At 38.1% G+C, this 115,343-nt stretch carries 102 protein-coding genes, 5 tRNA genes and 1 other RNA gene (2 of these 108 cut by a window edge); 64 read left to right on the forward strand and 44 right to left on the reverse strand.

Annotated elements, in window-relative coordinates:
* From AC27E9_RS04930 to AC27E9_RS04960, 7 genes are all read left to right on the forward strand, one after another.
* Positions 1-610, forward strand: partial view of a hypothetical protein gene (locus AC27E9_RS04930; protein WP_487127808.1) — the end only. It extends 1,133 nt beyond the left edge of the window; 610 of the gene's 1,743 nt are visible here — the last part of the coding sequence; the start codon falls outside the window, past its left edge; the stop codon is at positions 608-610.
* Complete coding sequence (locus tag AC27E9_RS04935; RefSeq protein ID WP_487127810.1) at positions 610-1,032, forward strand: DUF2523 family protein; 423 nt, start codon at positions 610-612, stop codon at positions 1,030-1,032. Before AC27E9_RS04930 ends, AC27E9_RS04935 begins: the two co-directional genes overlap by 1 nt.
* Positions 1,032-2,369 carry a zonular occludens toxin domain-containing protein gene (locus tag AC27E9_RS04940; protein WP_487127812.1) on the forward strand — a complete coding sequence of 446 codons (1,338 nt, stop codon included), beginning with the start codon at positions 1,032-1,034 and terminating at the stop codon, positions 2,367-2,369. The genes AC27E9_RS04935 and AC27E9_RS04940 overlap by 1 nt, the downstream gene beginning before the upstream one ends.
* Positions 2,370-2,494: 125 nt before the next feature.
* A complete protein-coding gene (locus AC27E9_RS04945; RefSeq protein ID WP_487127814.1) occupies positions 2,495-2,677 on the forward strand; it encodes a hypothetical protein in 183 nt (60 codons plus the stop codon).
* 33 nt (positions 2,678-2,710) lie between these two features.
* Positions 2,711-2,899: a hypothetical protein gene (locus AC27E9_RS04950; protein WP_487127816.1), complete on the forward strand. Its 189-nt coding sequence runs from the start codon at positions 2,711-2,713 to the stop codon at positions 2,897-2,899.
* 108 nt (positions 2,900-3,007) lie between these two features.
* The gene (locus AC27E9_RS04955; protein WP_487127818.1) at positions 3,008-3,634 is read left to right on the forward strand and encodes an HNH endonuclease family protein; all 627 of its coding nucleotides are present in this window, start codon (positions 3,008-3,010) and stop codon (positions 3,632-3,634) included.
* 246 nt (positions 3,635-3,880) lie between these two features.
* Positions 3,881-4,450, forward strand: a complete 570-nt coding sequence (locus AC27E9_RS04960) for a hypothetical protein (RefSeq protein ID WP_487127820.1) — start codon at positions 3,881-3,883, stop codon at positions 4,448-4,450.
* Positions 4,451-4,594: 144 nt separating this feature from the next.
* Here the strand turns inward: AC27E9_RS04960 and ssrA are convergent.
* Both ssrA and smpB read right to left on the reverse strand, forming a co-directional pair.
* Positions 4,595-4,945, reverse strand: a transfer-messenger RNA (tmRNA) gene (gene ssrA / locus AC27E9_RS04965).
* Positions 4,946-5,052: 107 nt separating this feature from the next.
* The gene (gene smpB / locus AC27E9_RS04970) at positions 5,053-5,541 is read right to left on the reverse strand and encodes an SsrA-binding protein SmpB (protein ID WP_487127822.1); all 489 of its coding nucleotides are present in this window, start codon (positions 5,539-5,541) and stop codon (positions 5,053-5,055) included.
* A 153-nt stretch (positions 5,542-5,694) separates the two neighbouring features.
* Here smpB and AC27E9_RS04975 point away from each other — a divergent pair, with 153 nt between their 5' ends.
* Both AC27E9_RS04975 and AC27E9_RS04980 read left to right on the forward strand, forming a co-directional pair.
* The gene (locus tag AC27E9_RS04975) at positions 5,695-6,126 is read left to right on the forward strand and encodes an SRPBCC family protein (protein WP_487127824.1); all 432 of its coding nucleotides are present in this window, start codon (positions 5,695-5,697) and stop codon (positions 6,124-6,126) included.
* Between the two features lie 59 nt (positions 6,127-6,185).
* The gene (locus tag AC27E9_RS04980) at positions 6,186-6,560 is read left to right on the forward strand and encodes an RnfH family protein (protein ID WP_487127826.1); all 375 of its coding nucleotides are present in this window, start codon (positions 6,186-6,188) and stop codon (positions 6,558-6,560) included.
* Between the two features lie 165 nt (positions 6,561-6,725).
* Here AC27E9_RS04980 and AC27E9_RS04985 read toward each other — a convergent pair whose 3' ends face one another.
* From AC27E9_RS04985 to nadK, 3 genes are all read right to left on the reverse strand, one after another.
* On the reverse strand, positions 6,726-7,073 hold the full coding sequence (locus tag AC27E9_RS04985) for an outer membrane protein assembly factor BamE (protein WP_487127828.1): 348 nt from the start codon (positions 7,071-7,073) through the stop codon (positions 6,726-6,728).
* A 105-nt stretch (positions 7,074-7,178) separates the two neighbouring features.
* Positions 7,179-8,843: a DNA repair protein RecN gene (recN, locus tag AC27E9_RS04990; protein ID WP_487127830.1), complete on the reverse strand. Its 1,665-nt coding sequence runs from the start codon at positions 8,841-8,843 to the stop codon at positions 7,179-7,181.
* A gap of 182 nt (positions 8,844-9,025) precedes the next feature.
* Positions 9,026-9,907: an NAD(+) kinase gene (nadK, locus tag AC27E9_RS04995; RefSeq protein ID WP_487127832.1), complete on the reverse strand. Its 882-nt coding sequence runs from the start codon at positions 9,905-9,907 to the stop codon at positions 9,026-9,028.
* A gap of 183 nt (positions 9,908-10,090) precedes the next feature.
* Between nadK and grpE the strand changes: the two genes are divergently transcribed.
* From grpE to AC27E9_RS05015, 4 genes are all read left to right on the forward strand, one after another.
* Positions 10,091-10,726 carry a nucleotide exchange factor GrpE gene (gene grpE / locus AC27E9_RS05000; protein ID WP_487127834.1) on the forward strand — a complete coding sequence of 212 codons (636 nt, stop codon included), beginning with the start codon at positions 10,091-10,093 and terminating at the stop codon, positions 10,724-10,726.
* Positions 10,727-10,956: 230 nt separating this feature from the next.
* Positions 10,957-12,888, forward strand: a complete 1,932-nt coding sequence (gene dnaK / locus AC27E9_RS05005) for a molecular chaperone DnaK (protein ID WP_487127836.1) — start codon at positions 10,957-10,959, stop codon at positions 12,886-12,888.
* A 328-nt stretch (positions 12,889-13,216) separates the two neighbouring features.
* Positions 13,217-14,356, forward strand: coding sequence for a molecular chaperone DnaJ (gene dnaJ, locus AC27E9_RS05010; protein ID WP_487127838.1), 1,140 nt, complete (start codon positions 13,217-13,219; stop codon positions 14,354-14,356).
* 173 nt (positions 14,357-14,529) lie between these two features.
* The gene (locus AC27E9_RS05015) at positions 14,530-15,201 is read left to right on the forward strand and encodes a hypothetical protein (RefSeq protein ID WP_487127840.1); all 672 of its coding nucleotides are present in this window, start codon (positions 14,530-14,532) and stop codon (positions 15,199-15,201) included.
* A gap of 126 nt (positions 15,202-15,327) precedes the next feature.
* Here the strand turns inward: AC27E9_RS05015 and AC27E9_RS05020 are convergent, their stop codons facing one another.
* Positions 15,328-16,599 (reverse strand): multifunctional CCA addition/repair protein, encoded by a 1,272-nt coding sequence (locus AC27E9_RS05020; RefSeq protein ID WP_487127842.1) that lies wholly within the window; start codon positions 16,597-16,599, stop codon positions 15,328-15,330.
* 140 nt (positions 16,600-16,739) lie between these two features.
* On the opposite strand from AC27E9_RS05020, the gene AC27E9_RS05025 reads away from it, so the two are divergent.
* Positions 16,740-18,407, forward strand: coding sequence for an AAA family ATPase (locus AC27E9_RS05025; RefSeq protein WP_487127844.1), 1,668 nt, complete (start codon positions 16,740-16,742; stop codon positions 18,405-18,407).
* 25 nt (positions 18,408-18,432) lie between these two features.
* Here AC27E9_RS05025 and AC27E9_RS05030 read toward each other — a convergent pair whose 3' ends face one another.
* From AC27E9_RS05030 to leuA, 5 genes are all read right to left on the reverse strand, one after another.
* The gene (locus AC27E9_RS05030) at positions 18,433-19,638 is read right to left on the reverse strand and encodes a cyclic di-GMP phosphodiesterase (protein ID WP_487127846.1); all 1,206 of its coding nucleotides are present in this window, start codon (positions 19,636-19,638) and stop codon (positions 18,433-18,435) included.
* Between the two features lie 217 nt (positions 19,639-19,855).
* Positions 19,856-20,452 carry a 3-isopropylmalate dehydratase small subunit gene (gene leuD / locus AC27E9_RS05035; protein ID WP_487127848.1) on the reverse strand — a complete coding sequence of 199 codons (597 nt, stop codon included), beginning with the start codon at positions 20,450-20,452 and terminating at the stop codon, positions 19,856-19,858.
* Between the two features lies 1 nt (position 20,453).
* Positions 20,454-21,869 (reverse strand): 3-isopropylmalate dehydratase large subunit, encoded by a 1,416-nt coding sequence (leuC, locus tag AC27E9_RS05040; RefSeq protein ID WP_487127849.1) that lies wholly within the window; start codon positions 21,867-21,869, stop codon positions 20,454-20,456.
* 1 nt (position 21,870) lies between these two features.
* On the reverse strand, positions 21,871-22,983 hold the full coding sequence (gene leuB / locus AC27E9_RS05045; protein WP_487127851.1) for a 3-isopropylmalate dehydrogenase: 1,113 nt from the start codon (positions 22,981-22,983) through the stop codon (positions 21,871-21,873).
* Positions 22,984-23,038: 55 nt separating this feature from the next.
* On the reverse strand, positions 23,039-24,610 hold the full coding sequence (leuA, locus tag AC27E9_RS05050) for a 2-isopropylmalate synthase (RefSeq protein ID WP_487127853.1): 1,572 nt from the start codon (positions 24,608-24,610) through the stop codon (positions 23,039-23,041).
* Between the two features lie 521 nt (positions 24,611-25,131).
* Here leuA and AC27E9_RS05055 point away from each other — a divergent pair.
* A complete protein-coding gene (locus AC27E9_RS05055; protein WP_487127855.1) occupies positions 25,132-26,184 on the forward strand; it encodes a CDP-glycerol glycerophosphotransferase family protein in 1,053 nt (350 codons plus the stop codon).
* A 56-nt stretch (positions 26,185-26,240) separates the two neighbouring features.
* Here AC27E9_RS05055 and AC27E9_RS05060 read toward each other — a convergent pair whose 3' ends face one another.
* The 4 genes from AC27E9_RS05060 to AC27E9_RS05075 all read right to left on the reverse strand — a co-directional run bounded on the left by AC27E9_RS05060 (position 26,241) and on the right by AC27E9_RS05075 (position 30,013).
* Complete coding sequence (locus tag AC27E9_RS05060; protein WP_487127857.1) at positions 26,241-27,767, reverse strand: capsule assembly Wzi family protein; 1,527 nt, start codon at positions 27,765-27,767, stop codon at positions 26,241-26,243.
* 46 nt (positions 27,768-27,813) lie between these two features.
* A complete protein-coding gene (locus AC27E9_RS05065; RefSeq protein ID WP_487127859.1) occupies positions 27,814-28,227 on the reverse strand; it encodes an FAD synthase family protein in 414 nt (137 codons plus the stop codon).
* A gap of 81 nt (positions 28,228-28,308) precedes the next feature.
* A complete protein-coding gene (locus AC27E9_RS05070; RefSeq protein WP_487127861.1) occupies positions 28,309-29,376 on the reverse strand; it encodes a CDP-glycerol glycerophosphotransferase family protein in 1,068 nt (355 codons plus the stop codon).
* 37 nt (positions 29,377-29,413) lie between these two features.
* Positions 29,414-30,013: a TIGR04211 family SH3 domain-containing protein gene (locus tag AC27E9_RS05075; RefSeq protein WP_487127863.1), complete on the reverse strand. Its 600-nt coding sequence runs from the start codon at positions 30,011-30,013 to the stop codon at positions 29,414-29,416.
* Positions 30,014-30,221: 208 nt separating this feature from the next.
* Here AC27E9_RS05075 and AC27E9_RS05080 point away from each other — a divergent pair, with 208 nt between their 5' ends.
* Both AC27E9_RS05080 and AC27E9_RS05085 read left to right on the forward strand, forming a co-directional pair.
* Positions 30,222-31,739 carry a CYTH and CHAD domain-containing protein gene (locus AC27E9_RS05080; RefSeq protein ID WP_487127865.1) on the forward strand — a complete coding sequence of 506 codons (1,518 nt, stop codon included), beginning with the start codon at positions 30,222-30,224 and terminating at the stop codon, positions 31,737-31,739.
* A 30-nt stretch (positions 31,740-31,769) separates the two neighbouring features.
* Entirely contained in the window at positions 31,770-32,693 is a 924-nt protein-coding gene (locus AC27E9_RS05085) for a L,D-transpeptidase family protein (protein WP_487127867.1), read from the forward strand.
* 73 nt (positions 32,694-32,766) lie between these two features.
* On the opposite strand, the gene AC27E9_RS05090 is transcribed toward AC27E9_RS05085, so the two are convergent.
* The 9 genes from AC27E9_RS05090 to AC27E9_RS05130 all read right to left on the reverse strand — a co-directional run bounded on the left by AC27E9_RS05090 (position 32,767) and on the right by AC27E9_RS05130 (position 39,887).
* Positions 32,767-33,048, reverse strand: a complete 282-nt coding sequence (locus AC27E9_RS05090) for an LPP leucine zipper domain-containing protein (protein WP_487127869.1) — start codon at positions 33,046-33,048, stop codon at positions 32,767-32,769.
* A 215-nt stretch (positions 33,049-33,263) separates the two neighbouring features.
* Positions 33,264-33,764, reverse strand: a complete 501-nt coding sequence (locus AC27E9_RS05095; RefSeq protein ID WP_487127871.1) for a potassium channel family protein — start codon at positions 33,762-33,764, stop codon at positions 33,264-33,266.
* Between the two features lie 47 nt (positions 33,765-33,811).
* Positions 33,812-34,138, reverse strand: coding sequence for a hypothetical protein (locus tag AC27E9_RS05100; RefSeq protein WP_487127873.1), 327 nt, complete (start codon positions 34,136-34,138; stop codon positions 33,812-33,814).
* 2 nt (positions 34,139-34,140) lie between these two features.
* Positions 34,141-34,779 carry a hypothetical protein gene (locus tag AC27E9_RS05105; protein WP_487127875.1) on the reverse strand — a complete coding sequence of 213 codons (639 nt, stop codon included), beginning with the start codon at positions 34,777-34,779 and terminating at the stop codon, positions 34,141-34,143.
* A gap of 109 nt (positions 34,780-34,888) precedes the next feature.
* Complete coding sequence (locus AC27E9_RS05110; protein WP_487127877.1) at positions 34,889-35,578, reverse strand: PspA/IM30 family protein; 690 nt, start codon at positions 35,576-35,578, stop codon at positions 34,889-34,891.
* A 23-nt stretch (positions 35,579-35,601) separates the two neighbouring features.
* Positions 35,602-36,015, reverse strand: a complete 414-nt coding sequence (locus AC27E9_RS05115) for a YjfI family protein (RefSeq protein WP_487127879.1) — start codon at positions 36,013-36,015, stop codon at positions 35,602-35,604.
* Positions 36,016-36,165: 150 nt separating this feature from the next.
* Positions 36,166-37,869 carry a polyamine aminopropyltransferase gene (locus AC27E9_RS05120; RefSeq protein ID WP_487127881.1) on the reverse strand — a complete coding sequence of 568 codons (1,704 nt, stop codon included), beginning with the start codon at positions 37,867-37,869 and terminating at the stop codon, positions 36,166-36,168.
* A 129-nt stretch (positions 37,870-37,998) separates the two neighbouring features.
* Complete coding sequence (locus tag AC27E9_RS05125; RefSeq protein WP_487127883.1) at positions 37,999-38,901, reverse strand: DUF350 domain-containing protein; 903 nt, start codon at positions 38,899-38,901, stop codon at positions 37,999-38,001.
* Between the two features lie 8 nt (positions 38,902-38,909).
* Complete coding sequence (locus tag AC27E9_RS05130) at positions 38,910-39,887, reverse strand: hypothetical protein (protein WP_487127885.1); 978 nt, start codon at positions 39,885-39,887, stop codon at positions 38,910-38,912.
* Positions 39,888-40,026: 139 nt separating this feature from the next.
* Between AC27E9_RS05130 and glnE the strand changes: the two genes are divergently transcribed.
* Positions 40,027-42,954, forward strand: coding sequence for a bifunctional [glutamate--ammonia ligase]-adenylyl-L-tyrosine phosphorylase/[glutamate--ammonia-ligase] adenylyltransferase (gene glnE / locus AC27E9_RS05135; RefSeq protein WP_487127887.1), 2,928 nt, complete (start codon positions 40,027-40,029; stop codon positions 42,952-42,954).
* A gap of 14 nt (positions 42,955-42,968) precedes the next feature.
* Here the strand turns inward: glnE and AC27E9_RS05140 are convergent, their stop codons facing one another.
* Positions 42,969-43,643 (reverse strand): TcpQ domain-containing protein, encoded by a 675-nt coding sequence (locus tag AC27E9_RS05140; RefSeq protein ID WP_487127889.1) that lies wholly within the window; start codon positions 43,641-43,643, stop codon positions 42,969-42,971.
* Between the two features lie 51 nt (positions 43,644-43,694).
* Positions 43,695-44,633, reverse strand: coding sequence for an LpxL/LpxP family Kdo(2)-lipid IV(A) lauroyl/palmitoleoyl acyltransferase (lpxL, locus tag AC27E9_RS05145; RefSeq protein WP_487127891.1), 939 nt, complete (start codon positions 44,631-44,633; stop codon positions 43,695-43,697).
* A 69-nt stretch (positions 44,634-44,702) separates the two neighbouring features.
* Between lpxL and hldE the strand changes: the two genes are divergently transcribed.
* On the forward strand, positions 44,703-46,130 hold the full coding sequence (hldE, locus tag AC27E9_RS05150) for a bifunctional D-glycero-beta-D-manno-heptose-7-phosphate kinase/D-glycero-beta-D-manno-heptose 1-phosphate adenylyltransferase HldE (RefSeq protein ID WP_487127893.1): 1,428 nt from the start codon (positions 44,703-44,705) through the stop codon (positions 46,128-46,130).
* An 89-nt stretch (positions 46,131-46,219) separates the two neighbouring features.
* Here the strand turns inward: hldE and tolC are convergent, their stop codons facing one another.
* Positions 46,220-47,551 carry an outer membrane channel protein TolC gene (gene tolC / locus AC27E9_RS05155; RefSeq protein ID WP_487127895.1) on the reverse strand — a complete coding sequence of 444 codons (1,332 nt, stop codon included), beginning with the start codon at positions 47,549-47,551 and terminating at the stop codon, positions 46,220-46,222.
* Between the two features lie 186 nt (positions 47,552-47,737).
* Here tolC and AC27E9_RS05160 point away from each other — a divergent pair, with 186 nt between their 5' ends.
* The 10 genes from AC27E9_RS05160 to AC27E9_RS05205 all read left to right on the forward strand — a co-directional run bounded on the left by AC27E9_RS05160 (position 47,738) and on the right by AC27E9_RS05205 (position 59,291).
* Positions 47,738-48,367 carry an NUDIX domain-containing protein gene (locus AC27E9_RS05160; protein WP_487127897.1) on the forward strand — a complete coding sequence of 210 codons (630 nt, stop codon included), beginning with the start codon at positions 47,738-47,740 and terminating at the stop codon, positions 48,365-48,367.
* 6 nt (positions 48,368-48,373) lie between these two features.
* The gene (locus AC27E9_RS05165) at positions 48,374-48,832 is read left to right on the forward strand and encodes a DUF1249 domain-containing protein (protein WP_487127899.1); all 459 of its coding nucleotides are present in this window, start codon (positions 48,374-48,376) and stop codon (positions 48,830-48,832) included.
* Positions 48,833-48,834: 2 nt separating this feature from the next.
* Complete coding sequence (locus AC27E9_RS05170; RefSeq protein ID WP_487127901.1) at positions 48,835-49,590, forward strand: metallophosphoesterase; 756 nt, start codon at positions 48,835-48,837, stop codon at positions 49,588-49,590.
* Between the two features lie 23 nt (positions 49,591-49,613).
* Positions 49,614-50,192 (forward strand): YqiA/YcfP family alpha/beta fold hydrolase, encoded by a 579-nt coding sequence (locus tag AC27E9_RS05175; protein WP_487127903.1) that lies wholly within the window; start codon positions 49,614-49,616, stop codon positions 50,190-50,192.
* 24 nt (positions 50,193-50,216) lie between these two features.
* The gene (gene parE / locus AC27E9_RS05180) at positions 50,217-52,106 is read left to right on the forward strand and encodes a DNA topoisomerase IV subunit B (protein WP_487127905.1); all 1,890 of its coding nucleotides are present in this window, start codon (positions 50,217-50,219) and stop codon (positions 52,104-52,106) included.
* Positions 52,107-52,227: 121 nt separating this feature from the next.
* Positions 52,228-52,635 carry a VOC family protein gene (locus tag AC27E9_RS05185; protein ID WP_487127907.1) on the forward strand — a complete coding sequence of 136 codons (408 nt, stop codon included), beginning with the start codon at positions 52,228-52,230 and terminating at the stop codon, positions 52,633-52,635.
* Between the two features lie 216 nt (positions 52,636-52,851).
* The gene (locus AC27E9_RS05190; RefSeq protein WP_487127908.1) at positions 52,852-54,672 is read left to right on the forward strand and encodes a diguanylate cyclase; all 1,821 of its coding nucleotides are present in this window, start codon (positions 52,852-52,854) and stop codon (positions 54,670-54,672) included.
* A 1-nt stretch (position 54,673) separates the two neighbouring features.
* Complete coding sequence (locus AC27E9_RS05195) at positions 54,674-55,924, forward strand: GGDEF domain-containing protein (RefSeq protein ID WP_487127910.1); 1,251 nt, start codon at positions 54,674-54,676, stop codon at positions 55,922-55,924.
* A 145-nt stretch (positions 55,925-56,069) separates the two neighbouring features.
* On the forward strand, positions 56,070-58,355 hold the full coding sequence (gene parC, locus AC27E9_RS05200) for a DNA topoisomerase IV subunit A (protein WP_487127912.1): 2,286 nt from the start codon (positions 56,070-56,072) through the stop codon (positions 58,353-58,355).
* A gap of 162 nt (positions 58,356-58,517) precedes the next feature.
* Entirely contained in the window at positions 58,518-59,291 is a 774-nt protein-coding gene (locus AC27E9_RS05205; protein WP_487127914.1) for an EAL domain-containing protein, read from the forward strand.
* An 11-nt stretch (positions 59,292-59,302) separates the two neighbouring features.
* Here AC27E9_RS05205 and AC27E9_RS05210 read toward each other — a convergent pair whose 3' ends face one another.
* The 3 genes from AC27E9_RS05210 to tal form a co-directional block, all read right to left on the reverse strand.
* Positions 59,303-59,809 carry a DUF6942 family protein gene (locus AC27E9_RS05210; RefSeq protein ID WP_487127916.1) on the reverse strand — a complete coding sequence of 169 codons (507 nt, stop codon included), beginning with the start codon at positions 59,807-59,809 and terminating at the stop codon, positions 59,303-59,305.
* A 67-nt stretch (positions 59,810-59,876) separates the two neighbouring features.
* Positions 59,877-60,050: a DUF3545 family protein gene (locus AC27E9_RS05215; RefSeq protein ID WP_487127918.1), complete on the reverse strand. Its 174-nt coding sequence runs from the start codon at positions 60,048-60,050 to the stop codon at positions 59,877-59,879.
* Positions 60,051-60,184: 134 nt separating this feature from the next.
* On the reverse strand, positions 60,185-61,138 hold the full coding sequence (gene tal, locus AC27E9_RS05220) for a transaldolase (protein ID WP_487127920.1): 954 nt from the start codon (positions 61,136-61,138) through the stop codon (positions 60,185-60,187).
* Positions 61,139-61,440: 302 nt separating this feature from the next.
* Here tal and yaaA point away from each other — a divergent pair, with 302 nt between their 5' ends.
* Entirely contained in the window at positions 61,441-62,214 is a 774-nt protein-coding gene (gene yaaA, locus AC27E9_RS05225; protein ID WP_487127922.1) for a peroxide stress protein YaaA, read from the forward strand.
* 272 nt (positions 62,215-62,486) lie between these two features.
* Positions 62,487-63,020, forward strand: a complete 534-nt coding sequence (locus AC27E9_RS05230) for a lipid-binding SYLF domain-containing protein (protein WP_487128304.1) — start codon at positions 62,487-62,489, stop codon at positions 63,018-63,020.
* Between the two features lie 38 nt (positions 63,021-63,058).
* On the opposite strand, the gene AC27E9_RS05235 is transcribed toward AC27E9_RS05230, so the two are convergent.
* Together AC27E9_RS05235 and AC27E9_RS05240 are read right to left on the reverse strand one after the other, a co-directional pair.
* Positions 63,059-65,899, reverse strand: a complete 2,841-nt coding sequence (locus AC27E9_RS05235; protein WP_487127924.1) for a TonB-dependent receptor domain-containing protein — start codon at positions 65,897-65,899, stop codon at positions 63,059-63,061.
* A 110-nt stretch (positions 65,900-66,009) separates the two neighbouring features.
* Positions 66,010-67,077: a FecR family protein gene (locus tag AC27E9_RS05240; protein WP_487127926.1), complete on the reverse strand. Its 1,068-nt coding sequence runs from the start codon at positions 67,075-67,077 to the stop codon at positions 66,010-66,012.
* Between the two features lie 380 nt (positions 67,078-67,457).
* Here AC27E9_RS05240 and AC27E9_RS05245 point away from each other — a divergent pair, with 380 nt between their 5' ends.
* On the forward strand, positions 67,458-68,207 hold the full coding sequence (locus AC27E9_RS05245; RefSeq protein ID WP_487127928.1) for a MipA/OmpV family protein: 750 nt from the start codon (positions 67,458-67,460) through the stop codon (positions 68,205-68,207).
* Positions 68,208-68,329: 122 nt separating this feature from the next.
* Here the strand turns inward: AC27E9_RS05245 and srmB are convergent, their stop codons facing one another.
* Positions 68,330-69,565, reverse strand: coding sequence for an ATP-dependent RNA helicase SrmB (gene srmB, locus AC27E9_RS05250; protein ID WP_487127930.1), 1,236 nt, complete (start codon positions 69,563-69,565; stop codon positions 68,330-68,332).
* A 102-nt stretch (positions 69,566-69,667) separates the two neighbouring features.
* On the reverse strand, positions 69,668-70,192 hold the full coding sequence (gene fldB / locus AC27E9_RS05255; protein ID WP_487127932.1) for a flavodoxin FldB: 525 nt from the start codon (positions 70,190-70,192) through the stop codon (positions 69,668-69,670).
* Positions 70,193-70,441: 249 nt separating this feature from the next.
* Here fldB and dsbC point away from each other — a divergent pair, with 249 nt between their 5' ends.
* The 4 genes from dsbC (at position 70,442) to lysS (ending at position 75,938) form a co-directional block, all read left to right on the forward strand.
* Complete coding sequence (gene dsbC / locus AC27E9_RS05260; protein ID WP_487127934.1) at positions 70,442-71,233, forward strand: bifunctional protein-disulfide isomerase/oxidoreductase DsbC; 792 nt, start codon at positions 70,442-70,444, stop codon at positions 71,231-71,233.
* Positions 71,234-71,329: 96 nt separating this feature from the next.
* Positions 71,330-73,078, forward strand: coding sequence for a single-stranded-DNA-specific exonuclease RecJ (gene recJ, locus AC27E9_RS05265; protein WP_487127936.1), 1,749 nt, complete (start codon positions 71,330-71,332; stop codon positions 73,076-73,078).
* Positions 73,079-73,261: 183 nt separating this feature from the next.
* A protein-coding gene (prfB, locus tag AC27E9_RS05270; RefSeq protein ID WP_487127938.1) for a peptide chain release factor 2 occupies positions 73,262-74,360 on the forward strand; the annotation gives its coding sequence in 2 pieces (ribosomal slippage) (positions 73,262-73,336 and positions 73,338-74,360; 1,098 coding nt in all).
* A 30-nt stretch (positions 74,361-74,390) separates the two neighbouring features.
* Entirely contained in the window at positions 74,391-75,938 is a 1,548-nt protein-coding gene (gene lysS / locus AC27E9_RS05275) for a lysine--tRNA ligase (protein WP_487127940.1), read from the forward strand.
* A gap of 199 nt (positions 75,939-76,137) precedes the next feature.
* Here lysS and AC27E9_RS05280 read toward each other — a convergent pair whose 3' ends face one another.
* Positions 76,138-77,379, reverse strand: coding sequence for a DUF3667 domain-containing protein (locus AC27E9_RS05280; RefSeq protein ID WP_487127942.1), 1,242 nt, complete (start codon positions 77,377-77,379; stop codon positions 76,138-76,140).
* 242 nt (positions 77,380-77,621) lie between these two features.
* On the opposite strand from AC27E9_RS05280, the gene AC27E9_RS05285 reads away from it, so the two are divergent.
* Positions 77,622-78,170 (forward strand): YkvA family protein, encoded by a 549-nt coding sequence (locus AC27E9_RS05285; RefSeq protein WP_487127943.1) that lies wholly within the window; start codon positions 77,622-77,624, stop codon positions 78,168-78,170.
* A gap of 97 nt (positions 78,171-78,267) precedes the next feature.
* Here the strand turns inward: AC27E9_RS05285 and AC27E9_RS05290 are convergent, their stop codons facing one another.
* From AC27E9_RS05290 to AC27E9_RS05315, 6 genes are all read right to left on the reverse strand, one after another.
* Positions 78,268-80,064 carry a 2OG-Fe(II) oxygenase family protein gene (locus tag AC27E9_RS05290; RefSeq protein ID WP_487127945.1) on the reverse strand — a complete coding sequence of 599 codons (1,797 nt, stop codon included), beginning with the start codon at positions 80,062-80,064 and terminating at the stop codon, positions 78,268-78,270.
* Positions 80,065-80,316: 252 nt separating this feature from the next.
* The gene (locus tag AC27E9_RS05295) at positions 80,317-81,576 is read right to left on the reverse strand and encodes an AmpG family muropeptide MFS transporter (RefSeq protein WP_487127947.1); all 1,260 of its coding nucleotides are present in this window, start codon (positions 81,574-81,576) and stop codon (positions 80,317-80,319) included.
* 139 nt (positions 81,577-81,715) lie between these two features.
* Complete coding sequence (locus tag AC27E9_RS05300; RefSeq protein WP_487127949.1) at positions 81,716-82,045, reverse strand: hypothetical protein; 330 nt, start codon at positions 82,043-82,045, stop codon at positions 81,716-81,718.
* Positions 82,046-82,473: 428 nt separating this feature from the next.
* Positions 82,474-83,055, reverse strand: coding sequence for a peptidylprolyl isomerase (locus AC27E9_RS05305; RefSeq protein ID WP_487127951.1), 582 nt, complete (start codon positions 83,053-83,055; stop codon positions 82,474-82,476).
* Positions 83,056-83,088: 33 nt separating this feature from the next.
* Positions 83,089-83,658: a YajG family lipoprotein gene (locus AC27E9_RS05310; protein ID WP_487127953.1), complete on the reverse strand. Its 570-nt coding sequence runs from the start codon at positions 83,656-83,658 to the stop codon at positions 83,089-83,091.
* A 28-nt stretch (positions 83,659-83,686) separates the two neighbouring features.
* The gene (locus tag AC27E9_RS05315) at positions 83,687-84,826 is read right to left on the reverse strand and encodes a methyltransferase (protein WP_487127955.1); all 1,140 of its coding nucleotides are present in this window, start codon (positions 84,824-84,826) and stop codon (positions 83,687-83,689) included.
* Positions 84,827-84,937: 111 nt separating this feature from the next.
* On the opposite strand from AC27E9_RS05315, the gene AC27E9_RS05320 reads away from it, so the two are divergent.
* The 14 genes from AC27E9_RS05320 to nqrM all read left to right on the forward strand — a co-directional run bounded on the left by AC27E9_RS05320 (position 84,938) and on the right by nqrM (position 98,545).
* Positions 84,938-85,513, forward strand: a complete 576-nt coding sequence (locus AC27E9_RS05320; RefSeq protein ID WP_487127957.1) for an alpha-ketoglutarate-dependent dioxygenase AlkB family protein — start codon at positions 84,938-84,940, stop codon at positions 85,511-85,513.
* Between the two features lie 135 nt (positions 85,514-85,648).
* Positions 85,649-85,972 carry a transcriptional regulator BolA gene (gene bolA / locus AC27E9_RS05325; RefSeq protein ID WP_487127959.1) on the forward strand — a complete coding sequence of 108 codons (324 nt, stop codon included), beginning with the start codon at positions 85,649-85,651 and terminating at the stop codon, positions 85,970-85,972.
* 208 nt (positions 85,973-86,180) lie between these two features.
* The gene (locus AC27E9_RS05330) at positions 86,181-86,717 is read left to right on the forward strand and encodes a TRAP transporter small permease subunit (protein WP_487127960.1); all 537 of its coding nucleotides are present in this window, start codon (positions 86,181-86,183) and stop codon (positions 86,715-86,717) included.
* Positions 86,718-86,719: 2 nt separating this feature from the next.
* Entirely contained in the window at positions 86,720-88,102 is a 1,383-nt protein-coding gene (locus AC27E9_RS05335) for a TRAP transporter large permease (RefSeq protein WP_487127962.1), read from the forward strand.
* Between the two features lie 4 nt (positions 88,103-88,106).
* Complete coding sequence (locus tag AC27E9_RS05340) at positions 88,107-89,210, forward strand: TRAP transporter substrate-binding protein (protein ID WP_487127964.1); 1,104 nt, start codon at positions 88,107-88,109, stop codon at positions 89,208-89,210.
* Between the two features lie 178 nt (positions 89,211-89,388).
* Complete coding sequence (fabV, locus tag AC27E9_RS05345) at positions 89,389-90,579, forward strand: enoyl-ACP reductase FabV (protein ID WP_487127966.1); 1,191 nt, start codon at positions 89,389-89,391, stop codon at positions 90,577-90,579.
* Positions 90,580-91,079: 500 nt separating this feature from the next.
* The gene (locus AC27E9_RS05350; RefSeq protein WP_487127968.1) at positions 91,080-92,417 is read left to right on the forward strand and encodes a Na(+)-translocating NADH-quinone reductase subunit A; all 1,338 of its coding nucleotides are present in this window, start codon (positions 91,080-91,082) and stop codon (positions 92,415-92,417) included.
* A 2-nt stretch (positions 92,418-92,419) separates the two neighbouring features.
* Positions 92,420-93,622 (forward strand): NADH:ubiquinone reductase (Na(+)-transporting) subunit B, encoded by a 1,203-nt coding sequence (locus AC27E9_RS05355; RefSeq protein ID WP_487127970.1) that lies wholly within the window; start codon positions 92,420-92,422, stop codon positions 93,620-93,622.
* Positions 93,615-94,394, forward strand: coding sequence for a Na(+)-translocating NADH-quinone reductase subunit C (locus AC27E9_RS05360; RefSeq protein ID WP_487127972.1), 780 nt, complete (start codon positions 93,615-93,617; stop codon positions 94,392-94,394). The genes AC27E9_RS05355 and AC27E9_RS05360 overlap by 8 nt, the downstream gene beginning before the upstream one ends.
* Positions 94,394-95,017, forward strand: a complete 624-nt coding sequence (locus AC27E9_RS05365; protein WP_487127974.1) for an NADH:ubiquinone reductase (Na(+)-transporting) subunit D — start codon at positions 94,394-94,396, stop codon at positions 95,015-95,017. The genes AC27E9_RS05360 and AC27E9_RS05365 overlap by 1 nt, the downstream gene beginning before the upstream one ends.
* A 5-nt stretch (positions 95,018-95,022) precedes the next feature.
* Positions 95,023-95,646 carry an NADH:ubiquinone reductase (Na(+)-transporting) subunit E gene (gene nqrE / locus AC27E9_RS05370; protein WP_487080562.1) on the forward strand — a complete coding sequence of 208 codons (624 nt, stop codon included), beginning with the start codon at positions 95,023-95,025 and terminating at the stop codon, positions 95,644-95,646.
* A gap of 63 nt (positions 95,647-95,709) precedes the next feature.
* Positions 95,710-96,933 carry an NADH:ubiquinone reductase (Na(+)-transporting) subunit F gene (gene nqrF, locus AC27E9_RS05375; protein ID WP_487127976.1) on the forward strand — a complete coding sequence of 408 codons (1,224 nt, stop codon included), beginning with the start codon at positions 95,710-95,712 and terminating at the stop codon, positions 96,931-96,933.
* A 293-nt stretch (positions 96,934-97,226) separates the two neighbouring features.
* Positions 97,227-98,243 (forward strand): FAD:protein FMN transferase, encoded by a 1,017-nt coding sequence (locus tag AC27E9_RS05380; RefSeq protein WP_487127978.1) that lies wholly within the window; start codon positions 97,227-97,229, stop codon positions 98,241-98,243.
* Positions 98,244-98,323: 80 nt separating this feature from the next.
* A complete protein-coding gene (gene nqrM / locus AC27E9_RS05385) occupies positions 98,324-98,545 on the forward strand; it encodes a (Na+)-NQR maturation NqrM (RefSeq protein WP_487127980.1) in 222 nt (73 codons plus the stop codon).
* A 122-nt stretch (positions 98,546-98,667) separates the two neighbouring features.
* Here nqrM and AC27E9_RS05390 read toward each other — a convergent pair whose 3' ends face one another.
* A complete protein-coding gene (locus tag AC27E9_RS05390; RefSeq protein WP_487127982.1) occupies positions 98,668-99,861 on the reverse strand; it encodes a HupE/UreJ family protein in 1,194 nt (397 codons plus the stop codon).
* 227 nt (positions 99,862-100,088) lie between these two features.
* On the opposite strand from AC27E9_RS05390, the gene dinB reads away from it, so the two are divergent.
* Entirely contained in the window at positions 100,089-101,141 is a 1,053-nt protein-coding gene (dinB, locus tag AC27E9_RS05395) for a DNA polymerase IV (protein WP_487128306.1), read from the forward strand.
* An 83-nt stretch (positions 101,142-101,224) separates the two neighbouring features.
* Here the strand turns inward: dinB and AC27E9_RS05400 are convergent, their stop codons facing one another.
* A complete protein-coding gene (locus AC27E9_RS05400; protein ID WP_487127984.1) occupies positions 101,225-102,013 on the reverse strand; it encodes a substrate-binding periplasmic protein in 789 nt (262 codons plus the stop codon).
* Positions 102,014-102,208: 195 nt separating this feature from the next.
* On the opposite strand from AC27E9_RS05400, the gene AC27E9_RS05405 reads away from it, so the two are divergent.
* On the forward strand, positions 102,209-103,057 hold the full coding sequence (locus AC27E9_RS05405) for an MBL fold metallo-hydrolase (protein WP_487127986.1): 849 nt from the start codon (positions 102,209-102,211) through the stop codon (positions 103,055-103,057).
* A gap of 345 nt (positions 103,058-103,402) precedes the next feature.
* Here the strand turns inward: AC27E9_RS05405 and AC27E9_RS05410 are convergent, their stop codons facing one another.
* Complete coding sequence (locus AC27E9_RS05410; RefSeq protein WP_487127988.1) at positions 103,403-106,897, reverse strand: hypothetical protein; 3,495 nt, start codon at positions 106,895-106,897, stop codon at positions 103,403-103,405.
* Positions 106,898-107,110: 213 nt separating this feature from the next.
* Here AC27E9_RS05410 and AC27E9_RS05415 point away from each other — a divergent pair, with 213 nt between their 5' ends.
* The 11 genes from AC27E9_RS05415 to AC27E9_RS05465 form a co-directional block, all read left to right on the forward strand.
* Positions 107,111-107,545, forward strand: coding sequence for a regulatory protein RecX (locus tag AC27E9_RS05415; protein ID WP_487127989.1), 435 nt, complete (start codon positions 107,111-107,113; stop codon positions 107,543-107,545).
* A gap of 34 nt (positions 107,546-107,579) precedes the next feature.
* Complete coding sequence (gene alaS / locus AC27E9_RS05420) at positions 107,580-110,204, forward strand: alanine--tRNA ligase (RefSeq protein WP_487127991.1); 2,625 nt, start codon at positions 107,580-107,582, stop codon at positions 110,202-110,204.
* 510 nt (positions 110,205-110,714) lie between these two features.
* Complete coding sequence (gene csrA / locus AC27E9_RS05425) at positions 110,715-110,912, forward strand: carbon storage regulator CsrA (RefSeq protein ID WP_487127992.1); 198 nt, start codon at positions 110,715-110,717, stop codon at positions 110,910-110,912.
* Between the two features lie 206 nt (positions 110,913-111,118).
* Positions 111,119-111,210 (forward strand) — tRNA-Ser (locus AC27E9_RS05430).
* Positions 111,211-111,353: 143 nt separating this feature from the next.
* Positions 111,354-111,430 (forward strand) — tRNA-Arg (locus tag AC27E9_RS05435).
* A gap of 112 nt (positions 111,431-111,542) precedes the next feature.
* Positions 111,543-111,619: transfer RNA gene (locus tag AC27E9_RS05440), tRNA-Arg, on the forward strand.
* Between the two features lie 325 nt (positions 111,620-111,944).
* Positions 111,945-112,021, forward strand: a tRNA-Arg gene (locus AC27E9_RS05445).
* 224 nt (positions 112,022-112,245) lie between these two features.
* Positions 112,246-112,322, forward strand: a tRNA-Arg gene (locus AC27E9_RS05450).
* 530 nt (positions 112,323-112,852) lie between these two features.
* Positions 112,853-113,125, forward strand: a complete 273-nt coding sequence (locus AC27E9_RS05455) for an OadG family transporter subunit (RefSeq protein ID WP_487127994.1) — start codon at positions 112,853-112,855, stop codon at positions 113,123-113,125.
* A gap of 9 nt (positions 113,126-113,134) precedes the next feature.
* Positions 113,135-114,907 carry a sodium-extruding oxaloacetate decarboxylase subunit alpha gene (gene oadA, locus AC27E9_RS05460; protein ID WP_487127995.1) on the forward strand — a complete coding sequence of 591 codons (1,773 nt, stop codon included), beginning with the start codon at positions 113,135-113,137 and terminating at the stop codon, positions 114,905-114,907.
* A gap of 8 nt (positions 114,908-114,915) precedes the next feature.
* On the forward strand, positions 114,916-115,343 hold the beginning of the coding sequence (locus AC27E9_RS05465; RefSeq protein WP_487127997.1) for a sodium ion-translocating decarboxylase subunit beta. Its footprint extends 700 nt past the window's final position; only the first 428 of its 1,128 coding nucleotides appear in the window; the start codon lies at positions 114,916-114,918; its stop codon lies off the right edge, out of view.

Here is a 115,343-nt window from a genome sequence, read left to right on the forward strand (position 1 = left end):
TGCGTCATGTCTTGATTCGGGCGGGGAGTGGACACCAGATCCCAACGCTGATTTATCTAATACCGAAAAAGGGTTACAAGACATTGCGGCCTTAACGCAAGATACGAACAATAACCTTAAAACGTTAGAGCTCACCAATCGTAAAAGTAATGAAGCACTCATTTCCACGATGAAAAGCGGGAACGATAAATTAGTGGCTGCGGTTAAGAATATTCCCGGAGGTGGCGGTGGCTCAAGTGCGGCGGTCGTCGATAAACTCGAAGAGATTGAAGAAGAGAAAAAGTACACCACGACCACGCAAGAGAAAAACAAAACCAAATTCAATTCCATGTTTGATGCTGCCGCTATTTCTAAACTTAAAACAGAAGTAACGGCATTACAAACTGAGCTCTCCACACAAATTAATACCATCAAAGGCGAAGCTTCAACGCTCATGAGCATTACTGTGCCATCTGCTTCAGGTTATACCGCTCGTAATTTAAGTCTCACCCAAGGCACGTTTGATATTTCCTTAAGTCGTTTCAGCTCATTCTTTGCCTTATTGGCTGCGCCTATTTTATTGGGTTGCTCAGTCCTTGCGGCTTTCATTATCTTAGGAGGAAAAGACTAATGTTTCGTTTAACACTGTCTCGCTCAGCACTATTACTTATTCTCCTTTTAACGCCTTATTTGGTTTTCGCACAAGAATACAAAGACGCGGCGGGTACTTCGCAAATGCTTGCCGATGAAATAGGGGATTACTGGACGTACGTTTTTGATGATATTCCAACGATGATAGAGCGTTTTTGGGCTTGGCTTATAGTCTTTGTTGTTAAGGTCAAAATTTACAATCAAATTGAGTTCATGAAATTCTCTTGGGGCATTGCCAAAGTCATCATTGCCGACTTAAACATCATGAGCCAAATCACTGCCAATATGTCACTGCTACCACAAGATGTACGACAAGCCTTTGTTGATATGCGTTTATTCGATGGTATTAACTTAATTCTTAATGCCTATGTCACAAAATTTGTCATGAGGTTATTTAGCTAATGGCTGCTCATATTTTTCATGGCCCTCCAGGCTCTTTCAAATCTGCCAGTGTCGTTTGGTTTCGTGTCCTTGAAGCATTGCGCCAAGGGCGTCTTGTTGTTACTAACATTGAAGGCATGTGTACCAAAGAAACCATTGAAATAGAGCTTAATGAAACCTTCCCACAAGGGGCGGACATTTGGCGTTTATCGTCTCAAAGTAGCAAAGGCCAATACCTATGGCGTCGTTGGTTTTGGTGGATGCCCGTTAAAGCCTTTATTGTCATGGACGAAGTCCAAGACATCTTCCCAGCCGATACCACCGTATTCAAACCGATTGAATTTGATGTGCCGAAAGACCAGCTTGGTATCGAGGTCATTAAAGACAAACTGCCAGAAAAATTCTACGACTACTACATCAAAGAATTAAAAACCTTCTCACCTGACATTGATGACGACTTAATTGATGATTCGGGGGAGGTGGTACTCGATACCAATGGCAACATGATATACCCACGCACCATGCGTGAGGCCAACATGCGTCACCGCAAATATAACTGGGACATTGTGTACTGCACGCCTGAAATAACCGAAATACACAAACTTGTTCGCTCCGTCTGCGAATTCGCTTACGGCCATAAATACTATGAAATGCTCGAATTTATTCCTTACTACAAACGCAGGGTACGCATCCATGAACACAGTCCCAAGTCCACAGGACACCCCAAAAAGAAAGACGACCCCACCAAATGGCGGAAAATCCCACTCGACGTTCACAAGCTTTATCGAAGTACCTCAACTGGAAACGTCAGTAGCAATGGAGGAGGCGTTGCCGCGCTCAAAGATCCTACTTTTATTTTTACAATCGCCATACTGGTTCTTTGTATCGGTTATGCGACATGGTGGGGCTTTTTTCAAACTGACGACAAGGTGGTTAGTCAAGAGCCTCAAAAAAGCGTTCAAGAAAACAATCAAGTTTTTGGCAAGGCCACTGCTGAAGCTCCTCGTTTTTTTGGTGATACTGACGCTAATACGGGTCTTAATGAAAACACTGTTTCTTTAGGCCTGCCGTACAATGCTACCAAGATTTATTTCACCGGTTATCTTGATGTGGTGCTTAACAAAGACAAAAAGTACAAAGAGTACTTCTTCACCTTAACCGAAGCGCAAAACGAAATTGCCATTAACAGCACTGACTTGCAGTTCTTCGGCATCAAAGTTCATTACATCAATGAATGTGCCGTTGAATTATCGCGAGGTAAGAAAAAGCGCATTGTTTATTGCACGCCAAGAACCATTAACAACACACCACCCAACAATCCCACAGCACAAAGCCCGTCATTGCTTTCAGCTAACTAATCAAAAAGTCGCTCTCAAGGACGAGGGCGAAGCCTGAGCAACGAGGACGTGCGAGCGTGTCACTAACCTTGATATTTTCACATTATGTACGATAGTTAAGTAACCCTAAGCAAGGAGTGCTTAACATGCATAATGCCAAACGAGAGCGCTTTTGTTATTTATCAGATAAAGCCGCTAAACAAATCGCTACCCCTCAAGAGATGGCAGAATATCACCTGCTCCTAGATGAGTGGGGTCAGTCCCGTGACCACAATGTCTTTGATGATTTCTTTCTTCGCGCTAAGCAAGATAGTTCAAACGATAAATAAGGGAAATATAATTTAAAACACGGAGTGTTCATCATGAATAGAGAGCAATTTAGGCGCTTTAATCTCCTGTCAGACAAAGTCATGCAGCAAACAGCTAGTACGTTGGAAATAGAAGAACTCAACGAGTTTCTAAAAGGCTGGAATCAGTCAGTAGAAAGCAGTGTCATTAATCGTGTGCATTTGCGCAAGATAGCCAAAGTGCACCAGTATGAAAAACGGTAACGCGAAATTTTACTGAGGTTGTGAACGTGTTCACGTTCTATTTAAAATTTGGGGTTGAGAATTAAGGTGTTAGATTAAAGTAAATTTAAAAAGGAAAGGGAATCGTATATGTATTGGAAGTTATTACTAGGTTGTTTGTTTTTGAACGCATCATTTTTAGTGTCAGCAAATACAGATTACTTGTTTGAAAATATTGTAATCAAAGATGAAATAATTGGTGATGATTATAGCCGTAAGGCGCAGTTTGGTGATTGGACTGATGTAGATGGTGACGGACAAAGTACGCGACAAGAGGTGCTTGAAGAAGAGTCATTAATTCCTGTTAAGTGGTCTGCAAATAACAAGAAAGTAATCTCAGGTTTATGGTACGACCCATTTACAGCAAAGCTATTTACTGAGCCAAATCGAAAAACAGGTTATGCCAAGTTGCAGATTGATCATATCGTGCCATTAAAAGAAGCATGGCAATCAGGTGCAAAGCAATGGACTAAAGAGAAGCGAGTTCGTTATGCAAATGATATGGAAAATGCAGGCCACTTGATTGCAGTTCGTGGTGGTACTAATGGTTCAAAAGGATATAAAGACCCCGCAGAGTGGATGCCACCAAATGAAGACTTCCATTGTGCGTATGTAATTATATGGACGGCCATTAAAGTGAAATGGCAATTAAGTATGGATAAAGACGAGCACGATAAGATTTTGGAAGTGTTGAGCGAGTGCAAGTTTGAGAAGTAATTTAAGACCCCCGTTCTAGTAATACGGGGGTAAAGTATTTATTTGGTTTTTCAAAGTATCTTTTTTTAAGTGGCTGTAAAGCCCTTAAATGCTCATCTATTGACTTTTTTTTATTTTTTGAGTTTTATAAATTTAGAATAAAACTATGAAATTTATAACTATTAAGTTACGTTAATGGGATGTTAATTCAAGTCGGATATTTATGTGATTATGTAATTAGTTAGTGTATTCGAAAAAGGAGTGAATGTGAGCTACGAAAAATCAATGGAAAATAGAAGAAGAGAGACGCTTAAAATTTGGGCTAAAAGAGCAAGGCGAGGAGCTAGGGCTCACTATTTGCGTTCGGAAGATTGCTTACGAAAAGGAAAGAAAATAACAGTACTCAATGCTATTAGTTCAATATCAGTACTTTTTTTTGCAAACGCTCAATGGGTTGAGTCAGTTGTCGATAATAAGCTCTTCTTTACCTCTGCCGTAAGTGTTTCTTCTCTTGTATTAGTTATTTTGGCAATTTTACAGTATCTAAATCGTTATGAAGAAAAAGCTGAGTTTCATAAATGCGCTGGTGTTCAGTTTGCAAATTTGATGAGAAAAATAGAAAGATATTTGTGTAAAGAAGATATTGAAATGGAAGCAATTCACAATATTAGTAAGTCATATAATCAAATAACATCTAGTTTTCCACTAGTTCCAATATCAATTTGGAAAAAGAAACACTCTGATAACTTAGAAACGGAAATTATTGAGGATGAGCATGACTTATTCGGCTCAGATGTTGAAAAATTTGGTGATGATATCAATCCAAGTACAGTATAGTTTTTAGCATTAAGAGCTTCTGTTTTAACAGTTTCTAAATCAAACATTATAGTGAAAACTACTAATTGCTACAGTTTTAATGGACAAAAAGTGGACGGGAAATAAAAAAGCCTTTACAACCAATTGATTGTAAAGGCTATTGTGTGGTGGAGCGGGGGGGAATCGAACCCCCGTCCAAAAAACCTACATCCTCGGTACTACATGCTTAGTCGATTATTTATTTAGCCAATTAGACGCCAATCGACAGGCTTCATCATGGTGAGCTTGATACTATTTCGCGGTTCAGCCTCAAGCGTGCTTCCCTCGCTAGCCTACTTAGGGTGACCATCGATTCTCAAGACAATAGGCGAGTCTTTAAGGCGATGGCTAGCATTAAGCTGCTAGTGCGAACGTTTCGTCGTTTGCAATTATAGTTTTGCGGCTTTTTACCAGGCCAACCGCCCCTGGGCATGCACCTTGGGTTTCGTGAATCTTGTCGAATCCTAGATCCGCCCCAAAGTTTGTTACATTTTCATTATAAGCTAAATTAGCCTATAAAGCGCATTGTACCGCGCTTGGTTTAAATAGACAACGTGGTATTTTTTAACCAGTTAGCTATTCATTTAGCGTTCTAAGTTTTTATTTTTCATTAAACGGCCTTTATCAACCGCCCATTCACGGTCTTTAATGTCAGCACGTTTGTCATGATCTTTCTTACCTTTACCGAGATAAAACTCTAATTTTACCCAACAGGCTTTCCAATACATCGCCGTAGCGATAAGTGAGAAGCCATCGCGATCAACAGCACCAGATAAACGGTCGAGTTCACGACGATTTAAAAGTAACTTGCGAGAGCGGTTAGGGTCACACACAACATGGCTTGATGCCGCATTCAGTGGCATTATTTCTGCGCCAACTAAAAATGCTTCGCCGTCTTTAACAAATACATAACAGTCAGAAATATTAACTTTACCACTACGGATACTTTTAATTTCCCAGCCTTGTAAACTCATGCCTGCTTCAAACTTATCAGTTAAGTTATAGTTATGACGGGCTTTTTTGTTCAGCGCTATGGTATTGCTATTTGATGATTTTGATTTTTTCTTTGCCATTTTAATTCCATTCTTATTTGCCAAAAATAAGCAGCAAACGGCGTCATTATACGGAGTATTGTTGTTATTTAAACGGCTTATTTATCATTTTTGACATTAATGCGTTTTTTAAAGACTTTTGATATGATAGCGCCCTTGATAATTGGAGGGTGAATGCCAAACATTAGTCGTAGTGCATTAGTGATGCACAGTGTTGAAGATATGTATCATTTAATTAATGATGTGCTTTCTTACCCAAAGTTTCTACCAGACTGTAGTGATAGCAAAATTGTTTCACAAAACGAGCATTCAATGACCGCCGCTTTATTGGTTTCAAAAGGTGGTTTGAAGAAGTGGTTTACTACTGAAAATACCTTAGTAAATAACCAAGAAGTTAAAATGAATTTAATTGATGGGCCATTTAAGCAACTTGTTGGTGGTTGGACATTAAAAGCACTATCAGACGAAGCGTGTAAAATTGAATTGAATTTAGATTATGAATTTTCTAATAAAATGTTTGATTTAGCGTTTGGTCGAGTATTTAACAATTTAGCCAATAATATGGTGCAAGCGTTTACGCAACGAGCGAAAGAAGTATACGGTTAAAACGTTTACACGGTTATTGGTTTTGTAATTCAACAAATTTTAGATGTATTGAGTTTAGTATGAGTGAAGATGGAATGAATGAAGTTGCAATGCAGCAACTGAGTATTGAAGTGGTTTATGGTACGCCAACACGTCAGGAATTAATTGCTTGTAATATTGAACCCAATACGACGGTTGAACAGGCAATTGCGGTTTCTGGCATTATTGAAGACTTTCCTGAAATAGATTTAACCATCAACAATGTTGGTATATGGAATCGTGCGGCTAAGTTAAAAGATATTGTAAAAGACTTAGATCGCATTGAAATTTATCGCCCGCTAATTGCTGACCCGAAAGAAGTAAGAAAGCGCAGAGCTGAAAAAGCGAAAGAAGAAGGCCGAGCGGACAAAATTACTGGTGGCCGAGTTGACCCACGAAGAGCAAAGTCGAGCTAACCTAGTTTACGCTAATTAAGGGTTACCAAGTTTAGCCTGATTAATTTTATCTTGGTTAAGTTTAGTTATAAAAAAGCCAGCTTATCGCTGGCTTAAATATTATAAAGTACGTTAGATAGCTACTAATAATTAGTTCACTATTTAGTTTACTTTTAAGTTAAGCACTTAGTTAACCATAGGAACGTAGTAGCTTTCTGGTAATTCAAAGTCACCTTCTGCATTAACAACCTTGTTGTCTTCAAAGGTAATGGTAAATTTCTTTTCTGCGTTATATTCGTCGCTTCTACCAGATTTAAAACTATAAACGTAGTGCCAAATGTTTTTATTAAAGGTGTCTTCTACCACAGGGCTACCTAATACAAACTTAACTTGTTCTTTTGTCATACCAATTTGAAGTTTGTCGATGTCTTTTTGTTCCAAGTAGTTACCTTGTGGGATATCAATACGATAAACCCAGCTCGAACAGGCAGAAACAGATAGGGCGATAACAATAGCTAATACTCGAAACAACATGGTAATTATATTTATCCTTTTTAGTTTGAACGGGGATAATAGCGAAGCAGGCTAAGAGATACAAAATAATTTTTAGTTTATTTCGCCTGCTTAAAAATATTTGCTTTATCCGGCAAGTAATTCTTGCGCGTTAGCCAGACTATTCTCGGTAATTCTATCACCGGCGAGTAAACGGGCAATTTCTTGGACGCGACCATCGCTAGAAAGTTCCGTTACTGTGGTTTCGGTATGTTCGCCATCAGTGAGTTTTGCCACAAATAACTGTTGGTGCCCCTTACTGGCAACTTGTGGCAAATGGGTTACACAAATAACTTGGGTGTTTTTTGCTAGTTGCTGAAGTTTAGCGCCAACCATTGCCGCCGTTGGGCCACTAATGCCTACATCAACTTCATCGAAAATTAGACTTGGAGTTATGACTTTATCGGCCAATATTACTTGCATGGCTAAGCTAATACGCGAAAGCTCGCCACCGGAAGCTACTTTGTTCATTGCCTCAAGTGCTTGCCCAGGGTTTAAACTGGCAAGGTAACTTACTTGGTCGTTACCGTTAATTGATAAGCTTTCGTTGTTATCCTGACAAATATCGATAAAGAATTTGCCATGAGGCATGTTGAGCTCAGCCATGCTTTTGGTGATCATTTTACTTAGTTTAACTGCTGACTTTTGTCTTGATTGCGACAAGCTATGGGCAGCGTCTTGATATTTTTGTTTCGCTGTTTCGATATCGTCACTAATTTGGTTTAAGCGTGTTTCATCACTACTGAACGCTTGTAGCTCTTGTAATAATTGCTGATGAAATTGAGCAAGTGCTTCAGGGGCGACTTGATGCTTCTTAGCCAGTTGTACTGCAGTAGAGAAGCGCTCTTCAATTAAGGTGTATGCCTGTGGATCTAATTCAAGACTTTCATAGTAATGCTTAATTTCTTGGCTAGCATCTTCTACTTGTATTAACGATTCATTAAGCTGCTCTGCAATGGCTTTTAACGCTGGGTCTAAATTACCGAGTGAGGTTAATTGTTCTGCACTTTGTCGTAAGCCATCAACGACATTAAATTGCTCATTTTCAGATAATTGTTGTACTGCAATTAAGGTTTCATTAAGAATATGCTGGCCATTACTTTGGCGTTTATAGTCAGTTTCTAAACTTTCGAATTCGTCAATTTGCAACGAGAATTCATTTAATTCATTGACTTGATATTGCAGTAACTGCTGCTTGGCTTCTCGTTGTAATTTACTTTCTTGTAGTTGTTTGGCTTCTTGGCTTAGCTCGCGCCATTGATGGTAATAATATTTTACATCGTCTAATAAGTGTTGATGGTTCGCATAGGCGTCAAGAATATTGCGTTGTTCACTGGCTTTTACAATAAGTTGATGGTCGTGTTGGCCATGAATATTAATTAATAATTGCCCAATTTCTTTTAACTGAGCCAGTGGTACTTGGCTGCCATTAATATATGCTTTAGAGCGTCCTTCAGCAGAAATAACACGGCGAAGAATACATTCATTATCGAGTAACATGTCATGCTTTTTGAGCCATTTTTGCGCTTGTTTATTATTGCTAGTATCAAATGTTGCAGCTAATTCCGCTTTTTTGCAATTTGGCCTTACAACATTAGTTATGGCTCTGTCACCCAAACATAAACCCAGTGCGTCAATGGCAATTGATTTTCCGGCACCTGTTTCACCAGTAATGGTGGTCATGCCTTGTTGCCAGTCAATATCAAGCGAACGAACAATGGCAAAGTTTTGAATGTTTAGGTGCAGTAACATAGTCGCCTCATTTTACTATTTTTACTTTATGGTTTGCCTGCGTATTGCAGCAAAGCTAAAGTGTCGTATTAATAACCAAAAAACCAGATACTGTTAATTTATACAGTATCTGGTTTTTTTTCAAGCTATGTTTGCAACTTTATTTATAGCGCTTAATTTTAAAGGGCTACAGCTTTATTAAATTAGTAGAGCTTATTACCCCAACTTAATTTACTACGCAAAACGTTGAAGTAGTCATGATCAAGTGGGTGAATTAATCGTAGTGTAAACTCACTTTTCTTAATGATAACTTCATCACCAGGCATTACAGCTAATATCACGTGACCGTCGCAACTTACTTGTAAGTTTTCATAGTTTTCGTTGGCAAGTTTTAATTTTATTTCACTGTTGCCATCAACCACTATTGGCCTACTTGTTAATGTATGCGGAAACATTGGTACTAATGAAAGCGCATTTAAATTTGGTGTTAATATTGGGCCACCAGCTGACATGGAATAAGCCGTTGAGCCTGTTGGTGTTGAAACTATTAGGCCGTCTGAGCGTTGGCTAAACATAAAGCTGCCATCAATATAAACTTCGAATTCTATCATGTTGGCAACTTTACCCGCATGAAGTACGGCTTCGTTTATCGCGCTGTTTGAGCTTTTTAATTTACCGTGTCGATATACTTCTGCTTCGATAATAAAGCGCTGCTCACTGCGTGATTCGCCTTTTAAAATAGCCTCAAGTGGTGTAATTAAATCGTCAGGTGATAGGTCGGTTAAAAAGCCTAAATTGCCACGGTTAACGCCAAGTACACCAATGTTGTAGCATGATAATACCCGTGCCGCACCTAACATGTAGCCATCACCACCAACTACAATGGCTAAGTCTGCTTGTTCACCAATTTCCGTTAGTGAAGCAATGGCTAGGTTTTCAATATTTATTGAAGGTGCTACTGAGCTTTCAACTACAACATGGTAGTCATTTTCTGATAAATATTGATGTAAAGTTTCGATGGTTGAACTGGCACCGTCATGATGAGGTTTGCCAATTAAGCCCACCGTTTTATATATTTGACTCATTGCTGGGATAAAACCGTAATAAAATAGGCGACTAACGGCAGTTTCGCGCTATTTGGTTCACTTGTAAAGTTGACTTTTTACTAAATGATTTACTTTTGTGCTTGAATCATAAAAACAAGCCCCCATAATTAGCGGTATTGTGTTTTACCAACTTTGAAAATTAAAGATACTTTGGAGTTTTTCATGGCCAACGAGTCAACAGAAAATAAAAGTGCTGAAGAAATTGCAGCAGACGAATTAGCAGCAGAGATTATTGACCAAGCAGAAGAGCAAGTTGAAGTTCAATTTGACGCGGCTGCTGAAAATATCAGTGAAGAGCTAGAAAAGATAAATGAACTAGAGTTGGCGTTAGCAGCTGCAAAATCAACGGTTGCTGACCAAAAAGACTCAGTTATTCGCGCGAAAGCCGAAGTTGACAATGTTCGTCGTCGTGCAGCGCAAGACGTTGAGAAAGCGCGTAAGTTCGCTTTAGAGAAATTTGCCGGTGAAATGTTATCAACTGTTGATAACCTTGAGCGTGCGTTACAAAACATCGATAAAGAAGATGAAAGTAACAAAGGTATTATTGAAGGTATTGAATTAACTTACCAAGGTTTATTGGCTTCACTAGAGAAGTTTTCAATTAAAGCTGTAGACCCACAAGACCAACCTTTTAACCCTGAATTGCACCAAGCAATGTCAATGCAAGAAGTTGAAGGTGTAGCGCCGAATACCGTTATTGCGGTTATGCAAAAAGGTTATGAATTAAATGGTCGTTTAATTCGTCCTGCTATGGTTATGGTGTCAAAAGCTAAGCCGGTAGTTGATACAACAGCTTAATTAGTTTTTGTACTGTACAAAAACCAGGCAAGTGTCTGGTTTTTTTATGTCTTTTTTTTACTATTGATGGAAATAGTTAAAACGTTATAAAGAGTAGAAGAAATAAAATTTAACATTTTTTAATTTTTTTCGAGAAAAATAGTTGAAAAGAGTTTTTCCTGCCCCCACTAACTGTTCATCGATAGATTTAATCTTTATTTTTAACATATAAGTATTCGGAGATCCTCAAGATGGGCAAAATTATTGGTATTGACCTAGGGACAACAAACTCTTGTGTTGCTGTACTAGACGGCGACAACGTTCGTGTAATTGAAAATGCAGAAGGCGATCGTACAACTCCTTCTATTATCGCTTACACAGAAGAAGGCGAAACGTTAGTTGGTCAACCAGCTAAGCGCCAATCAGTAACTAACCCTACTAACACTTTATTTGCTATTAAGCGTTTAATTGGCCGTCGCTTCGAAGACAAAGAAGTACAACGTGATATTAAAATAATGCCATTTGGTATTACTAAAGCTGATAACGGTGATGCTTGGGTTACAGCACGTGATAAAAACGTTGCTCCACCACAAGTTTCAGCTGAAGTTCTTGCGAAAATGAAGAAAACAGCAGAAGACTTTTTAGGTGAAAGTGTTTCTGAAGCAGTAATTACAGTTCCTGCATACTTCAACGATTCACAACGTCAAGCAACTAAAGATGCTGGTCGTATTGCGGGTCTTGATGTTAAGCGTATTATCAACGAGCCAACAGCTGCTGCTCTTGCTTACGGCATGGACAAGCAACAAGGTGATAAAGTTGTTGCAGTATACGATTTAGGTGGTGGTACATTTGATATCTCTATCATCGAAATTGATGAAGTTGAAGGCGAGCACACGTTTGAAGTACTTGCTACAAACGGTGACACACACTTAGGTGGTGAAGATTTTGATAACCGTTTAATCAACTACCTAGTAGACGAATTCAAGAAAGACCAAGGTATGGATTTAACAACTGATCCATTAGCGATGCAACGTTTGAAAGAAGCTGCTGAGAAAGCGAAATGTGAACTTTCTTCTGCACAACAAACTGATGTTAACTTACCTTACATCACTGCTGATGCATCTGGTCCTAAGCACATGAACATCAAAGTTACACGTGCTAAGTTAGAGTCTTTAGTAGAAGACATGGTTAAAGCAACGTTAGAGCCGTTAAAAACTGCTCTTAAAGATGCTGACCTTTCTGTAAGCGACGTAAATGACGTAATCTTGGTTGGTGGTCAAACACGTATGCCAATGGTTCAAAAAGCGGTAACTGATTTCTTCGGCAAAGAGCCACGTAAAGATGTTAACCCTGATGAAGCAGTAGCTTCAGGTGCTGCGGTACAAGCAGGTGTACTTTCTGGTGATGTAACTGACGTTCTTTTATTAGACGTTACGCCATTATCACTAGGTATTGAGACTATGGGCGGCGTGATGACGAAAGTTATCGATAAAAACACCACTATCCCAACTAAGCAATCTCAAACATTCTCAACAGCTGATGATAACCAAGCAGCAGTTACTGTACATGTTGTACAAGGTGAGCGTAAGCAAGCTTCTGCGAACAAGTCTTTAGGTCAATTTAACCTTGAAGGTATTGATCCAGCACCACGTGGTACGCCACAAATCGAAGTAACTTTCGATATCGATGCTGATGGTATCTTGCACGTTACAGCTAAAGATAAGAACACAGGTAAAGAGCAAAAAATTACTATTAAAGCCTCTTCTGGTTTATCAGATGAAGAAGTAGAACAAATGGTAAATGACGCTGAAGCAAATGCTGACGCTGATGCGAAGTTTGAAGAATTAGTTCAAGCTCGTAACCAAGCTGACGGCATGGTTCACGCAACACGTAAGCAAATTGAAGAAGCTGGTGAAGAATTTGCTGGTGAAGATAAAGAAAAACTTGAAGCTGCATTAACTGAGCTTGAAGAAGCTAGCAAAGGCGATGATAAAGAAGCGATTGACGCTAAGTCACAAGCTGTTATCGAAGCTTCAGCTAAGTTAATGGAAATTGCTCAAGCGAAAGCACAAGCTCAAGGTGGCGCGCCAGAAGGTGCTGCACCAGAAGCTGATGATGCATCTGGCCCTGCAGGTGATGATGTTGTAGATGCTGAGTTTGAAGAAGTTAAAGACGACAAATAGTCATTAATTATTGAATTGTTTACTGTAGCGCCCAATAGCTACGTTGGACATGCTCACATACACTTGTATGCTTTGCGTGTCCTCCTTGCTCTAGTACGCTACAGCGACAATTAAAGTAATTAAATATTTGTTGTTTATATGGAAAATTAAAGCGTCGATACTTATCGGCGCTTTGCTTTATCAAGCGATAGCGTAAAGCAGAATTGAAAATTAATTATTAATTGATATTAATTTGCTTAGATTTTTGATGTTTTAATTAATTGTTAAAACAACGAATAAGAAATTAAACAAATTAGTATCCAAACATTGAAGTAAAGAAATCAAACCTATGTCAAAACGCGATTATTATGAAACTCTTGGTGTATCGAAAGATGCAGGCGAGCGAGAAATCAAAAAAGCTTACAAACGTTTAGCAATGAAGTATCACCCAGATAGAACTCAAGGTGACAAAGCTAAAGAAGAAACCTTTAAAGAAATTAAAGAAGCTTATGAAATCTTAAATGATGATCAAAAACGTGCTGCTTATGATCAATACGGTCATGCAGCATTTGAACAAGGCGGCCATGGTGGCGGTGGTTTTGGCGGCGGACAAGACTTCGGCGATGCCTTTGGTGATATTTTTGGTGACATTTTTGGTGGTGGCGGCCGTCGTGGCGGCGGTCAATCTCGTCAACGTCGTGGTAGCGACTTACGTTACAACCTTGACTTAACCTTAGAAGATGCCGTTAAGGGTAAAACCTTAGAAATTAAAGTACCAACGTATGTAAGTTGTGATCCATGTGCTGGCTCGGGCGCGAAGAAAGGCACTAGTGCAAAAACGTGTTCTACATGTCATGGCCATGGCCAAGTACAAATGCGTCAAGGTCTGTTTGCGGTACAACAAACTTGTCCAACATGTTCAGGTAAAGGCAAGGTTATTGCTGAACCATGTACTTCATGTCGTGGTCAAGGCCGTGTTGAGAAAACCAAAACATTATCTGTTAAAATTCCACCAGGTGTTGATACTGGTGATAGAATTCGCTTGTCAGGTGAAGGTGAAGCGGGTGAGCATGGCGCACCAGCAGGTGATTTATACGTTCAAGCGAATGTGAAAGAACATAAGATTTTTGTTCGTGATGAAAACCACTTGTACTGTGAAGTGCCAATTAGCTTTACAACAGCAGCTTTAGGTGGCGAAATTGAAGTACCTACGCTTGAAGGTAAAGTGAAGCTGAAAATACCAAAAGAAACGCAAACAGGGAAAATGTTCCGTTTACGTGGTAAAGGTGTTAAGTCAGTGCGCAGCCACTCAACGGGTGACTTAATGTGTAAAGTAGTGATTGAAACGCCAGTAAGTTTGTCTGGTGACCAAGCTGACTTACTTCGTCAATTAGAAGAGAAAATGGGCAAAAGCAACAGCAAACATAGCCCGAAAGAAACTGGTTTTTTTGATGGCGTGAAAAAGTTTTTTGATGACCTAAAAAGTTAAGACGTATTAACAAAATAGATTGATAAAATCCCGCTTATAGCGGGATTTTTGTTTCAAAAGCTTTGATTTTAACGACTCTCTTTTGTAATTAATTAGCTGTTAGTTTGCAGGCATATCATCGTATTTCTGATACAATTCTTAGTTATCTACATTATCAAAAAGAGTTATATTGAATGAGAGCTTTGCTTGCATCCCTATTAATTGTATTCACGAGTTTTAGCAGTTTGGCAGAATCTGTACCTGAAGAGTTACCACCACTAGACCCTGCCTATGTAGGCGTTCATGGTATGGTGCTAATGAATAAGTCATCCACTATTTTTGCTTATCATTTACCGCTTTATCATAAACCTCACGATGTTCAATTACTCTATAAACTTGACGTGAAAGATGTCGCACTAATGCAATTAGTGCGTGACAATGACATGGTGACTATAAAACCTAAGCCTTTTAACCTACAACGTCTTATGCGAGGTGAAAAAGTTGCACTTGAAGCTGATGTTTATGCTGGGCATTTTGAACGCGACGGAATGTTGGTATACAAGAATGTAACCTTGAATTTTGCTGAAAAACTATATGTTCGAAAGCTCGACAAACTTGAGCCTTCGAGTAAAAAACAAGAGTATGATGTAGTTTCATACCGAAAAAACTACAAAATTTATATTCATCGTCTACAACAGGCACCAAGTTATGATCATTTAATTCATATCGATGTAAATGCCGGCTGTTTAACAAAGTTCAATACCTCATCACCTGTTCCTAAGCGCACTGAGCTGCAATATAAGTTTCTAAACTGCGGCACGATGAAACCATTCTATTTCGAAACTGAAGACTTTAAAAAGCATTAAGGCTGACTTTAGTAGTCAATATCTACATTATTTTAAATAAGCCATATCTTTTGATGTGGCTTTTTTATTACAGGCAGCTATCTATTGAGAGCTAACAGAAATTTTCTGAAAAACTATTGCGTTGTATTAATTGATTGAGTTTTCTGCAACAAAGCATTGTTTAAATGTTTTTAGCTCTACTAATCTTGTTTGCGCTATAGCTTCTTTTATTGCCAAGCCTTTCAAGCCTTTCTCGACAAAGGGCTTTGCTGTTATTTGGGCTAATTTCTCATATGCTTGAAGTAGAAATTGTTTTTGAATGTATTCTCGGTTTTCAAAACCTAATCGGCCAGTGAAGTCTGCTTGGCAGCATAGCAAAAAATCTTTGAATTCTTCGGGCTTTCGCCAAACATCAAGTTGGTTAAATAACTTTAAAATAGTACTAGGTTTTAGCTCAAATGCTTTATGGCTATGCAAGTGAAATTGACAAACTTTGAGTGCCAAATTCTTATGCACCGTCGGTACTTTGAATTTACGACAAATATCCTCAATTAGCGGTAAGCCTGCGGTTTCATGACCTGGGTGCGATGGCAATATTTCATCTTGAGTTAATGACTTGCCTAAGTCGTGGCAGACACTTGCAAATCTAATGGTGGTTTTTTTTGATAACGATACCGCTTGTTTAAGCACCATCATAGTATGGACACCTGAGCATATTTCTGGGTGCCATTTTTTCGGGTTTGGTACGCCCCACAAGTTGTGTAATTCTGGCCAAAGTGACTTAAGTGCTTGGCATTGATATAACACTTGAAAGAAAACCTCTGGGTTGTCATCTGCTAGGCTTCGCTCCATTTCTTGCCAAATTCGTTCGCCTGATAAAGCTAACAGCTCGCCGCTATTACTTAACTTAGTCATTAAGGTTAATGTTTCAGGTGCTATGGTGAAGCCGTAACTGTGATAGCGGGCAGCGAATCGGGCAACACGCAATACTCGAAGTGGGTCTTCGATAAATGCGTCTGATACATGACGAAGTACGCGATTTTCTAGATCTACTTGACCATTATAGGGATCAAATATAATGCCGGTATCATCCATAGCCATAGCCATAGCATTAATGGTTAAGTCTCGACGTAATAAGTCATCTTCTAAACTAACATCAGGGGAGGCGTTACAGTTAAAACCGGTATAACCCGTTCCTGCCTTTTTTTCGGTGCGCGCTAACGCAAACTCTTGCTTATTTTTTGGGTGTAAAAAAACCGGAAAGTCTTTGCCAACTTGGGTAAAGCCAAGTTGTAGCATTTCTTCTACGGTAGCTCCGACAACAACATAGTCGTTATCGACAACATCACGACCTAGTAGTTTGTCACGTACGGCACCACCAACTAAAAAGTAATTAAGAGACTGCTGTATATTTTGCATAATTAGGCGCTAAACCTCTGAAAATCAATAATTATAGGTAACTAATTAGATGTAAGTTTATCATAAATGTTGGCTGACTTTTGACTTATGTTCTGGTTCGGGTTAATTTCACTGGGTTGATTCATCAGTTAAGAAATTCTATGTACACGAGTTACTTTGGTTTAGAGGATAAACCATTTTCGATTGCACCAAACCCTGATTATTTATTTATGAGTGATCGGCACCGGGAAGCGCTGAATCATTTAACCTATGGCTTAGGTGATACCGGCGGTTTTGTATTATTAACTGGTGAAGTTGGTACAGGTAAAACGACTATTAGCCGCCGTTTAATGGAAAACTTACCTGAAAATACACAAGCAGCATTTATTCTTAATCCTACTTTATCTAGTCAAGAGCTGTTAGCGACGATTTGTGATGAATTAAAAATTCGTTATCGAAAAACTGGCGCAACTTTAAAAACTTTAACGGATAAAATTCAACAAAAGCTGCTTAAAAATCATAATGATGATATCAACACATTACTTATCATTGATGAAGCACAACATTTACAACCTGAAGTATTAGAGCAATTGCGGTTATTAACTAACCTTGAAACTAATACTAAAAAACTATTACAGGTGATATTAATTGGTCAGCCTGAGTTACAGCAACTTTTGCAACGTCGAGATCTACGTCAATTAGCGCAGAGAATAACGGCAAGATATCATTTGTTGCCATTAAACCGCCAAGAAGTTGAGCAATATCTCAAGCATCGTTTATCGGTTGCTAAGTGCTTTCGTAACATTTTCGATAAAAGTGCGATAAATGCAATTCACAAAACCTGTAAAGGTATTCCTCGTTTAATGAATTTATTAGCAGAACGAGCTTTAATGAATGCCTACAACAGTAATAATGCGGTGGTAAATCGTAAAATAGTATTGCAGGCCGCTCATGATGCTTTAGGCGACGAATTTCAAGTTACCAATTGGTGGCAAACGCCACTATTTAAATATGCAAGTTTTGCTTCACTGTTAACGATATTTTTAGCGGTGGGAATATGGTGGGGCATACAATTTACTCATAGTCAAAATGCTGCTGATACCGTGTTGATGCCCGCTCAACAAACAATAAATGGTGAAAGTAATGGAAGCAGTAAAAAAGAAGAAATTAACTCGGAAAAAGTTGAGCTGGTAAATCATGAAGGGTTAGGTGAAAAGCTCACGGAGCCAAACTTTGTAGCAAGTGAAATTGCCAATACAGATAAAACTTCAGCGCAACTAACTTTCGAGCGTCAGCAAAGTCGAAATGTAATAAGCGACAATAACGCTCAGGCAAGCAATAAATTAAGTAATGAACCTTTAAACATAGCTGACAATAATGCTAGTAACATTCAAAAACAGCAGTCACCTGAACAGCTAGTAGATAATCAAATCCCTCCTCAATCGCCAAGTCCTGTGGTAAATGAAGACTTTGTCGTGGAGGCTACAGATGGTGTTTCGGATGAGTTATTGGCAAGTTTTCAATCGGCAATTGAAGAAACCAAGCAATTCGATGATGCAAGTGAGCAAGAAAGCCAGCAAGCAAATTCTGGCTTAACACCGTTAACTCAAATGCCAGTTTGGGTGCAAGATGGTGTGCCATCAATACAATTTGAAATGCACATTTACGCCAGCGACGGGCAAGGTTGGGTGCGTGTGAATGGTCGAGATCGCTATGAGGGTGATTACATCGGGCGAGAATTATTACTAAACGAAATTCTTCCACAAAAAGTAGTGTTAAGTTTTCGAGGTGAGAAGTTTACCATGGCAGCACTATCGTCATGGAATTAATCACAATAAGCTAAGGTGTGATTTTTTAATCAACAAATGCCATTTTGAAAAAGCCGAGTAAGTTTAAATTAAACTCTTCTGGGCGCACACAGCAATCAATTTGATCTTGATATTTATTATTACTTAAGTCAATTTCTTCAATTGCAATTGCTTGGTTTAATCGGGTGTTATAAAACACTTTTACAAATGGATTTAACGGCTTATTTTTATTAAGTTGGCTGATTAATCCTAGTTTACCACTTGTTAGTTTTACGAGTGTGCCCACTGGATAAATTCCTAGACAAAGGATAAATTGTTCTACCAACTCAGTATCGTACCCTTTGTTGGCTCCTGAACGGAGAATTTTAAAGGCTTTTATTGGTGCCATACCTGGCTTGTATACACGATCAGCGGTCATTGCGTCATAACTATCGGCAATGGCTATCATACGAGCGTAGGTATCTAGCTCATGTTCAGGTACTTTATTTGGGTAGCCATTACCGTCGATACGCTCATGATGATTTTTTACCACATTACGAGAAATATCTGATATTGCTGTTTCTTGGCTAATGATATCGACGCCATATTCAACATGTTTTTTCATTTGTTCGTATTCATCATCACAAAACTTTCCTGGCTTATGAAGAATGTGATCGGGAACTTTTATTTTTCCTATATCGTGCATAAAGGCGCCAAGTGCAAGTTGCTCGATAATAGTTTTTTCGATTTTCATATGCTTGGCAAAAATACTCATTAGAATTGCAACATTTAATGAATGTTCTATTAAATATTCATCTTTGACTCGTAATCGAGATAAACACGATAAGGCATCTTCGTTACGAAATACAGAATCAACGATGGCATTGGTGGTTTTGTTAACACTTTCCATATCAAGTTGCTTGTCTTTAGATATATCATCGAGCAACTTTTTTTGTAAGCATTTAGCGTTGTCGTAGAGTGCTTTTGCTTTTTTCATTTCTGCACTAAAAGCCACTTTTTTATTTGTTTTTTTAGCTGTTTGCTTTTTTGAGGGAGCAGTTGTTTCCGTATTGTTATTTTCTGATGATTTAGTTTTAGATGGGTCAATGGTGATATGTTTAATTCCAGCCTTTTTTAATTTATCAATAGTTTTGTTATGTGAAATATAACCTTCTGACTTAACATTAATATTTTTCTTAGGATTGACAATGCTCACCACATACATACCTAACGCTAGCTCAGATAAAGCTATTTTTGTGAGTTCTTCTGCCATTTATAACCCTTATACGGATGCACTATCATTTTTAGATTATTATAGCGTTAAAACATAGAGTTTGAAGCATTTGCCTACTATTGGTGTGTATTTGTTGGGCATTGTTAAAAGTAATTAATGATTAGCTTGTCATTAAAAGAGGGGAGGGAATCTAAGCCAGCTTAAAATTCTGTGCCTATTAACCATATTATCGATAGTTAATAGGCAAGTTTTATATCTATTGCCAAGCTGGCATTTTGTCTTCGTAGGCTTTAATTTTATCTAGCTTGTTTAATGTCCAGCCAACACTATCAATGCCATTTTCCAAACAGTATTGTTGAAAACTGTCAAGTTTGAAATGATAGTTACCAATATCAGTGGAGATGACATTTTCTGCAAGGTTCACATGAAAATGTTGCGGCTTTTTTTGCGACTGTTGGAATAATGTTTCTATAACTTCTTCAGGTAGTATTATTGGTAAAATACCAATATTGATACAATTTGCATAAAAAATGTCGGCAAAGCTTGAGGCGATAATTACTTTAAAACCATACTCTTGTAGGGCCCAAGGAGCGTGTTCTCTACTTGAACCACAACCAAAATTTTCTCGAGTTAATAAGATACTGGCACCTTGATATTCCGGTTTGTTTAAAATAAATGCTGAATTATTTTTCGTGCCCGCAGCGTCGCTATAGCGCCAGTCGTGAAACAAGTGCTGGCCAAAACCAACGCGTGTCGTTTTTTGTAAAAATTGTTTTGGTATTATCTGGTCGGTATCAACATTGGCAGCATCTAATGGTACAACTAAGCCTTTATATTCTGTGAATTTATCCATGTTATGCTCCATTCTTTTGCTGTGTTTGAGTTAAATCGACAAAGTGTCCTGCAATGGCTGCTGCGGCTGCTAATTCAGGGCTAACTAAATGTGTTCGACTACCACGGCCTTGGCGGCCTTCGAAGTTTCGATTACTGGTTGATGCACAGCGATCTCCTTCGGTTAATACATCATCATTCATGCCTAAGCACATAGAGCAGCCGGGTAGACGCCATTCAAAACCCGCATCGATAAAGGTTTGCGCTAAACCTTCTTTTTCTGCTTGTTCTTTCACACGGTAAGAGCCAGGAACAACAATCGCATCAACAGCAGCGGCAACTTTCTGGCCTTTAGCAATAGCTGCTGCGGCACGCAAATCTTCGATTCTTGAGTTTGTACAAGAACCAATAAATACCTTATTAATAGTGATGTCGGTGATTCTCGTGCCAGCGGTAAGCCCCATGTATTTTAATGCGGCAGCGCACGAGTCTCGCTCTACCGGATCAGAAAAATCTTCTGGGGCAGGGATGGTGCTATCGACCTGCGTAACTTGGCCCGGGGTGGTGCCCCAAGTCACTTGAGTTTTAATATCCTTTGCCTCAAGTGTTAAATAGCTGTCGAATGTTGCATCATCATCAGACTTTAACTGTTGCCAGTCATTGACTGCTTGTTGCCAAATTTCACCTTTGGGAGCATATTCCTTACCTTTTAGATAATCAAAAGTAGTATTGTCAGGTGCAATTAGCCCCGCTTTTGCGCCGAATTCGATACTCATATTACAAATGGTCATGCGCTCTTCCATGGTTAAGCATTCAATAGCTTCGCCACAATATTCAACAACATAGCCAGTAGCGCCAGCACTACCCGTTTTACCTATAATGGCTAAAATGATGTCTTTAGCACTAATGCCTGGTGCAACTTGGCCTCGTACTTCTATTTTCATAGTTTTAGCTTTGGTTTGTCGTAAAGTTTGGGTAGCAAAAACATGCTCTACTTCTGATGTACCTATGCCGAAAGCTAATGCGCCAAACGCACCGTGCGTTGCGGTATGAGAGTCACCGCAAACGATCACTGTACCTGGTAATGTTAGGCCAAGTTCAGGGCCTATTACGTGGACAATACCTTGATTTTTATGACCCATGCCGAATAATTTAACGCCGAATTCTTTACAGTTCTTCTCTAAAGTTCTCAGCTGGTTCGCTGCACCTTCACCAGCGGCGTTGATCTCAATCGAACGCGTTGAAATGTTATGATCCATGGTTGCTATTGTGCGCTCAGGATGGCGCAGCGAGCGGTTATGAAACTTTAAATTAGCGAATGCTTGTGGTGAGGTAACTTCGTGGATCAAATGTCGATCAACAAAAATTAATGGCGTTTCATCGGCTTTTTCTTCAATAATGTGACGTTGCCATAATTTTTCATATAAGGTGGTTGCCATGTTAGTTTGCTCCCTGTGTGCATTTATTATCTCTAATGTATTGGCAGATAATATCGCCCATTTCGCAGGTCGATTTAGCTGTGTGACGTTGTGCTTCGCTTAATAAGTCGCCAGTAAAATAGCCAGCGTTTAAGGTTGCTGCTACCGCACTTTCAATTGCGTTAGCTGCTTTAGTTTGGTTTAGGCTGTGTCGTAACATTAATGCTGCTGATAAAATTTGTGCTATTGGGTTGGCAATGCCTTTACCAGCAATATCTGGCGCAGTTCCGCCTGCTGGCTCGTACATACCAAAACCTGACTCATTTAAGCTTGCTGAAGGCAACAAACCCATTGAGCCAGTTATCATGGCGCAAATATCCGACAAAATGTCACCAAATAGGTTTGAACATAACATGACGTCAAATTGTGCAGGGTTTCGCACTAATTGCATTGCAGCGTTATCAACATACATATGTTCAATTGCAACTTCAGGATACTCTTTAGCTACATCATTGACGACTTCACGCCATAATTGTGAAGACGCTAATACATTGGCTTTATCAATTGAAATGACTTTGCTGCGACGCTTTTGAGCTGCTTGAAAGGCTAGGTGGGTAATGCGTGTAATTTCTTGACGTGAATAAATCATGGTGTCAAAAGCAGCTTCATCTTCTTGGCCCTGGTTTTTTCGGCCTTTAGGCTCGCCAAAATAAATACCTCCGGTCAACTCTCTGATCACTAAGATGTCAAAGCCAGCTTGAGAAATATCAGCGCGTAGTGGTGATAAGTGTGACATTGCACTCTGTAATTGTGCGGGGCGCATATTACAAAATAAACCGAAGTGCCCGCGTAAACCTAGTAGTGAAGCGCGTTCAGGTTGTTCTGTAGGCGCTAAGTTACTCCATTTAGGTCCGCCAACGGAGCCAAATAGTATGGCATCAGCTTGTTCGCACCCCTTTATCGTACTTTCTGGTAACGCTTGACCGTGGTTATCTATTGCGCAACCACCAACGTCATAGTGACTAGTAGAAATTTCAAAATCGAATTTCTCTGCGACTATTGCTAAAACTTTTTCCGCTTGTGCCATAACTTCTGGCCCAATACCGTCACCGGCTAATATTGCTACTTTTGACATTTTCTAATCTACCTATTAATTAAATTTAAATTTTTCTAATAAAATTTGCCGTATATTAAGGTGCGCTACCGGCTTCATTTTTAAGCTCAGTTTTTAGTTCGGCAACTGTAATGGCGCGGTGAATACCATTCAATGCATTTACCAGTGCGTTGCCTGATGCTTTAATGACGTCGGTATCTAAGCCATATCCGTGAAAATTTCTACCTTGCCACGACACAACAATGTCAGCCTTACCTAAACCATCTTCACCTTCGCCTTTATTTGATATTTTGTAATCACTGACGTCGAATTCAATATCGACCGCTTTTTTGATAGCTCGGTAAAGGGCGTCAACAGGGCCATTACCCGTTGCGGAAACAATTTGATAATCAGAGCCCGTTGCTAGCTTAATGCTTGAAGTTGAAAACTCGCTACCGCCACTTTGGACATTCAGTGTTTGTAAACTGAAATGCTCTTGTTGATCTTGCTGCTGAATATTAAATAGCAATGCTTCTAAGTCATCGTCGAATACTTGACCTTTTTTATCAGCTAACGCCAGGAAGTCACTATAAAGCTTTTCAAGCTCATAGTCGGATTCTTGATAGCCTAAACTTTCCATACGATGTTTTATAACGTGACGGCCACTGCGCGAAGTTAAATTCAGCTTGGTTTTACTGATACCGACGCTTTCTGGTGTCATAATTTCGTAGGTATTACTGGCTTTTAACATTCCGTCTTGATGAATACCAGAAGAGTGACTAAAGGCATTTCCACCGACGATAGCCTTATTTAATTGCACTGGCATATTGCACAACTGACTGACAAGCTTAGAGGTGCGAGCTATCTCTTGGTGGTTTATTTGGCTATGTACGCCTAACAATTCTTGGCGAGTTTTCATTATCATCGCCACTTCTTCAAGTGAGCAGTTACCGGCACGCTCACCAATACCATTAATAGTACATTCAATTTGGCGTGCGCCTGCTTGAACTGCCGACATTGAGTTTGCGACGGCTAAGCCTAAATCGTTATGGCAGTGCACTGAGATTACTGCTTGATCAATATTGGGGACGCGGTTAAATAAATTAGTAATAATGCCGCCAAATTCAGTTGGTAAAGTATAACCAACAGTATCTGGAATATTAACAGTAGTGGCGCCCGCTTTTATTGCTTGCTCGACCATGCGGCATAAGTTGTCGATGGGAGTTCGGCCTGCATCTTCACAAGAAAATTCAACATCATCGGTAAATTTTCGAGCATACTTAACCGCGTGAATGGCCATGGCCTCAACATCAGCGAAGTCCTTTTTTAATTTCTGCTGAACATGAACATCTGAGGTGGAAATAAAGGTATGAATGCGAAATTGTTCGGCAGGTGAAAGGGCGTCAGCACATGCTTTTATATCGGCTTCAACTGCTCGGGCTAATGCACAAACACGAGAGTTCTTAACGGTACGTGCAATTTCTTGCACTGATTGAAAATCACCTGGTGATGATACAGGAAAGCCAACCTCCATGATATCAACTCCCAAACGTTCAATAGCTTGGGCGATTTGTAATTTTTCATGAACCGATAAACTGGCATTTAATGCTTGTTCGCCGTCACGCAATGTTGTGTCAAAAATAATTACTTTATTGTTGTTAATGCCCATGTGTTGTCCTAGTTAATAATCGTTCGAACTAAATTACGGGCATAAAAAAACCCGCGGTTATTAGCGCGGGTTTAGTGTTTTATTTTGTTATCTATCTATTTTTCAAGCAATAAAAACCTAGCCGCGCATGGATAATACGAGGAGGAGGTTAATTCGAATAATGCGTGAAAATGTTGTCATTTTTCTTTTACTTAATTGTATGTTTGAAGCGAATAAATAGTTCATGGGGTATTAATAACTTATTTTTTCACTTGTTGTCAATGAAAAGTGTTATTCAATTATTTTTTGTTTTAAGTCAATAGTAATTTCTTAATAGCTTGAGCTACAAGTTAGCTAACGATGCTTATTATTTTTATGTAGTCGAATAAAGATAGTAAATAGTTAATACTCAGAGGAAATATGTACTCTATTTTTAAAGGTTTATGATTTTAAATTAAGTATAAGAATGTTTTAGATAGTTGCTATATATTCATTAAATTGTGTAATATTTAAGGCTTAGTAGTGCTTATTGGAACTTAAAAGTGCCTGAACAAATCAATGAATTAAATGGCAAACGATATTTATTTTATGTAACTTTATCTTATTCTTTTAGTGTACTTAGACCGATAGAAGCCATGATTAAAGCTGCAGGTGATAAGGTTGCTTGGTTTATACCTAATGGCAGTGAGGCGGAAAATTTTCTTCTCGATAATGACGAACAATTAGTTGAAATACAAGATGTAAAACATTTCAATGCACACGCAACGTTAGCGCCCGGAAATTTTATTCCCGACTTCTTCCCTGGTATAAAAGTTCAAGTTTTTCATGGCTTTGATTCAGGAAAAAAGAATAAATTTAATATCCGTGGCTTTTTTGATTTGTATTGTACTCAAGGACCTAATATTACAGAGGCATTTAAGAATATTGCTGATGGTACTTGTGAAGTTATTGAAACAGGATGGTCTAAATTAGATCCTTTATTTATTCCTCATCCAAATGTTGATCAGTTTAAGGCTGAAGCTCCTCTCATTCTATACGCTCCTACTTTCTCCCCCAAGTTAACAAGTACGTATGAATTGTATAGCCAAATAAAAAAAATACTTTCTGAGCAGGATTGGCAATGGATAGTGAAGCTACACCCAAAAGCGACGACTGAAGAAGTCAATATGTATAAAGGACTTGTATGTAGCAAATTACGTTTTATTGAAACCGATGATATTATTCCAATTTTACAAGCTGCGGATGTTTTACTCTCTGATACTTCTTCAATTTTAACTGAGTTTTCATTACAGGGAAAATTGGTAATTGCATATAAGAACCGGAGACCAGAATCATGGATGCTTAATTTTCAGCAAGCTGAATTACTATCAAATTTGATTAGTCAAGCTATGACAAACGATAGTGAGCAACGACGTAAAGTGATTGAGCATGGGCAGGCGATTCACCCCTATAAAGATGGGAAGTCGAGTGAACGAGTACTTCACGCGATCGAGTTACTTATTGAGTCTGGCACAGAGCATTTAAAGAGAAAACCGCTAAATCTATTACGACGATTTAAAATACGCAAGAAATTGAAATATTATCGTTGGAAGTAAATATTTACTATGTCGATGTCTGCGGCACGTACAACGTGCCGCGAATCTAGCAAAATTTAAAGATTATATTCTATATTAAAGTAGCCATTTATAACATTTTTAGTACTTATATCATTGTCAAATTTTGATTGACTGATATCAGCTCCGAAAGTGAAACGCCAGTTACGATAATTGTGTTGAACTTTACTTGATAGCATAAGTACATTTTCGGCGATTTCAGTTACTGTGTTACCAATCATGTCATTGCCCGGCGCACGATCACTATTATCTTTATTAAGTTGCAACCATCTAAACTTAAATTCATAATTTGTTTCGCCACTACCTTGAGAAATCATTCCTAATACTAGCGTACTGGCATCATTCTCATAGCTACTTCCAATACTTCTACCTTTATAACGCATACCTGTTTTGTATATATGGTGTTCGTAATAACAATTACCTATATTGCTTGTTCCATCACCATTTACACCATCACTGCACTTGGCGTATGTGTCAGTGCCTTCAAGGTATACTCGCCAGTGTTGATTAAAAAGGTCAAGTTGAGTGTCAAAACCAATTTGGTACCTTTCTTCACCAAAAATACTAAGGCCACCTTTCCGGTCGCCATCTTCTGCAAACATGGTAAAGTATACTGAAAAAGGTTGATTAAGAATATCTGAAGACCAGCGGATATCATAGCCTGCTAATTGGTTACCTGGCTCTTCTCCCGCTTGACATTCTTCAATCGAAGGCCCTACACCGCCACAGTTATCCTCACCTTTAAATACTCGCCAAAAAGTACCTAGATCGCTTGGTCTGCCATCGCCAGACCATTGTGCTAGCCGAGTTATACCAACCTCCCAGTTATCAGCTGGTTTGAAGTTTAGCCTAACCCCCCAAAGTAAGGCGTCATTGATAACTCGTTCGTCGTCCATTAACCCCATAAAAGAAGTAACAGTCCACGGAATACTGTAGTCAGTAAATGGTAATTCAAAGCCAATAGCAGACTTTCTCGATATTGCCAATGCTGACATAGGTCGAGCATTATTGGACATACTTAAACTTGTATCCCATGCTGGCCCCCACCAACGCTCTTGCTTACCTGCAGAAAAAACCCAATTTCCTAGATAGGCAGCGATATAACTTCCATCTAATCGAACGTTGTCACCATCATTTGGGGAATTGATATAATTAGTCGAAATGTTAACTGCAATTGAGTCAGTCATAAAGTTTGAGTTGAAGGTTATAGAATTACTGTCCCGGAAATTATCTCCAAACCCGGTAAAACGTTTATCGTCGGAAGCAACATTTGTTTTTAATGTTTTTTGATTCTGCTTTGCTAGTCGTAATTGGTGGTTGACATAGCTGTAGGCATTTTTTTGCCTATTAGTTAAGCTAGTTAGCTCAATGGTCTTTAGATCTATTGCTATATCGTGCCACATAAGTGGAAATGTAGTGACCGGTGTTTTAATTAAACCTGTATCTGCAAGCAATTGGATATTTGAGCGAAGAAATATATTTGATGTATCAACCCATGGTTCAGCACTTAAAACTGAAGAAAACACAATTGAAGATATTGCGACAGGTAATTTCATTTTTTTCATATGCAGTGATAAACCTAAATTATTTTTAACTTATTTATATGCTCAGTTATATTTTACTTAAAACATTTCGTAAAATTGTACTCGAAGTGTGTGAGGTATATGGGAAGTAAATTATTTCAACATTAAAGGCTGCAAAGTCTTTTTCAATTTGGTTCCATTTATCGGTTCCTTTCCAATCATCACCAACAAACATCATATCAAATTTCAGGTTATTCCATGCTTCTTCTTTGTCATAGTTTACTTGTGGGACAACTTCGTCGACAAACTTAATTGCTTCAACGATTTCCATGCGCTCTTGAAAAGGAATCACGGGCTTTTTGTTCTTTGCTGACATTGATAATTCATCACTTGTTACGCCAACTATAAGGTAGTCACACTCTAATTTTGCACGCTTAAGCACATTTAAATGACCGATATGGAAAAGGTCAAATACGCCTGTAGTGTAGCCAATTTTTTTCATAATAAATCCAGCAAATAGGTTTTCAAAGAGATAAAATAATTATTAACTAAAAGGTGGTTAGCTTTGTACTTAGAATATATATTAGGTATTTTCGCTAAGATATTGGATAATTCTATAACTTACTTGTCCATCAACTTTTCCACATAATTTTTCTGTCATAGCAAGTCTAACATCTTCTAGTTCATTCGGGTTGTCTAGCTGTTGAGTTACTAATTTTTTAAGTTCTTTAAACGACTTTGCATGTACAGCTATATCAGCATACTCGCCATAATCTTGGTCCATACGTTTTTTAAATCGGTAGGAAAATATGCCTCTGTAACCCCATCTTAGCTTTAAAAAGTCACACCAAATAACAGGCTTATTTAATGCTGAAAATTCAAATAATGCAGAGGATGCATCGCTGATCAGTATATCTGCAACTGCCATAAAAGGTACCAATGAGTAGTCTTCAACATTGGCCAAATAAACGTTGTCAAAATGTTGCCAATGCTCTAATAGCTTTCTTTGCGCTTTATACGTTTCTTTTGATAGAGAAAAGTAGTGTGGCTTAATTATTATATTGAACTGGCTAAAAAGCTCAGGCCAATTTTTTGCAAAGCACTCTATGCTACTCGGATAAAAAGTTGGAGCATATAGTAATGTTTTCTTTGTTGGGTCAAGTTGGTAATCAGCCAAAGTTGCTAGCTTCATATTATTGTTAACTATTGGGTCTAGCTTACAAAAGCCTACATCGACAAAAAGATCATTCGGATACATTTTCTCTAAACGTTTTGTACGATAGTCGCCTTCAACAAACCGTACCGTTGTGGGCGTATCCGATTTATTATAGTAGCTAGCTTTTGGCCCGATGCCATGCCCCAGTTGCACTGATTTACTTACTGTGTGTATTTGGTCTAATTGAGAAAAAGAGTTGGCGAAAAATATCCAATTCGCTTTTTTCTCTAAATATAAATCTGTAGCTTCTAATACATTATTTACCCAAATATGAGGTAATTTTTCATTGAAAATAATTGATTCAACTATTTTATCATGCACTCCATGATAAAAAACAAATATTGCATCACCCTTATTTTCTTTTTTTAGCTGATGGTACACCGGCAAATATTGAGGAAGATAGTATAAATGTAAGACATCAAAGATAATTTTCATATAGTTAAAATATTGACTTAAACAAATTTAAATGTGATTAACTCCAGCTGTCCATGCTGACTTTACGTTTTGCAAATAAGCGTGGTAAAACTAACCCAAGTAATAAACCAACGCCTAAAACAATGGCACCATTAAAGAACCATTGCTTTTTAATGTCAGTATCTTGACTCTTTAATTGTGATTTAGTTCCAGTTAATTCCATATTTAAAGCAGCAATGTTATTTTGTAATTCACTACGTTCGGTTTTTAGTGCTTCTACTTGTCCGCGAGTATTTTCAAGCTGCATTGCTGTTGCATCTGATTGCGCCTGAAAACTAGCTAATTTTTCATTTAAGTCAGCAATGACATAACGCATGCCTGGCTTTGTTGAAACATGCTTACTTTCAATCCAACCAGTTTTATTTTTGTCTGTAATAACTTGGCTGTATTCATTATTCGTTTCGCCAGTTAACTGTACTTTGTCACCTGAGTTAATGGTGCCAAGAATACGATAGTTTTTACCAGCACCTGAATGCATATAGACAAATAAATTTTCAGAAATATAGCCATCAGTGGTGCTACTTTCGGCTGCTTGAGCTAGCGAAATAAAAGACAAAGAGCAAAGTAATAGCAAGAAAGTTTGTTTTATGTTCATCATTAAGTAACCAATAGCGCCAATTAAACAGTGAATGGCAAAGATAGTAGGGCTTTGCCGTAATGATAGCAAGTGATGATTGCTATCATTACGGAGATTTTTGATATTAAATATTTATCCTGTAATATTACCATAAGCATTTTAATTAATTTGCAACAAATTCGAAAGCTAAGTGTCGACAAGCTTGATTTATAAACAGTATTGGAAAAATATGACCACCGAAATAGAACTTAAATATTTAGTGCTACCAGGAATGAGTGCTGAGATAATTAGCCAAATATTTAAGCAAAATAATATTAAATTTAGCTACCAAGAAAAACAACTTGAAAATACCTATTTTGATACCCCTGAGCTTAATTTTCGTCAATACGATATGGGCTTACGCGTTAGATGCAGCAATGGGCACTATGAACAAACTATAAAAACTGCCGGCCAGGTCGTTGGTGGTTTACATAGTAGGCCTGAGTATAACATTGATATTGAAAGCAGTTCGCCAATTTTATCTCTGTTTCCTGATAAAATATGGCACGAAAAGCAACATGTTGCAGATCTACAACATGATTTAATTGCATTATTTACTACAGACTTTAGCCGAAGTATATGGCTGATCACTGATGAGAAAGAAAATAAAATTGAAATTGCATTTGATCAAGGGAGTATTTCAAGTGGCGACAGCCGTGAAGAGATTTGCGAAATAGAACTTGAGTTAGTCAGTGGCAAGCAAGAAGCTCTATTTTGCATTGCTGAACTGTTATTTGAACAGCTTGCGATGCGCCCGGGGATAGAAAGCAAAGCAGCACGCGGCTATGCCTTGTTCCATGGTAAACCTAAAAATATCCAAAATAACACCGTACTTTTTATCTGTGATTCAACAACAAACTCTATTGAGAATGCCTTTAATTTAGGCTTAAACCTAGCGCTAACGGATTTACAGCATAACATAGCTCAGTATCTATCAAGCGAACTTTTAACAGATTTAGCTAATATTAAGGCTAGTTTAGCGGTACTGCGCCATGGTTTTTGGCTATTTGAGTCTTATTTATCGTCAGAAGAGTTACTGGTTCGAAATGAATTAAGCCATTTTGTTCATTTATTATCCTGGGTAGACAACGCAGTAAACCTGCAAGAACTGACAAATAAGACTGGAAATTACCGCAAAAAATTAAATTATAGTGAGCAACTTATTGAGCAACTAAAGATTGCTAAACGTCGTTTTCCAAGTAAAGAGGATATTAGTGAATTCCTTCATTCCAGTCGCTTTAACCAACTACAACTTACTATTTTAAAAATGTATTTAGTGCGCGTAAAAGCGTCAAATGAAGCCGGTATATCGGCACGTAATCAACTAGTTAAGTTTTCTCGTGAGCGTATCGAGTTTAGTTTAGGTGAAGTTAGCCAGGAAATGAAAAGTGCTGTCAGTTTTACTTGTGAACAATATATTGCGCAAAGTAAGCTGTTGTATCGCAGCTTGTTAACAGGAACCTGGTTGTCAGGAATTTTTAATCATGAATTACGTGATAAATTTCGTCGACCATGGTTAGATTTACAGCATGGGATAAGTGAATTGCAGTCACTTTGGATTATTCAACAGCAGTTGGAAAAACTATCAGAGCCACCTCAAAAACTGGTGCAATGGCAGAGTGGCAAAGTCGATGGGCTTTTAACAGCGTTAGATAATACTAAGGCAATGGCAATCGCTATGCCGCCGTATTGGCTTGAACCTGCGTAAGTGAGTAACGCTCAATATACAGCTAAATTCATGCTTCCGAATAGTATGCGTATTGAAATGCTTTTACTTGTAAAATCGGCGTTCTTGGTCAGTTGGTACTTGCTTATAGGGCAGTTGGGTTACACTAAAGAATATAAACTGCCAAATGACAATTCTCGATTGCTTGGCGCGCTTGAATACCATCCCGTTACTAAAGGTGATTATTTCCAAGAGATTGCTGAGAAATATAATGTTGGTTTTCTTGCTTTAATGGCAGCGAACCCTAATATCGATCCTTTCTTACCAGAAATAGGTAAATCATTGGTTATTCCCAATGAAATGTTGCTGCCTTTTGGCAAACGAGAAGGGATAATCATTAACTTACCCGAGTTACGCTTATATTACTTCCCACCTAATGGTAAAAGTGTTCATGTATTTCCTGTTGGTATTGGTCGCCAAGGGCTAGCAACCCCTAATACCGTAAGTTATATCAGTGAAAAAAGAGCAAACCCGGTATGGCGACCAACAAAAGAAATGAAAGCGCGTTACTTAGCGCAACATGGAAGGCAACTTGCTGATGAGGTTCCCGCGGGACCAAATAACCCATTCGGCAAATTTGCTTTGCGCTTAGGTAGCAGTGTTTTTTTATTACATGGCTCTAACCAACGCTTTGGAATTGGTATGCGTGCAAGCTCTGGTTGTATTCGCTTATATGATGAAGATATTAAATGGCTTTTTGAACACGTAGAAGTTGGCACGCCAGTGCGTATCGTCGAGCAAAACATAAAGTTATCATATGAGTTCAATAAAAAGTTAATTGAAGTTCATAGCCCATTAACCACGGATAGTGGAGGCTCTAAACTTGTAATTTCAGACTCTGTGCGGCGCTTTGTTGGTGATAAAACTGAAAATCTACAGTTATTTGCTGAACAAGTTGCGACTCCGAAAGGACTTGTAACTGAGTTAGTCAGGTAATATGCACACCATAAACGTAAGATAATTACGCTAATGGTGTGTATCTTACGGTGTTTACATGACTTGAATTAAATTATTTTTTATAACTAGCCACTATGTTGTCAATGCGCTCATTGGCTTTGTCTACAGCCATTTTAGTTTCAGATACCGTATCATTGGTCATTTCTTGCACCGCACCAAGCTCAGTTACTTCTGATGACATCGCCTGTGTTTGCGATGATAAGCTATTTACTTGCTCAGTAAGGTTATCTACTTTTTGATTTAAGCGGGCAATGTTTTCTTCTAAAGCTGAATTATTGGCACAACCAGAAATAGATATAATTATTGCTGTTAATGTGATGGTTTTTAATCGCATAGTGCTTTCCCTGTTTAAGTCATTGTTATTCCAATGTCAGTATGACACATAAATAGCTGACTGCTAGCCGTTATTTTTGTGAAAATATGATGGGAGTGTAAAACTACATTGAAACTTGTGTACAAAAACTCACATTAATATATGTAAGAGGTTTGGGGGAGTTCGACTCTGATTTTATTGTTATTTACAGGCACTAGCAGCTGTAAATGAATTGGTTAAGTGCTTGAGTTGTTGTTCTGTGCTTTAGCTAAGCGTTCAATTTGCTGCTCAAGTTTTGACAGCTTCTTTGATATTTCTCCATTTTGTTCAATAATTTGTGCATTTTGTTTTCTCAATTCACGGTTTTTTATATTGGTATCAGCAAAACCAAATACTTTATTGACAAACACTGCACCCATACCACCTAAAATACCAACACCAAGAATAAACATAATAAAAACTGATATTCTGCCGATTAAGGTGATTGGATATACATCACCAAAACCAATTGTTGTTGATGACATTACCATTAACCAAATAGCGTCGCTGTAACTTTGAACAGGCGAAAACTCAAGTCCAACCTCCGCTTGGTAGGTGATATAACCTAGAGTAAGGTTTAAGAATAGAAACAAAGTAAAAGAAACAATACCGATAAAGCCATAGTTGTAATTTTTTACCCCGAATTCATCAATACGGTATAAATTACTTTTTTCCATGGCTTTTTGTACGACGATCATTGTTTATCTCTTAATGTTAAAATAGCTAAATTATGTTCAGTTGAAGGTTAATTTAATGACTCTTCAACATAATGAATTAAATCATCCATTAACTTCTTCTTAATTTCAAGCTGTTGATCAGCAGTTAAGTTATATTTCTCAGCTAACAAGTCATAATCACTTGGTGACAAACTTACCGTTAATCTCGGGCGTTTTGGACGCTTATTGGTTGGTAAGCCTAAAATATCTCTAATTTGTTCAGAAGGGCTAATTCCGGCTTCTAACGCTTGCTTTCTTATGGACAACTGAATTTTTTCATCCATATCAAAGGCAACTTGTACAGCTTTTACTGCTTTTACGGATGACTGCCACTTTTCGGGTAATTTTCTAGACACAGTTAGCTTCCTGGGTACATATCAACAATATCGGTAGTAGCTTTAAATAATGTTAAAAACACTTCGGTATCACCATCTTGCCATACTTCAATGTCGATGCCTTTATCTTGATCTTCATTGTATAAGCTATAAAGTTCAAATTGTTCACCACTGTCTTTGCCTTCATAAGGTGATAAAGTATTTTTTCGATGATCTTTACGATGGAAAAAACCAACTTTAGCAAAAACACTTTGACGATATATTTCGTCACTCCAACCTGAGGTAGTACCGGTGTCATTTTGTCGCTCAATTTGAGCGTTGCCTGGTTCATCAAAAATCGCTGAGAACTGTTCAAGGTCAAATAGACTTTCTACGTCTTGGTGTAATATTTTTAATGAAAATTTTAAGTAAGTTTTATCATCTTCATCTAAGGTTAAATATAGTTCTAGGTCATTATTACCGGTTAAAACCCACTCGGTTTGGGTGTTATGCTCAAATTCATAGCTGTTAACCGCACTTACTTGAAATTCTTTTGTTCTAAGGTTTTCAGGAAGTCCAAAACTATCAGACATAACTAAAATATCACCTTGAGTCAGGTCTTTAACATTAGTTAGCTTGCGCTCTTCAACTGGCTTGTTAAACATTCGTTTAAAAAAACTCAAGGGTCTCTCCTAAAAATTATCTATTTATCGTTGTTGTTCAATTTATGTGATCTATAACGAAAAAACCGCTTAACATCTATGATGAAAAGCGGTGTAAAAGGTTGGTAAATTATTTCTGTTTAGCTTTTAAACGCTCTAAAACAGAGTTCGCGTTGTTATCGTTAGCACCAATGCCCGCTTCTTTCAATTTTGCTTCCAATGAGCTATCTGAATTTTCTGATTCTAAAACTTCAGCAGCTTTCATTTGGTCATCAAATTTTTGTTGCTTAGCTTTAATGCGCTCTAATGAGTCTTTCGCATTAAGTAGTTTAGAGTTACTTGATGAAAAATTATCTGTGATAGCGGAAGTTGCTTTTTGTACGCTTTCAGTGGTTTTCACCATAGACAATTGACGTTTGTATTCAGCAACTTGGCGTTCACTCTTTTTCACTAACTCTTTTAAACGCTCAGCATTACCTTGAAAACTGTCTAGTGCTTGCTGTTGTGTTGTTAGTTCACTTTCTAAAGCTGAAATTTTCTCAGCCACAGCAAGAGCAAGTGTTTCATCACCTTTTTCTAAAGCTTGTACTGCATAGCCTTCATGCTCAGTAACTTCACGCTTGATACGGTCAACTTCACGGCTTGAAGACATTTGTTGAGCCATAACGCCGGTTAGGTCGCGTTTTGCTTTAGTTAAGTGGTTTTCAGCATCACGAATTTCTTGTTCGAATATACGTGTTGCATTTGAATCAACAATGGCTTCACCAACTTCTGTTGCGCCACCACGGATTGCGGTCATAATTTTTTTAAAAATACTCATATTAATACTCCTACAGTGGCTGCTTAAATTAAGTAATCACTCATATCGTCAATAATCTCTAGCGCATTGTTACTTAATACTGCTAGTTCATGTTCTATATCATCAAATGTCGAGCTAATGGCCAGTGCGCCAAAAATGACATACTTATCACCAATTTTAGAAAATGACGACAGTGGCATTGGAATATTCATTTCCAGCATACTGACATGCATTTCATTGATTTTATCTGACTTAACTTCATCCTGACCCCAAAGGTAAGTAATACATAAAATTTGGTCGTCAGTAACCGAAACAAAAATTGGTAGTTCTTCACGGCCAAGTACCGTAATTTGTAACACATCAACTTCACCTGTTATTGGCTGGCAATCAAAAACCATCCCGGTATGTGATTCGTCTGCCAATGTATTTAGGTAATCAGCTATCTTATGAATATTCATGTTTTTCCTCATGTTTAAATAAGTAGCGTAAAAAACACTTTGTGATGTTTTTTACTTGACGACATAATATGTCGTGTAGGGTTAATTTAGCATCAAGACATAATATGTCAAGCGCTTATTTTCATTTTTATCATCATAACTCACTTTATTTTATTGTAAATGAGCATTATTTAAGCCTTGTTGGTCTTGCCATGCTTGTTGATGCAGCTGATAAATAGCATGACTGCCTAAGTAGTTAATAGGGATACTTGCTTGGTTTTGATAAAAGTCGCGTGAAAAATCAAAGGCATTAATTACCATAGGCAGTGTTAACCAATGGTGTTGAACGGGTAATTTCGACAACTTTGTTAAACGAGTCAATGGCGCTGCACCTATTTTACTAGCAATGGTCCAACCCCACTCGCCAAAACTAGGTACATTGTCGTGATATTGTTGAACAGATGAAAAGCCTGCCGCATCGACGGTTTTCCCTATTGCAATAAAGGCATCTTTTGCGTGATAAGGGCTTGCCGACTGAATTCCAATTAAGCCGTCTCCTGCGAGCAATTGCTTTAAACGAGCATAAAAGTTAACGGAATAAAGTTTGTTTAGATCTGGATGGCTTGGATCAGGTAAATCAACAATAATAGCGTCAAAACTCTCGTTGTTTTGCAAAAGTTTATCGATAGCAATAAAGGCATCGGCGGAAATTATTTCAACACGCTTGTCTTGCAAGCTCGCCTTATTCAACGACGTAATGCTATTTGCTAATTGCTTAGGCAGTTTTTCATTAGGTGATTTAAATAAGTTAATTAATTCTGTGTCTAAATCAACTAAGGTAACTCTCTTCGGTTGCCATTGCAGTACATCACGAAGCGCTAGTCCATCACCGCCACCAACAATTAAAATATTTTCTTGTCTTGCTGAACCCGCTAATACAGGGCTAACGAGGTAGCTGTGGTAGATAAATTCGTCAGATGATGAGAATTGTAAGCGACCATTTAAGTAAAAATTAATCACTTTATCTTGCATTGCACCTATATTTCGCTCGGTGAATGTTAGCTGTTGATAACGTGTTTTATCGCTATAAACAACTTTATCTAAGTACAATAAGTTACTCATTTGGCTTAACCAAGAATTACCAAATTGATAAATAGCGATGATGGCGACAAAGAGAACAATATGAGCAGAGATTAGCGTTTTACGCCAGTTTAATTTTTGCCAGTAATAAATTACAAAAACACTACCGGCAAGTAGGTTTAATGCAGCGGTTAATGCACTGGCCTTACTGATGTCGATAGTCAGTAAAAACACTACCCAAATTGCTGCACCTATACCGGCACCAACATAGTCAGCACCATAAATAGTACCTAAATTATGTTTCAAGTGTTTTTGATGTATTTCTTCACGTATTCTGGCGATCAATGGTATTTCCATACCAATAAAAAAGCCCAAAATAAGGCCGAAGAAATAAGGACTGTTAAAGGCAATAAAGCTCAATTGCTTAAATAAGCCACCGCGAGGGTAGGCGTCAGGTGGTAAGTTAAACATTTGTCCTAATATTTCAGGGAATGTTTGCGTAAGGGCGATTAGGCCGCCAATAATTAGTATTGATCCGCTACCTAAAAAAGCGATAGCGAGCTCTAACCAAACAAAACCGTTAAACGCACATTGAATTTTTCTAGCAGCAAAAGCTCCTAAACCCATAGCAACAATCATTAAGCCTATCATTGCATAAATAGTGCTTTCCATTATGCCAAGTACACGACCAGCATAATGTGATAATAAGTATTCGTAAATAAGCCCGCAGCCTGCTAATACGGCCATTGTTAGAATAAGAAGAACATCATCCCAGAGGCGATTTCTAGTGCTCATTGTGGTAATTCCTGGCTTTTAACATGTAGGGAAGATGAGTCTATTATTTGAGTATTTTGGTAAAGACTATTTAAGCCCGAGCTTAGGGCTTAAACAGTTCATTGACTAAGGCTTTAAATCACTGACCAATTATGACATTAGTGCCGTTAAAATTAACGCAATTGAAATACTAATGGCCATTTCTACACAGGCAACACCAATATTATGTTGTTGATCAACTTCCTCCACTAGGTTAATACCCATTAATACTAAGCGTTTGGCGATAGATGTTAGTAATGCGACAAGAATTGTCATGATAATACCGAAAACTAGCCAGCCAACCAGATTTATCATTAAGGTTTCAGGGCTGTAAGTTAGAAAATGGCTTGCTGCAGTTACGGCAAGAGCAGTACTAATAACTTGTCCAGCATAACGAATAGCTAAAGCTATTTGTCCTTCGGCAAAAGCGCTTTGCATACTGGCATTCTGGTTATTGGCAGCATATTGGCGTTCTTTAATACGAGTGACTAACACCAACATTGCTTGAGAAACAATAAAACCGGCGGCAATAGCAGTAAAAGTATTAATATCTAATCCATACACCCATAACAGTACTGCACGAATAATAATCGCAGTTGCGATAGCACCAGATGCATCAACTATTCCCACTGTAATGTTTTGAGCTTTAATCTGAGCATTTTTATCAATTTTGTTTAATGCGAAGCGGTCGTGAAATACGCGGCCAACTTTAATTAGAATTAAACCAAAAATACCGTAACTAGCCATACCTACGGCTTCCATTAAGTAACTATCAGCATTTTCGCCGGTAATCGCGCCTGTTAGCACAATACCTAACGCGGCAACACTCCCCGCTACACTAATGCCAAAGGCAAAATTATCTTCTTTTGCTAGTTCGTCGGTAGAGTTAACTTGTGCCGATAAACCACTAATAAAACGCATAGCACCGAGTAGTACAATTGCGATGGCAATATCGATTGCTAAGAAAATTAATAATTCTTGGGTTAAGCCAGTTATTTCAATAAATGTATTCATATTAATTCCTACTTGCCACGTCGAAAGCTACGTGATGTTGTACTTTTGCTATTTCTAAAGCTCGCATTTTTGGTACTTTTGCTTGATTTCGCATAAGTACTTTTATTCGTTGTTTTGCTGGCAAAGCGATTAGCACTGGTTTGCGCGTTTTTACTTTGACTAGAAATGCTAGAAGCACCGGTTCTATTTTTACTATAAGTACTGGTGTATTTTTGCCCACGACTTTGAAATGATTTACGAGTGCGGTTATCAATATCAGTTTGTTTTCTTAATTGGCTAGGTGAACTATAACGTTTACGGCCATAGTCATTATAGTAGCTATAATTTCGGCTACGCCCCCAGTCGTTATAATATGTACGTCGAGAGCCAAATAAATCTCCCATCATAGAATACATACCGTACCACGCCCAGAAAGACATGCCGTTAGAGCCAGTAGTCCAGCTGCCGTAAGCTGGGTTACCAATTAACTGTTCACCTGTGCCAAAATCCTGTGCTTTATTCGCTGCCATGCTTTGTGTTTTTGACATCGAATTTACGCGTGGTAATGTGCCTTCAGACATATCTGCTAAGACATTAAGTGGATCACTTAGGGCATCAGAATATAAAACTGGATCGGCAGCTTGATAAAGATTTAACAATTCATCATAAATCGCTTGTGAATTGGCAAACATTTGCGGCTGATTCTTTATAGTATTGAGACGATCAACTAAAGCTTGGTACATTGGGCCTTGTGTACCTGTATCTTTAATAAATTCATCTATTAGCGGTTTGTAACTGGGCTTGTCCGCTAGCAGCCTTTCTGCATATTGCTTGATTAAATTAGCATTACGAACTTGTCCGTCAGCTAATGCTTGAGCAAGTAATTCAATACGTTGTTCAGTTATTGGCGTTTGTTGGGTTATTTGTTCTTTTACTGGATCTCCACATGCGGAAAGCAATAAAATAAGCAAAAATATAAGTGATTTTAGTGGCTGCATTTCTGCCATAGTGTCCTCAAAAATGCTATGGTTATCATTTATTAATATCACTTATGACATATTATGTCTATTGTTTTAGTGATATCAGAGCAATTAATTTTCACTTCCCCATTTGGTTGAGTATTTAGTTAGCGAATAGTGATACTTAATGGGCAGAAATAGTTTTATTGAGGGTAATGTGCCATATTCTTCTAATTCCACTACTTCAAGCATAGTTGAACAGCAAAGCAATGCTAGTTGGCAACAATTTTATCAACAATATCCTGATATTGCTAAAACACTCTCACAAAGTCGGCAGGTACTTTTTAAAAATGCTTTAGGCTTAAGTGACTTTATTTTACGCAGTGCATTACAGGCTCCAGAGTTAGTGGTGGAACTCTTTGAAAGTGAGCAGCTACTCACTCATAGTACACCAGAATACAGTAATCTCATTACCGAAAAATTAAAAGGCTGTGAAACTGAAGAGCAATTACATCGTTGTTTACGTTTATTTCGTTTAGAACAAATGGTCCATATTGCTGTTGGTGATTTCTTTTTAAATGTTAGCCTTGATGAATCGCTAAAGCGTCTGTCTTTTCTAGCGGATAGCCTAATTCTTGCGGCAAAAAATTGGCTTAGTCATTTTTGTCAAAGTAAATGGGGAGTACCAGCTAACAGTGAAGGGCAGGAGCAAGAACTTTTAGTTTATGGCATGGGGAAACTCGGTGGTGAGGAACTAAATTTTTCTTCCGATATCGATCTAATTTTTGTTTATCCTGAATCTGGTGAAACTCAAGGTGTTCGACGTAGCATAGATAATCAAACATTTTTTACTCGCCTTGGCCAAAAGCTAATCACAGCATTGCATCAAAAAACCGCTGATGGGTTTGTTTATCGAGTGGATATGCGTTTACGTCCATTTGGTGAAAGTGGCCCATTGGTTTTGTCTTTCAATGCCATGGAAAACTATTACCAAGACCAAGGGCGAGATTGGGAACGTTACGCCATGTTGAAAGCCCGCTTGATTGGGCAAGGGAAATACCATGGTCAACTTTCGGCTATGCTGCGACCTTTTGTCTATCGACGTTATATCGATTTTAGTGTGATTGATAGCTTACGACGTATGAAAGCGATGATTGCCCAAGAGGTGAGGCGTAAGCAACTTAACAATAATATTAAACTTGGCGCTGGTGGTATTCGTGAAGTTGAGTTCATTGTACAAGTTTTTCAAATGATTCGAGGTGGCCGAGTAACAGAGCTCCAACATAGAAATTTATTAACAGTACTGCCGTTATTGGTTAAATATGGTGAAATTAACCAGCAAAGCGCGCAAATATTAACTAAAAGTTATCGTTTTTTACGACGTGTTGAAAATATTATTCAAGCACTAGCTGACCAGCAAACACAAACCTTGCCAGATAATAATTTAGACCAACAACGTATTATTTCGATTCTTGCTGATGCAAATTGCACTGATTGGCAGAGTTTTTTGCAAGAGCTGGTTGCACACATGCAAGGAGTCCACCAGCAGTTTGGTGAGCTAATTGGTGAAGAAAGCCCCAATAGACAAGCTGTTGATCAATATTGGACAACATTATGGGATAGTCAATGGGAAGATGAAGAGTCTATTAACTGGATTGAACAATCCCCACAGTTATTAAGCACCAATGATGAAGTACCATGTTGGAATAATGAAAAATTGTGGTCTGCACTCAAAGAGTTTCGCCATGAAATGAGTAAACGTAGCATGGGAAATCGCGGTCGACAGGTATTAGATAAATTAATTCCGAGTCTTATTTGGCATATTGCGAATTTAAAATTAACCGAACAAACTTTAGTACGTGTATTGACGGTATTAACAACTATTGCCACACGTACGGCATATTTAGAATTGCTCTTTGAAAATGAGGGGGCGCTAAAACACTTAATTCACTTGTGTCATAACAGTAGCTGGGTGGCAGAGCACATCGCCAAACATCCTATACTTTTAGATGAATTAATTGATCCGAAATTGTTTCATCAAGCGCCACAGTTAAGTTCTTATAGCGCAGAATTGCGTGAACTAATGTTGAGAGTGCCAGAGGAAGATCAAGAAGCACAAATGATCACTCTACGGCAATTTAAACAAATTAAACAATTACGTATTGCTGCGGCTGATATTTCTGGCATATTGCCGATAACGGAAGTTAGCGAACATTTAACTGCTTTAGCGGAAGCCACTGTTGAAGAGGTCGCAAATTTAGCTTGGCAGCAGCTAACTCAACGGTTTGGTGTACCAGCAAGTAAAGATGGAACTCAAGATAAAGGCTTTGCTGTTATTGGTTATGGTAAGCTTGGTGGCATCGAGTTAGGCTATAGCTCAGATCTGGATTTAGTGTTTGTTCATGATGCGGATTTGACGGAGTTAACCACAGGTGAAAAACAAATTACCTCAGGCCAATTTTATTTAAAGTTAGCTCAGCGCATGATGCACCTGTTTAACACGCGTATGGCGAACGGAATTTTGTATGAGCTAGATATGCGGTTAAGGCCATCGGGCAATGCTGGCTTATTAATGGTGCATATCGACACTTTTGCACATTATCAAAAAAATGATGCTTGGACATGGGAACATCAAGCATTGGTGCGTACACGGATTATTTACGGTAGTGATGTGTTAACCGGAGAATTTTTGAAAATAAAACGTCAGGTATTGTCGACTAAACGAGAAACTGCTTCTTTATTAACTGATGTCCAACAAATGCGCGATAAAATGCGTAGTCATCTAGATAAATCCTCATCGCAGCAGGTTGATATTAAACAAGGGCGTGGCGGCTTAGTTGATATAGAGTTCTTTGTTCAATACTTAGTGCTATCCGCTAGTGCAGAGCATCCAGAATTAAGCGAATATTCAGACAATATTAGTTTGTTAAAACACTTAGCTAAATTAAGCCAGATCACAGAAAATGAGCAACTGATATTAGTTGCTAATTATTGCAAATTGCGAGACTTTGGTCATCACGCGACACTGCAAAATAGTGAGCAGGTGATTGATAATGCGAAGTTTGAAACTGACTTTCACAGTATTTTACCGATTATAAGTAAAGTATTTAGCTAACTACTTGTTTCAGATTAACGGCGTGATTTAGGAAGTAAAATACACTCATTTTCTAAATAAGGAATGGTGTACTCTATCAACACAATAGCACGTTGCTGATTACAAAAATAAATACTGAGGCCATTTTCAAAGTGGCCTTCTACCGCTTTACCTACTTGGTAGGCAGTCGTGAGAATATCTTTATTAACACGAAAAGCATCTTTAACTAAGTAATCACGATTAAGCCACCAAATAATTTCTAAACCGTTATCTTGTGCGTATTCTGAAAGCTTTTGGAATAAGGTTTCCCCTAAGCGAAATGGGTGATTATTGGTTCTTCCTGTCCAATTTCTACGTAGTGGCCTGGTAATTAGGCGCCTAGCTTCGAGTATTTTTTCTAAATCACCTTTTGGATCAGGAAGGTAAACAATATTATTTCTTACTTTAGGGCCCTTTTCATCATCGCCATGCAAATTAGCATAGAATCGAGAAAGGCCTTCAGCTGCGGCATTGGAGTTTTTAGCTGGTCGCACAACTGATTTTTCTTCTTTATCAACCATTGCTGGCGGTGGTGAGTTGTCTGTCAATTCAGAAATATCGTCGGCAGCGTCTTGGCTAAATGAAAATAGCAATTCTTGATTCATCAACAAAGCTGTTGCTAAACCGACTAAAATTGCTCCTAAAATAATATTACGTAGCCAAAAATTCATAAGTTTTTTATATTTATGTTACATCTTTACTTATACCATAACTAACAATGCCTATTTATACAATGATGGGTCATCTTCGTTAGGTCTAGTTTTAAAGCGACGGTGTAGCCACATATATTGTTCTGGTTTAACCATTATGGCTTTTTCCAATTCTTGGTTTACGCGCAGTACATCGGCGGTATCATCGCCAGTTGGAAAGTTTTCCAGCATAGGCTTAATTTCTAAAGTATAACCACTGCCATCGTCATTTCGTGTTGGAATCAGCATATGAGTTTGAGTATTTTTTTGTCTTGCGAAAATTAACGTGCCTGTAGTTGATGCAGCTTCCGGTACTGCAAAGAAAGGAACAAAAACACTGCGATTACGGCCATAGTCTTGATCAGGTAAATATACACAGGCCTCGCCATCATGCAAGGCACGAATTAGGCCTTTCACATCGCGTTTACCTAACATATATTTATTTGAACGACCTCGTCCTCTAAATTGAAAGTATTCCATTAACGGATTATTGTGTGGACGATAAAAAACCACCATAGGGTGACCATAGCCAATGCCACGACAATTAATTTCTACACTTAAATAATGCATAGCAAGTAACAAGATGCCTTTACCTTCTTGTTGTGCTTTTTCGATATGTTCTAAACCTATAACTTTTGTCTTGCGCTTTACGCGCCAATTTGGCCACCACCAGCCCATGCCAGTTTCTAGCAGAGCGATACCTGTATTTTCAAAATTTCTCTTGAGCATAGTTTGTCGCTCAGCGTCAGGCATATCTGGAAAACATAGTTCCAAATTTCTAAGAGCAACTTTTTTACGACTTGAGCCCACTTTATAAAGTAGGCGTCCAATCATTTTCCCTAGAAACAGTTGAAATCGGTAGGGGAGCCAAGAAATGGTATAGAGAATAAGTACCCCAAGCCAAGTGAACCAATACTTAGGTAAAAGGAATGATATTTTAAAATTTGGCTGTAAAACTTTATTTTTACTCACGGGATGATTTCAACTCATTGAATTGCTTGTGTTACAATATTGCTTATTATATCTGTTATAGGGCACAGGATGAAAGTAGATATTCCCGCTTTTGAAAAAGCGCGCGTTTTAGTTGTTGGTGACATCATGTTAGATCGCTATTGGCATGGGCCAACTCAGCGAATTTCTCCCGAGGCTCCAGTACCAGTTGTAAAAATACAACAAGACGAAGACCGACCTGGTGGAGCCGCTAACGTTGCCTTGAATATTGCTTCATTAAATGGTCAAGTAACTCTAACAGGAATGACAGGTAGTGATGAAGCCTCAAACACCTTGCAGAGCCATTTATCGGCAATGAATATTAATTGTCAGTTTTTACAATCATCCTCGCACCCAACGATTACTAAATTGCGTGTAATGAGCCGCAACCAGCAATTATTGCGTTTAGATTTTGAAGAATCATTTGCTGATGCAGATAAAAAGCCACTATTAGCACAAACTAAAGCGTTAGTTGCTGATCACGATCTTTTGCTCTTATCCGATTATGACAAAGGTACTTTGTCAGATGTTCAGAGCTTAATTCAAGCAGCAAAAGCCCATAACGTGCCAGTGTTAGTTGACCCAAAAGGCACTGATTTTTCACGCTATCGTGGTGCAACTTTAATTACGCCAAACTTATCGGAATTTGAAGCTGTAGTTGGTCACTGTAAAAGCGAAGCTGAAATTGTTAGCAAAGGACAAGCATTGTTAAAAGAATTAGATTTAACGGCAATGTTGGTGACACGAAGCGAACAAGGTATGACTTTACTACGTCATGATCACGAAGAATTTCATTTACCAACCCAGGCTCGAGAAGTTTATGATGTTACCGGTGCTGGCGACACCGTTATTGCAACACTTGCCTTGGCGATAGCGGCAAATTCAGAGTTTACTCAAGCCAGTGCTTTGGCAAATATTGCCGCAGGTATTGTAGTCGGTAAACTAGGTACATCGACAGTTAGTGAGACAGAACTAAGAGCTGAATTGTCCTCAGGGCAAGAAAGTGGTTTTGGTGTGATGTCAGAAGAACAGCTAAAAATTGCTGTTGAGCTTGCGCAAGCCCGTGGTGAGAATATTGTTATGACGAACGGTTGTTTTGATATTTTACATGCTGGCCATGTTTCGTATTTAAATAATGCTAAAACGTTAGGGAGTCGCTTAATTGTTGCAGTAAACGATGATGCCTCAGTAACACGATTGAAAGGGCCTGGTCGCCCAGTTAATCCTGTTGACCGCAGAATGGCAGTTCTTGCTGGTTTAGGTGCTGTTGATTGGGTTGTACCATTTACGGAAGATACACCACAGCGTCTGATTGCTAATATTTTACCCAATACCTTGGTGAAGGGTGGGGATTATAAAATAGAAGAAATTGCTGGTGGTGAAGAGGTATTGGCTGCAGGTGGTGAAGTAAAAGTACTAAATTTTGAAGATGGTATTTCAACCACCAATATTATTAACGCGATAAAGCAAGAAGACTAATACTTTACCTCTTGCTAATAAAGTGAAAATATCTAAATAAAAAAAGCACCTTAGAGTGCTTTTTTTTATCAGAAATTCAGTTATATAACCTATTTCGCAGCCATTAAACCTTTGTTTATATCGGCTAAGTCTTGATCAGTAATTGTACCGCCAGCTCGTTTAAGTGCTAATACGTTTTGAATGTATGTATAGCGAGTAGACGATAAATTTCTTTTGGCATTGTATAAGTTACGAGTACTGTTTAATACATCAACAATTGTACGTGTACCTACTTCAAAGCCTGCTTCGGTTGCTTTTAAAGCACTTTCAGCACTCACTACAGATTGCTCTAAAGATTTAATTGCTGAAACCGCGGCAATAACTGTGTTGTAGGCATTACGCGTATTGCGCACAACGTTACGATGTGACTGTTCCATGTTTTGGCTAGCTACAACATAATTGCTTTGAGCTTGGCGAACACTACTAGAAATTGCACCACCAGAATAAATTGGCACTGTTAAGGTGACACCAATTGAGTGACTATCTAGTGCTGGTGAGTTAACACTATTTATATCAGTATCAGAAGAGCTAATGCTGCCATTTAAATCAAGTGATGGGTAATGACCTGCTTTAGCGATATTAATATTTTCTTTAGCAATATCAACATTAATTTTCTGTGCTATTAAATCTAAATTCTTCGCTTCAGCGGTTTGTTGCCACTCATTTGCACTGTCAGGAGATGGGCGAGAGGTGCCAAAACGTTCGGTATTTAAAATGCTTAAATCGCGTGGATAAACGTTAGTGATAACACGTAGCGCTTCTTCAGCATTAAATACATTATTTTCTGCTCTAATTTCTTCTGTTACGGCATTATCGTATTGTGCTTGAGCTTCATGAACATCAGTAATTGCTGTTAGACCAACTGAAAAACGTTGCTTTGTTTGTTCTAGTTGACGCTCAATAGCCGCTTTTTCTGCAACTGAGAATTCCAAATCATCTTTTGCGCCTAGCACGTTAAAGTATGCTTCAGTCACGCGAACAATTAAGTCTTGTTTTGCTACTTGGTATGAAATATCACTTTGGTGTGCAAGTTTCTTCGCATTGTCTAAGCGTAACCATGTTGAATGACGATATATCTCCATACTAAGATTTGCGCCGTAAGTGAAATCTTCAGAATCAAGAGTCATTATTTGGCCAGCATCATTTAAACGCTCGCTTTCGCCATCGGTGAATGAAACCGAACCACTCAGTTGTGGTAATAAAGTCGCACGAGCTTGATCAATGCCTTCTTTTGTCGCTAGATATTGAGCGTGTGCTCCAAGAACTACTGGATCATTCGCTTGTGCTTGCTGGTATACTGATAATAAATCTTCGGCATTAGCTAAAGAGCTACTTGCAGCACAGGCAATGCCAATAAATAGTGCTGTTATTGTTTTTCTCATGTTGGAGCGATCCCTTTAATATTGAACTTGGTATTATTTTTCTAATTGTAACTATCTTAACGTGAATAAGGAATTAGCTAAATAAAATAAGTGTTTACCGAAGTATTCTAGTGTAACAAAATGTTAAGTGCTAGTGTAACGAAGAAATCATCCAGAAAATTTTTTAACATCAGTCAGGACTTACCTATGAAATCAGCGAAAGAGCCGTTGTTACGTTTTAACAATAGTGATGTTGAAATTGTTAGCAAAACACGAAAGTATCAGGGCTTCTTCGCGCTTGATGAGTATCAGTTCCGTCACAAACTTTATCAAGGCGGGTATAGTGAAATGCTAACCAGAGAAGTATTTGAGCGTGGTGATGCGGTCGCGGTACTACCTTATGACCCTATTTTAGATACTGTAGTGCTTATAGAACAATTTCGTCCAGGCGCGCTGCGCAGCGAGTTTGGACCTTGGCAATTAGAGCTTATTGCCGGTATGTTTGGTGCAAATGAACAGCCGAAGGAGGTTGCGATTCGAGAAGCGAAAGAAGAAGCTGATTTAACTATTTTGCCAAAGAATATGACTAAGGTGATGAATTATTTATCAAGCTCGGGTGGCATGAGTGAATGTATTCACCTCTATTGTGCAACTGTTGCTAGTGAGAACTTTTCTGGTGTACATGGTCTTGCTTGCGAAGGAGAAGATATTTTAGTACACGTGATGCCAAGAATAGAGGCAACCAAGCTTTTAAATGATGGAAAAATACCTAATGCCGCCACTATTATTGCGTTACAATGGTTAGAGCTTAACTTAGACAAATTCAAAACTAGATAAAAGATAATGCCAGCTGCGTTAAAAAAATATCGTCCCCATTTACCAACATTAATGTCGCTTTGCGAGATTAATTACATGTTGCTGTTGCGAATTCTTGCTGATAAAGAACAAGCGGGCGAACAGCGCTGTTTTTTCATTTCGGACTTTCTTAGCTACCGAGTGTTAGTTAATGAAGTGACTCGTTACACCACATTAATAACGATTAGCCAGGAAGCCAGTATTAAGGGTTATAATTTAGCCGCATTATTTCGTCCCAAAATGGTTATTCGTTTATATCATGATGCGCGTATGGCAGAAGTGATAAGTAATCAAGATGTAAAGCAAATTAAGCCTCGTTACGATTATCCTAATGACAAAATGCATTTACCTGATGAAAAACAGCAAATTAACTTTTTCTTAAAAGAATGGTTACAGTTATGCTTGCAATTGGGTCAAGTCAATTTCACCACCACTAAGAATCAATAGGCATGACAGTAGAGCTTATTGTCGCACAAATAACAGATTGTCATTTGTTTTCGCATTCAGCGGGGTTACATCATGGGTGTAATGTTTATTCAAATTTAGTTAATGTTTTGCAGCGGATTAAACAGTTAGATCGAGTTGATGTTATCGTTTTTACTGGCGACTTAACACAAGATCATAGTGAAGAGTCTTACCAATTATTTGTCAGCGCTTTCGAGACTGCTGAAATCACAACTCCAGTTTATTTTTTAGCGGGTAACCATGATGAGCCTGAACTTTTAGAGCTATATCTAGCAGCGAAACCATTCCATCAAGGTAACATCATTGAAACTACAAGTTGGCAAATATTGTTAGTGGCGAGTAAAAGTGAAACACCGGCTGGTTTTGTTAGTGAACAGCAGCTTGATAAACTCAATGGTGAAATTAATGGTAACAAGGCTCAGTTATTGTTGATGCATCACCATCCAGTCAATGTTGGTTTTTTTATCGACCGCCACGGATTAAAAAATAAAACGCGGTTTCATCAGTTTATTAATGAACATTCCTCAATCGCTGCTGTTGGTTGTGGTCATGTTCATCAAGCATTAACATTGCCAATAACTCTACCGGCAAAAAATGTTCCTTTATTTACTTGTCCTGCAACTTCAATTCAATTCGATAAACACAGTGATACGGTTGCAAAGAATGGTCAAGGGCCTGGTTTTCAGTGTTTTACCCTAAAAGAAAATAAACAACTTTCTAGTGAAGTGTTCTTTCTTTAAAAGCTGCCAAGGAGCTTTTATTAATGGTTAACTTATTATATATACATGGCTTTAATTCGTCGCCGCGGTCAACGAAAGCTAAATTAACAATAGAGTATTTTCAACATCTACACGGTGACGTGAATATTCATTGTCCACAATTGTTATCATCACCAAACGCTGCGATCGCACAGTTGAATGAGATTATTACCAGTGCCCCTAGTGAAAAATGGATCATTATTGGCTCATCACTCGGTGGCTATTTTGCAACTTACTTAGCGGAAAAATATCAACTACAAGCTGCACTTGTTAATCCTGCGGTAAAACCTTATGCCTTGTTAAATGATTTTCTTGGTGAGCAAATAAATCCTTATACCCATGAACGTTATCAAGTGGAAGAACAACATATTGTTGATTTGAAATTACTTAAACAACAAGAAATTTCGAAAAAAAATTACTTGGTCATGGTACAAACTGGTGATGAAGTGTTAGATTACCAACAAGCCGTTGAAAAATACCGGCATTGCCATTTAATTGTGCAAGAAGGTGGTGATCATAGCTTTATTAACTATCAAGCGATGTTACCGCAAATATCAGTATTTTTTAATTTAGAATCGAATTAGCGAAATAATTATTAGAACATTTAAATGAGCGAACAATATAATTCTGACTCCATTGAAGTGCTCAGTGGTCTTGATCCGGTACGACATCGTCCGGGTATGTATACCGATACCAATCGTCCTAACCATTTAGGGCAAGAAGTTATTGATAACTCTGTTGATGAAGCATTAGCAGGGCATGCGCAAAATATTACGGTAATCCTTGATAAAGACCAATCGCTTGAAGTGATTGATGATGGTCGAGGAATGCCAATTGATATTCACCCTGAAGAAGGTGTTTCAGGCGTTGAATTAATATTTTGTAAGCTACATGCTGGTGGTAAGTTCTCTAATAAGAACTATCAATTTTCCGGTGGCTTACATGGTGTTGGTATTTCAGTGGTAAATGCCTTATCAAAACGAGTTGATGTTGCCGTTAGACGTGACAGTAAAGTGTATGAAATGGCATTTGAAAATGGCCATAAAGTTGAAGAATTACGAGAAACAGGCACAGTAGGTCGTCGCAATACTGGCACCCGTGTGAAATTTTGGCCAGATGCTAGTTATTTTGATTCTGCGAACTTTTCAGCACGACGTTTAGCGCATTTGTTAAAAGCAAAAGCGGTACTTTGTCCTGGTTTAACGATTAAGTTTCACGACAAAAATGAAGATAAAAAGTACCAATGGTGTTATGAGGATGGTTTAGTTGACTACTTAAAAGAGTCGGTTAAAGACATTGAAAGTTTACCTGAAGAGCCCTTTGTAGGAAATTTTACTTCTCAGCATGAAGCCGCAGAATGGGCAGTAACTTGGTTACCAGAAGGTGGTGAGTCGGTAGGTGAAAGTTACGTCAATTTGATCCCAACAGTGCAAGGCGGCACGCATGTTAATGGCCTGCGTCAAGGCTTACTTGAATCTATGCGTGAGTTTTGTGAGTTTAGAAACTTAGTTCCACGTGGCGTGAAATTAACTCCGGATGATATTTGGGATAAATGTTCATATATATTATCAGTGAAAATGGAAGACCCACAGTTTGCCGGACAAACCAAAGAACGTCTTTCATCACGTCAATGTGCGGCCTTTGTTACCGGTGTTGTTAAAGACTCGTTTAGTTTATGGCTAAATGAACATACCGAAATTGCTGAAGCATTAGCTGAGTTTTGTATTAGCAATGCGCAACGTCGTTTACGCGCTAGTAAAAAGATAATTCGTAAAAAGGTCACACAAGGGCCAGCTTTGCCAGGAAAATTAACGGATTGTGGTAGCCAAGATATTGCTCGAACAGAATTATTCCTAGTTGAAGGGGACTCCGCTGGCGGTAGTGCTAAACAAGCACGAGATCGTGAAGTACAGGCTATTATGCCGCTTAGAGGTAAAATTTTAAATACTTGGGAGGTTGAGTCGGGGCAGATACTTGCCTCGCAAGAAGTGCATGATATATCTGTTGCCTTAGGTATCGACCCTGATACAGAAGATTTGTCAGGTTTACGATACGGTAAAATTTGTATACTTGCTGATGCTGATTCTGATGGTCTTCATATTGCAACTTTGTTATGTGCGCTATTTACACAGCACTTTTTACCTTTAGTACAGGCTGGGCATGTTTATGTTGCCATGCCGCCGCTATATCGTATTGATGTTGGTAAAGAAGTTTTCTACGCCCTTGATGAAGCAGAGAAAGATGGCATCTTGGATAGAATTGAAGCAGAGAAAAAGCGCGGTAAAGTGAACGTGCAGCGTTTTAAAGGTTTGGGTGAAATGAACCCATTACAACTACGTGAAACGACAATGGATCCTAACACTCGCCGATTAGTGCAGTTAACGGTTGATGAACATAGTGAGACTATGGAGTTGATGGATATGTTGTTGTCTAAAAAGCGCAGTGGCGACAGAAAAGAGTGGCTGCAATTGAAAGGCGATCTCGTTGAGTTAGAGTAAGCGTGCAGCAGGCTTGATTTTAGGTTCAACAGCTTGTCAGCGATAGTCTAGATATTATTAATGAACACAAAAAAGGTATAGAGGTAGCTGCTATACCTTTTTTAATTTAAGGTGAAAATTTATGATTGAACATCGTAACCTGCGTAGCATTTGCCATGCTTCAATTGGTATTAATGATTTAGCACAAGCAAAGCAGTTTTATACTCCGGTATTGAAAACGCTAGCCATTGAGTTGGTAAGTGAATATCAGCACGCGGTTGCTTATGGTAAAGGTTACCCCGAATTTTGGTTACAGCTACCTCATAATAAGGCAGTTGCAAGTAGTGGTAACGGTGTTCACTTTGGTTTTGTTGCTATCAGCAAGCAGCAAGTTGATGAGTTTTACCACGTCGCCATTAACTTGGGCGGTGTCTGCAATGGCGTACCTGGGCCAAGAGAGGAGTATGGCGCGCCTTATTATGGTTGTTTTATTATTGATCCTGAAGGCAATAAAATTGAAGCAAGCTATTGGCACATTGAGCAGAAGTAGCTATACAAAAAGCCGATGTTAACGTTAACTAATTGATATTTTAAATAGAAAATAACAGTTTAATGTTTATACAAATTAGTTTTATACTGTATGAAGCGTTTATGCGCTGCTGTTGTTGGAGCATGAGATTTGTTGACCGTATTTTTTAAATTTATTTTTCCTCACTACGGCCGCATTCTTTTTGTTTTTTTGTTAATATCTTGTAAAGCAACGGCTTTGCAGTCTGTAAGTAACAGTGAATTCGATAATTTTGTAAAAAAAGCTGAAATACTTATTAATAGCGATCCAAAAGCGGCACTGCAATTACTTAACTCCTATCAAGGTGATGTTAAATCACAACCTATTACCAGCCAAGTGAATTTTTATCGTATTCAGTCTGAAGCTTATTCAGACCAGTCATTATACCGTTTTAGTAAGGCATCAGCAGAAATCGGTTTAGAATTAACCAAGCAAATGAATAGTCCGAGCATTTTAATCGCCGAGCTTGCTTATACAAAAGGCTTTGCGATGGAAAGTCTAGGAGACTTAGATGGAGCATTTGAGCTTTATCAAAATGGTTTAGATGTTGCGCGCTCTATGGAAAACCAAGAATTTATTGCTCGAGGCTTGATAAATATTGGTGCTACCTATTACTTAAAGAAAAATTATAAACAGTCGTTAATTGTTTTAAACCAGGCATTACAAATAGCTAATTCGATCAATGATGAAGCACTAATGGGCGACATTACCAGCGAGTTAGGTATTTTATACGGCTATATTGGTGAAGAAGATCAAGCGAACCAATTTTTTCAACGTTCTTATCAACACTTTAAAAAAGCTGGTAAAGATAACTATGCTCTGAATAGTTTGCATAATGTTGCAATTAACCATGCCAATGAAGAGCGCTATGAACAAGCCATAGAAGTATTTCGTGTATTAGAAAGCGAAATTCAACCTAATACTAGTAATGAGTTTATCTCTGGAGTTTATCGCAGCTTGGCATGGGCGCTGCTCAATAAAGAAGAAGCTGATACTGAAAATGCCTACCGATATATATTACTTGCTGGTGAATATGTTAAGGAAGTTGAGCAACACTTGGTTCAATTGCAATATCTCATAGATAAAGCCTACATTTTAGAAAAAATGAAACGTTATGAAGAAGCGCTTGTTAATCTTGAGCAAGTAGAGCAGTTATTGCAATACAAAGCAGAAGATATTTACGATACCAGTGAAGTGAATATTTTGTACTTAAAATCTAAACTGTATTACGAACTAGGCCGTTATCAAGCCGCCTATCAAGTTCAAAAACAATATTTTGCAAAAGCGATTAGCTATAGAGAATCTCGTGATACATCGGAAATAGATGAATTGCGACTGCAATATGAGAGCGAGGCAACTGCAAGGCAAAAAGATATACTAAAGAAAAAACAAAATTTGCAAAACTTCCAATTGCAGGAAGTCACGCAAGAAGCAGATAATCGTAAAGTGTTAGCGGGTTTTTTAGCTATTTGCATACTAATTTTGGCGTGGTTTTTACATCGAATAATAAAAGGTCAAAAAAGTTTAGTAAAAGCAAGTCAGACCGATAGTTTAACAGGTGTTATTAATCGTAGAAGGTTGTTAGAAATTGGCGAACAGTATTTTGATGAAGCTAAATTGCTAGAGCAACCTCTTAGTATTTGTATGATCGACGTTGATTTTTTTAAAAAAATTAACGACCAATATGGTCATAAGATTGGTGATAGTACATTGCAGGAAATTGCTATGTATGGCCAAGCACAAATGCGTGAAAGCGATGTTTTTGGACGTATTGGTGGTGAAGAATTCATTGCCCTGTTACCCAATACGGCAAATATTGAGGCGGTTGAAGTAGCGCAGCGTATTCGCGAAAGTATTGAAAGAGCAAGGTGGCAGACGTCAGAAATTGCTACTTTAACTGTCAGTATTGGTGTTTCAACATTAAATCAGCAAAGTTCTTGTGATTTTGCTGATTTATTAAAAGCAGCAGATAAGCAACTTTTACAGGCAAAATGTGCCGGCCGTAATCAGGTGGTTTAATATGGTGGTAAATAATATCAAGATATTAATACTCATTTTATTTTTGCTGTTGATATCAAGTTATGGCGCTATCGCAAATGAAGTGTCTGAGCAGGAACAGATATTTCAACAACCTAGTTTGCCACTAGCTAAGCAAGAAAGTAGTACGGTGGTTTTATCAGTCGATGAGAAAGTGTTGTCTCTGAAAAAATTAAGTGAACACGATGCCGTGGCAGCTCAAGTCAGATTACAGCAATTACAACAAGCTGGTTTGGGATTAAATCAAGCAGAGTATTATTTATTGCATGTTATTCGCGCTAATATTGCCAATGTTCGTGGACAAGAACATAAGGTTATTAATTGGCTTAATAAGGCGATAAAGCTTGAGCCGTACTTACATGAAAAACAATTAAATTCACCTGACTTCGCCGACGCACATCTAATGCTTGCTGATATATATCAACAGCAAGGTTTTTACCAACAGGCATTTGATGCTAAGAAAAAGTATATCAAGAAATATTCGGCGCATCTGAAAGCTCAGAATTCATTACGTGTTAAGCGATTAAATGAAAAGTACCAGTTGGAAAGAAAACGTGAAGAGAATGAATTATTAAGCCAGAGTAGTGAGTTAAAGCGCTTTGAATTAACCAGAGTGGAGTCGCAGCGTAACCAGCAAAATATTAATATCGCTTTTATTCTTCTAGCCGGGCTATTATTTTTCTTCCTCATTCTGCGCCAATTTAAAATTCGTCGGCAATTAAAACTATTAGCTAGAACGGACAGTTTAACGCAACTAGCAAATCGCCGTGCTTTTTTTACTACCGGTTACCATTTAATGGCACAGGCAATAAGCGATAAAAGTGAATTATGTGTGCTGATGATAGACATAGACCATTTTAAAGCTACAAATGATAATTTTGGTCATGATATTGGTGATCGAGTTATTTGTCTCGTTGCTGATTTAGCCGGCGAAGCAATGCGCTCACGCGATATACTAGCCCGTATTGGCGGTGAAGAATTTGCGGCCATTTTACCTGACGCGACAGTTGATCAAGCGCGAGCAATAGCTGAGCGAATACGAGAAAAAGTTCAAAGTAACTCCGAACAAAAAAACGTTAGTGATACGGTTACAGTTAGTATTGGTTTGGCGAGTATTAATGATGCTAGAGAGAACTTTGATCTATTACTTCATGCTGCTGATTTAGCTATGTATCAGGCTAAAAAACAGGGTCGAAATTGTGTTTATAATTACTCACCAACAGATCAAGAATAATCATTTTAATGACTACAGATGAATATTATCGTCAGAAAGTATTTTTTCCACATCGATAATCAGCTAAGCTAGCCATAGAGCAACTAAAACAACAAAAATTAGATTAATAATTGGTCGTTAATCACATTTTTTAGGAAAACACGACATGTCAGATGCAATCGACTTTAGTTTAGACGGTATTGAGCAGCGCCCGTTAAAGCAGTTTACTGAAGAAGCTTATTTAAACTATTCAATGTATGTCATTATGGACCGCGCCTTGCCACATATAGGTGATGGTTTAAAACCGGTACAACGTCGCATTGTTTATGCCATGTCTGAATTAGGCTTGTCTGCGGTTGCTAAATATAAGAAATCAGCTCGTACAGTTGGTGATGTACTCGGTAAATTTCATCCACATGGCGACTCTGCGTGTTATGAAGCTATGGTATTAATGGCACAGCCATTTTCATATCGTTATCCGTTAGTTGATGGTCAAGGTAATTGGGGCGCACCTGATGATCCAAAGTCATTTGCTGCCATGCGTTATACCGAAGCGCGTTTATCACGTTTTAGTGAAGTATTATTATCTGAGTTAGGCCAAGGTACTGTTGATTGGACGCCAAACTTTGACGGCACTATGAAAGAGCCGAAAACGCTTCCTGCACGTTTACCACATATTCTTCTTAATGGTATAACTGGTATTGCTGTTGGTATGGCAACGGATATTCCTCCACATAATGTGAGGGAAGTAGCTCAAGCTTGCGTACACTTAATTGAACAACCGAAAGCCGAGCTAGGTGATGTATTAGAAATAGTTAAAGGCCCTGATTATCCAACTGATGCAGAAATCATTACACCAAAAGCTGATATTGAAAAAATTTATAGAACTGGTCGCGGTAGCATTAAAATGCGTGCAGTTTATGAACAATTACATGGTGAAATCGTTATCACTGCCTTACCGCATCAAGCATCTGGCGGTAAAATTTTAGAGCAAATTGCAAATCAAATGCAGGCTAAAAAATTACCTATGGTAGTTGACCTACGCGATGAATCGGATCACGAAAACCCTATTCGTTTGGTGGTAGTGCCGCGCTCAAATCGTGTTGACATTGAACAGCTTATGCAGCACTTGTTTGCAACAACTGATTTAGAAAAGAACTTTCGTGTTAATTTAAACATGATAGGTTTAGACAATAAGCCTGCAGTTAAAGACATCAAGTCGATTTTAAGTGAATGGTTAACATTTAGACGAGAAACTGTACGTCGTCGATTACAATACCGTTTAGATAAAGTATTGGCTCGCTTACACATTTTAGATGGTTTGTTAGTTGCCTACTTAAATATTGATGAAGTTATTGAGATTATTAGAAACTTTGATAATCCTAAAGCTGAATTGATGTCTCGCTTTGAACTTTCAGAACGCCAAGCAGAGTCGATATTAGAAATAAAACTACGTCAACTTGCTAAGCTTGAAGAAATTAAAATTAGAGCTGAGCAAGATGAATTAAATAAAGAGCGCGAATACTTAGAGAAAATACTGAACTCTAAAGCTCGAATGAATACCTTGCTTAAGAAAGAAATTCTAGAAGCGGCAGAAAAATATGGCGATGAACGCCGCTCAGTATTGGTTGAGCGAAATGAGGCAAAAGCGTTATCTGAGAAAGATTTAATGCCTAGTGAAGCTATTACCGTCGTTGTTTCTGAGAAAGGTTGGGCTCGATGCGCGAAAGGTCATGATATCGACGCTAAGGCGCTTAACTATAAGTCAGGTGATGATTACTTATGCTCAGCGCGAGGACGTAGTAACCGACCTGTAGTGTTTATAGACTCATCAGGGCGTGCTTATGCTACCGATGCCCACAGCTTGCCAACAGCGCGTAGTCAAGGCGAACCGCTTACCGGGCGCTTCAATTTGGCTAGTGGCGAGAATTTTGAAAAAGTGGTGATGGCTGATGACGAACAAAAATACTTACTAAGCAGTGATGCCGGTTATGGTTTTGTTGGTAGTTTTTCTGATATGGTGAGCCGAAATAAAAATGGTAAAGCCTTACTCAGTTTATCGGCTGCGGCAAAGGTAATGACGCCTAAAGTGATTAATGATTTAGCCGTCGAATTAGTGCTTTCAATCACCTCAGAAGGTCGAATGTTGGTCTTTCCGTTAAAAGACTTACCAGTGCTAAGTAAAGGTAAGGGTAATAAAATTATTAATATTCCTTCAGCCAGAGCAAAAGCACGAGAAGAATTCGTGACGCTATTGGAGGTGTTACCACCTGAAAGTGCCGTTACCTTACATGCCGGTAAGCGAAAACTAACACTGAAAGCCAGTGATATTGAGCATTATCGCGGTGAGCGCGGACGTCGTGGTAACAAGCTGCCAAGAGGGCTGCAACGCGTAGATCGTATTGAGGTTGAGCAAGTTAGCACTGTCGAAGAAAGTACTCCCGACACCTAATAATACAGGCGCGTTAATGGTTATTTCACTAGCGCGCTATTCTACTTTATGTCATTGCTGTTACTTAATGATTATTTATTGACTATAAGCTCAGGAAATCCTCACCAAGTCATAAAACTGTCACAAAACTTACCTAATATCCTATTTAATTAGGAGAGTTACGTGACTGAAGATATCAAAAGCATCATTTCGGAAAAGACCATTAACACGGTATTCCAACCTATTTTTAATATTCAAACCCAAAGTATTACTGGTTATGAGGCATTAACCCGTGGCCCCGAAAATAGCCCGTTATGCTCTCCTGATGTACTGTTTGAGCGAGCAACACAGGCAGGGTTGCTATCTGAACTCGAAATACTGTGTCGAGACAAAGCAATTAAACGTTTTGCTGAACTAAAGCTAACCGGAAAACTGTTCCTTAATATTAGCCCGCTAGTGTTACTGAATAAAAATCATCCGCAAGGGGAAACGATTAAATTTGTTGAACAAGCCGGACTTAATTGCCAACAAATCGTTATCGAATTAAGTGAAAAATATCCGTTTCCAAATAATGATACACTACGTCAAGCCTTAGCAAAGTATCGCCAATTTGGTTTTAACGTTGCAATCGATGACTTAGGGGCCGGATACTCAGGCTTAAAGCTATGGAGTCAATTATTACCCAACATCATTAAAATTGATCGATACTTTGTTGAAAACTGTCATAAAGACAGCTTTAAGTTGAAGTTTTTACAGGCTATTTTTGATCTTGCTAGTGCTGCTGAAGCTGAGGTTATTGCTGAAGGCATTGAGCAACAGGAAGAGTTTGAGCTACTAAAGGAATTAGGTATGGTGCATGCACAAGGCTTCTATTTAGCGAGACCTGAGGACTTTCCTGTTCGAAAATTTCCAGAGCATTTAGTTGAGCAATATTGGCAAAAATTATGTGCGCAATAGCAGTATGCTCATTAACTTATGTTTAGTTGCTGTATAAGCCGACAGAGTTGGGTGATTTTGATATTAGACAGTTGCCGATAGTCAAAGTACGGCGAGATAATTATTCTTTTCTCGTTGTTAATGGCAAAGTCATTTTTTAGCCAGTGGCATTGCTCGGCAAACCCTAATTGCTCAGCGTAACCTTTGCCTAAAATAATATGTATTTTTTCACTATTTAAGTTAAGTTCGTCTGGTTTTGAAAATACTAAGCAGTGTTCTTCGTTTTGTAAAAGTTCTTCATCGCGCAATAATTGCCAACTAGTGAGATTTGATGGTAGCAATTCGAAAATAATTTTTGCATAAACATTAAATATTTTACGCCAATGGTTGCCCGTTTCTTGATTAATATAGCTAATTTCACCAGGTGTTAATTTTTTAACGCTTGATAAGTTTTGATAAAGATTAAGCGGCGGAGGGTTTTTGATATAAAAATATAAGTTTGCCTGTTCAGAACCTAGGCCGACCAATGTGTTATTCATAATATTTATCCAATAAAAAACCCGGTAAATTCCGGGCTTTTAGTTGTTTTACTTAGCGCTAAACTAGTTAAAACTCTTCCAACATATACTCTAAAGAGTCATCAAATGATCTGAGATCTTTTTCCAGTTGGTGTTTCTCTTTCAGTTGTTCAATTTCACGCCACTTTCTTTTTTTATTACTACTAGAACTCGATTTAGATTGTCCAGCTAAAGAGTCCAACACTTTTTGAAGTTTTGCCATGGTATGCTCCTTTTTTCTACAACTGCAGCTTTTTAATACCATAGTTAACCGAAAAACTGAAACACTTTTTTGCATATTTGTTACAAAATTATAAATTCAAGCAAAATAGGTCTTAATAAAGTGTTAATAGTAAATTAAAGCATTGTTAATAATTGCTGCTCTAATTTTGTTTGATCAATAGCGAAATTACGAATGCCTTCGGCGAGTTTCTCTGTTGCCATAGCGTCTTGATTCATTTGCCATCTAAATTCTGCTTCTGTTAACTTAGCTTCAGCATCAAGAGGGCTTTGCTCTGCAAATAATTTTTGTTCAACAGCCTGTGATGAGCTAGCAAGTTCATCCATCAATGCTGGGCTGATAGTTAAGCGGTCGCAGCCTGCTAACTCTAAAATTTCACCAGTATTACGGAAGCTTGCACCCATAACGACAGTTTTATAACCTTTTGCTTTGTAGTAGTTATAAATGCTAGTTACAGAAATTACGCCAGGATCCTCTGCTGCAGCGTAGTCACTTTTGCCACTCGCCTTTTTATGCCAGTCAAGAATACGGCCAACAAATGGTGAAATAAGGTAAATATTCGCTTCTGCACATGCTTGCGCTTGAGCAAAGTTAAACAGTAGCGTTAAATTACAATTAATACCTTCTTGTTCTAATTGCTCTGCGGCTTTGATACCTTCCCATGTAGAGGCAACTTTGATCAATATTCTCTCATTGCTAATACCCGCTTCATTGTACATTGCTATGAGTTTTCTGCCTTTAGCGATTGAAGCTTGAGTATCAAATGATAAGCGTGCATCAACCTCGGTAGAAATTCTGCCAGGTATGATTTTTAGTATTTCTAAGCCAATAAGTACTGAAAGCTTATCAGCTGCATCTATAACCTGTTGCTCGCTATTATTTGATTGTGACTTTGCCCACTCAACAGCAGATGCTAATAAATGTTGGTAATTTGGTAACGACGCGGCTTTTAATAATAAAGATGGATTTGTGGTGGCATCTTGTGGTTGAAACTTGGCTATAGCTTCAATATCGCCAGTGTCGGCAACAACTGTCGTCATTGCTTTTAGTTGAGAAAGTTGATCTGTCATAACATGTCCCTTGAAATTATATATGGAATCAAATGAGTTACTAAGTATGTTTTGGTGAAATATTACAACGTTTTTCGAGCAAAGTAGCGTGAAATTGCTAGGTATCTGTTTTATTCATCACTATTTGTATCAAATTTTCATAAATTAGCAAGAGACTTTATGGAATAACTTAGAGGAATTTGCAGATATTTTTAATCGCAAGCTACGCATATCGAAATAATCATCGACTAAGGCGATTATATTCATTTTTTCTTATGTTATAGTGACAAAAAATTATCTAATAACTAAAGAGTAGAGCGCTCATGTTACTTGTTGTTTCTCCCGCGAAAAACCTAGATTACGATTCTCCGCTAGCGACTGAACAGTTTTCTCAACCTGAGTTACTTGAACACAGTAAAGCACTGATCAAAGAATGTAAAAAGTTAACACCTGCTGATATAAGCTCGTTAATGGGTATTAGCGATAAATTGGCAGGTTTGAATGCGGCGCGTTTTGGTGCGTGGTCGACACCGTTTACACCAGAGAACGCTAGACAGGCAATACTGGCATTTAATGGAGATGTTTATAGTGGTTTAGATGCTAAAACCTTTACTGATGCTGACTTTACGTTTGCGCAACAACATATGCGTATTCTGTCGGGCTTATATGGTTTGCTTAAGCCATTAGATTTAATGCAAGCTTATCGTTTGGAGATGGGTAAGAAGCTTGATAATGAACGTGGCACAAACTTGTACCAATTTTGGGGTGAAATTATTACTGAACATTTAAATGCGGCATTAGCAGCACAAGGTGATAATGTGTTAATCAATTTAGCGTCAAATGAATATTTTAAGTCAGTTAAGAAAAAATCATTGCAAGCTGATGTTATCACTCCGGCATTTAAAGATTGGAAAAATGGCCAGTTTAAAATGATCAGCTTTTTTGCCAAAAAAGCTCGCGGCTTAATGGCCCGTTATATTATTGAAAATAAAATTACTGATGTTGAACAGTTAAAAGCATTTGATGTTGCTGGTTATCAGTATTCTAGCGAGTTAAGTCAAGGCAGTGATTGGGTCTTTACTCGTAAAGAAGCCTAACATATTTAAATATCTGATGATTTTACATTGATGTGAATAGTGCCTTAATAACTTTAACGTGACTTAAGGCCTATTTAACCTCTCACTTATTTCTTGTTGACGTTAAGCTTATAAAAGTTCTCAACCGTTACCCTTAATTCGTATTACCTACCTCCGCTTATAACTATAAAAACTTATAAATTTTTTTACTCTGCTACGCTTAAAATAAACGTCACTTGAAAAAGGTTGTTACTGTGTTATTGAAAAAAATATTTAGTGTTTTTGTCAAGCTAATGCTCATTGTTTTGTTATCAGCGTGTGCAACGTCAGGAAGTGGCGATAAATCAGCTAAACAGCAAGAAATTTTAAACATGAAAGATGCTGTATTAACTAAGTTGTTTGCAACCAAGCCTGATACACGCCAGCAATTGAATGCTGCACCGGGTTATGCAGTATTCTCTAATGCTAATATTAATTTGATATTTTTGGCTGCAGGAACTGGCTATGGTGTGGTAAAAGATATGCAGACAAAGCAGCATACCTTTATGAATATGGCAGAAGGTGGCATTGGTTTGGGGCTTGGTGTTAAAGATTATCGAATTGTGATGGTTTTTCATAGTAAAGCAGCGATGACCAATTTTATTAATAGCGGTTGGACCTTTGGTGGTAATGCCGATGCTGCAGCAAAAGCAGGTAAAAAAGGCGGTTCGGTCGAAGGAGAGGCTTATTATGGAGATGTCACGGTATATACTTTTACTGAAAGCGGTATTGCACTACAAGCTACCGTCAAAGGCACCAAATTTTGGCGGGCTGATACTTTAAATTAATAACTCGTTATTATTTATATGTGGGCTCCTTTTAATGATTAAAAGTTAATGGCTAAGCCTGCATAAAAATATGAACCATTATAACCGAAGGGGGCAGAGCGACGAGAATAAGTAAATACGCCCTCACTGTCGACAATTGTATTACCTTCGTTATCAATTATCTTACCTGCTCTTGAGTTACCTATGGTGTTCTTATCTGGATAAATATCAAATAAATTATTACTGCCGAAGTATATGTTCATGTTTGGAGAAAGTTGATGCTCTATACGAATATCAGTTAATAATTTAGCACCGTATGTTTGTTGCGCACCGTCAATTACACTGTATTTGCCAAAATGATTGAATGCGATATTCAAGCGCCAATTCTGATATTGATAGTTTACATTGAAGTTTAGTCGGCTTTCGGGTTGCCAGCTTTCAATAATCGCCATGTCATGTGCCGAAAATACATCTTTAACCGCTAAACTATTTAGTGTGCTGTTATTTGGTGTAAATAAGCGATCAACATCAGTATTTGTTATGTTCGCGGCAAGAGTTAAGTTTAATTCTCCCTCGGTAATTATTGGTTGCCATGTGGCAATAAAATCAAGCCCTTGTGTAGTGCTGTCAAGGCCATTTAAAAATACCTGAGCCTTATCGATACTTTCTGCTATTAACAGTTGATCTAGGCTATCGTTTAAGCCCATAGATAAACCGCTACTTAAAACAATACGATCAGCTATTGTGATGTGGTAGTAGTCCAGAGTCACCGTTATATTATTATCAAAGTTGGCGATGACACCAACACTCAAGTTAGTTGATGTTTCTTGTTTTAACTCGTTGATACCTATGGCAGTTGCTAACTTACTATCGTTGCGAAAGGTTGCCACCTTTTGCCGAGTAAGCAGCTCGTCATTATCAACTAAAAATTGAGTACTGGTATTGTTGAAGTAAAGTTGCTGCATTGAAGGCGCACGAAAGCCGGTATTCAGTGCTGCGCGATAAGTTAACCAATTATTTTTTTGCCAGTGCGCAGCAATTTTAAAATTGGTTGAAGAGCCAAAGCCGTCGTAGTTATCAAACCGTGCAGCACTATTGATGAAAAAATCCGAAAATAACTGTTGTTCAATTTCAAAATATAGGGAGCGTACATGGCGTTTTTCGTTAACGGCAGCCTCTGGTGCAATTCCTGGAAACCCTTGAATACCAGCAACAGCATGAAGTAAATGTTGGTTATTACTGATTGAAGTGTCGTAATCAAAATAACTATACTGTTCGCCAGCGAATACTTGATAGTGATCTTTTCTAAACTCAAATCCTAAAGCAAGTGTTGCCCAATTTAGGTCCTTTCTTATATCTAAGTTCAATGTTTGTAATGAAAGAGATAAGTCATATGCGTGTGCGTTTTTAGGAATGCTGGCCCTAATGGTATCCGCTGAGATATTTTCCTGGGCTTGAAGCTGCTCCGCGTATGAGGCGTTTAACGAGTTTTCAGTCCAGTATTCAATTTGATTTTTACCATAAGTGTATGAGGTGTCAATGGCGATACCGTTATTAAATTCGATGTTATAGCCAAGGTTTACTGAGTGATCTGTTATGGTTGACGCTATCTTAGGTAAAAAACCGTCCAGTGCTGTTGCTTGGCCATCAGCTAAAATAGGGTTTACTTGGCTATTATTGGCAGTGCGAAAAAATGCCGCCGAAGTGTTTTTTCTTTTTGAATAAGTAGCAAACCCATAAAGTTCGCCTATGTCGGTACTATAGCCTGCATTAATGGCCCAAGCGTGTTGAAGATACTCAGGACTGCCAACTTGAAAGTTTTTCCGCTCGGCATTTAATTCACTAGGGTTAGCACTAATATAAACACCACTTGATTCCTCAATACAATCACGATAAATACATGCGCCATGTAAACCTGCACGATTGGTTGCTTCGAGGTCAGCTATGCTGGCGGAAATATTAGCGTAGCCTTGGTCAAATAAGGCAATACTTTTTGAAAACTCTAATTGTTGGCTGGCACCGTCACCTTTTGTGTGCTGCCCAAAAGAAACTTCGGCATAATCGGCTTCAGTGTCATCTTTTAATACTATGTTGATAACGCCAGCAATTGCATCGGAGCCATATTGGGCTGCTGCACCATCTCGTAATATTTCTATACGCTTAATAGCGGCAATAGGCACAGCATTTAGGTCGGTGCCTGCCGTACCACGGCCTACTGAATTGTTAATATGTATTAAGCTTGCTTGATGGCGGCGTTTACCGTTTATTAATACTAAGGTTTGATCGGGGCCTAAGCCGCGTAAAGTTGCGGGCTGTAGTACATCGCTACCATCACTAATTGCAGATTTCGAAAAATTAAAAGATGGCGCAATCGCTTGTAGCATATTACCAACATTTGTTTGCCCAGATTGCTTTAATTGCGTAAATGGGAGAATGTCTACTGGCACCGGCAAGTCGGTAATTGAACGCCTTGCTGTGCGGCTACCGACAACAGCAATTTTTTCAATAGTTGTTGTTGGCAAGTTTGGAGAGCTGTTTGCTTTTTGAGGGAGCGTTATTATGTTGCTTTTTTCAGAAATGGCAATGGCAATAACGTTTTCTTGATTTTTGACTACTGCTAAGCCTGACTCACGTAATAATTTATTGAGGGCAAATTCAATAGTGTAATAACCTTTTATTGCCTTTGTTTGAATGTTCTCGGTTAACTCAAAAGGAAAGAGAATGGTTTGTTGACTTTGTTGGCCAAATTCAATTAAGGCACGGTTGGCGCTTTGTTGTTGAATATCGAAATAAATTAGCTCACTTGCATTACTAATTGAAGAAACAAAAAGTAAACATAGCAAAATGGGCAGGGACTTGGTTTTATCGCCTTGAAATAATTTCTTTACGATTTTTTTCAAAATGAAATGAAAAGTAGGTGCCTTCAAAGCTTAAATTCCGATAAAGCATAACAAGTATTAGAGTAAGGAATTACATTAACCTTGCCTTAGTTTTAATCTATTTAAGTCAACTATGAGCGACTTAAGGTAAAAGTATTATTGTTTAGTTTTTGGTAATTAATCGCAAAGTTATAGTTTAAAGACTGTAACAGACCATTAATATCATTACTCTTAAAGTAACCGGACACCTTAAGGTCAGCGATATTTTTTGCTACAGGTGTAAATTTTATCGTGTTGTAACGCTCAATTTCAGATAATACTTTTGTTAATGGTTCACCATTAAAAATCAGCATACCTTGTTGCCAAGCTAGCTCTTTTTCTATTTCAGCTTGCGTTAGACTTTGTTTTGTTGTCGGCTCTTGCTCGACTATTGCTAGTTTCTCGCCAGCAATAACAACATCGTCTTTTATCATGCTTGATTTAGGCTCTATGTGGGCCTGCGTTATGGCTTTTAATAACGTAGCGCGCGAAGTATTTACCTCACTAACGAGTACTTTACCTTCCTCAACGAGCAATTCCATATCTTGACTATTATTTCGTTGCACGTTGTAAATTGTGCCTAAAGCCGTGAACGCACTTTCACCAGCAACGACGGTAAATGGGCGTTGTGCATCTTTTGCAACATCGAATTTTGCTTCGCCACGTAACAAAGTAACTTTGCGCTGTAGGTCGCTATAGGCGACTTCAATAATTGAATTGGTATTTAACGTTACTTTACTGCCATCAGTAAGGGTAATTTGCTTTTGCTGGCCAAATTGAGTATTAAAGCTTTGATAGGCTAGATGTTGATTGCTTGTTTGCTGAGGTGTCTGCCAAAGTTTACCTAAGTCGCTAGTTAGATTTACCGTTAGCATAGCGATGGCAAAAATGCTTGCAGCTAAGCTACCTTTCATGAAGTAGTCTCGATGGGGCTTTTTATTAAGCTTTGCATCAAACAAGCCTGTTAGCTCGTGTTGCGCAGTTATATCGCCCCATAAAGAGGACATGCGACTCAGAGCCAAATAATGGGCTTCATCTTGGTTAATCCAGGCGATAAGCTGTTGTTTTTCGGTGCTAGACAATCCTTTATCAAGGCGTGTTATCCAAAAGTTTGCGCGCTCTTGGACCGATTTATTATCGTTTGACGTCTCGGTTATCATTTATTTTTCTTATTATTATGCCGTGATTACATATTGAAACAATTTTAACTTCCTACCCACTGTAAAACAATTTTGCTTTACCTGCTAGGTAAATAATTTAAAAGTTAATGAATTATTTACCTACTCGTTTAATGATTATGTTTTGTGCGATTTATATTCAATTATTAGGGTAAATACTCTTGCTTTTACTGAACCTCAACCGGAAAAAGTTAATCTAATTTTGGGAGTGTATGGGGAGAAAATGACAGACTTTTACAGTTTTTAAACATTCGCGAACACAAATGCAACGGTTATCAAATTCTTGTCAGGTTACAATATCTCCATCAATTAAAGGAGATATTTAAATGCGAAATTTCAATAAGATAACAAAAATAATATGTGTGAGTTCACTATTGACAGTGGTTAGTGCTACACAATTTGTGCAAGCGGAAGAATGGCAATTTACAACCGGCCTTGGTGTGTATTCTGCCAATGAAGCATGGAAAGGTACTGACTCGAAACAAGGGATTGCACCGATGCTTTCAGCAAAATATGGTGATTGGACAATTGGCGAAGATGGTATTGTTTCGTATAGTGTGCTTAGTGAAGATGATTTTGGTCTGAATGTCGGAGTAAACTACCGTAATGATGGTTACGATCCTGATAAGTTTTTGAGTTCTGAATCTTCCTCTGATGCGGTTTTTACCGGTTATAAATCACCTGAAGGAGATATTACTTTCAAGATTGATAGTTATTGGCAGTTTGTTAATTTAAGTATCGAGCAAGATATTTCCGGTCATTCAAAAGGGCTAACCGCAGATTTAGGCATAGAAGTTCCTATTTTCAGTCTTGGTAATGACTTTATGGTGCAGGCGAATGCAAATGTGCATTGGCAAAGTAGTGATTATGCAAACTATATTTATGGTATTGCTGGCGACCAAGTTGATAATAGTGTTGGTAGAACTGCATATAACGTAGGGTCAGTCACTAATTATAGTGTTGGTTTATCAGCGTTTTACCAGTTAGATAAAAACTGGAATATTATTGCTTCAGCACAATATACAAAACTTGATGATGCGATTACTGACAGTCCGTTGATTGGCGATGATAAAGTCACAGGTGCCTTTATCGGGGCAACTTATACATTCTAAGAAACATGCCGTATTTGGTTGATGTTGAAGATTAGCATTAGCTAGTTTATAGGTGAGTAGAAAATAACAAACCTAAACCTGTTGGTAAGACAAAGGTTTAGGTTTTAGCTATATTGAGAGAGTTATTTTTTATTACGTTTAGCTTGCTTCTTCGCTTTCGCTTTTTTCTGAGCGGCAGTTTTCTTTACTTTAGATTTTTTTACTGCAACGCGAGCTTCTTTATTTTTCGGTCTTAACTCTTCAATGATACGACGTGGTAAGCGCTCATTAACATAACGTTCAATTTTTCCAACTACTGCCATATCATGAGCTTCAACTAAAGAAATTGCCGTACCTTTATTGCCTGCGCGACCAGTTCGCCCAATACGATGTAAGTAAATATCGGCTGTACGTGGCATATCAAAGTTAATGACATGAGTAATATCATCAATGTCTAATCCGCGAGCCGCAACATCGGTTGCAACTAAAACGTTGACGGTTCCATTACGTAAGCGCTCAACCGAAGTATTACGTTTGTCTTGTAGCATTTTACCTTCAAGCCAAACACACGGAACATCATCACCGTATAGTTTTCCTGATAGGTATTGCACAGTTTCACGCTTATTGGCAAATACAACAACACGTTCTAATTCTTCTTGTTTAAGCAAGTTAAGCAATAAGGCAATTTTATGTTCTCTGCTGTCAGCAAGGTGCAGCCATTGATGAATTTTTGCTTTTTCTTTTCTTGAAGGGTTTGCTTCCAAAAATGCCGGTTCATTGAGAATTTCACGAGAAAACCTTAATACGGCTGAGCCTTCAAGCGTTGCAGAGAATAACATGGTCTGTTTACGCCAGCGTGCTTCCGCAATAATGCGATTGATGATTTCAGCAAAGCCCATGTCAAGCATACGATCGGCTTCATCTAAAATTAATACTTCAATTTCTCGAGTATCAAATTGCTCCGTTTCAATGTATTCCATTAAACGGCCAGGTGTGGCAACTAAAATGTCGGTATTTGTTGTCAGTATTTCTTTATGGCTGCCGTAATTCACGCCACCAGTAATAACACCAGATTTAAGTTTAGTATGCGCCGTTAGCTTTTCACATTGTTCATGAGTTTGAAGTGCTAATTCTCGCGTAGGTGATAAAATTAAAACGCGAGGAAAGCCAGGTTTACTGCGAGGATAGTCGAGTAAATGTTGTGCTGCAGGTAGAATAAATGCCGCTGTTTTTCCCGTTCCTGTAGGGGCAGAAGCAAGTACGTCTTTGCCCGTCATGGCAACAGGAATCACTAATTCTTGAATTGACGTAGGCTTTTTAAAACCGGCATTTTCAATACCGCCCAATAATGCGGAATCTAGGTCAAACTGATTAAACATGTAATAATTTTCTTCAAAGGTTTATAGCTGCGGATTATAATGGCAAAACCAGATTTATCCTAAAGATCTTGCCAAAATTGTTTATTTATTATGAGTTTTTCACTAATCTTCTAAAATCTCACCAATTTCTTTTTTGATTTGCTGACACCAAGCACTAATGCGTTCATCGCTTAAGTTATATTGGTTGTCTTCGTCGAGTGCTAATCCTACGAAATGTTGCTGGTCTTCAGTTAATGCTTTTGATGCGGCAAATTCATAGCCTTGATTTGGCCAGTAACCAATAACATAACCGCCTTGAGCAACTACTTGGTCGTGTAACATACCTAGTGCATCTTGGAACCAATCGGTATAGCCAATTTGATCGCCCATTCCATACAGGGCAATTATTTTACCTTCTAGATCTACATTGGCTATTTCAGGCCAGTGTCCTTCCCAATCTTCTTGTATTTCACCGTAATCCCAGGTGGAAATACCAAGAATAAGAATATCGTGTTCGGCCATTTCCGTCAGAGCGGTATCTTTAATATTGAATAAAGAAACTTGTTCTTTACCTAACTCTGTTTGAATTTTCTCTGCTGCCATTTCGGTATAGCAAGTGGTTGAGCCATAAAATAGTGCAATATTCATTGATAATGATTACCGAGGGTTGTGTAGCCGAAACAAAAGGTGACGGGAGTAATTTGGCGAGATTTTAGCAAACATGCACAGGTTATTGCTAGTTTAAATAATGAGCCAGCAAAATAAATACTGTTTGAAGCGCATAGCAGTTATTGCATTTGCGTTATTTTCACTGTAATTTTAGCCTCCTATCAGCGGTCTTTGTTGTTACTGTTAAATTTTAAAATATTATCCGCTATCAAATTTATGGAAATCTTTATGTCTAAGAAGTATTTGTTTGCAGCATTATTAAGCGTTGTGAGTTATTCCAACGTAGTGTTAGCTGAATCAGTAACACCTGTTGAAAATAGTGTTATGTTACCCAGCCCTGAAACAAAAAAATTAAACCTTGTTAAAGCAAAGTTAAGTAACATGTTAGGTTTTAAAATTGCCAGCATTAAACCTTCACCTATGACAGGAGTTGTCGAAGTAATTACAGATCAAGGGCTTTTTTATGCTAGTGCAGATGGTAACTTTTTATTGCACGGTAAAATGTATGGTTTAGGTGAAAACGTTAGTAATTTAACTGAAGAAAGTTTAGCTCAAGTTCGTGTTAACGGCATGGCAAAATTTTCAGATGACATGATTGTATTCCCTGCAAAAAATGAAAAACATGTGATTACGGTATTTACCGATATTACCTGTGGCTACTGCCGTAAAATGCACGACCAAATGGAAGACTATAATGATAAGGGCATTACGGTTCGTTATTTAGCTTATCCTCGTGCAGGTGTGAAAGACCGAGCTGGCCGTTACTCTCAAGGGTTTAAAGATTTACGTTCAATTTGGTGTCATGAAGATCCACAACAAGCACTAACTAAGGCAAAAAGTGGTTCAAACGTTGCAGCCCGTATTTGTGATAAACCAATCGAAGACGAGTTTAATTTCGGTCGCCAAGTAGGTGTTACTGGTACACCAGCAATTATGCTAGCAAATGGTATGATGGTGCCAGGCTATCAAGACCCAAGTAAGTTATTTATGTTACTAGAATCGGCTCAACAAGGCGGTTAATGGTTTACAAAATAACTTAATCAAAATGGCAAGTGATTAACTTGCCATTTTTGTATCTGCAATATTAAAAAATAACTAATTCGAGAAAGTTTTCGCATGCTTAAAGAAATTACTCGTCGTGAACAAGTTAGTGATCAACACTTACCAAGCACTTTGCATCCGATTGTTCGGCAAATTTATGCTCGTCGTGGTGTTGTTAGTGATGAGCAACTTGAACTTACTGCTAAACATTTATGTGCAGTAGATTCATTGAAAGGTTTACCTGAAGCATGTGAACTTTTGCACCTTGCTTTGAAAGCACGACAAAATATTACTGTTATTGGTGATTTTGACGCTGATGGCGCAACGAGCACAGCATTAATGATGGAAGCACTCGCTATGCTTGGCTCACAAAATCATCATTTTCTCGTGCCAAATCGATTTAAGTATGGCTATGGCTTAACCCCGGAAATTGTTGACATTGCTGCCTCGCAAGGAGCACAAGTACTAGTTACCGTTGATAACGGTATTAGCTGTGTAGCGGGTGTAGAACGAGCAAAAGCCCTCGGGCTAAAAGTAGTCGTTACTGATCATCACTTACCTGGTAGCACAGTGCCGCCAGCTGATGCCATTGTAAATCCGAATCAGGTGGGTTGTAACTTTGCGAGTAAGTCGCTGGCGGGGGTTGGTGTAGCATTTTACTTTATGTTAGCGCTGAGAAAGTACTTGCGTGAACAAGCTTGGTATACCGAACAAAATATTACAGAGCCTAATATTGCACAATTACTTGATTTAGTTGCACTTGGCACAGTTGCAGACGTGGTTTCATTAGATGCTAATAACCGTATCTTGGTTGAGCAAGGGCTAAAGCGTATACGTGCTGGTGCAACGCGTCCAGGCATACAAGCACTTATTGAAATAGCCGGTAAAAATCAGCAGAAATTGGTGGCGAGTGACTTTGGTTTTGCCCTTGGCCCAAGAATTAATGCTGCGGGTCGTTTAGATGATATGGCGTTTGGTATAAATTGTTTATTGGCAAAAGATTTATCAACAGCACGGGTTATGGCGGCTGATTTAGATGATTTAAATAAAGCACGCCGTGATATTGAACAAGGTATGCAAACTGAAGCCGAGCAAGTCATGGCAAGCTTGAAATTTACTGAAGATAATTTGCCACATGGTATTAGTTTGTATCATAACGATTGGCATCAAGGTGTTATTGGTATAGTTGCGGGGCGTTTAAAAGAAAAATTCCATCGTCCGAGTATTGTTTTTGCCCAAGCTAACGATGACAGTGAACAAGATGAAACTAATAGCAGTGTTGAAGAAATTAAAGGTTCTGCGCGTTCGATTCCAGGGTTACATATTCGAGACTTGCTCGAACATATTGATAGTCAGCACCCAGATATTATATTGAAGTTTGGTGGTCATGCCATGGCGGCTGGCTTGTCAATTCACGCGAATAAATTTTCAGAATTTTCAACACTTTTTGAACGTTATGCACAGCAATGGCTCAGCGTAGAAACCTTGACGGGTATTATCGCTTCTGATGGTAGCCTAGAAGGTAAGGATATGACCTTAACTTTTGCCGAGTTGTTGCGAGATGCTGGCCCATGGGGACAAAATTTTCCTGAACCAATATTCGATGATAATTTTAAACTAGTTCAACAGCGTATTGTCGGTGAAAAACATTTAAAGCTGGTATTAGAAAAAGACCAACAGGTTTTTGATGCCATTGCTTTTAATGTTGATCTTAAGCGCTGGCCAGATCATCAAACACAACATGTTAATGTCGCCTATCGGCTCGATATAAATGAGTTTCGCGGTAAACAATCATTACAATTGATGATTGAGCAAATTAATTAAGTTAATTAGTGAACAATTGCAATTAACTTAATTGAATAAATTGCTAGTTTCATCGTTGTTGAATAGGATAAAAAAATCCGACTTTGTTAAGCATGCAAGCGTTTATTTAATCGCATAATTAAGCTACAATGCGCGACTATTTTACCCTTAGGTCTTTGGACGTGACTTAGTCACCAAAATCGTATGTTTGAAGTAAACCCAGTTATAAATAAAATTAAAGAAATTCGCGAACGTGCTCTATTACTTAGGGGGTACCTTTGACTACGATGTTAAAGCTGAGCGCTTAATTGAAGTTAGTCGTGAATTAGAGTTGCCTGACGTTTGGAATGAACCAGAGAGGGCACAAGCATTGGGGCAAGAACGTTCGTCGTTAGAATTAGTGGTTAATACCATTGTTGATCTAGAGTCAGGTTGTGAAGATATTGAAGGCTTGGTTGAGCTTGCGGTTGAAGAATCTGACGAAGATACCTTTAATGAAGCGGAAAACGAAATTGCTTCATTAATGGCTGACCTAGACAAATTAGAATTTCGACGCATGTTTGCTGGTAAGCAAGATGCGAACAATGCTTATTTAGATATTCAATCAGGCTCTGGTGGTACGGAAGCGCAAGACTGGGCCGAAATGTTAATGCGCATGTATTTACGTTGGGGTGAATCACACGGCTTTAAAGTAGACGTAATAGAAGTTAGTGATGGCGATGTTGCTGGTATTAAAGGCTGTACTATTAAGTTTTCAGGCGAATATGCTTTTGGTTGGTTACGCACTGAAACTGGTGTGCATCGTTTAGTGCGAAAGTCACCATTTGACTCTAGTGGTCGCCGCCATACGTCGTTTGCTTCAGCATTTATTTACCCTGAAATTGATGACAATATTGAAATTGATATAAACCCTGCTGATCTTCGCGTTGATACTTTTAGAGCATCAGGTGCCGGTGGTCAGCACGTAAATAAAACGGATTCAGCGATACGTATTACTCACGTGCCAACAGGGGCTGTAGTGGCGTGTCAAAGTGATCGCTCACAGCATAAAAACCGTGCAACAGCAATGAAGCTATTAAAAGCTAAGCTGTATGAAATGGAAATGCAAAAGCAAAACGAAGATAAGCAAGAACTTGAAGACGGTAAGTCAGATATTGGTTGGGGTAGTCAAATTCGTTCATACGTATTAGACGACAGCCGTATTAAAGATTTACGAACCGGTGTTGAAAACCGCAATACACAAGCGGTACTTGACGGTGATTTAGATAAATTTATTGAAGCTAGCCTTAAATCAGGCCTGTAGTTTCGCAATTTTAGACCATGAGAAATGAAAATGACTGAGCAAAATAAACCTGCACAAGATGAAAATAAGTTAATCGCTGAGCGTCGAAGCAAGCTTGCGAATATACGTGAAAATTGTGATGCAAACGGCCACCCAAATAAGTTTGATCGTAAAGATTATGCCGCAGATATTCAGGCAGCTCACAGCCATAAAGATAAAGAAACTTTAGAAGCTGAAACTGAAATGTACAGCATTGCTGGTCGTGTTATGGCAAAACGTGGTCCGTTTTTAGTTTTACAAGATATGACTGGTCGTATTCAGGCTTATGCTGAAAAGACAGTACAAAAAGATATTAAAGCACGTTGGGGCTTATTAGATATTGGCGATATTATTGGCGTTACAGGAACGCTACATAAGTCAGGCAAAGGTGACCTATACGTTAATATGAACGACTATCATTTATTAACGAAGTCGTTACGCCCGTTGCCGGAAAAATTCCACGGTTTATCTGATGTTGAAACTAAATATCGTCAGCGTTATGTTGATTTAATCATTAACGAAGAAACTCGTAACACCTTTAAAATTCGTTCAAAAATTGTTGATGGTATTCGTAAGTTTTTAACTGACCGTGACTTTATGGAAGTTGAAACGCCAATGCTACAAACTATTCCAGGTGGCGCAACGGCTAAGCCATTTAAAACATTCCACAATGCTTTAGACATTGAAATGTTTATGCGTATTGCTCCTGAACTTTACCTTAAGCGTTTAGTTGTTGGTGGCTTTGAAAAAGTATTCGAAATTAACCGTAACTTCCGTAACGAAGGTTTATCGACACGCCACAATCCAGAGTTCACTATGATTGAATTCTACCAAGCGTATGCCGACTATAACGATTTAATGAACCTTACTGAAGACATGTTACGCACCTTAGCGGAAGATGTGATGGGTACATCTGTGATTCGTAACACATTACGCAATGCTGAAGGCGAAGTTACTGAAGAGAAGTTCTACGACTTTGGTCAGCCGTTTAAACGTTTATCTATGGTTGATGCAATTTTAAAGTATGGTAATGACCTTGATGAAAGTGTTTTACGTAACCCTGAAGAAAACTTAGATGCTTTAAAAGCCATGGCAAAACAAGTTGGCGTAAAAGAAACTGAAGCATCAAAAGTATGGGGCGCAGGTAAATATATTTGTGAGATTTTTGAAGAAGTTGCTGAACATATGCTTGATCAGCCAACTTTTATCACTGAGTACCCATGGGAAGTATCGCCATTAGCACGCCGTAATGATGAAAATCCATTTATTACTGACCGTTTCGAATTTTTCGTAGGTGGCCGTGAACTAGCTAACGGTTTCTCTGAGCTTAACGATGCAGAAGACCAAGCGGCTCGCTTTAAAAAGCAAGTTGAAGAAAAAGATGCCGGTGATGATGAAGCGATGCACTTTGATGAAGACTATATTCAAGCACTTGAGTACGGTTTACCGCCAACAGCTGGTGAAGGTATTGGTATCGATCGATTAGTAATGTTGTTTACTGACTCACCGACCATTAAAGACGTTATTTTATTCCCGCACATGCGTCCTGTCGCGGAATAGAAAAACAGTATTTTGATATAAAAAAAGCACCTTAGGGTGCTTTTTTTTATGTTAAATAATCTCTTTAAGTAATATTGCAGTTGCAACGGGATGAAAGAGTTGCGATGGTTCAGACATCTCTATAAGTTCTGTCTTTCATGCATTAGTGCAATCATGTAAGTTGAAAACCTAGCATCTGTGTTATTGCCACCAGTTTAGGTCATACATCAGCTAACCCCCATAGGAAGGCTGCCATTGCTGTTATAGCGATCAAATTAAAATAAATCATGCTGATCATAAAGAACTTGATAAAGGTAAAGATATAACCTTGCTTGTAAACTCGTTTTTGCATCATAAATAGGTAGCAAGGTATCCATATAAGTAAACCTACAGCGATATAACCTAGACTATCAGCAATTTGCGGCATGGTGGGCATTAAATAGTCTTGGCCATTATCAAGGATATTAACTAAAAGAATAACGAGAAATATAAAGCTATGGCTATGCAATGCCACCGTTAAATGTTCTAAATACAAACGATTAGCAAATAGGTAAAATAATTTTAATATTACAGCGAACAGCGGTAATAAAATAAACATTAGCTGAGGTAATTTACTAATAGATTGCTGTATTAAAGGTCGAGCATCTGAGCTAAATGCTTGTTGTGCTTTTGCCTCGAGTGCTGTCATTTTCTCACTTAAACGCTTGTTGTTTTCATCAGATAAAAAATCGAATGTTAAGGTGCCTTGTTCATTGTTGGATATAGTAAAAGCGTTCGAAGGACTTGGTTTGACTTCTCCTGATTTTATTGCCTGCAATTTAGTTTTTAATTCTTCTAACTTTTTATTTTTTTTATCGGATATTGGTTGCTCAGAGTCGATATTGCTTAATTCGATTTCAATAATACGTGTTGTTAAATCTGACGTTTGTGTTGCTATTTTGGTTGAAAGATTTGCTTGGTATGCTTTATAGCGACTAATATCGTTTAATTGACGGCTTTGTTGCTCAATAGGTAATTGATTCAACGACGCTTCAAGTTGACTAATATGGGTATTCACTTGGCTTAGTGGCTCTGCCATTCTTTGTTCGTGAACAAGCATTTCTGTGCCATCTAATGTAAAGAATTTCAGCGATATAAAAAATATAATACTAACAAATAGGTATAGCCTTAGCGGTGGTACGTAATGTACGCGTCGGCCCTGAATATATTCGTTAGTTAAAAAGCCAGGAACAAATAAAAGAGGTCTTAGGGTACGAGAAGCTCGTGAATCGAAACTAAAAATATCATCGAGTAAATGCAATATTACATTCCAGAAATACCTTAAAGTTGACTCTACTGATTGCCCACATTGACTGCAAAATGAACCGCTGACTTGAGCATGACAATTTTCGCAGCTAACAAAATCAGTTTCTCTTTCTGAAGTGATTAGTTCTAAATTATTATTTTTTGTTTGTTCAGACATAATATTTGCGGCAATAAAACAGTTACTTAGCATAATAACATTGAATGTTTTTCAGGCAAATGAGATTTTTCTCTCGCATTTTTACGAAGATTTTCGTTTGTTCTTTAAGGTTTTTCAGAAAAATGCTCGTTTATTTACAATAAATGGTTAAAATTTTGTATATCTTTAGTGCTGTATTGATAATGTTCTGTTAAATTTAAGGGGTTACTGATCAAAGAAAGCCAAATAGTAGGAGAATTATAATGGCATTTGAAGTTACCTTCGAGTTGAAAGAGTCAGATTTAGAGCATTTTCGCGATGTAATGAGACAAGCAAAATCAGGTGCGAAAACCTTAAGTGAAGCGGAAATATTAGCAAATGCAAAAAACTTAAGTGAAGACGTTAAAGGCGATGTACCTGCATTCGTCAGTGAAAGAATTCAAAAGCTAGAAACATTAGTGGCAATGATTGAAGACTCTGAATGGAAAATTCCAGATGAAGAGCGTGCTGATGTGCTAAGTGCGTTAGCATATTTTAGTGACCCAGAAGATTTAGTGCCTGATCATATTCCTGTATTAGGTTTCTTGGATGATGCAATCATGATAGAGCTTGTTGCTGAAGAGCTTAAGGACGATATTGAAGCATTTTTAGAGTTTTGTAATTACCGTACCCGCGAAGAAGGACGAAGTGGTGATGCCACTATCACCCGTGAGGAATGGTTAGACTCTAAGCGACGAGAATTACACAGCCGTATGAGAAACCGTCGTTCGACGCGTCGTCGTGGTCGTTCAGGTTTCCGTTCAATTTTTTAGGCACTAAACACTAAGTCGATATTAACTATAACGCTTATCGGCATGATAGATAAGCGTTATTTTAACTTCTTTTCAATTCATAATTTAGACATTTAAATTACTGGGGAACAACATCAAAAGCAACTGTCGTTCTTGTCTCATCAGAGGTAAATGCTCTGGTACCATGCCAGAAATAAGATGGAAATAGCACTAATAAACCATCCTGAGGTTTAACTACATAATCAGCTTCAAGCTTATCTCTCATATTAAACTCGGGAACTCCAAATTCAATCCAGCCTTCGCCATTTTTTTCTACGGCATTAGGGATCTGATTATAATATGGACCACTGATCCAACCTTCAGGGTGATAGTGATTTTTGTGGAAACCCTGTTGTTGTAATAGCACTGACCACGATCCTTGATATTTAAAGCTTGGCGAAATATGTTTCAAAAAGGGATGTTTTTTGCTTCTTTCAAAGCAATTAATATATTGTTGAATATGATGATTAATTTCAATATCCAGTAAATTTATAAAATGCTCCCGTGAAGGAAACAAATCACCAATTGTTTGTGTGCCGTTAATTAATGACTGATCAAGAGGGTGTTGCTTACTACTATGTAAAAGAACTAACTCGTTGTTAAGTTTTAGATTGAAGTCGCTAAGTGAATTACTTTCATGAGGAGGGGTTATTTCTGACACGTAAATGAATTTGTTTGGGTCACACAGCTCGTTATACTCTTTAGTTTTGCCAAGCATTTTCAAACTTGTGGACTTTAAAGTAACACAGCTTAAATTGTGTTGATTATACTTACATAGCTGATCAAAGATTTTTAAAGCTTCGACGGCATTGCTATTCGCAATATAAGCATGGCCGTTTTCGTATAATAAGCCTAAATCTTTATTGTTTTTTTTCAGGCCTTGGCTACTGGTTAATATCGCTTCTTCAAACTCACCTAATTCCCTTAAAGAGTTTGATTTAATAATATAAGCTGCAGCGTCATTACCTGATGTTAATAGTATTTTATCAGCGATTTCAATGGCCTTTCTATACTCTTTTGCTTGCAGCAATTTATTGCCTAATTGCCCCATAAGTGCTGTTGATTTAGTTTCTTCTATAGCATTGTCATAATTAGAAAAACATTCATTTAGTGGTAATGATTTTGACCACTTTATTAAGCTTAATTGGCTATGAGCATCATAGTCTAGCGGAGCATTTCTTACGATTTTTTCGTATTCATTAACTGAAGCTTCAATATTTCGCTCGATAAGGAAACAGCTTGCAAGTGCTTTATTCGTCTCTATATGCAACCCAGGTTGCTTCAAAATTAAATTAAAATGCTCCTTTGCATTCGTAATATTACCTTGCTCTTTTTCTATTTGTCCGAGTAAATGCAGGCATTGCACATTATCAGGCTTACTTTTTAACGCTTCAATTAAGATGTTTTTAGCTGTTTCAATGTCATTAGTTTTGTTCAGGCACTTAGCTACACCTACTTTGGCATTTGTATTTTCCTTATTAAGCGTTAATGCTTGCGTATAGGCATTTTTTGCTCCTTCATATGAAGCTTCTTTAAGTAGATTGTTTCCGAGGTTTAAATATGGGTCGATGTAGTTAGGATTGATTTTAATTGCTTTCTTAAATTGTTGCTTAGCCATCTCTTTTTTTTCTAATTGGCTTAATAAGTTTCCGTAGGCATTAATTATTTCTGCCTGATTAGGTGCTAACTTAAGTGCTTTTTGAAAGTGCTTTTCACTTGCTTTTAATAAACCTAGCTTACGTTCAGATACTGCTCGGAAATGCCAAAGTTGTGGGTTTTTTGCTTGCAAACTTGTTAGTTGCTTGAATATGTTTAATGCTGAATCAAATTCACCACGATTAAGGTAGTTCATCGCTTTTGTTATATTAGTTTGCATTTATTTTACTTTAGTTGTTTATGAAGGGCTCAAAAATATACAGTTTAAATTGAGTTTATATTAGTATATGAATATGCCATTAATTAGTTAAAAATAACATTAAAATGAAAAACGCGATAATGACACCATTGAAAGCGAAAATGTAACCGAAACCTTTTAGCCCTTGTTTTATGGTGTAGTTATTGCTCCGTAGATACCAATACCAAATTGCACACATTAATAAAGGGATTAGAAAAAAAAGTCTTATCATGCTTACGCATTCTCCTGCTGTTTTGTTTGAGAAGGCTCTCGCCAAGGTGCAACTTTAAATAACATTAGCATGCCCGGTATTGCTAAAGCTGTACAAATAAAATAGAAATTTGTCCAACCAATTTGTTCAACAATAACTCCCGTTGTCGCATTAGCAAATGTACGAGGCAGTGCTGCAACGGCAGTAAATAAAGCTATTTGAGTTGCGGCAAAAGCAGGGTTAGTATTTTTTGCAATGAATGCGGTAATACCTGCCGCTCCTAAGCCAACCCCTAAATATTCAAAGCCCATTGCCATAGCTAAAGCGTAGGTATTATGGCCAATTTCTGCAAGTGCAGCAAAGCCTAATATACTGATTATTTGGACAAAACCAAATAACCATAAGGCACGATTAATGCTCATTTTTACCATTACTAAGCCGCCAAGTGCTAAGCCTATGGTCATAGCAATCATAGATGACGTCTTTGCAACAACGCCGATTTCTGTTTTAGTAAAACCTAAGTCAATAAAAAATGGTGTCTGTAAAGCCGTTGCCATATTGTCGCCTAATTTATAAAGAAATAGGAATAGCACAATTTGCAACGCTGCTTTCATACCTTGACGGTTAATAAAGTCTTTGAATGGTAGTACGACTGCTTGTTCGAGTGTTCTCGGGGCCTGTTCGGCGGTATTGAGTTCTTTAATTGCTAAACTTAAACCAATACCTATCAGCATAAATGCAGCAACGATAACAAATACGGCTTGCCAGCTAATGTGATCAGCAAGAATAAAAGCCAGTGAGCCTGGCACTAATCCTGATAAACGATAAGCTTGTACATGAATTGAATTGCCTAAGCCAAGTTCGTGTTCAGGTAAAAGCTCTCGACGATAAGCGTCTAGAACAATATCTTGGCTAGCGCTAAAAAATGCTACAGAAGCTGCTAAGTATGCGACGCTCAAAATATTCATTACTGGATCAATAAAACCAAAGCCAGCTATTGAAAATAATAATAAAACTTGGGTCAATAACATCCAGCTGCGTCGTCGCCCAAGCACCGGTAGCGAATAACGATCCATTAGTGGCGACCATATAAACTTCCAAACATAAGGAATGCCAATAAGTGAAAATAAACCAATTTCAGTTAAGCTTACACCTTCAGAACGCAGCCAACCTGGTACAAGTTGGTATAGTATAAATAGTGGTAAACCAGAGCTGAAACCGGTAAAGATACAAATCAGCATGCGCCGATTTAAGATAGCTTGTTTAAAGGTTGGAGATTGCATTACGGAGAAAACCTAAAGGATGCTATAAACTAATAGTTGTAGGCTACCAAAATGTATTAGTAAACAGAAGTTTAATCTTGATGGTTAAGGAATTAGTTTGTCAGGTTTTTTGTTTTCTTTTTTAGTGTACTTCATTGAATTATGGAATAGGGCGCCAACCAATACAGTCAATAGGGTAACTGCCAACCCCTGAGAAGAATTCTAGACAGGTTGATATTTCACTTTTGAAATATAAGTTACTTTCAAGAGCATTGGCACTATGTAAACTGAGTTCATGCATTATATGCCAAAAAACTCTTTCTCTGGCATTGCTTGGTGTCTCGTCATTAACGTTAAGTAACGTCCATTCTGCCATAGTATTTTCAACAAACTGATCCAATTCAGTATAGTGGATGGAATGATTAACTACAGCGTCTATGTAGACTTTAATTTGCGTGATTTTTTCATTGATAAACTGCTCAATTATCATGATGTTCCCTGCAACTTCTTAATTGAATTTATTCTAAATTTTTACTTGATAGCTTATTTTATAACGCCTGTGGCTACTGGTCGGCTTTCCTTAGTTATCGTAGATAAATGGTGAATTGTCAAAATTAAACTTGTACAAAATTGTAAATTTTACTGCGAGGCTATGTAATTAACGAACGTAATCGTTATTTAATGATGACGAGAGGTTAAAGGCACTTTGAAAGCTTTACTCGTAATAAGAAATATTTGATGTTGTCAATTTAATATAAGGTACTGACATTATTTAAATTTAATCATGCACTTAATTAAATTAAGATTGGCGTAGAGGTCTTGCGAACAGATATTTGTACAGGGTAATTATAGAATAAAGTGTATCAACTTGGTTTATTGCTAATACACTTAATGTTACTTGAAATAATCAATATGTTTTTAGGTGGCGGGTAATAAAGTCGCTTTAATTAATAGAACAGGTTTGGTAGGAACATCTTCCCATGACATTTCATCATTATAATCTGTTTCTACTTTCGACATTGCTTCAATAACTTCTTCGCCTTCTGTGATGGCTCCAAAAACAGCATAACCCCAACGACGTCCCGGATCTAAACTGCTGTTGTCTGCAACATTGAAAAAAAACTGTCTATTAGCGGTATGGGGACGGTTTTCTTTCGCCATTGCAATAGTACCAATTTCATTTTTAAGGCCGTTTCCAGATTCATTGATGATGCTTTCGTTGACTTTTTTAAGTTCGAAATCTTCAGTATAGCCGCCACCTTGAACAATAAACTCGGGCATGATGCGGTGAAATATTGTATTGTCGTATTCACCGTTCACAACGTAAGTTAAAAAGTTATCAACGGTAATAGGCGCACGAACACGATCTAATTCAACAATAATAACTCCCATTGATGTTTCCAACTTTACCTGTGGAAATAAGTTGTCGGGGTCGATTTTTGACTCATTCGCGCCAACACTAAGTGTTAATAAAAGCAATAAAAGTGAAATGATTCTCATGTTTTTTATCCATCAATGTATCTGCGTGAGTTTCTAGTTAACAAACTGCTGTAACTCTTTGTTCTGCGTAATTTGTGTTAAAAGCTTAGTCAATTGCTGATTAAAATCTCTTTCTAAAACAGCAATGTCAGCCTTAAATGGACCGTTGCTATCTCCCGTTATTTTAAAGGTTTTAGTTAAGGTTTTTTGGCCATTTTTTGCAATAACGCGAATTTGAATTTCATTGTGCGCTTTGTATTTAACTAATTCTTGTTGAACACTAATTAAGGCGTTATCAATAATAATTTCAAATTGATTCGCTGCTAATGGCTGAAGCTGTAAGCTATTTGCTTTGAATCCAGCTGATAGCGCTGAATTAATAATACTGACTAAAGGCTCTTGTGGAGAGTATAACTCTGCCGCTTCATTAGTTCGCAATACTTGCACAACATGATTAGCGCGACGTAAATCGGTAAAGCTAATCTGTGCTTGTTTTTGTTGATAGGCATTATTGTTTGTTGCAAGCAATTCAGGGTTAACAATAACGTTTTTAATTGGTGTACTACACGCTGTAAGTAGTAAAGATAAAGTCACGGCTGAGACTTTTAAAAATCTAGATTGCATTTTTATACCTTAAATAAGATAAATTTTATTAGCGCTTTATTGCTGAAATAGTAACGAATTTTTCATTGCTTGCAACAAGCTTTTCATTACCAAAAATTCTTTTTAATTTTATGTGATAGGCTAATTGTCTATTGCCTATGATGCGTAGCTCACCGCCTTTTTTCAACACTCTATGGCTATCTTTAAACATTTGCCATGCAATATGATCTGTAGTGGCCGTTTGCTGATGAAACGGTGGGTTACATAAAATTAAATCGACACTGCCACCTTCGACACTGGTTAAGCAATCATTAACTTGAAATTGACAATGTTCAATTACTTCAGGGAGGTTTTCAGTAATATTGCTTTTAGCTGAGGCGATAGCCATAAAAGACTCATCAACAAAGTGCACATCAGCTTCAGGTTGTTTTGACAGTACACTTAAGCCAATAACGCCATTGCCACAGCCTAAATCAATAACTTTGCTGCCGGCACTAATTTTAGGTAAATTTTGTATAAAGTAACGAGCGCCAATATCTAATTTCTCTCTAGCGTAAACATTTGCATGATTGCTGATCGTAAATTCGGTATTCTCCAGAGACCACTGAGTGGGAAATTTGGCGGTAATAGCGTTGTTATTATCAAGTTGGCTAAATACTAAGCGTGCTTTTTTTACTGCTAATGATGTTTTAGTTGTACCTAAGTAGTTTTCAAATACTTGTAATGTTGAACTATGAATTTCCTTCGCGCGATCACCAGCAATAAAAGTAACATCGTTAGTTAACTGTTGTTTAATTTGGCTCAACTGGAAACTAAGTAAACCTTTACTTTTTGGAATCTTAAACAGCACAATATCAACATTTGTTGGTAATTCATCTAGGCTTGTTAACAGGGTAATATTTTTACCTGATAATCCATTTTGCTCTAAATTATGGCTGATTCCTTGTTGACTTAAGAAGGAGTCGTTAACACAAAATAGTTGGTGTTGAGATAAGTTACAGCTAAGAGCACCAAAATTATCATTGAAAATGAGTATTTTCTTCTCAGATGTCGCGAGTTGTTCTTGCGTTAGGTAATTAATGATGTATTCATCGGCGGCATCCCAAGCTTGTAAGCTTCGATTAACTTGGCCTGTTGGAAACCTATCTAGAAATAGATTTTTGTCATTGATAATAAAAGGGCTGATCATAGCTGTTTAAATCTAGTTGGCGTGGCGGATATTGTGTCAAAATTTACCACTACGGGCTAGAACTAAGGTAAATTTAAGGAAATATTTATTTTAATGTAGGGTTTAAGCATTGTGAAAATAACATTACCCGACGCTGATATCGAATATGTGAGTAATTTTTATAATGCTGAGCAGGCTAGTTTACTCTTTAATGATTTACACCAAAAATTATTGTGGCGACATGATGATATTCTTATGTTCGGTAAACGGATAAAAATCCCTCGATTACAAGCATGGTACAGTGATAATGATTTAAGTTATCGATATTCTAATATGACGCTTGAGTCACAAGCTCTTACACCAATTTTAAGGCAAGTACAGCGCAAAATCAGTGAGTATAGCCAGCATGGATTTAATGCGGTGCTGGCGAATTTATACCGAAACCAAAGCGACAGCGTTGGTTGGCATAGTGATGATGAAATAGAGCTTGGTACTAACCCAGTTATTGCATCATTATCTTTAGGTGCAGAACGAGATTTTCAACTTAAACATATTAAGACTAAAGAAAAAGTGACGTTAGCATTAGCGCCAGGTAGCTTACTTATTATGCGTGGCACTACGCAGCACTATTGGCAGCACTGCATTCCAAAAAGAAGTAGAAATATAATGCCACGTATCAATCTTACTTTTAGGAAGGTGCTATATTAGCGCTAAGCCAACCTTAATAAAAAAGCGTAAAAAATATAAAAATTGTGCGGCCAGACTTCTAGATAGATGGCATAATTACCGACAATGACTAAAATTAATAGTGATCTATAACAGATCAAACTCAGGGAAAATAATATGACAATAGAAGCTGTAATCGAAGAAAAATTACTTTCTGCTTTTTCACCCATTCACCTAGATGTCATTAATGAAAGCCACATGCACAATGTCGCACCGGGTAGCGAATCACACTTTAAGGTGATTATTGTGTCAGAAGATTTCGAAGGTGAGCGTTTAATTAAGCGTCATCGTGCTATTAATTCAATATTGGCAAATGAATTAGCTGAGAAAATTCATGCTTTAGCATTGCACACGTACACTGAGAAAGAGTGGCAGAACTACTATGCTGAGAATACACCGTTATCGCCAAACTGCTTAGGAGGCAGTAAAAAAACGGGGTAAACTTTTCGTGTATCTCTGCACAAGATATCGTTATGATATTATCGTTTTAAAATTAAACACCGTTAATATTTATTAACGGTGTTTTTATATACAGACAATACGTTGCCAAATGCTGCATGTGAGCAGTGTGCAACCTGTAAGCTTAATGTCAGTGATGAAGTTGTTTTCAGAGACATTTCAAATAAGAATAAAAATAAATGGAATAGCTATGTTGTTAAATATTGCTAGTAAGCTAGTAAACATTATAGATGCAATGACTGAAGCGCTAGGTAAACTTATTGCGTGGTTAACACTGGTGATGGTTTTATTGACCTTTACCATAGTGGTTTTAAGGTATGGCTTTAACCTTGGCTGGGTTGCCATGCAAGAGTCGGTATTGTACTTTCATGGTGTGGTATTTATGTTAGGCGCAGGGTATACGCTAAAACATGATGGCCATGTTCGTGTTGATATTTTTTATCAAAGATTTTCTGTAAAACAAAAAGCTTGGGTTAATCTTATTGGTGGCTTAACTTTGCTGCTACCTGTGTGTATCTTTATTTTCTTTATTAGCATTGATTATGTGTTGGCTGCTTGGCAAGTTTTAGAGCGCTCTTCAGAAGCCGGTGGCTTGCCGTTAGTCTATGTAAATAAAACGCTCATTTTAGCATTAGCAATCACTCTGATTTGCCAAGGAATAGCAGAAGTATTACGTAATTTTCTCGTCATTAGTAATCCACACGTTCAAAGCGAACAAGGAAGTTAACAATGGAATATATCTCTATCTTAATGTTCCTTGCTGTCTGTATTGTATTGTTATTTGGTTATCCGGTTGCACTGTCTCTAGCTGGTGTTGCCCTTATTTTTGCCGGTATTGGCATCGGTAGTGGCGTTTTTGAGATGGCATTTCTGCATGCACTTCCTAATCGTCTTTATGGTGTACTCAATAACCAAACGTTATTGGCCGTGCCACTTTTTGTTTTTATGGGGGCAATGTTAGAGCGCTCAAAAATTGCTGAAAATCTACTTAACGCCATGGCATTATTATTTGGCAAGTTTAATGCGGGATTAGCAATATCTGTGACCTTAGTCGGCATGTTATTGGCTGCAAGTACTGGCATTGTCGGCGCTACTGTAGTCACTATGGGCTTGCTATCTTTACCTACCATGCTAAAGCGTGGCTATAGTCCGGCATTTTCCTCCGGAATTATTTGTGCTACTGGCACACTTGGTCAAATTATTCCGCCATCAATTGCCTTGGTATTACTAGGGGATGTACTTTCTAGTGCTTACCAAAAAGCGCAGTTGACCATGGGAATATTTAATCCAAAAACGGTATCTGTAGGTGATTTGTTCGCAGGGGCGGTCGTACCAGGTTTAATTTTGGTATTGTTTTATATTTTGTATTGTATTTTGGTTGCGATATTTCAGCCTAGTGCTATCCCTAATAAAGTTGAATCAAGCGATGAAAACACGGTTGAAAAACTTTCATTATTAACCTTAATTTCAGCCCTGCTGCCGCCACTGTTATTAATGTTTGCAGTTCTTGGTTCAATTTTGTTTGGTTATGCAACACCAACCGAGGCTGCAGGTGTAGGGGCTACAGGCGCATTACTTTTAGCGTTGTTTAATAGGCAATTATCAAAAGAAAACCTAATTGCTGTGACACAAACCACGGTTAAAATTACCTCAATGGTATTTTTAATTTTAATAGGAGCTAGTTTATTTTCGTTAGTTTTTAGAGGTTTTGGTGGTGAAGAATTAGTACACGGGCTTTTTCAACAAATGCCAGGCGGTGTTGTTGGTGCCACGCTTATTGTCATGTTAGTGATTTTTTTACTTGGCTTTATCTTAGATTTTATTGAAATAACTTTTGTTGTTGTTCCTATTGTAGCCCCTGTATTACTTGCTATGGGGCTTGATCCTATATGGTTAGGTATTATGATTGCGGTGAACTTACAAACGTCATTTTTAACACCTCCTTTTGGTTTTGCATTATTCTATTTGCGTGGTGTTGCAGATAAAACAGTGGCAACGTCTGCAATATATAAAGGCGTTATTCCTTTTATTATTATACAGTTAATATTATTGTGTACTTTAGCTTATTGGCCAAGTTTAGTGACTTGGTTACCTAATGTAATTTACGGATAGAAATATGATAAAAAAACTAATACATTCTTTAACGGCATTAATGTTACTAAGTGTTGTTTTAGCTGGCTGTGGTGAAAATAAAACGTCAGCCGAAAAAGGCACTCAATCACAAGCCAAGCAAGAGAAGTTTGTTTGGAAACTAGTCACATCTTGGCCGAAAAACTTTCCTGGCCTAGGAATGGCGCCTGAAAAATTTGCTAAGCAAGTTAATGCGATGAGCAATGGTCGCTTAACAGTTAAAGTTTATGGTGCGGGTGAGTTAGTTCCTGGTTTTGAAGTTTTTGATGCCGTTTCTCAAGGTACTGTACAAATGGGCCATAGCGGCTCTTATTATTGGAAAGGAAAAATTCCAGCATCACCTATTTTTAGTGCTATTCCTTTTGGCATGACTGCAACAGAGTTCAATGCGTGGTTGCATTACGGTGGTGGTATGGAGCTTTGGCAAGAATTGTATCAGCCTTTTGGTATTAAGCCATTACCAGGAGGGAACTCTGGTGCTCAGTTTGGTGGTTGGTTCAAGAAAGAGATCAATTCGGTTGATGATTTACAGGGGTTAAAAATGCGTATTCCTGGGCTCGCAGGTGAAGTGTTAAAAAGTGCGGGCGCTATTCCTGTAACGTTAACTGGTGGTGAAATATTTTCTGCCCTACAAAGTGGCGCTATCGATGCCACCGAGTGGGTAGGGCCATACAATGATTTAGCGTTTGGCTTCTACCAAGCTGCGGATTACTATTATTCTTCCGTTTGGCATGAGCCAGGTACAGGGTTAGAGTTTCTAATTAATCAAAAAGCATTTGATCAGCTACCTACTGATCTACAAGCAATTGTTGAGGTTGCAGCAAATGCTGTTAACGAGTCAACGTTGGCAGAATATAATGCCCGTAATAATGCCGCTTTAAAAACTTTACTTGAAGAACATAAGGTGCAATTACGTCAATTCCCAACAGAAGTTATGCAGACATTGAAACAACACACACAAACGTTAATGGCTGAGCAAGCTGCTGCAGATAAAGATTTTGCACGGGTTTGGCAATCATATAGCGATTTTCTCGCTTCAATGCGTGAATTTAACAAATTAACTTTGCAGTCTTATTATGAAAATCGCTAGTTTTTCATAAATTTTATTAATTTCCCGACTGGTCGCACCTCTTAATGCGTAAAGCAAGAGTAAACTAGTCGGCAATTTCGTTTTCAAAATCAATTTATTCACAAAGTCAGCTAATAGAAATTAGCAATAATATTGGTTGCTAACTTGGCTGTTAATGTGAAATTAAGAAGGTATCATTATGGTTATTAAACCAAAAATTCGTGGTTTTATTTGTACTAATGCTCACCCAGCTGGTTGTGCTGCTCATGTTAATGAGCAAATTGCTTATGTTAAAAGTCAAACACAAGCAACTGCTAAGCCAAAAAATGTTTTGGTTATTGGTGCATCAACAGGTTACGGTTTAGCATCACGTATTACTGCTGCTTTTGGTAATAATGCGAAAACATTAGGTATTTTCTTTGAAAAACCGCCAACGGAAAAGAAAACTGCCTCTGCAGGTTGGTATAACACTGCTGCATTTCAGGCTGCTGCTGATGAAGCGGGTATTTGGTCGAAAAGTATTAATGGCGACGCTTTTTCTCATGAAATCAAAGCGAAAGCGATTGAAACTATTAAAGCTGAATTAGGTGAAATTGATTTAGTGATATACAGTTTAGCTTCTCCTCGCCGTACTGATCCTGATACAGGTGAGGTTTACTCTTCTACGCTGAAACCAATTGGTGAAAGTGTTACTACTAAAAACTTAAATACCTCTAAGCGTATTATTGACTCTGTATCTGTTGAAGCAGCGTCTGAAGCTGACATTCAAGGAACCATTGATGTCATGGGGGGCGCTGATTGGGAACTTTGGATCAAAGCACTTCAAGAAGCTGGTGTATTAGCTAACGGTTTTAAAACGACATCTTATACTTATATCGGTAAAAAACTAACTTGGCCAATTTATGGTCATGCGACGATTGGTCGTGCGAAAGAAGACTTAGACCGAGCTGCATTGGCAATCAAAGAAAGCACTAAGGCACTTTCAGGTGAAGCTTATGTTACTTCATTAAATGCCGTTGTAACGCAGGCAAGTTCAGCTATTCCAATTATGCCATTATATATTTCGGCAATGTTTAAAGTTATGAAGGAAGATGGTACGTATCAAGGTTGTATTGAGCAAATTCAAGATTTGTTCCGTGAAAACTTATATGGCGAGTCTCCGCGTTTAGATGACGGCGGACGTTTATTCCAAAATTACAAAGAACTAGAAGACAGTGTTCAAGATCGTGTAACTGAAATCTGGAATACGGTAGATACTGATACCATTGACGAGCTTACAGACTACGTTAGTTACCACGGCGAGTTTTTAAAACTGTTTGGTTTTAATGTTGATGGCGTTGATTATGAAGCCGACGTTAGCCCTGAGTTAGTAATCAATAATTTACTATAATTGAAAAATATCTAAGTTAGCTGGCAATTTAGCTAGCCAAGATAAAAAACCGACAAATAAGTCGGTTTTTTTATCTCTGTAAACCAAACTTAATTGCTAAATCAAAATAAAAGAAGCTATTTATTATTTCTGGTCAATAGGTAAATTTTGAATAGCATTTATACTAAATTGTTGAATATTTCGGCCAATAAAAGAAGTTTTTGTTCGATAATTACGCGAATTATAGATAATTCGTCTAAATTGTTATTTATTGTCGTGCTTAACATAGAATAAAAAGGTGATTTTGTGCTAGAATCGCGCCAGAAATTTTAACTAGAGCCAGTGAAGCTTAATTTGCTAATTACAAATTAGGATTTTGCTGAAATACACTGAAATCGATCATTTATGTTACTTAACTGCTTTAAATTGTCTTAACTTGAAAGGGTTTTGCAATCATTGAGCGCAGTTAAGTAAATAAATAATTGATTTTGATACTCCCATCAAAAGTAGTGCAAGTGTTTATGATTACAATAAAAAAAGGTCTGGACGTTCCTGTAGTAGGTGCCCCCCAGCAGGTAATCCATGATGGTCCGTCCATCAAAACCGTTGCAACATTAGGTGAAGAGTTTGTGGGTATGCGCCCAACCATGTTTGTTAAGGTTGGAGATAGCGTTAAAAAAGGTCAGGCACTTTTTGAAGATAAAAAGAATCCTGGCGTTAAATTCACAGCTCAAGCTTCAGGTGTTGTTAAAGAAATTAACCGTGGTGAAAAGCGTGTTTTGCAATCTGTTGTTATCGAAGTCGGTGGCGATGAGCAAGAAACGTTTACAAGTTACTCTGCCAATGAACTTAACTCAGTTGCTCGTGAAGACGTTGTTACTAACCTGGTAAATTCAGGTATGTGGACAGCGTTACGTACACGTCCATTTAGTAAAGTTCCAGCTGTAGATGCTACCCCAGTCGCTATCTTTGTTAGTGCTATGGATACTAATCCATTAGCTGCTGATCCTGCGGTAATTATCGCCGAGCAAAGTGAAGCGTTTGTTAACGGTTTAGCCGTTTTATCACGTTTAACTGAAGGTGACGTTTTCGTAAGTAAAGCACCCGGTGCTGACATTGCGGTTACATCAACAGCTAAAGTGAATGAGTTTGCTGGTAAGCATCCTGCTGGTTTAGTAGGCACTCATATGCACTTCTTAAAGCCCGTAAGTGCTGAGAAAGTTGCATGGCACGCTGGTTATCAAGACGTTATCGCTATTGGTAAGTTGTTTACCACAGGTGAACTTGATAGCAATCGCGTAGTTTCTTTAGCGGGTCCTGCTGCGAAGAACCCTCGTTTAATTCGCACTACGTTAGGCGCAAGTGCTGCCGATTTGACAGCCAATGAAAGTCTTGAAGGTGAATTACGTGTTGTTTCTGGTTCATTATTATTAGGCTCAGTTGCTTCAGGTGTGCATGGCTATTTAGGTCGTTACCATACTCAATTATCTCTAATCCTAGAAGGTAGAGAGAAAGAGTTTATTGGTTACATGTACCCAGGCCCTAATAAGTTCTCTGTAACGCGTGCGTATATGTCTCACTTCTTCCCTAAGAAGTTGTTCAATATGACAACTACTACTAATGGTAGTTCACGTGCGATGGTACCAATTGGTAACTTTGAACGTGTTATGCCTTTAGATATTTTACCAACTATGTTGTTGCGTGATTTATGTGCCGGCGATACCGATGGTGCACAGCAATTAGGTGCCTTAGAGCTGGACGAAGAAGATTTAGCATTATGTACGTTTGTTTGCCCAGGCAAAACAGATTACGGTGTGATCCTTCGTGATTGCCTAACCACAATTGAGAAGGAAGGTTAGTCATGGGCTTGAAAAAGTTTTTTGAAGATATCGAACCGCAATTTGAAAAAGGCGGTAAGTTTGAAGCTTGGTACGCGCTTTACGAAGCAGTAGCAACTGGTTTATTCACACCAGGCCAAGTAAACAAAGGTCAAACACACGTTCGTGATAGTATTGATCTTAAACGTATCATGATCACAGTATGGTTAGCGGTTTTCCCTGCCATGTTCTTTGGTATGTACAATATTGGTTTCCAAGCGACTGAAGCTTTAGTAGCAGGTTATTCTTTACCTGATACATGGCAAGTAGGGCTATTTGAATTAGTTGGTGGCAGCTTAACCGCTGACTCAGGCTGGTTTAGTATGATGCTATACGGTGCCATGTTCTTCCTACCTATATATGCAACAGTATTTATTGTTGGTGGTTTCTGGGAAGTATTGTTTGCGAGTGTTCGTAAGCATGAAGTAAACGAAGGTTTCTTCGTTAGTTCAATTCTTTTCGCATTAATCCTGCCAGCTACGATTCCATTGTGGCAAGCTGCTATCGGTATTACTTTTGGTATTGTTGTTGCCAAAGAAGTATTTGGTGGTACTGGTAAGAACTTCTTAAACCCGGCTTTAGCGGGTCGTGCATTTTTATTCTTTGCTTATCCAAGTGAAATTTCAGGTGACGCAGTATGGGTTGCTGCTGACGGTTTCTCTGGTGCAACAGCATTAAGTGCTGCTAATCAAGGTTTAATTGAATATTCAATGAACGCTGATTGGTGGAATGCATTCTGGGGCTTAATTCCTGGTTCTGTTGGTGAAGTATCAACGGCGATGATCTTTATTGGTGGTGCTTACATCCTTTATAAAGGTATAGCCTCATGGCGTATCGTGTTAGGTGTGTTTGCTGGTATGGTTTTAACTTCTTTGCTGTTCAACAGTATAGGTAGTGAGACTAATGCTATGTTTGCTATGCCTTGGTACTGGCACTTAGTTACTGGTGGTTTTGCTTTCGGTATGATGTTTATGGCAACTGACCCTGTGTCGGCGTCATTTACTAATACAGGCAAATACTGGTTTGGTGCTTTAATTGGTATCATGGTTGTACTGGTTCGCGTAGTAAACCCAGCGTTCCCAGAAGGTATGATGCTTGCCATTTTATTCGCAAACTTATTCGCACCATTGTTTGACTACTTTGTAGTAAAAGCAAATGTTAAACGGAGGCTTGCTCGCAATGTCTAGTAATAAAGAAACATTTGGCAAAACGGTTGGTTTTGTAATCGCTGTATGTTTAGTTTGTGCTGCATTAGTGTCTATTTCTGCTGTACAGCTAAAGCCACTACAAGTAGAAAATAAATTACTTGATCAACAAACTAAAATTTTAGAAGCAGCAGGTTTGTTATCTGAAACTGACGGTACTAAAGCTAGCGTTCAAGCGACTTTCAAAAAGTTTGTTGAAGCTAAAATGATTGACCTTAATTCAGGTGAATTCATTGAAGGTGACCCTGAACTATTTGACGAACGTCGTAATTCACGTGATGCAAGTAAATCTGACAAGCCAAAAAATGATATTGCCGGTATTAACCGTCGCTCTCATGACGCGGTTGTTTACTTAGTGCGTAATGAATCTGGTAAAGTTAATACTGTTGTATTACCAATTATCGGTTCAGGCTTATGGGACTTGATGTATGGTTATGTTGGCCTAGAGTCAGACTTAAATACTATACGTAGCGTTGTTTATTCTGATCACAAGGAAACTCCGGGCTTAGGTGCAGAAGTTATGAACCCTAACTGGAAAGCATTGTGGCCAGGTAAGAAAATTTACGATAACAACGGTGTTGCTAAAGTGAATCTTGTAAAAGGTGGTGCAAAAGCTAATGATATTCATGGCGTAGATGCATTATCTGGTGCAACACTTACCAGTAACGGTGTTACCCGTACATTACAATTTTGGTTTGGTGAGGAAGGCTATGGTCCTTTCGTTACTAAATATCGTGCAGGAGGTGTTAACTAATGTCTTCAGAAGCTAAAAAAGTATTAACGAAACCTATCGTTGATAATAATCCAATTGCTTTACAAGTCTTAGGTATTTGTTCTGCATTAGCTGTTACCAGCTCAATGACCAATGCTTTGGTTATGACATTAGCGGTAACGTTAGTAACAGCATTTTCTAACTTGTTTATTTCGATTATTCGTAATCAAATACCTTCAAGTGTGCGAATCATCGTACAAATGGCGATTATTGCGTCATTAGTAATTGTTGTTGACCAAGTATTGAAAGCGTTTTCGTATCAATTATCGAAAGAGCTTTCTGTATACATTGGCTTAATTATTACTAACTGTATTGTTATGGGCCGTGCTGAAGCTTTTGCTATGAAAGAAAAGCCTGGTGTAAGTTTTTGGGATGGTATCGGTAACGGCTTAGGCTACGGTGCAATCTTAATTGCTGTAGCATTTTTCCGCGAACTATTAGGTTTTGGTACTTTATTCGGTATTGAAATTTTACCATTGATTCAAAATGGTGGCTGGTATCAAGCGAATGGCTTATTAGTATTACCGTTTAGTTCATTCTTTTTAATTGGTTTGATCATTTGGGCTATTCGCCAATGGAAACCAGCACAAGTTGAGAAGGATTAACTCTAATGGAACATTATTTAAGTTTATTAGTTAAAACTATTTTCATCGAAAACATCGCACTAACTTTCTTTTTAGGTATGTGTACTTTCCTAGCTGTTTCAAAGAAAGTTGATACAGCTATTGGTTTAGGTGTTGCAGTTATTGTAGTACTAGGTATTGCTGTTCCTGCTAACCAAGTAATATACCAAGCTGTTTTAGCACCTGGTGCTTTAGATAGCGTTTTAGGTATTACCGACCCGAAAGAATCGATTGATTTGAGCTTCTTATCATTCATTACCTTTATTGGTGTGATTGCGGCATTAGTTCAAATTCTTGAAATGGTATTAGATAAATATTTCCCTGCGCTTTATCAGGCACTTGGTATTTTCTTACCATTGATCACAGTTAACTGTGCTATTTTTGGTGCGGTATCATTTATGGTTGCTCGTAACTACACGTTAGGTGAGTCAGTTGTTTATGGTATTGGTTCTGGTATCGGTTGGGCATTAGCTATTGTTTTACTAGCGGGCCTACGCGAAAAGATGAAATATTCTGACGTTCCAGATGGCCTTAAAGGTTTGGGTATTACGTTTATTACTGCAGGATTGATGGCATTTGGCTTTCTTTCTTTCGGTGGTATTTCGTTATAATAAGATTAATACAGAGAGCAATAACTTTATTGTTCTCTAGAGATAAGTGCTAAGGAAAAGTCGATGGAAATAGTTCTCGGCGTATCGATGTTTACAGCAATTGTTGTTGCACTTGTTTTGGTAATTTTATTTGCCAAATCTAAGTTAGTATCATCAGGTGATGTAAAAATCTCAATAAACGGTGACCCAGAGAAATCGGTTACTACAGCAGCTGGCGGCAAGTTATTAGGCGCGCTAGCAGACCAAGGTATTTTCGTGCCATCAGCATGCGGTGGTGGTGGTACATGTGGTCAGTGTCGTGTTGACGTACATTCAGGTGGTGGTGATATTTTACCTACTGAATTAGGTCATATTACTAAGCGTGAAGCGAAAGAAGGTTGCCGTTTAGCGTGTCAAGTAGCTGTTAAGCAAGACATGGACATTGTACTTGAAGATGAAATCTTCGGTGTTCAACAATGGGAATGTGAAGTTATCTCTAACGATAACAAAGCAACGTTCATTAAAGAACTTAAGCTTAAAATTCCTAATGGCGAATCCGTACCATTCCGTGCTGGTGGTTATATTCAAATTGAAGCACCAGCTCACCATGTTAAGTACAGCGATTTCGACATCGATGAACAATATCGTGGCGACTGGAATCACTTTGGCTTCTTCGATGTTGAATCGAAAGTTGATACTGATACATTACGTGCATACTCAATGGCAAACTACCCAGAAGAAGAAGGCATTATTATGCTGAACGTGCGTATTGCTACGCCGCCTCCTGGACGTTTACATTTACCTGCCGGTAAAATGTCATCTTATATTTTCAGCTTAAAAGCTGGTGATAAAGTGACTATTTCAGGTCCATTTGGTGAGTTCTTCGCGAAAGAAACTGATGCTGAAATGGTATTTATTGGTGGTGGTGCTGGTATGGCGCCAATGCGTTCACATATCTTTGACCAACTTAAACGCCTTAAATCTAAGCGTAAGATGTCGTTCTGGTATGGTGCTCGTTCACTTCGTGAAATGTTCTATGAAGATGATTACAACGGCTTAGCCGCTGATAATGATAACTTCGAATGGCATGTTGCTTTATCTGATCCTCAACCAGAAGATAACTGGGACGGTTTAACTGGCTTCATTCATAATGTTCTTCATGAGCAATACTTGAAAGATCATGAAGCGCCAGAAGATTGTGAGTACTACATGTGTGGTCCTCCAATGATGAATGCTGCTGTTATTCACATGTTGAAAGATCTTGGTGTTGAAGATGAGAACATCATGTTGGATGATTTCGGCGGCTAATATAGGTTAACTTTTATCTCTTTGCTATTTCTCTTAATAGCGGCATTGAAGGTGCTCATTGACTAACGTCAACTCCGCGCCTTCGTTTTGCTCTAAAGTGAACTAGCCTCGAGCTGAAAAGCTACCTGAGCTTGTCAATTATTAAGCTAAAATAAAAGGCGACTTCGGTCGCCTTTATAATTTTTATTCGAATAGTCTAGGGAATTAACGTTATTTAATTTAGCTAAAGTTATTGCTGATTTTGAAGGTATTCAGTGGTTTTAGCTAAATTAAATTTTATAAAGGATATTGTTATGCAATATAGAGTTAAACTTTTTTTAGCAACAATCGTTATATTTCTACTCGTTGGTTGCTTTCCGAGTAATGATCTTGCTCGTCAGGAATATCACCTGCAAGGAAACACGATGGGGACGACTTATAATATTAAAGTCGTTGGAGAGAACCTTAATGCTGGCAAATTAAAACAAGATATTGATGTTGCACTAAAACAGCTGAATCAAGAAATGTCGACTTACATAGCCGATTCAGAGTTGTCACTATTTAATAAATCAAGTTCGCCTGAGCCAGTTGAGGTTTCTAATGGCTTAGCTCGAGTTGTTAAAGAAGCAATTCGTTTAGGAAAGCTTAGTGATGGTGCTCTTGATGTAACCGTTGGGCCATTAGTTAATTTATGGGGTTTTGGTCCCGGTTACCGACCTGAGACGGTGCCAAGCGATGAATTGTTATTAGCAACAAAAGCAAAAGTAGGTTTAGACAAACTAACTTTCGATAATGGTCTTTTAAGTAAGTCTACCCCTGAACTTTATGTAGATTTATCGACGATTGCTAAAGGTTATGGAGTTGATTTAGTTGCAGAACTTATTGAAGCCAACGGTATCCACAACTATTTAGTTGAAATTGGTGGTGAGATGCGCCTCAAGGGCTTTAAACATACAGGAGAGCTTTGGCATGTTGCTATTGAAAAACCATTATCTAACGAGAGGGCTGTTCAACAAATTATTGTCCCGAAGGACAACGCAGTAGCAACATCTGGTGATTACCGAATTTATTTCGAAGCTGAAGGTCAACGATTTTCGCATATTATAGATCCAAATACGGGCAAGCCTATTAACCATAAGCTAGTTTCTGTAACCGTGATTCACCCTTCTTCTATGACAGCAGACGGCTTATCTACGGCAATGATGGTGATGGGAGAGGAGCGAGCGTTAGCGTTTGCAGAAGAAAACGACCTTGCTGTTTACATTATTGCGAAAACAGATCATGGCTTTGTTGAGCAAAGCACGGTAAAATTCATGCAATACCTTAAGTAGGTTTGCACTTTTTAGATAATTTATGAAAACGTGATTTTAATAGCACGTTTTGAAAAGTAATAAATAGGTTTGTATACATTATGGCTATGTTTTTAATTACCTTAGGTTTTTTTCTCGTTATTGTAATAGCAATGGCGGTAGGGTACATTTTTCAAAAGAAAACTCTTGCTGGTAGTTGTGGTGGTTTAGCAAGTGTTGGTATTGATAAGGCTTGTGATTGCGATAATCCGTGTGAGAAACGTCAAGAGCGCGAACGAAAAGCCGCTTTAGAAGTTGGCGATATTAGCGTAAAAAATATTTAGATATTGTAATTATTTTTAATGTTATAAATATAGAAAAAGGTGAGCTTAGCTCATCTTTTTTAGCTTTAAAGTATTATGCGAGTTTCACAAGCACAATTACTACTCATAGCTTTTAGCACTTCCTATATTAGCCTTTCAAATAGCCAATATATTGCCATTACAGCAATCGCTACATTCAATGTCTTAACAAGTTTGCTTTGATACCAAGCTTTTTTCATAAATGGCAAAAGGGCAAGAAATGCCAAAGCTATAACAGACAGTTGACCTAGTTCGACGCCAATGTTGAATGAAATTAAGCTTAAGGCATATTGATACTCAGGTAGTCCAACATCACGTAATACTGAGGCGAAGCCTAAGCCGTGCAGTAGTCCAAATACGAATATTATTGGCAACCTAGTTTGGCTTTGAGTAGGGCTATTAGCTCGCACAATATTTTCAATTGCTACATAAGCGATTGAAAGCGCAATGAGTGGCTCAACTATGGCTCCTGAAAGTGTAATTACACCATAAATACCCAATGCAAGAGTAATGGTATGGGCAAGAGTAAATACGGATACTTGCCATAATAATGTAGATGCTCGCTTAGCAAATAATAAAAGTGCTAATACAAATAATATATGATCTAATCCGCGCGGTACGATATGAATAAAACCTTGGACGATGTAATCAGTAGCAACGGCTATTGCCGATGAAGAAGCACTATTCACCTCTGAGCTATTATTTAACTGGAAGTTTTTACTATAGCTATTATTTGTGACTAAGCTGCGGCGCGGTTTAGCAAAGGTCAGTTGCACATCTGAAAATAGCGGTGAAAAACGAATAGCGACCGCTGAACTGCTATTTGGTATTTTACCACTGCTCTTTAATGAGGCTGACGAGTTAGTCGTATTGGGTTGAGCTAGTAGCTCTTTAAAGTGGCTCAATGATAAGCCAATCAGTGGCTCGATTGATTGTTCATTTACGAAGCTATCAAATTCTTGTGCTAACGTTTCATTGTTTTCTTGCACTGCTTGATGAAATTGAATTTTAGTTTGCTGTGCTAAATCATTGTGAAGGTCATCAAGTAATTTTTTTTGTTCACTAAATGACAATTGCTTTAAGGCTGCAATGGCCTCATCGTCATCCCCCGTGATCTGTTGATATCTTTTTATGACATGCAAAATGTCAACAGTAATGGTGAGCTGGTATTGCTCGTTACTTTCAATGGCCAAATAGGCCGTGCTGATGTCGTTACTGTGCGCAACTGCATTTTTACCCGCAAGTGCAGTAATAAATAACGAAAATAAAAATATCCATTTAATGATGACAGACTTCAACGCTTTGTTCCTGAATTTATACGTACTAAAGGCGGGCTAAATTAGCGTATTCTTAAAGTAAAAGAAAGCTTTGCTCTGTATAGCAGGTAAATATCTGCTTAACTTTTGGAGTAACTGCTTGCCACAATAAAAGCCGTTAACTTGTTCTTAATAACAATATCGGTATACTGTTTTTATATACAGTTTATTTGTTGTTGGAAATGCTAGTGGAGCTGAGCAGTGAGCAGATTCGAAAAATAATTCATGTTGATATGGATTGTTTTTATGCTGCGGTTGAGATGCGTGATAACCCTCATCTACGTGATGTACCAATTGCTGTTGGTGGTAATGGACCTCGCAGTGTGCTCTGCACTTGTAATTATAAAGCGAGGGCATTTGGGGTTCGATCTGCGATGCCAAATTCAAAAGCGAAAGTTCTCTGTCCAGAGCTCATTATTGTTAATGGCCGTATGGCTGTTTATCAGCAAGTTTCTGCACAAATTAGAGCAATATTCCTGCGTTATACCGACCTAATTGAGCCGTTATCATTAGATGAAGCGTTTCTTGATGTTACAAATGCTACCGCGTGTCACGGTAGTGCTACCTTAATTGCTAAACAAATTCGTGCTGATATTTACAACGAACTTCAGTTAACGGCTTCCGCTGGTATTGCGCCTAATAAGTTTTTGGCAAAAATAGCGAGTGATGAAAATAAGCCTAATGGCCAGTGTGTGGTATCACCTCAAGATGTTAGTGAATTTGTTACAGATTTACCGTTGAAAAAAATTCCCGGTATAGGGCCAAAAACCAGCGAAAAATTAAAACGGTTTGGCTTTGAAAGCTGTGCAGATGTTAGGGCAAGCTCGGTGGCAAAGTTACACTCTATTGTTGGCAAGTTCGCTAACTCATTATATCAGCGAAGTTTTGGTATTGATCATCGAGCATTGGAAACTCAGCGTGTCAGAAAGTCATTGGCAATAGAAACAACTATGGCTGAAGATATTGACTCGGTCGAAGAGTGTTTAACGGTGTTGAAAGAACTGTTTGGTAAGCTTGAGTTAAGGCTAGAAAAACACAAAAATCGCGCTATTAACAAACAAACGGTTAAAATTAAGTTTGCGGATTTTCAGCAAACTACCGTGGATATACAATCAAGTGTCTGTCATTACGATACTTTTATTGAGCTTTTTCAAAAAGCAATGACGAGATCTAATGATAGGAAAGTACGCTTAATTGGATTATCTTTAGGTTTTAATGTGAAGGAGTCTATTGAGCAACAAAACCAATTAGCGTTGTTTTAATGTACTTTGGGTTGGTTAACAACGAGCATTTATTTGACATGAATTTAGCATTAAATTAGAAACTCAATACTGGAGAGGCTATATCAACTTAAGCAATTATTAGTGCCTTTGCTATGAAAATATTCTGCTAAGCTACCATCGTTTCGTTTTCGTTCTAAAATTCCGTTAAACTGCATGACGAATTGGCTGGATATATTTTTTTTATTAAAAATAAAGTGAATGCTTGTGTCATATAGTATTTGAGGGTGAATAGTCATGCCTTTGTAGATAGAGCGCTCTAACTCATTACACAGTACAAGTTCGTCATCAACAACAATATCAACACGCGCGTAATATAACATTTTTAATCGTTTCGTTATGCTGTCGCTAAAAATGAAATTATTGTAATCGGCCTTCGCCCCTTCTAGTTCTTCTCCGTACCAGCCAGCAAGGTTTATGGCAATATTTTTATTTAATTTGATAATATCTTGAAGGCTTTGTGTTTGCGCAATGTCAATGTCATTGTTGCGATAGGCAAAACGATTAACTTCATGACGATATGGAGAAGAGTAATGGTGCAGCTTAATACGATCTTTATTTTTACTCGCACCTAAACCAATATCAAATCGTCCTTGACTTATTTCAAATAGAGAGCGCCGCTCAGGGTATTGCACGACAATTAAGTTACAGCCCATTTCATTTAAAATGTCTCGTAATAGTGCAAGGTCAAAGCCTTCATATAATTGATTTTCACTTTTATAGATATAAGGAAACCAGTTGGATGTGGTTGATAAAACCAAGTTATTTTTACATTCAGGTGTCGCTGAGTAGACCTTATTTATTTGCGCACATGCTAATACTAGTAAGGAAAAAATAAAGTACTGAATGGACAATGAAAAGTACCTTGGATTCATTTTATCTCGATAATATATCTTGGAGAATAGTTATATATTAGTATGATTGTGTATTTTAAAGCAAAAATAACTCTGTAATCTATGTAATTCTTTGGTCTTGAAGCGGTCAAATCTTTTGTAGAAACACTAAGAGTGTTCGAATAAATAGAAACTAATACTGGAATAGGGGAAATTATGTTTAAAAAATCGTTAATTGCATTCACCATGTTGTTAAGTATCAACGCTAACGCACAAAGTATGGCTGACGCTGATATCACAGTTCAAGCGGCTGCTGGTGATGTTTACATGCTAAAAGGCCCAGGTGGTAATATTGGTGTATTGGCAACTGATAAAGGCCTGTTACTAGTTGATGATAAGTTCGCTCCTTTAGCGAAAAAAATTGAAGGCGCAATGAAGGGGTTGGCAGATAAAAAGTTAAAGTATGTGATTAATACCCATTATCATGGCGATCATACTGGTAGTAATAAATACTTTTCTCATAAAGCGCCGATTTTTGCTCATGAAAATGTACGAAATCGTTTAAGCAGTAAGGCAGAGCATGCTGTTGATAGTTTACCGGTAGTGACTTATAAAGACGGTATTACTATTCATTTAGACAATGAAGAGGTGCAATTAACGCACCTACCTAAGGGTCATACCGACGGTGACACTTATGTTTATTTTAAACAAGCGAACGTATTACATACCGGAGATTTGTTTTTTGAAGTGGGCTTTCCATATGTCGATTTAAAAAGCGGTGGTAGTGTAAAAGGCTATTTGAAGAGTGTTAAGTATATGCTTGAGCATACTCCTGATGATGTTGTTATTATTCCTGGTCATGGCAAATTAACGAATAAAGAAAGTCTAGCTGCATTTGCTAGCATGATTGAGTTTAGTATTAATAAAGTGAGCAAAGCATTGGCATCGGGTAAATCAGAAGAAGCTATTTTAGCGGAAGGTATTGGCGCAAAATACCAACATTTGTCCTGGGCGTTTATTACTGAAGAAAAGTGGTTAAAGACTTTAGTTGCTGACTTAAAATAACGATATTCTTGTCCTAAGACTTTTAGCCTTAACAAAAAAAACGCAATAATGCGGTTTTTTATTTACTCAGCTATACCCGTTCCATTTCAAGATGCATGATTTCAGTGTGATCACAGGGACTTAATATCAAGGCGCAGCTAGCAGGAATGGTGCTCCCTTTCAATTAGCTGCAACACAGAGAGTAAGTGCCTCTGATATGCCTAAAAGGTTGGTTTAAAAACGATTTATGCTACGTTATTGATTTTAACAAGGGAATAACCATTCTTTGCAATCAATGCCTTGTCTAAATCGTTTTTAACTCCAATTGAAACTCGCACTTCGAAGTGGAGCGGGTATATATTTCATTTACGGATGTGAGCGCAGTTTTAATAATGAATTATCAGCATCGTAAATGAATACTCGTTGATAAGCTGGCATTAAATAGCTAACCGCTGTTGCACCTGAAACAATTTCTGACCAAAGTTCAACCTGACTGCCATTGTACTTACTGTAAGTCACACCTAAGGTTGGATCAAAGCGATAGAAGTAACTATTGTTGCTAGTGTCTGTGGTGACATTAAATGTTTGTACATTAGCGTTACCTTGCAGTAAACCATTGTCGGTATAGGTATTACCGTCAAAACTTGCCCATTCACTACTAGTATTTGCGGTATAGGTAGTATTGCCGTTATTACTTAACGCCACTCCAGATAAGCTGGTAAAAGCCGAATTAATGTATGCTACACCTGTTGTCGCTGAAATCATTTCGCTTGCATAGGCATTATAGCTCAAGGCGTAGCGTTCAAGCGATGTGGTTGTTTGTTTATAAACCATTATCGTATCGGTACTATTTGCCTGTGCAATCGTTGATGCAAAATAAGCGTTTTCTTGATCCCAATATTGACGCGCTAAATTTAAGTCCGCATATTCCAAGGTTTGTGTGATAACGACTGGAGCGCCTGCAACCATTTTGATCATAATAGGGCGATATTCAATGGTGATGTTTTCGCTGTCAATTTGAGTAAATTGATAATTGTTTAAATCAAACTGGTAGTGATTAACACGCGTTTGTTCAACTTCGTTCTCATCTAGGTAGGTTTCACTATTCGAGGCTAATAACATTGAACCGTCAGGGTGAATAACCAAATTAGTCAAATCAACATCAACCAATGGTGAGGTTGTATTGTTTATCAATGCCCCTGAAATTACATGATAAGTATGCAATTCGTCGCCATTTGCAATGTAAACATAAGGGCGGGTAGGATCTAATACTATACCTGAATTATTAATGCTTATATCGCTGATATCAACATCACCACCATCCGTTGCTCCCTTGTTCAAGGTAACCGTTATTGTGCTTGGCAGGGCAATATCAGCCACCGTTGGTGACAAGTTAATAGTGGCGGTATGAACACCGTCAGTGGCAATATTAGCAGGTACTGCCGTAATGCTTAGTGTATTGTTGGCATTATTTGCTGTTAGCGATAACCAATTTGCATCTGTAGATGCTTGCCATGCCACTGCATTTTCACTATTGGTTAGTACATCAACGGTATGTGTTAATGTTGCTTGTGTCGCCAAACTGTTAAATGCTAGCGATGGGTAGTTACTGGTTAATCTAATGGCATCAACAGCAAGTTCAACTGTAATTACTTTAGTGGTACCGCTTGCAGGGTCATATATCGAAATTGATGCAGTCATTAAACCCCAGCCAGTAATTAAACTGCGGTCAATATTAATAAGTAAGCTATCACCTTCTTCATCACTTTGTTGAGACAAGATCAACCATGGCGCATTTGCTGTCGCTTGCCAGCCTGTTCCAATATTCGATAGTGTAAGCTCTTGTTGAGCAATGCTACTATCACCTAAGTTGGTGGTGAAGTTAATGTTATCAACAGAGCTAGTAAATTGACTTAAGTTAATTATCGCAACACTTTCATTGCTTGCTGCTGGCAATACAGCACGACTATCACCATTGGCAATCAACATGCTCGACGGTTGAGTGGTACCTAACGAAATACTATTTGCGATACTTTGCTGTTCATTATAAATATCAACCTTAAAGCCAACACCTGATTCAAACCTAGTATAATGTGGGCGATCATTTGCTGTTTTCGTTAGCGCTAAATTAGTAATGGCTTCATCAGCGTTGAGTACGCCATTATCGGTAAATGTTGTGCCGTCAAAGCTAATCCATTCACTGGTTGGGCTAATTGCGTATATATTTTCTTCATTAGCTGAGACAAAAAAGTCAGTAATTTGGTCATTTTCGCCTAACAACTCTGGGCGATAGCTATGAGTAACTTCGGTTGTAATTGGGTTTCGACCAAAATCATTTATTTTAGCTGTTAAGCGTTTTATCGACATTAATTCATCAGCAGTACTAACATCTAAAGCGAAGATGTTTTGCTGATTATCAGCAACATTAAATGCTCGAGCAAAAAATGCATTTGCACTATCAAAACCAACACGCATCAGGTTTTCATCGGCAAACTCTAAAATTGCTGTGGCAACAAAGTAACGACCGTCAATTCGAACAAATTTTACCGGTTCATTAGTAATATCAACATTCTCTAGCTGGGCAATGCTCATATCACTCAAGTTAATTTTATATCTATGGGTTGTCGTTTCACTGGTATTTTCATCAATAACCGTTGTTTCATCTGCTTTCGCCAGCAGAACGCTGCCATTTGGATGAATGATTAACTGCTCTAGAATCGTTTCTTCTGGTGATACAACTGTAGTAGACAATAATTCGTTGCTATATAGGTGGTAGCTACGTAATTCGTTGCCTGTTGCAACATAATATTGAGGCAATAATGGATTAATAACGACACCGTTAGCATTAGTGGTAACTTCTAAACTATTATTTTCTGTATTCGCGTCACTCTTATAAAGGCTAACTTCAATGGTATTAGCGACTGCTGTGGTTTGCTCATTACCACTTACGATTATGGTTGCCATTGTTGCGGCATTATTGCCTAAGGCGCTAGGGTCTGCTTCTATGGTTAATTGGTTGTTATCATTGTCGGCGGTTAGTGTTAACCAATTTGCTGTAGTGCTTGCCTGCCACCCCCACGCTAAAACACTATTTGAATTAACATTTAAAACTGTTTTTACATTGTTTATATTGCCAGTTTGCGCAAGTGCGACCGTCGCTTTGTTAGTAAATAAATGTACGTTATCTAGGCTTAACTCTACCGGGTAGCTAGTTGTGCCTAATGGACTGGTGATATCAATTGTTGCTTCACTCAGCCCTGCTGCCGTTAACGTGCTAAGGTCAGGTGTTGCTGTTATTGTGGTTACACCGTCAGTAAAAGACTTTTCAAGTGTCAGCCAAGGAGCAGATGTTGCAATTGTTAGATTGTCAGCACTAGAGCTTAACTCTATAGTTTTAGCTGCAATGTTGGCGGTGCCAAAAGTATCGTCAAAAGTCAGTGCCTGCCATACTAATAAAGAAACATTAATGTCTTTATGGGCAAAGTTCGTGGTGGCTGGGTCGCCTGTAGTTAATCTTAATTTCGTGCCATAAAGATTGGCAATTAATCGATTGGCATTGGCAACATCAATATGAATGGTTGCAGAGGTCGCGGTTAGATTTTCAATGCGATAATTGAGCCAAGCTACTGGCGCAGAATCTGGCGCAAAACCAAGTAGAAGACCATTTCCGTCAAAAGTTACATTTACCGCTATTGTATTGGTTTCTTCTTGCAAAAACTCGTTGGTAAATGCGACAGCAGCAATGTCACTGTTGATAGAGAATGTAGGTGTATTGTCACTCGAGCCCCCACATGCTTGTAAAAATAGTGAGCTAAATAACATTACCAATGCTAAACGCATATTTTTGTATTGTCCCTTCATACAGGTCCCTGTTTTTTATTAATAGCTATGACTTAGCTTTTATTATTCTGTTAGCTAAGTTTATTTTGCGCGATTATTAACATAATGTAAAAACTTATCATCATTAATACAATGTTTTTACTTGTTGTTTTACCTTGCTAGTAATAGCGCTATTGTTTATCGCGCTATTAAAGGTAAAATATTTGCCAATAAAAATTGTTAGAAAAAGTCCTTTTGAATAAAGCTATTTTACATACAGCCATTGATTTGCTGTCGCGCAGGGAACATTCCCGTAAGGAACTTCAGCAAAAGCTTTGTCTTCGCGATTATGATCCTGATGAAATCCCCTCGGTGCTAGATTTTCTTATTGAAGAAAACTACTTGAGTGAAGAAAGATTCGCTGACAGTGTTTTTAGAAGCCGTGTGAACAAAGGATATGGCTGGCGATATATTAAAAATGAGCTATCGCAAAAAGGTGTTAGCGGTGAAATTGTGCAAAAAATGCTAAGAAACCAGCAAATAGATTGGTATCTTCAAGCAGAGCTTGCGTATAATAAGCGTTTTGGTGCGTCCCTAATAAAAGATCAAAAAGATAAAGCAAAAAGAATGCGCTTTATGCAACAGCGTGGTTTCTCCATTGATGAGATCATGACAATATTAAACGCGTAAACAGATTTAATTTTTCGAAGAGTTGGAAATTCACATGATTGAAACTAGTGCCCAATTGCGTCAGGCATTTTTAGATTTTTTTGCTTCTAAGCAGCACCAAATTGTTGCTAGTAGTTCGTTAGTTCCTGGTAATGATGCAACTTTGCTATTTACTAATGCAGGTATGGTACCTTTTAAAGATGTTTTTCTAGGTGGTGATGTGCGTAGTTATACCCGTGCTACGTCTTCACAACGCTGTGTTCGAGCAGGCGGTAAGCATAACGATTTAGAAAATGTAGGTTATACAGCTCGCCATCATACGTTCTTCGAAATGCTCGGTAATTTTAGTTTTGGTGACTATTTTAAAAAAGACGCCATTCACTTTGCTTGGGAGTTCTTAACCTCTACGCTGGCGTTACCAAAAGAAAAGTTATTAGTTACAGTTTATGAAACTGATGATGAAGCCTATAATTTTTGGTTAAACGACATTGGTGTACCAGCAGAAAAAATTATCCGTATTGGTGATAAATCTCCAGAGAAAAAATACGAATCTGATAACTTTTGGTCAATGGGGGATACTGGTCCATGTGGTCCATGTTCTGAAATATTTTATGATCACGGTGAAGAAATTTTTGGTGGTCCTCCTGGCTCACCTGATGAAGATGGCGATCGCTTTATCGAAATTTGGAACTTAGTTTTCATGCAGTACAACCGTCATGCCGACGGTACTATGGAAGCATTACCTAAGCCTTCTGTTGATACAGGTATGGGTTTAGAGCGTATAGCGGCAATAATGCAAGGCGTACATAGCAACTATGAAATTGATATTTTCCAAGGGCTAATTAGTGACACTGCAGCATTATTAGCATGTAATGACCTAGAGCATAAGTCATTACGCGTTATTGCTGACCATATTCGTTCATGTAGCTTTTTAATCACTGACGGCGTTATGCCATCAAACGAAGGTCGAGGTTATGTACTTCGCCGTATTATTCGTCGTGCTATTCGCCATGGCCATAAACTTGAAGCTAAATCTTTCTTCTTCCACAAATTAGTTGCATCACTAGCAAAACAAATGGGCGATGCTTACCCAGAGTTGGTTCAGCAACAAGCGGTTATTGAAAAAATATTACGCATTGAAGAAGAGCAGTTTGGTCGTACTCTTGATCGTGGTATGGCGTTGCTCGAAGATATTTTATCTGAGCTTAAAGGCGATACGATTGCCGGTGATGATGTTTTTAAACTTTATGACACTTATGGCTTTCCGGCAGATTTAACTGCTGATATCGCTCGTGAACGTCAATTACGTATTGACCATAAAGGCTTTGATGCTGCAATGGCTCAGCAACGCGAGCGCGCACAAAAAGCTAGCCAATTTGGTACTGACTATAATGACACTATTAAGTCTGATCATCGTACTGAATTTAAGGGTTATACCCGCAGCGAAATGTCATCAACGGTTATTGAGCTTTTCAATAGCGAATCATCAGTAGCAGAATTAACAGCCGGTGAATCGGGTATTGTGGTGCTTGATAAAACGCCATTTTACGCTGAATCAGGTGGACAAGTTGGTGATGCTGGTATATTGCATATTGATGATGGTGTTTTTGAAGTTACTGATACATTCAAACTAGGTCATGCTTTTGCTCATAAAGGTATTGCACGTCATAACATAGGTTTGAATCGCCGTGTTAAAGCTGAAATAAACACCGAACGCCGTGCTGCTATTGTTAAGAACCATACAGCAACACATATTTTACACGCCAGTTTACGTAAAGTTCTTGGTGAACATGTTACGCAAAAAGGTTCATTGTGTGATGCTGAAAAGCTACGTTTTGATTTTTCTCATTTTGAAGGCGTTACGCGTGAAGAGTTGAATAAAGTAGAGCGTATGGTAAATGAGCAAATTCGCAGTAATTTAGCTCGTGAAACCGACTTAATGCAAATTGATGAGGCAAAAGCGAAAGGCGCTATGGCGTTGTTTGGCGAAAAATATGACGACGAAGTACGCGTTGTAACACTAGGTGATTTTTCTACAGAGCTTTGTGGTGGTGTACATGTTGAGCGTACCGGCGATATCGGCTTATTTAAGATAGTATCTGAAGCTGGCATTGCAGCTGGTGTACGTCGTATTGAAGCGGTAACTGGTGAAACAGCATTAAACTACTTTGAAGCACAAGAGCACACCTTAAATAATATCGCTTCATTAGTGAAGGCTGATACGGCAAATGTTTCAAGTAAGGTTGAGCAAGTTATTGCACGTAATAAGCAACTCGAAAAAGAAATTGCTCAATACAAGCAACAGCTCGCTAGCCAAGCTGGCTCAGATTTAATTAGTCAGGCAAATGAAATTAACGGTGTTAAAGCGTTAATTGCGAATCTAGATGGCGTTGAAGCTAAGTCATTACGCGGTATGGTTGATGACCTTAAGAATAAAATGGGCTCCGGTGTTATTTTATTGGCTACGGCGAATGGCGCTAAGGTGAGTTTAATTGCTGGTGTAACCAAAGATCTGATTGGTCAAGTTAAATCAGGCGAGCTTGTTAATGTAGCTGCACAAGAAGTTGGTGGTAAAGGTGGCGGTCGTCCAGATATGGCACAGGCCGGCGGTAGTCAGCCTGATAACATAGAAGCGGCTTTAGCTGCTGCACAAAGCTGGTTAACTGAAAAGCTTAGTTAAACCTAGTTTAAATAAAAATATTAATTAAAGGGGCATTTAGCCCCTTTTTTATTGTTTCTTATTTATTATCTATATTGCGATAAGAATATGTAACGACAATACATTAACTTTGAAAAGTGTATTGTGGTTAAGAGGAACTTACAAAGCATGGCTTTTAGCTCAAAATAAGCAAGGTTTGTTAATGGTGTGTAAATTTAAGTGCAACTATTAATAAATCTTAATAAAAAGTTATTATAAATTACAAAAAATTACCAATATGATGTTTATTGTTTCATCAAGGTTGTTAAAATAACCACTCTAGAATGCAAAGACAGTTTACTTGGGCTTTTTCCACTTTTCTGTTTGCGATTAAAATTGCAGCGTTGTCTTAGGAATATTCAATGTTTAATAAGTATTTTAGATACTTATTGTGATCTTTAGTGCACTTTTGCAAAAATTAGACTAAATTTAATTTGTTACTAGCTTATAAATATTTAGTGGATCTCGTTTTTAAACATAAAGGAAATTAGGATGTTAATATTAACTCGTCGAGTTGGTGAAACGTTGATGATCGGAGACGACGTCACTGTGACAGTATTAGGAGTAAAGGGTAACCAAGTACGTATTGGTGTAAATGCTCCGAAGGAAGTGTCAGTTCATCGTGAAGAAATCTATATGAGAATACAATCAGAAAAAGGAGAGGGTGAAACCTCAGGGAACAAATTCTAATTTTTCTCTCATGTTAAAAGCCGACATCAGTCGGCTTTTTTGATCGTCAAATATAATTTATTTCAGCGCTATGACGATATTTTCTATCTTTAATGTTTGAAAAACGAGCGTGTTGTTTGAATTCTCGACAAACAGTTAAAAAAGCTAAATAAAAGCTTAAAAAAAGTTTGACTTATTTTTTTAATCCCTTATTATTCGCACCCATTGGAGAGGTGGCCGAGTGGCCGAAGGCGCTCCCCTGCTAAGGGAGTATCTGGTTTATCCCGGATCGAGGGTTCGAATCCCTCCCTCTCCGCCATTCTTTTAGATTGGCATCGTTTGAACAACGATATTGAAATTGTTCATTGCGGATGAGAATATTCATTAGGTTGTTTACCTAATTTGTTTGTTACTTTATTCGTAATCTCTTGAACTAGAGATATAAAAAAGTAAGTTTATTGCGGACGCGTAGCTCAGCTGGATAGAGTACCTGGCTACGAACCAGGCGGTCGCAGGTTCGACTCCTGCCGCGTCCGCCACTTTTCTTTAAGTGGCTAAATAACAAAGAATAGCTAATATTAAAGCTAGTAAAAATAAATATATGGTCTTAGTACCTATCTTGAATCAAGATATAAAATAACGATTGACCGCGGACGCGTAGCTCAGCTGGATAGAGTACCTGGCTACGAACCAGGCGGTCGCAGGTTCGACTCCTGCCGCGTCCGCCACCTTAAGAAACCAGTCTTGTGACTGGTTTTTTTTCGTTTTAATAAAGGTATAAGCTTTATTAAATCTATCTCTTAAACTAGAGATATAAAAAAGTAAGTTTTATGTGAACACGTAGTTTTAGTTGGATAGGTTATCTAATGCTGTTGGCTACGAGCGCTTGAAAGTGAAGTTCACTATCTCTTAAGTTAGAGATGTAAAAAAGTAAGTTTATTGCAAACAAGTAGTTTCAGTTGGATAGGTTATCTAATGCTGCTGGCTACGAAGCTTTTTAAAGTGAGGTTCGTTATCTCTTAAACTAGAGATATAAAAAAGTAAGTTTATTGCGGACGCGTAGCTCAGCTGGATAGAGTACCTGGCTACGAACCAGGCGGTCGCAGGTTCGACTCCTGCCGCGTCCGCCACTTTTCTTTGAGTGGTTAAAAAATAAAGAATAGCTAATATTAACGCTAGTTAAAAAATAAATATATGGTCTTAGTGCCTATCTTGAATCAAGATATAAAATAACGATTGACTACGAACGTGTATCGCAGCGGGATAGCTTATTCAATGCTGCTGTCTACGAGGCTTTTTTACAGTGAAGTTCGTTATCTCTTGAGCTAGGGATATAAAATACTTAGTTTATTGCGGACGCGTAGCTCAGCTGGATAGAGTACCTGGCTACGAACCAGGCGGTCGCAGGTTCGACTCCTGCCGCGTCCGCCACCTTAAGAAACCAGTCTTTTGACTGGTTTTTTTTCGTCTGAAATTTAACGTCGAACTTCTTTCTCTACATAAACTGCTCAATGCTATTGTTCCAATCTTCAATATCTCCAGTACTGTGTATTGCAGTGTTGAGCTTTGTTAATTGATTAGCTATTTACTTTTTACAATGTCATTATCTTGATGATTAATTACTCAGTTTGTTGCTCTTAATTGGTTAAGCTAAATTTGCGCTGTTTTATTCTTATACAGCTTTTGTTGACTAATTGGTTAGTCTATAAAATATTGGATATTGTATATTATTGATGGTTTTTTAGTTGTGATACCCGTTATTCATGAGGTTGATATTGTATACAATGTTGTTGATATACCATTTTGTATAAAATAATAGTGAAATATTATTAAATTTAGCTGTTTTTTTATACAATTCTGGCTTGACATTATTTTTTTTAACAAATTTGTAAAAATGTGTTTGCATTTTACATATTGGAGTGATTATTCTAATTATATAAAAATTGCTTGAGAGAATAAAAATGGAAAACCTTCAAGAGTTATTTGTTGAAGCAGGCACGTTGATGCTAGCGGGAATGATATTTGTTTTTGCTTTTTTAGGACTGCTAATAGTTTTTATCAACATTGTTTTAGTTAAGTTGGCAAAAAAATACCCAGATGCCATTGTCGAGAAAAAATCTCCAAGTAAAAAGAATAATAGAAAACAAGATGATAGCGGTGTTTCACCTGCTGTTGTGGCAGCAATTTCTTCTGCTGTTACGCAATATCGTCAACAACACTCTGCACAGAAATAGGATAGAACCATGACCAAGCCATTAGGAATAACGGAAGTCGTATTACGTGACGGCCATCAATCACTGCTTGCTACGCGTTTACGTTTAGAAGATATGTTACCGATTGCGTCAAAGCTAGATGATATTGGCTATTGGTCTATCGAGTCGTGGGGTGGAGCCACGTTTGATTCTTGCATTCGTTATTTAGGTGAAGATCCGTGGGAACGTATTCGTGCACTTAAAAAAGCCATGCCAAAAACTAAACAACAGATGCTATTTCGTGGCCAAAATATATTAGGCTACCGTCATTATGCGGATGATGTAGTCGAAAAATTTGTTGAACGTGCACATATTAATGGTATCGATGTATTTAGGATCTTCGATGCCATGAATGATGTACGTAATCTACAAACGGCCATTAAGTCTGCGGTTAAAGTAGGCGCACATGCGCAAGGTACATTAAGTTATACCGAAAGCCCGGTACATAACCTTGAAGGTTGGTTAACCATGGCCAAGCAACTTGAGGATATGGGAGCCCATTCTTTATGTATTAAAGATATGGCTGGATTATTAAAGCCTTACGATGCAGCAGAATTAGTTAGCCGACTAAAAGAAACGGTGGCGTTACCTATTGCAATGCACTGTCATGCAACAACTGGCTTAAGTGTGGCAACACACATGAAAGCAATCGATGCTGATATTGATGTTATTGATACCTCTATTTCGTCGATGAGTATGACATACGGTCATTCGCCGACAGAAACTATAGTGTCAATTGTCGAAGGAACGCAGCGTGATACTGGCTTAGATATGGTTAAACTGGCAGAAGTTGCAGCATACTTTAGAGAAGTTCGTGAAAAATATGCTCAATTTGAAGGTAGTTTAAAAGGAATAGATGCCCGTATTTTACTAGCACAAGTTCCTGGTGGCATGTTAACTAATATGGAAAGCCAACTAAAAGAGCAAGGTGCTGCTGACAAGCTAGATGACGTATTGTTAGAAATTCCAAAAGTTCGAAAAGATCTTGGTTATATTCCTTTGGTAACACCAACGTCACAAATTGTTGGTACACAAGCAGTGCTAAATGTTCTAACAGGTGAGCGATATAAATCAATTACCAAAGAGACTGCTGGTGTTCTCAAAGGTGAGTATGGCACTACGGCTGATGAAGTTAATGCTGAATTGCAAGCGAAGGTGCTTGACGGTAAAGAAGCTATAACTTGTCGCCCAGCTGATTTATTAGATCCTGAAATGGATAAATTGTCTGTCGAACTACAACAGCTAGCCAATGAGAAAAATATCAGTTTGGCAGAAAACACCATTGATGATGTTTTAACGTACGCGTTGTTTCCACAAATTGGCCTAAAATTTTTAGAAAATCGTAATAATCCTGATGCTTTTGAACCAGCACCTGGTTCTGAACCGGTAAGTAAACCGCCAGTATCTGCTGCTCCACAAAATACGGCAACTGAAAACTATGCAGTCAGCGTTGACGGTAAAGTTTTTGATGTTGTTGTTGCTCCGGGCGGTGCTATTGAGTCAGTAAATGCACCAGCAAATACTGCAGCGCCAGTAACTAATTCATCGAACGATGAGCCACTAAATGCGCCTTTGGCTGGGAATATTTTTAAAGTTCTAGTCAATGAAGGTGATGAAGTTACTGAAGGTGATGTTGTTATCATCATGGAAGCGATGAAAATGGAAACGGAGATCCGCGCTAGTAAAACTGGCGAAGTGTCTGCTATTCATGCCAGAGAAGGTGACTCTGTCGCTGTTGGCGATATCTTGTTAAGTTTGTCATAGGATAAACCATGGAATCTTTAAATGTATTATGGATGTCTACTGGTCTTGCAAACTTTGAACTAGGCCAAGTCATCATGATGTTAGTAGGTTGCGGCTTACTATATCTTGCCATTGCTAGAAATTTCGAACCATTACTATTGGTACCTATGGGCTTTGGCGCCATATTAACTAACATCCCTGTTGCTGGTTTTTCGGAAGTCGGTGGATTGCTGCATTATATTTATTATGCAGGTATTGATACCGGTATTTTCCCATTACTGATTTTTATGGGTGTTGGCGCAATGACGGATTTTGGTGCTCTTATTGCTAATCCAAAAACCTTATTGCTTGGTGCTGCGGCACAGTTTGGTATTTTTGCGACTTTATTTGGCGCTATTGCCTTAAACTTTGTTGGCTTAGACTTTTCGATGAAAGATGCCTCTGCTATTGCCATCAT

The sequence above is a fragment of the Colwellia meonggei genome (assembly GCF_057537295.1).

What these genes read in the sequence shown, in the direction of transcription:
- recJ (WP_487127936.1), top strand. Translation starts at nt 71,330, where the DNA reads ATGCTTAAAGAAATTACTCGTCGTGAACAAGTTAGTGATCAACACTTA.
- nqrM (WP_487127980.1), top strand. Translation starts at nt 98,324, where the DNA reads ATGGCTATGTTTTTAATTACCTTAGGTTTTTTTCTCGTTATTGTAATA.
- AC27E9_RS05090 (WP_487127869.1), bottom strand. Translation starts at nt 33,048, where the DNA reads ATGCGATTAAAAACCATCACATTAACAGCAATAATTATATCTATTTCT.
- tal (WP_487127920.1), bottom strand. Translation starts at nt 61,138, where the DNA reads ATGACAGATCAACTTTCTCAACTAAAAGCAATGACGACAGTTGTTGCC.
- AC27E9_RS05365 (WP_487127974.1), top strand. Translation starts at nt 94,394, where the DNA reads ATGTCTTCAGAAGCTAAAAAAGTATTAACGAAACCTATCGTTGATAAT.
- AC27E9_RS05335 (WP_487127962.1), top strand. Translation starts at nt 86,720, where the DNA reads ATGGAATATATCTCTATCTTAATGTTCCTTGCTGTCTGTATTGTATTG.
- nadK (WP_487127832.1), bottom strand. Translation starts at nt 9,907, where the DNA reads ATGAGTCAAATATATAAAACGGTGGGCTTAATTGGCAAACCTCATCAT.
- AC27E9_RS05230 (WP_487128304.1), top strand. Translation starts at nt 62,487, where the DNA reads ATGCTCATTGTTTTGTTATCAGCGTGTGCAACGTCAGGAAGTGGCGAT.
- AC27E9_RS05120 (WP_487127881.1), bottom strand. Translation starts at nt 37,869, where the DNA reads ATGAGCACTAGAAATCGCCTCTGGGATGATGTTCTTCTTATTCTAACA.
- AC27E9_RS05020 (WP_487127842.1), bottom strand. Translation starts at nt 16,599, where the DNA reads ATGCAAAATATACAGCAGTCTCTTAATTACTTTTTAGTTGGTGGTGCC.
- tolC (WP_487127895.1), bottom strand. Translation starts at nt 47,551, where the DNA reads ATGAGAAAAACAATAACAGCACTATTTATTGGCATTGCCTGTGCTGCA.
- AC27E9_RS05210 (WP_487127916.1), bottom strand. Translation starts at nt 59,809, where the DNA reads ATGAATAACACATTGGTCGGCCTAGGTTCTGAACAGGCAAACTTATAT.
- AC27E9_RS05355 (WP_487127970.1), top strand. Translation starts at nt 92,420, where the DNA reads ATGGGCTTGAAAAAGTTTTTTGAAGATATCGAACCGCAATTTGAAAAA.
- AC27E9_RS05095 (WP_487127871.1), bottom strand. Translation starts at nt 33,764, where the DNA reads ATGATCGTCGTACAAAAAGCCATGGAAAAAAGTAATTTATACCGTATT.
- AC27E9_RS05310 (WP_487127953.1), bottom strand. Translation starts at nt 83,658, where the DNA reads ATGCAATCTAGATTTTTAAAAGTCTCAGCCGTGACTTTATCTTTACTA.
- AC27E9_RS05175 (WP_487127903.1), top strand. Translation starts at nt 49,614, where the DNA reads ATGGTTAACTTATTATATATACATGGCTTTAATTCGTCGCCGCGGTCA.
- AC27E9_RS05170 (WP_487127901.1), top strand. Translation starts at nt 48,835, where the DNA reads ATGACAGTAGAGCTTATTGTCGCACAAATAACAGATTGTCATTTGTTT.
- AC27E9_RS05410 (WP_487127988.1), bottom strand. Translation starts at nt 106,897, where the DNA reads ATGAAGGGACAATACAAAAATATGCGTTTAGCATTGGTAATGTTATTT.
- AC27E9_RS05330 (WP_487127960.1), top strand. Translation starts at nt 86,181, where the DNA reads ATGTTGTTAAATATTGCTAGTAAGCTAGTAAACATTATAGATGCAATG.
- AC27E9_RS04980 (WP_487127826.1), top strand. Translation starts at nt 6,186, where the DNA reads ATGAGTGAAGATGGAATGAATGAAGTTGCAATGCAGCAACTGAGTATT.
- AC27E9_RS05455 (WP_487127994.1), top strand. Translation starts at nt 112,853, where the DNA reads ATGGAAAACCTTCAAGAGTTATTTGTTGAAGCAGGCACGTTGATGCTA.
- AC27E9_RS05315 (WP_487127955.1), bottom strand. Translation starts at nt 84,826, where the DNA reads ATGATCAGCCCTTTTATTATCAATGACAAAAATCTATTTCTAGATAGG.
- grpE (WP_487127834.1), top strand. Translation starts at nt 10,091, where the DNA reads ATGGCCAACGAGTCAACAGAAAATAAAAGTGCTGAAGAAATTGCAGCA.
- smpB (WP_487127822.1), bottom strand. Translation starts at nt 5,541, where the DNA reads ATGGCAAAGAAAAAATCAAAATCATCAAATAGCAATACCATAGCGCTG.
- dsbC (WP_487127934.1), top strand. Translation starts at nt 70,442, where the DNA reads ATGTCTAAGAAGTATTTGTTTGCAGCATTATTAAGCGTTGTGAGTTAT.
- dnaK (WP_487127836.1), top strand. Translation starts at nt 10,957, where the DNA reads ATGGGCAAAATTATTGGTATTGACCTAGGGACAACAAACTCTTGTGTT.
- AC27E9_RS05015 (WP_487127840.1), top strand. Translation starts at nt 14,530, where the DNA reads ATGAGAGCTTTGCTTGCATCCCTATTAATTGTATTCACGAGTTTTAGC.
- csrA (WP_487127992.1), top strand. Translation starts at nt 110,715, where the DNA reads ATGTTAATATTAACTCGTCGAGTTGGTGAAACGTTGATGATCGGAGAC.
- AC27E9_RS04975 (WP_487127824.1), top strand. Translation starts at nt 5,695, where the DNA reads ATGCCAAACATTAGTCGTAGTGCATTAGTGATGCACAGTGTTGAAGAT.
- srmB (WP_487127930.1), bottom strand. Translation starts at nt 69,565, where the DNA reads ATGTTTAATCAGTTTGACCTAGATTCCGCATTATTGGGCGGTATTGAA.
- AC27E9_RS05380 (WP_487127978.1), top strand. Translation starts at nt 97,227, where the DNA reads ATGCAATATAGAGTTAAACTTTTTTTAGCAACAATCGTTATATTTCTA.
- AC27E9_RS05240 (WP_487127926.1), bottom strand. Translation starts at nt 67,077, where the DNA reads ATGATAACCGAGACGTCAAACGATAATAAATCGGTCCAAGAGCGCGCA.
- AC27E9_RS05290 (WP_487127945.1), bottom strand. Translation starts at nt 80,064, where the DNA reads ATGCAAACTAATATAACAAAAGCGATGAACTACCTTAATCGTGGTGAA.
- AC27E9_RS04955 (WP_487127818.1), top strand. Translation starts at nt 3,008, where the DNA reads ATGTATTGGAAGTTATTACTAGGTTGTTTGTTTTTGAACGCATCATTT.
- AC27E9_RS05215 (WP_487127918.1), bottom strand. Translation starts at nt 60,050, where the DNA reads ATGGCAAAACTTCAAAAAGTGTTGGACTCTTTAGCTGGACAATCTAAA.
- leuD (WP_487127848.1), bottom strand. Translation starts at nt 20,452, where the DNA reads ATGGATAAATTCACAGAATATAAAGGCTTAGTTGTACCATTAGATGCT.
- AC27E9_RS05185 (WP_487127907.1), top strand. Translation starts at nt 52,228, where the DNA reads ATGATTGAACATCGTAACCTGCGTAGCATTTGCCATGCTTCAATTGGT.
- nqrE (WP_487080562.1), top strand. Translation starts at nt 95,023, where the DNA reads ATGGAACATTATTTAAGTTTATTAGTTAAAACTATTTTCATCGAAAAC.
- fabV (WP_487127966.1), top strand. Translation starts at nt 89,389, where the DNA reads ATGGTTATTAAACCAAAAATTCGTGGTTTTATTTGTACTAATGCTCAC.
- AC27E9_RS04945 (WP_487127814.1), top strand. Translation starts at nt 2,495, where the DNA reads ATGCATAATGCCAAACGAGAGCGCTTTTGTTATTTATCAGATAAAGCC.
- oadA (WP_487127995.1), top strand. Translation starts at nt 113,135, where the DNA reads ATGACCAAGCCATTAGGAATAACGGAAGTCGTATTACGTGACGGCCAT.
- alaS (WP_487127991.1), top strand. Translation starts at nt 107,580, where the DNA reads ATGATTGAAACTAGTGCCCAATTGCGTCAGGCATTTTTAGATTTTTTT.
- AC27E9_RS04940 (WP_487127812.1), top strand. Translation starts at nt 1,032, where the DNA reads ATGGCTGCTCATATTTTTCATGGCCCTCCAGGCTCTTTCAAATCTGCC.
- AC27E9_RS04950 (WP_487127816.1), top strand. Translation starts at nt 2,711, where the DNA reads ATGAATAGAGAGCAATTTAGGCGCTTTAATCTCCTGTCAGACAAAGTC.
- AC27E9_RS05280 (WP_487127942.1), bottom strand. Translation starts at nt 77,379, where the DNA reads ATGTCTGAACAAACAAAAAATAATAATTTAGAACTAATCACTTCAGAA.
- AC27E9_RS05025 (WP_487127844.1), top strand. Translation starts at nt 16,740, where the DNA reads ATGTACACGAGTTACTTTGGTTTAGAGGATAAACCATTTTCGATTGCA.
- AC27E9_RS05195 (WP_487127910.1), top strand. Translation starts at nt 54,674, where the DNA reads ATGGTGGTAAATAATATCAAGATATTAATACTCATTTTATTTTTGCTG.
- AC27E9_RS05285 (WP_487127943.1), top strand. Translation starts at nt 77,622, where the DNA reads ATGGCATTTGAAGTTACCTTCGAGTTGAAAGAGTCAGATTTAGAGCAT.
- AC27E9_RS05085 (WP_487127867.1), top strand. Translation starts at nt 31,770, where the DNA reads ATGCTTCCGAATAGTATGCGTATTGAAATGCTTTTACTTGTAAAATCG.
- AC27E9_RS05075 (WP_487127863.1), bottom strand. Translation starts at nt 30,013, where the DNA reads ATGATGAACATAAAACAAACTTTCTTGCTATTACTTTGCTCTTTGTCT.
- AC27E9_RS05360 (WP_487127972.1), top strand. Translation starts at nt 93,615, where the DNA reads ATGTCTAGTAATAAAGAAACATTTGGCAAAACGGTTGGTTTTGTAATC.
- AC27E9_RS05340 (WP_487127964.1), top strand. Translation starts at nt 88,107, where the DNA reads ATGATAAAAAAACTAATACATTCTTTAACGGCATTAATGTTACTAAGT.
- AC27E9_RS05080 (WP_487127865.1), top strand. Translation starts at nt 30,222, where the DNA reads ATGACCACCGAAATAGAACTTAAATATTTAGTGCTACCAGGAATGAGT.
- AC27E9_RS05165 (WP_487127899.1), top strand. Translation starts at nt 48,374, where the DNA reads ATGCCAGCTGCGTTAAAAAAATATCGTCCCCATTTACCAACATTAATG.
- AC27E9_RS05130 (WP_487127885.1), bottom strand. Translation starts at nt 39,887, where the DNA reads ATGGCAGAAATGCAGCCACTAAAATCACTTATATTTTTGCTTATTTTA.
- leuC (WP_487127849.1), bottom strand. Translation starts at nt 21,869, where the DNA reads ATGGCAACCACCTTATATGAAAAATTATGGCAACGTCACATTATTGAA.
- AC27E9_RS05115 (WP_487127879.1), bottom strand. Translation starts at nt 36,015, where the DNA reads ATGAATATTCATAAGATAGCTGATTACCTAAATACATTGGCAGACGAA.
- AC27E9_RS05405 (WP_487127986.1), top strand. Translation starts at nt 102,209, where the DNA reads ATGTTTAAAAAATCGTTAATTGCATTCACCATGTTGTTAAGTATCAAC.
- dnaJ (WP_487127838.1), top strand. Translation starts at nt 13,217, where the DNA reads ATGTCAAAACGCGATTATTATGAAACTCTTGGTGTATCGAAAGATGCA.
- AC27E9_RS04935 (WP_487127810.1), top strand. Translation starts at nt 610, where the DNA reads ATGTTTCGTTTAACACTGTCTCGCTCAGCACTATTACTTATTCTCCTT.
- nqrF (WP_487127976.1), top strand. Translation starts at nt 95,710, where the DNA reads ATGGAAATAGTTCTCGGCGTATCGATGTTTACAGCAATTGTTGTTGCA.
- AC27E9_RS05160 (WP_487127897.1), top strand. Translation starts at nt 47,738, where the DNA reads ATGAAATCAGCGAAAGAGCCGTTGTTACGTTTTAACAATAGTGATGTT.
- recN (WP_487127830.1), bottom strand. Translation starts at nt 8,843, where the DNA reads ATGTTACTGCACCTAAACATTCAAAACTTTGCCATTGTTCGTTCGCTT.
- AC27E9_RS05125 (WP_487127883.1), bottom strand. Translation starts at nt 38,901, where the DNA reads ATGAATACATTTATTGAAATAACTGGCTTAACCCAAGAATTATTAATT.
- glnE (WP_487127887.1), top strand. Translation starts at nt 40,027, where the DNA reads ATGGGCAGAAATAGTTTTATTGAGGGTAATGTGCCATATTCTTCTAAT.
- leuB (WP_487127851.1), bottom strand. Translation starts at nt 22,983, where the DNA reads ATGTCAAAAGTAGCAATATTAGCCGGTGACGGTATTGGGCCAGAAGTT.
- yaaA (WP_487127922.1), top strand. Translation starts at nt 61,441, where the DNA reads ATGTTACTTGTTGTTTCTCCCGCGAAAAACCTAGATTACGATTCTCCG.
- parE (WP_487127905.1), top strand. Translation starts at nt 50,217, where the DNA reads ATGAGCGAACAATATAATTCTGACTCCATTGAAGTGCTCAGTGGTCTT.
- AC27E9_RS05110 (WP_487127877.1), bottom strand. Translation starts at nt 35,578, where the DNA reads ATGAGTATTTTTAAAAAAATTATGACCGCAATCCGTGGTGGCGCAACA.
- AC27E9_RS05070 (WP_487127861.1), bottom strand. Translation starts at nt 29,376, where the DNA reads ATGAAAATTATCTTTGATGTCTTACATTTATACTATCTTCCTCAATAT.
- AC27E9_RS05140 (WP_487127889.1), bottom strand. Translation starts at nt 43,643, where the DNA reads ATGAATTTTTGGCTACGTAATATTATTTTAGGAGCAATTTTAGTCGGT.
- AC27E9_RS05030 (WP_487127846.1), bottom strand. Translation starts at nt 19,638, where the DNA reads ATGGCAGAAGAACTCACAAAAATAGCTTTATCTGAGCTAGCGTTAGGT.
- bolA (WP_487127959.1), top strand. Translation starts at nt 85,649, where the DNA reads ATGACAATAGAAGCTGTAATCGAAGAAAAATTACTTTCTGCTTTTTCA.
- parC (WP_487127912.1), top strand. Translation starts at nt 56,070, where the DNA reads ATGTCAGATGCAATCGACTTTAGTTTAGACGGTATTGAGCAGCGCCCG.
- lysS (WP_487127940.1), top strand. Translation starts at nt 74,391, where the DNA reads ATGACTGAGCAAAATAAACCTGCACAAGATGAAAATAAGTTAATCGCT.
- leuA (WP_487127853.1), bottom strand. Translation starts at nt 24,610, where the DNA reads ATGGGCATTAACAACAATAAAGTAATTATTTTTGACACAACATTGCGT.
- AC27E9_RS05305 (WP_487127951.1), bottom strand. Translation starts at nt 83,055, where the DNA reads ATGAGAATCATTTCACTTTTATTGCTTTTATTAACACTTAGTGTTGGC.
- AC27E9_RS05350 (WP_487127968.1), top strand. Translation starts at nt 91,080, where the DNA reads ATGATTACAATAAAAAAAGGTCTGGACGTTCCTGTAGTAGGTGCCCCC.
- hldE (WP_487127893.1), top strand. Translation starts at nt 44,703, where the DNA reads ATGAAAGTAGATATTCCCGCTTTTGAAAAAGCGCGCGTTTTAGTTGTT.
- AC27E9_RS05065 (WP_487127859.1), bottom strand. Translation starts at nt 28,227, where the DNA reads ATGAAAAAAATTGGCTACACTACAGGCGTATTTGACCTTTTCCATATC.
- fldB (WP_487127932.1), bottom strand. Translation starts at nt 70,192, where the DNA reads ATGAATATTGCACTATTTTATGGCTCAACCACTTGCTATACCGAAATG.
- AC27E9_RS05060 (WP_487127857.1), bottom strand. Translation starts at nt 27,767, where the DNA reads ATGAAAAAAATGAAATTACCTGTCGCAATATCTTCAATTGTGTTTTCT.
- AC27E9_RS05300 (WP_487127949.1), bottom strand. Translation starts at nt 82,045, where the DNA reads ATGATAATTGAGCAGTTTATCAATGAAAAAATCACGCAAATTAAAGTC.
- AC27E9_RS04985 (WP_487127828.1), bottom strand. Translation starts at nt 7,073, where the DNA reads ATGTTGTTTCGAGTATTAGCTATTGTTATCGCCCTATCTGTTTCTGCC.
- AC27E9_RS05295 (WP_487127947.1), bottom strand. Translation starts at nt 81,576, where the DNA reads ATGCAATCTCCAACCTTTAAACAAGCTATCTTAAATCGGCGCATGCTG.